The organism is Neorhizobium tomejilense (genome assembly GCF_964254135.1).
GTDB lineage: Bacteria > Pseudomonadota > Alphaproteobacteria > Rhizobiales > Rhizobiaceae > Neorhizobium > Neorhizobium tomejilense.
This window is the reverse complement of the sequence record NZ_CAXUSO020000001.1, coordinates 3,495,828-3,607,397: the sequence shown is the minus strand read 5'-3', so window position 1 is coordinate 3,607,397 and position 111,570 is coordinate 3,495,828. Positions and strand designations below refer to the sequence as shown.

At 62.6% G+C, this 111,570-nt stretch carries 109 protein-coding genes, 1 tRNA gene and 1 pseudogene (2 of these 111 running past the window's edge); 68 read left to right on the top strand and 43 right to left on the bottom strand.

Features of this window, described 5'->3' with window-relative positions:
- Together ACSQ3G_RS17965 and hemC are read right to left on the bottom strand one after the other, a co-directional pair.
- A protein-coding gene (locus tag ACSQ3G_RS17965) for a uroporphyrinogen-III synthase (protein ID WP_436110998.1) crosses the window boundary here: on the bottom strand, positions 1 to 211 show its 5' portion. It extends 500 nt beyond the left edge of the window; the window shows 211 of its 711 coding nt (coding positions 1-211); it begins with the start codon at positions 209 to 211; the stop codon falls past the left edge of the window.
- 4 nt (positions 212 to 215) lie between these two features.
- A complete protein-coding gene (hemC, locus tag ACSQ3G_RS17960) occupies positions 216 to 1,145 on the bottom strand; it encodes a hydroxymethylbilane synthase (RefSeq protein ID WP_105441143.1) in 930 nt (309 codons plus the stop codon).
- Positions 1,146 to 1,216: 71 nt separating this feature from the next.
- Between hemC and tsaD the strand changes: the two genes are divergently transcribed.
- The 5 genes from tsaD to ACSQ3G_RS17935 are packed head-to-tail and all read left to right on the top strand — an operon-like array spanning position 1,217 to position 4,725.
- Positions 1,217 to 2,314: a tRNA (adenosine(37)-N6)-threonylcarbamoyltransferase complex transferase subunit TsaD gene (gene tsaD / locus ACSQ3G_RS17955; RefSeq protein WP_436110997.1), complete on the top strand. Its 1,098-nt coding sequence runs from the start codon at positions 1,217 to 1,219 to the stop codon at positions 2,312 to 2,314.
- Positions 2,311 to 3,297 (top strand): NAD(P)H-dependent glycerol-3-phosphate dehydrogenase, encoded by a 987-nt coding sequence (locus ACSQ3G_RS17950; protein ID WP_436110996.1) that lies wholly within the window; start codon positions 2,311 to 2,313, stop codon positions 3,295 to 3,297. Before tsaD ends, ACSQ3G_RS17950 begins: the two co-directional genes overlap by 4 nt.
- Positions 3,298 to 3,333: 36 nt before the next feature.
- Positions 3,334 to 3,624, top strand: coding sequence for a YciI-like protein (locus ACSQ3G_RS17945; RefSeq protein WP_105404574.1), 291 nt, complete (start codon positions 3,334 to 3,336; stop codon positions 3,622 to 3,624).
- An 8-nt stretch (positions 3,625 to 3,632) separates the two neighbouring features.
- Positions 3,633 to 4,073 carry an EVE domain-containing protein gene (locus ACSQ3G_RS17940; RefSeq protein ID WP_436110995.1) on the top strand — a complete coding sequence of 147 codons (441 nt, stop codon included), beginning with the start codon at positions 3,633 to 3,635 and terminating at the stop codon, positions 4,071 to 4,073.
- A 7-nt stretch (positions 4,074 to 4,080) separates the two neighbouring features.
- On the top strand, positions 4,081 to 4,725 hold the full coding sequence (locus tag ACSQ3G_RS17935) for a class I SAM-dependent methyltransferase (RefSeq protein ID WP_436110994.1): 645 nt from the start codon (positions 4,081 to 4,083) through the stop codon (positions 4,723 to 4,725).
- Positions 4,726 to 4,769: 44 nt separating this feature from the next.
- Here ACSQ3G_RS17935 and ACSQ3G_RS17930 read toward each other — a convergent pair whose 3' ends face one another.
- Positions 4,770 to 5,354 (bottom strand): glutathione S-transferase N-terminal domain-containing protein, encoded by a 585-nt coding sequence (locus ACSQ3G_RS17930; RefSeq protein ID WP_436110993.1) that lies wholly within the window; start codon positions 5,352 to 5,354, stop codon positions 4,770 to 4,772.
- A 125-nt stretch (positions 5,355 to 5,479) separates the two neighbouring features.
- Here ACSQ3G_RS17930 and ACSQ3G_RS17925 point away from each other — a divergent pair, with 125 nt between their 5' ends.
- Positions 5,480 to 5,848: a winged helix-turn-helix transcriptional regulator gene (locus ACSQ3G_RS17925; RefSeq protein ID WP_436110992.1), complete on the top strand. Its 369-nt coding sequence runs from the start codon at positions 5,480 to 5,482 to the stop codon at positions 5,846 to 5,848.
- A gap of 54 nt (positions 5,849 to 5,902) precedes the next feature.
- On the opposite strand, the gene ACSQ3G_RS17920 is transcribed toward ACSQ3G_RS17925, so the two are convergent.
- Positions 5,903 to 6,328 carry a hypothetical protein gene (locus tag ACSQ3G_RS17920; RefSeq protein WP_436110991.1) on the bottom strand — a complete coding sequence of 142 codons (426 nt, stop codon included), beginning with the start codon at positions 6,326 to 6,328 and terminating at the stop codon, positions 5,903 to 5,905.
- A gap of 288 nt (positions 6,329 to 6,616) precedes the next feature.
- On the opposite strand from ACSQ3G_RS17920, the gene sdhC reads away from it, so the two are divergent.
- The 16 genes from sdhC to lpdA all read left to right on the top strand — a co-directional run bounded on the left by sdhC (position 6,617) and on the right by lpdA (position 23,321).
- Entirely contained in the window at positions 6,617 to 7,009 is a 393-nt protein-coding gene (sdhC, locus tag ACSQ3G_RS17915; protein WP_046637443.1) for a succinate dehydrogenase, cytochrome b556 subunit, read from the top strand.
- 11 nt (positions 7,010 to 7,020) lie between these two features.
- Positions 7,021 to 7,401 carry a succinate dehydrogenase, hydrophobic membrane anchor protein gene (sdhD, locus tag ACSQ3G_RS17910; RefSeq protein WP_105404581.1) on the top strand — a complete coding sequence of 127 codons (381 nt, stop codon included), beginning with the start codon at positions 7,021 to 7,023 and terminating at the stop codon, positions 7,399 to 7,401.
- 7 nt (positions 7,402 to 7,408) lie between these two features.
- Positions 7,409 to 9,250, top strand: a complete 1,842-nt coding sequence (sdhA, locus tag ACSQ3G_RS17905; RefSeq protein ID WP_436110990.1) for a succinate dehydrogenase flavoprotein subunit — start codon at positions 7,409 to 7,411, stop codon at positions 9,248 to 9,250.
- 1 nt (position 9,251) lies between these two features.
- Complete coding sequence (locus ACSQ3G_RS17900) at positions 9,252 to 9,593, top strand: succinate dehydrogenase (RefSeq protein ID WP_105422617.1); 342 nt, start codon at positions 9,252 to 9,254, stop codon at positions 9,591 to 9,593.
- A 9-nt stretch (positions 9,594 to 9,602) separates the two neighbouring features.
- Positions 9,603 to 10,382 (top strand): succinate dehydrogenase iron-sulfur subunit, encoded by a 780-nt coding sequence (locus tag ACSQ3G_RS17895; RefSeq protein ID WP_007757759.1) that lies wholly within the window; start codon positions 9,603 to 9,605, stop codon positions 10,380 to 10,382.
- A 189-nt stretch (positions 10,383 to 10,571) separates the two neighbouring features.
- Entirely contained in the window at positions 10,572 to 11,111 is a 540-nt protein-coding gene (locus tag ACSQ3G_RS17890; protein ID WP_105431231.1) for a protease inhibitor Inh/omp19 family protein, read from the top strand.
- Between the two features lie 29 nt (positions 11,112 to 11,140).
- Positions 11,141 to 12,298, top strand: coding sequence for a cell division protein ZapE (zapE, locus tag ACSQ3G_RS17885; protein ID WP_436110989.1), 1,158 nt, complete (start codon positions 11,141 to 11,143; stop codon positions 12,296 to 12,298).
- Positions 12,299 to 12,480: 182 nt separating this feature from the next.
- Complete coding sequence (gene mdh, locus ACSQ3G_RS17880) at positions 12,481 to 13,443, top strand: malate dehydrogenase (protein ID WP_038590813.1); 963 nt, start codon at positions 12,481 to 12,483, stop codon at positions 13,441 to 13,443.
- A gap of 36 nt (positions 13,444 to 13,479) precedes the next feature.
- Complete coding sequence (gene sucC / locus ACSQ3G_RS17875; RefSeq protein ID WP_046665079.1) at positions 13,480 to 14,673, top strand: ADP-forming succinate--CoA ligase subunit beta; 1,194 nt, start codon at positions 13,480 to 13,482, stop codon at positions 14,671 to 14,673.
- 19 nt (positions 14,674 to 14,692) lie between these two features.
- A complete protein-coding gene (gene sucD / locus ACSQ3G_RS17870) occupies positions 14,693 to 15,598 on the top strand; it encodes a succinate--CoA ligase subunit alpha (protein ID WP_046665078.1) in 906 nt (301 codons plus the stop codon).
- Positions 15,599 to 15,836: 238 nt separating this feature from the next.
- A complete protein-coding gene (locus ACSQ3G_RS17865; RefSeq protein ID WP_105404625.1) occupies positions 15,837 to 18,833 on the top strand; it encodes a 2-oxoglutarate dehydrogenase E1 component in 2,997 nt (998 codons plus the stop codon).
- A gap of 57 nt (positions 18,834 to 18,890) precedes the next feature.
- Complete coding sequence (gene odhB, locus ACSQ3G_RS17860; RefSeq protein ID WP_105404585.1) at positions 18,891 to 20,147, top strand: 2-oxoglutarate dehydrogenase complex dihydrolipoyllysine-residue succinyltransferase; 1,257 nt, start codon at positions 18,891 to 18,893, stop codon at positions 20,145 to 20,147.
- Between the two features lie 15 nt (positions 20,148 to 20,162).
- On the top strand, positions 20,163 to 20,579 hold the full coding sequence (locus ACSQ3G_RS17855) for an MAPEG family protein (protein ID WP_436110988.1): 417 nt from the start codon (positions 20,163 to 20,165) through the stop codon (positions 20,577 to 20,579).
- Between the two features lie 16 nt (positions 20,580 to 20,595).
- Positions 20,596 to 21,084, top strand: a complete 489-nt coding sequence (locus tag ACSQ3G_RS17850) for a hypothetical protein (RefSeq protein ID WP_436110987.1) — start codon at positions 20,596 to 20,598, stop codon at positions 21,082 to 21,084.
- The gene (locus ACSQ3G_RS17845) at positions 21,081 to 21,833 is read left to right on the top strand and encodes an SDR family oxidoreductase (RefSeq protein WP_436110986.1); all 753 of its coding nucleotides are present in this window, start codon (positions 21,081 to 21,083) and stop codon (positions 21,831 to 21,833) included. Before ACSQ3G_RS17850 ends, ACSQ3G_RS17845 begins: the two co-directional genes overlap by 4 nt.
- Positions 21,834 to 21,914: 81 nt before the next feature.
- Positions 21,915 to 23,321: a dihydrolipoyl dehydrogenase gene (gene lpdA / locus ACSQ3G_RS17840; RefSeq protein ID WP_436110985.1), complete on the top strand. Its 1,407-nt coding sequence runs from the start codon at positions 21,915 to 21,917 to the stop codon at positions 23,319 to 23,321.
- 76 nt (positions 23,322 to 23,397) lie between these two features.
- Here lpdA and ACSQ3G_RS17835 read toward each other — a convergent pair whose 3' ends face one another.
- Positions 23,398 to 23,790 (bottom strand): GFA family protein, encoded by a 393-nt coding sequence (locus tag ACSQ3G_RS17835; protein ID WP_436110984.1) that lies wholly within the window; start codon positions 23,788 to 23,790, stop codon positions 23,398 to 23,400.
- A 212-nt stretch (positions 23,791 to 24,002) separates the two neighbouring features.
- Here ACSQ3G_RS17835 and ACSQ3G_RS17830 point away from each other — a divergent pair, with 212 nt between their 5' ends.
- A complete protein-coding gene (locus tag ACSQ3G_RS17830) occupies positions 24,003 to 24,494 on the top strand; it encodes a cytochrome b (RefSeq protein ID WP_436110983.1) in 492 nt (163 codons plus the stop codon).
- Positions 24,495 to 24,507: 13 nt separating this feature from the next.
- Here the strand turns inward: ACSQ3G_RS17830 and ACSQ3G_RS17825 are convergent, their stop codons facing one another.
- Together ACSQ3G_RS17825 and ACSQ3G_RS17820 are read right to left on the bottom strand one after the other, a co-directional pair.
- The gene (locus ACSQ3G_RS17825; RefSeq protein ID WP_436111737.1) at positions 24,508 to 25,587 is read right to left on the bottom strand and encodes a TraB/GumN family protein; all 1,080 of its coding nucleotides are present in this window, start codon (positions 25,585 to 25,587) and stop codon (positions 24,508 to 24,510) included.
- Positions 25,588 to 25,684: 97 nt separating this feature from the next.
- Positions 25,685 to 26,620: a tyrosine recombinase XerC gene (locus tag ACSQ3G_RS17820; protein ID WP_046637170.1), complete on the bottom strand. Its 936-nt coding sequence runs from the start codon at positions 26,618 to 26,620 to the stop codon at positions 25,685 to 25,687.
- Positions 26,621 to 26,772: 152 nt separating this feature from the next.
- Here ACSQ3G_RS17820 and ACSQ3G_RS17815 point away from each other — a divergent pair, with 152 nt between their 5' ends.
- The 4 genes from ACSQ3G_RS17815 (at position 26,773) to ACSQ3G_RS17800 (ending at position 31,626) form a co-directional block, all read left to right on the top strand.
- Positions 26,773 to 27,702: a GNAT family N-acetyltransferase gene (locus ACSQ3G_RS17815; RefSeq protein ID WP_436110982.1), complete on the top strand. Its 930-nt coding sequence runs from the start codon at positions 26,773 to 26,775 to the stop codon at positions 27,700 to 27,702.
- A gap of 82 nt (positions 27,703 to 27,784) precedes the next feature.
- On the top strand, positions 27,785 to 28,174 hold the full coding sequence (locus ACSQ3G_RS17810) for a GNAT family N-acetyltransferase (protein ID WP_436110981.1): 390 nt from the start codon (positions 27,785 to 27,787) through the stop codon (positions 28,172 to 28,174).
- A gap of 40 nt (positions 28,175 to 28,214) precedes the next feature.
- Complete coding sequence (locus ACSQ3G_RS17805) at positions 28,215 to 29,354, top strand: AAA family ATPase (protein ID WP_436110980.1); 1,140 nt, start codon at positions 28,215 to 28,217, stop codon at positions 29,352 to 29,354.
- Positions 29,355 to 29,403: 49 nt separating this feature from the next.
- A complete protein-coding gene (locus ACSQ3G_RS17800) occupies positions 29,404 to 31,626 on the top strand; it encodes a primosomal protein N' (RefSeq protein ID WP_436110979.1) in 2,223 nt (740 codons plus the stop codon).
- Positions 31,627 to 31,660: 34 nt separating this feature from the next.
- Here ACSQ3G_RS17800 and ACSQ3G_RS17795 read toward each other — a convergent pair whose 3' ends face one another.
- Complete coding sequence (locus tag ACSQ3G_RS17795; RefSeq protein ID WP_436110978.1) at positions 31,661 to 32,704, bottom strand: GSU2403 family nucleotidyltransferase fold protein; 1,044 nt, start codon at positions 32,702 to 32,704, stop codon at positions 31,661 to 31,663.
- A 225-nt stretch (positions 32,705 to 32,929) separates the two neighbouring features.
- Between ACSQ3G_RS17795 and ACSQ3G_RS17790 the strand changes: the two genes are divergently transcribed.
- The 15 genes from ACSQ3G_RS17790 (at position 32,930) to ACSQ3G_RS17720 (ending at position 49,840) form a co-directional block, all read left to right on the top strand.
- Complete coding sequence (locus tag ACSQ3G_RS17790) at positions 32,930 to 33,313, top strand: AGROH133_08824 family phage infection protein (protein ID WP_436110977.1); 384 nt, start codon at positions 32,930 to 32,932, stop codon at positions 33,311 to 33,313.
- Positions 33,314 to 33,574: 261 nt separating this feature from the next.
- On the top strand, positions 33,575 to 34,141 hold the full coding sequence (locus ACSQ3G_RS17785) for a F0F1 ATP synthase subunit delta (protein WP_080950990.1): 567 nt from the start codon (positions 33,575 to 33,577) through the stop codon (positions 34,139 to 34,141).
- Positions 34,141 to 35,670 (top strand): F0F1 ATP synthase subunit alpha, encoded by a 1,530-nt coding sequence (atpA, locus tag ACSQ3G_RS17780; RefSeq protein WP_105440268.1) that lies wholly within the window; start codon positions 34,141 to 34,143, stop codon positions 35,668 to 35,670. Before ACSQ3G_RS17785 ends, atpA begins: the two co-directional genes overlap by 1 nt.
- Positions 35,671 to 35,700: 30 nt before the next feature.
- Positions 35,701 to 36,579 (top strand): F0F1 ATP synthase subunit gamma, encoded by an 879-nt coding sequence (locus ACSQ3G_RS17775; RefSeq protein WP_436110976.1) that lies wholly within the window; start codon positions 35,701 to 35,703, stop codon positions 36,577 to 36,579.
- A gap of 23 nt (positions 36,580 to 36,602) precedes the next feature.
- Positions 36,603 to 38,033 (top strand): F0F1 ATP synthase subunit beta, encoded by a 1,431-nt coding sequence (atpD, locus tag ACSQ3G_RS17770; protein ID WP_436110975.1) that lies wholly within the window; start codon positions 36,603 to 36,605, stop codon positions 38,031 to 38,033.
- Between the two features lie 171 nt (positions 38,034 to 38,204).
- The gene (locus tag ACSQ3G_RS17765) at positions 38,205 to 38,612 is read left to right on the top strand and encodes a F0F1 ATP synthase subunit epsilon (protein ID WP_436110974.1); all 408 of its coding nucleotides are present in this window, start codon (positions 38,205 to 38,207) and stop codon (positions 38,610 to 38,612) included.
- A 167-nt stretch (positions 38,613 to 38,779) separates the two neighbouring features.
- Positions 38,780 to 39,214 carry an IS200/IS605 family transposase gene (tnpA, locus tag ACSQ3G_RS17760; protein ID WP_436109907.1) on the top strand — a complete coding sequence of 145 codons (435 nt, stop codon included), beginning with the start codon at positions 38,780 to 38,782 and terminating at the stop codon, positions 39,212 to 39,214.
- A gap of 172 nt (positions 39,215 to 39,386) precedes the next feature.
- The gene (locus ACSQ3G_RS17755) at positions 39,387 to 40,280 is read left to right on the top strand and encodes a LysR family transcriptional regulator (protein ID WP_105404600.1); all 894 of its coding nucleotides are present in this window, start codon (positions 39,387 to 39,389) and stop codon (positions 40,278 to 40,280) included.
- A 183-nt stretch (positions 40,281 to 40,463) separates the two neighbouring features.
- Positions 40,464 to 40,943, top strand: coding sequence for a formate dehydrogenase subunit gamma (locus ACSQ3G_RS17750; protein WP_436110973.1), 480 nt, complete (start codon positions 40,464 to 40,466; stop codon positions 40,941 to 40,943).
- Complete coding sequence (locus ACSQ3G_RS17745) at positions 40,940 to 42,496, top strand: formate dehydrogenase beta subunit (protein ID WP_436110972.1); 1,557 nt, start codon at positions 40,940 to 40,942, stop codon at positions 42,494 to 42,496. The genes ACSQ3G_RS17750 and ACSQ3G_RS17745 overlap by 4 nt, the downstream gene beginning before the upstream one ends.
- A 264-nt stretch (positions 42,497 to 42,760) precedes the next feature.
- The gene (fdhF, locus tag ACSQ3G_RS17740) at positions 42,761 to 45,640 is read left to right on the top strand and encodes a formate dehydrogenase subunit alpha (RefSeq protein WP_436110971.1); all 2,880 of its coding nucleotides are present in this window, start codon (positions 42,761 to 42,763) and stop codon (positions 45,638 to 45,640) included.
- Between the two features lie 4 nt (positions 45,641 to 45,644).
- Positions 45,645 to 46,472 carry a formate dehydrogenase accessory sulfurtransferase FdhD gene (gene fdhD / locus ACSQ3G_RS17735; protein ID WP_436110970.1) on the top strand — a complete coding sequence of 276 codons (828 nt, stop codon included), beginning with the start codon at positions 45,645 to 45,647 and terminating at the stop codon, positions 46,470 to 46,472.
- Positions 46,462 to 46,821 (top strand): formate dehydrogenase subunit delta, encoded by a 360-nt coding sequence (locus ACSQ3G_RS17730; RefSeq protein WP_436110969.1) that lies wholly within the window; start codon positions 46,462 to 46,464, stop codon positions 46,819 to 46,821. Before fdhD ends, ACSQ3G_RS17730 begins: the two co-directional genes overlap by 11 nt.
- 73 nt (positions 46,822 to 46,894) lie before the next feature.
- Complete coding sequence (locus tag ACSQ3G_RS17725) at positions 46,895 to 48,553, top strand: OFA family MFS transporter (RefSeq protein ID WP_436110968.1); 1,659 nt, start codon at positions 46,895 to 46,897, stop codon at positions 48,551 to 48,553.
- A gap of 240 nt (positions 48,554 to 48,793) precedes the next feature.
- The gene (locus ACSQ3G_RS17720; RefSeq protein ID WP_436110967.1) at positions 48,794 to 49,840 is read left to right on the top strand and encodes an aldo/keto reductase; all 1,047 of its coding nucleotides are present in this window, start codon (positions 48,794 to 48,796) and stop codon (positions 49,838 to 49,840) included.
- Between the two features lie 135 nt (positions 49,841 to 49,975).
- Here ACSQ3G_RS17720 and ACSQ3G_RS17715 read toward each other — a convergent pair whose 3' ends face one another.
- The 6 genes from ACSQ3G_RS17715 to ACSQ3G_RS17690 all read right to left on the bottom strand — a co-directional run bounded on the left by ACSQ3G_RS17715 (position 49,976) and on the right by ACSQ3G_RS17690 (position 60,397).
- Positions 49,976 to 50,455, bottom strand: a complete 480-nt coding sequence (locus ACSQ3G_RS17715; RefSeq protein WP_038546443.1) for a chemotaxis protein CheW — start codon at positions 50,453 to 50,455, stop codon at positions 49,976 to 49,978.
- A complete protein-coding gene (locus ACSQ3G_RS17710) occupies positions 50,455 to 52,242 on the bottom strand; it encodes a methyl-accepting chemotaxis protein (protein WP_105440276.1) in 1,788 nt (595 codons plus the stop codon). The genes ACSQ3G_RS17715 and ACSQ3G_RS17710 overlap by 1 nt, the downstream gene beginning before the upstream one ends.
- 296 nt (positions 52,243 to 52,538) lie before the next feature.
- Positions 52,539 to 53,468: an arginase gene (rocF, locus tag ACSQ3G_RS17705; protein ID WP_436110966.1), complete on the bottom strand. Its 930-nt coding sequence runs from the start codon at positions 53,466 to 53,468 to the stop codon at positions 52,539 to 52,541.
- A 44-nt stretch (positions 53,469 to 53,512) separates the two neighbouring features.
- The gene (locus ACSQ3G_RS17700) at positions 53,513 to 58,012 is read right to left on the bottom strand and encodes a translocation/assembly module TamB domain-containing protein (protein ID WP_436110965.1); all 4,500 of its coding nucleotides are present in this window, start codon (positions 58,010 to 58,012) and stop codon (positions 53,513 to 53,515) included.
- Between the two features lie 27 nt (positions 58,013 to 58,039).
- Complete coding sequence (locus ACSQ3G_RS17695; RefSeq protein WP_371681956.1) at positions 58,040 to 59,965, bottom strand: autotransporter assembly complex protein TamA; 1,926 nt, start codon at positions 59,963 to 59,965, stop codon at positions 58,040 to 58,042.
- Between the two features lie 168 nt (positions 59,966 to 60,133).
- Positions 60,134 to 60,397, bottom strand: a complete 264-nt coding sequence (locus ACSQ3G_RS17690; RefSeq protein WP_046633911.1) for a YMGG-like glycine zipper-containing protein — start codon at positions 60,395 to 60,397, stop codon at positions 60,134 to 60,136.
- Positions 60,398 to 60,710: 313 nt separating this feature from the next.
- On the opposite strand from ACSQ3G_RS17690, the gene ACSQ3G_RS17685 reads away from it, so the two are divergent.
- The 4 genes from ACSQ3G_RS17685 (at position 60,711) to hemA (ending at position 65,915) form a co-directional block, all read left to right on the top strand.
- The gene (locus ACSQ3G_RS17685; RefSeq protein WP_436110964.1) at positions 60,711 to 61,199 is read left to right on the top strand and encodes a (2Fe-2S)-binding protein; all 489 of its coding nucleotides are present in this window, start codon (positions 60,711 to 60,713) and stop codon (positions 61,197 to 61,199) included.
- Positions 61,200 to 61,319: 120 nt separating this feature from the next.
- Entirely contained in the window at positions 61,320 to 63,665 is a 2,346-nt protein-coding gene (locus ACSQ3G_RS17680) for a xanthine dehydrogenase family protein molybdopterin-binding subunit (RefSeq protein WP_436110963.1), read from the top strand.
- A gap of 11 nt (positions 63,666 to 63,676) precedes the next feature.
- The gene (locus tag ACSQ3G_RS17675; protein WP_436110962.1) at positions 63,677 to 64,474 is read left to right on the top strand and encodes an FAD binding domain-containing protein; all 798 of its coding nucleotides are present in this window, start codon (positions 63,677 to 63,679) and stop codon (positions 64,472 to 64,474) included.
- Between the two features lie 226 nt (positions 64,475 to 64,700).
- Positions 64,701 to 65,915, top strand: a complete 1,215-nt coding sequence (hemA, locus tag ACSQ3G_RS17670; RefSeq protein ID WP_436110961.1) for a 5-aminolevulinate synthase — start codon at positions 64,701 to 64,703, stop codon at positions 65,913 to 65,915.
- A gap of 36 nt (positions 65,916 to 65,951) precedes the next feature.
- Here the strand turns inward: hemA and dxr are convergent, their stop codons facing one another.
- Positions 65,952 to 67,139: a 1-deoxy-D-xylulose-5-phosphate reductoisomerase gene (dxr, locus tag ACSQ3G_RS17665; RefSeq protein ID WP_436110960.1), complete on the bottom strand. Its 1,188-nt coding sequence runs from the start codon at positions 67,137 to 67,139 to the stop codon at positions 65,952 to 65,954.
- 133 nt (positions 67,140 to 67,272) lie between these two features.
- Between dxr and ACSQ3G_RS17660 the strand changes: the two genes are divergently transcribed.
- Complete coding sequence (locus ACSQ3G_RS17660) at positions 67,273 to 68,502, top strand: FAD-dependent oxidoreductase (RefSeq protein ID WP_436110959.1); 1,230 nt, start codon at positions 67,273 to 67,275, stop codon at positions 68,500 to 68,502.
- Positions 68,503 to 68,543: 41 nt separating this feature from the next.
- Positions 68,544 to 69,083 carry a DUF2937 family protein gene (locus tag ACSQ3G_RS17655; RefSeq protein ID WP_436110958.1) on the top strand — a complete coding sequence of 180 codons (540 nt, stop codon included), beginning with the start codon at positions 68,544 to 68,546 and terminating at the stop codon, positions 69,081 to 69,083.
- Between the two features lie 7 nt (positions 69,084 to 69,090).
- Here ACSQ3G_RS17655 and ACSQ3G_RS17650 read toward each other — a convergent pair.
- Together ACSQ3G_RS17650 and ACSQ3G_RS17645 are read right to left on the bottom strand one after the other, a co-directional pair.
- A tRNA-Arg gene (locus tag ACSQ3G_RS17650) sits at positions 69,091 to 69,167 on the bottom strand.
- A 55-nt stretch (positions 69,168 to 69,222) separates the two neighbouring features.
- Positions 69,223 to 70,386 carry a M20 aminoacylase family protein gene (locus ACSQ3G_RS17645; protein ID WP_436110957.1) on the bottom strand — a complete coding sequence of 388 codons (1,164 nt, stop codon included), beginning with the start codon at positions 70,384 to 70,386 and terminating at the stop codon, positions 69,223 to 69,225.
- A gap of 158 nt (positions 70,387 to 70,544) precedes the next feature.
- On the opposite strand from ACSQ3G_RS17645, the gene ACSQ3G_RS17640 reads away from it, so the two are divergent.
- Together ACSQ3G_RS17640 and ACSQ3G_RS17635 are read left to right on the top strand one after the other, a co-directional pair.
- Positions 70,545 to 71,642 (top strand): D-alanyl-D-alanine carboxypeptidase family protein, encoded by a 1,098-nt coding sequence (locus ACSQ3G_RS17640; protein ID WP_436110956.1) that lies wholly within the window; start codon positions 70,545 to 70,547, stop codon positions 71,640 to 71,642.
- Between the two features lie 13 nt (positions 71,643 to 71,655).
- Complete coding sequence (locus ACSQ3G_RS17635; protein ID WP_436110955.1) at positions 71,656 to 72,822, top strand: CobW family GTP-binding protein; 1,167 nt, start codon at positions 71,656 to 71,658, stop codon at positions 72,820 to 72,822.
- A 6-nt stretch (positions 72,823 to 72,828) separates the two neighbouring features.
- On the opposite strand, the gene ACSQ3G_RS17630 is transcribed toward ACSQ3G_RS17635, so the two are convergent.
- The 5 genes from ACSQ3G_RS17630 to ACSQ3G_RS17610 all read right to left on the bottom strand — a co-directional run bounded on the left by ACSQ3G_RS17630 (position 72,829) and on the right by ACSQ3G_RS17610 (position 76,678).
- Positions 72,829 to 73,062, bottom strand: coding sequence for a sulfurtransferase TusA family protein (locus ACSQ3G_RS17630; protein WP_436110954.1), 234 nt, complete (start codon positions 73,060 to 73,062; stop codon positions 72,829 to 72,831).
- Complete coding sequence (locus tag ACSQ3G_RS17625; RefSeq protein WP_436110953.1) at positions 73,059 to 74,366, bottom strand: L,D-transpeptidase family protein; 1,308 nt, start codon at positions 74,364 to 74,366, stop codon at positions 73,059 to 73,061. Before ACSQ3G_RS17625 ends, ACSQ3G_RS17630 begins: the two co-directional genes overlap by 4 nt.
- 181 nt (positions 74,367 to 74,547) lie before the next feature.
- On the bottom strand, positions 74,548 to 75,501 hold the full coding sequence (locus tag ACSQ3G_RS17620; protein WP_436110952.1) for an acetyl-CoA carboxylase carboxyltransferase subunit alpha: 954 nt from the start codon (positions 75,499 to 75,501) through the stop codon (positions 74,548 to 74,550).
- A gap of 63 nt (positions 75,502 to 75,564) precedes the next feature.
- Entirely contained in the window at positions 75,565 to 76,509 is a 945-nt protein-coding gene (gene xerD / locus ACSQ3G_RS17615; RefSeq protein ID WP_436110951.1) for a site-specific tyrosine recombinase XerD, read from the bottom strand.
- Between the two features lie 10 nt (positions 76,510 to 76,519).
- The gene (locus ACSQ3G_RS17610) at positions 76,520 to 76,678 is read right to left on the bottom strand and encodes a hypothetical protein (protein ID WP_037081678.1); all 159 of its coding nucleotides are present in this window, start codon (positions 76,676 to 76,678) and stop codon (positions 76,520 to 76,522) included.
- 134 nt (positions 76,679 to 76,812) lie between these two features.
- On the opposite strand from ACSQ3G_RS17610, the gene ACSQ3G_RS17605 reads away from it, so the two are divergent.
- The 3 genes and pseudogenes from ACSQ3G_RS17605 to ACSQ3G_RS17595 form a co-directional block, all read left to right on the top strand.
- Entirely contained in the window at positions 76,813 to 77,421 is a 609-nt protein-coding gene (locus ACSQ3G_RS17605) for a shikimate kinase (protein WP_436110950.1), read from the top strand.
- Entirely contained in the window at positions 77,418 to 78,560 is a 1,143-nt protein-coding gene (gene aroB / locus ACSQ3G_RS17600; RefSeq protein ID WP_436110949.1) for a 3-dehydroquinate synthase, read from the top strand. The genes ACSQ3G_RS17605 and aroB overlap by 4 nt, the downstream gene beginning before the upstream one ends.
- 11 nt (positions 78,561 to 78,571) lie before the next feature.
- Positions 78,572 to 79,444: pseudogene (locus tag ACSQ3G_RS17595) on the top strand (HlyC/CorC family transporter); the annotation flags it as partial.
- 200 nt (positions 79,445 to 79,644) lie between these two features.
- Here the strand turns inward: ACSQ3G_RS17595 and ACSQ3G_RS17590 are convergent.
- Positions 79,645 to 79,926 carry a BolA family protein gene (locus ACSQ3G_RS17590; protein ID WP_038549763.1) on the bottom strand — a complete coding sequence of 94 codons (282 nt, stop codon included), beginning with the start codon at positions 79,924 to 79,926 and terminating at the stop codon, positions 79,645 to 79,647.
- Between the two features lie 102 nt (positions 79,927 to 80,028).
- Here ACSQ3G_RS17590 and ACSQ3G_RS17585 point away from each other — a divergent pair, with 102 nt between their 5' ends.
- From ACSQ3G_RS17585 to ACSQ3G_RS17570, 4 genes are all read left to right on the top strand, one after another.
- Entirely contained in the window at positions 80,029 to 80,655 is a 627-nt protein-coding gene (locus ACSQ3G_RS17585) for a J domain-containing protein (RefSeq protein ID WP_436110948.1), read from the top strand.
- A gap of 61 nt (positions 80,656 to 80,716) precedes the next feature.
- Positions 80,717 to 81,709: a cobaltochelatase subunit CobS gene (gene cobS, locus ACSQ3G_RS17580; protein WP_038546380.1), complete on the top strand. Its 993-nt coding sequence runs from the start codon at positions 80,717 to 80,719 to the stop codon at positions 81,707 to 81,709.
- 14 nt (positions 81,710 to 81,723) lie between these two features.
- Positions 81,724 to 83,619, top strand: a complete 1,896-nt coding sequence (gene cobT, locus ACSQ3G_RS17575; RefSeq protein ID WP_436110947.1) for a cobaltochelatase subunit CobT — start codon at positions 81,724 to 81,726, stop codon at positions 83,617 to 83,619.
- A complete protein-coding gene (locus tag ACSQ3G_RS17570) occupies positions 83,582 to 84,619 on the top strand; it encodes an esterase-like activity of phytase family protein (protein WP_436110946.1) in 1,038 nt (345 codons plus the stop codon). The genes cobT and ACSQ3G_RS17570 overlap by 38 nt, the downstream gene beginning before the upstream one ends.
- A 27-nt stretch (positions 84,620 to 84,646) precedes the next feature.
- Here the strand turns inward: ACSQ3G_RS17570 and ACSQ3G_RS17565 are convergent, their stop codons facing one another.
- Positions 84,647 to 85,285, bottom strand: coding sequence for a queuosine precursor transporter (locus ACSQ3G_RS17565; RefSeq protein ID WP_436110945.1), 639 nt, complete (start codon positions 85,283 to 85,285; stop codon positions 84,647 to 84,649).
- Positions 85,286 to 85,401: 116 nt separating this feature from the next.
- Positions 85,402 to 85,701 (bottom strand): 50S ribosomal protein L28, encoded by a 300-nt coding sequence (gene rpmB / locus ACSQ3G_RS17560; protein ID WP_037081685.1) that lies wholly within the window; start codon positions 85,699 to 85,701, stop codon positions 85,402 to 85,404.
- Between the two features lie 250 nt (positions 85,702 to 85,951).
- On the opposite strand from rpmB, the gene ACSQ3G_RS17555 reads away from it, so the two are divergent.
- The 3 genes from ACSQ3G_RS17555 to ACSQ3G_RS17545 are packed head-to-tail and all read left to right on the top strand — an operon-like array spanning position 85,952 to position 88,337.
- Positions 85,952 to 86,725: a DUF3108 domain-containing protein gene (locus ACSQ3G_RS17555; protein WP_436110944.1), complete on the top strand. Its 774-nt coding sequence runs from the start codon at positions 85,952 to 85,954 to the stop codon at positions 86,723 to 86,725.
- Positions 86,726 to 86,760: 35 nt separating this feature from the next.
- Positions 86,761 to 87,648, top strand: a complete 888-nt coding sequence (gene yddG / locus ACSQ3G_RS17550) for an aromatic amino acid exporter YddG (protein WP_436110943.1) — start codon at positions 86,761 to 86,763, stop codon at positions 87,646 to 87,648.
- 35 nt (positions 87,649 to 87,683) lie between these two features.
- On the top strand, positions 87,684 to 88,337 hold the full coding sequence (locus ACSQ3G_RS17545; protein WP_436110942.1) for a lysoplasmalogenase family protein: 654 nt from the start codon (positions 87,684 to 87,686) through the stop codon (positions 88,335 to 88,337).
- Here the strand turns inward: ACSQ3G_RS17545 and ACSQ3G_RS17540 are convergent.
- Both ACSQ3G_RS17540 and gloB read right to left on the bottom strand, forming a co-directional pair.
- The gene (locus ACSQ3G_RS17540; RefSeq protein ID WP_436110941.1) at positions 88,334 to 88,753 is read right to left on the bottom strand and encodes a cupin domain-containing protein; all 420 of its coding nucleotides are present in this window, start codon (positions 88,751 to 88,753) and stop codon (positions 88,334 to 88,336) included. The genes ACSQ3G_RS17545 and ACSQ3G_RS17540 overlap by 4 nt on opposite strands.
- The gene (gene gloB, locus ACSQ3G_RS17535) at positions 88,754 to 89,524 is read right to left on the bottom strand and encodes a hydroxyacylglutathione hydrolase (protein WP_436110940.1); all 771 of its coding nucleotides are present in this window, start codon (positions 89,522 to 89,524) and stop codon (positions 88,754 to 88,756) included.
- Positions 89,525 to 89,612: 88 nt separating this feature from the next.
- On the opposite strand from gloB, the gene ACSQ3G_RS17530 reads away from it, so the two are divergent.
- The 3 genes from ACSQ3G_RS17530 to ACSQ3G_RS17520 all read left to right on the top strand — a co-directional run bounded on the left by ACSQ3G_RS17530 (position 89,613) and on the right by ACSQ3G_RS17520 (position 92,563).
- Positions 89,613 to 90,353 (top strand): class I SAM-dependent methyltransferase, encoded by a 741-nt coding sequence (locus tag ACSQ3G_RS17530; protein WP_105422714.1) that lies wholly within the window; start codon positions 89,613 to 89,615, stop codon positions 90,351 to 90,353.
- Between the two features lie 174 nt (positions 90,354 to 90,527).
- Positions 90,528 to 91,637, top strand: a complete 1,110-nt coding sequence (gene hisC / locus ACSQ3G_RS17525; protein ID WP_436110939.1) for a histidinol-phosphate transaminase — start codon at positions 90,528 to 90,530, stop codon at positions 91,635 to 91,637.
- On the top strand, positions 91,634 to 92,563 hold the full coding sequence (locus ACSQ3G_RS17520; RefSeq protein ID WP_436110938.1) for a prephenate/arogenate dehydrogenase family protein: 930 nt from the start codon (positions 91,634 to 91,636) through the stop codon (positions 92,561 to 92,563). Before hisC ends, ACSQ3G_RS17520 begins: the two co-directional genes overlap by 4 nt.
- Before the next feature lie 6 nt (positions 92,564 to 92,569).
- Here ACSQ3G_RS17520 and ACSQ3G_RS17515 read toward each other — a convergent pair whose 3' ends face one another.
- Entirely contained in the window at positions 92,570 to 93,574 is a 1,005-nt protein-coding gene (locus tag ACSQ3G_RS17515; protein WP_436110937.1) for a DUF2125 domain-containing protein, read from the bottom strand.
- Positions 93,575 to 93,628: 54 nt separating this feature from the next.
- Here ACSQ3G_RS17515 and ACSQ3G_RS17510 point away from each other — a divergent pair, with 54 nt between their 5' ends.
- Positions 93,629 to 94,165: a gamma-glutamylcyclotransferase gene (locus ACSQ3G_RS17510; RefSeq protein WP_436110936.1), complete on the top strand. Its 537-nt coding sequence runs from the start codon at positions 93,629 to 93,631 to the stop codon at positions 94,163 to 94,165.
- Position 94,166: 1 nt separating this feature from the next.
- On the opposite strand, the gene ACSQ3G_RS17505 is transcribed toward ACSQ3G_RS17510, so the two are convergent.
- The 4 genes from ACSQ3G_RS17505 to ftsE form a co-directional block, all read right to left on the bottom strand.
- Positions 94,167 to 94,958 carry a lysophospholipid acyltransferase family protein gene (locus tag ACSQ3G_RS17505; protein ID WP_436110935.1) on the bottom strand — a complete coding sequence of 264 codons (792 nt, stop codon included), beginning with the start codon at positions 94,956 to 94,958 and terminating at the stop codon, positions 94,167 to 94,169.
- A gap of 83 nt (positions 94,959 to 95,041) precedes the next feature.
- Entirely contained in the window at positions 95,042 to 95,773 is a 732-nt protein-coding gene (locus ACSQ3G_RS17500; RefSeq protein WP_436110934.1) for a YdcF family protein, read from the bottom strand.
- Between the two features lie 64 nt (positions 95,774 to 95,837).
- Positions 95,838 to 96,788: a cell division protein FtsX gene (locus tag ACSQ3G_RS17495; RefSeq protein ID WP_436111736.1), complete on the bottom strand. Its 951-nt coding sequence runs from the start codon at positions 96,786 to 96,788 to the stop codon at positions 95,838 to 95,840.
- 100 nt (positions 96,789 to 96,888) lie between these two features.
- Entirely contained in the window at positions 96,889 to 97,548 is a 660-nt protein-coding gene (ftsE, locus tag ACSQ3G_RS17490) for a cell division ATP-binding protein FtsE (RefSeq protein ID WP_046605317.1), read from the bottom strand.
- A 208-nt stretch (positions 97,549 to 97,756) separates the two neighbouring features.
- Between ftsE and ACSQ3G_RS17485 the strand changes: the two genes are divergently transcribed.
- The 3 genes from ACSQ3G_RS17485 (at position 97,757) to ACSQ3G_RS17475 (ending at position 99,530) form a co-directional block, all read left to right on the top strand.
- Complete coding sequence (locus ACSQ3G_RS17485; RefSeq protein WP_436110933.1) at positions 97,757 to 98,416, top strand: hypothetical protein; 660 nt, start codon at positions 97,757 to 97,759, stop codon at positions 98,414 to 98,416.
- A 62-nt stretch (positions 98,417 to 98,478) separates the two neighbouring features.
- Positions 98,479 to 99,021, top strand: a complete 543-nt coding sequence (gene hpt, locus ACSQ3G_RS17480; protein ID WP_038546323.1) for a hypoxanthine phosphoribosyltransferase — start codon at positions 98,479 to 98,481, stop codon at positions 99,019 to 99,021.
- A 131-nt stretch (positions 99,022 to 99,152) separates the two neighbouring features.
- Positions 99,153 to 99,530 (top strand): response regulator, encoded by a 378-nt coding sequence (locus ACSQ3G_RS17475; protein ID WP_037081707.1) that lies wholly within the window; start codon positions 99,153 to 99,155, stop codon positions 99,528 to 99,530.
- Positions 99,531 to 99,534: 4 nt separating this feature from the next.
- On the opposite strand, the gene ACSQ3G_RS17470 is transcribed toward ACSQ3G_RS17475, so the two are convergent.
- The 4 genes from ACSQ3G_RS17470 to argH all read right to left on the bottom strand — a co-directional run bounded on the left by ACSQ3G_RS17470 (position 99,535) and on the right by argH (position 105,395).
- Positions 99,535 to 102,261 carry a TIGR02302 family protein gene (locus tag ACSQ3G_RS17470; RefSeq protein WP_436110932.1) on the bottom strand — a complete coding sequence of 909 codons (2,727 nt, stop codon included), beginning with the start codon at positions 102,259 to 102,261 and terminating at the stop codon, positions 99,535 to 99,537.
- 135 nt (positions 102,262 to 102,396) lie between these two features.
- Positions 102,397 to 103,665 carry a diaminopimelate decarboxylase gene (gene lysA, locus ACSQ3G_RS17465; protein ID WP_436110931.1) on the bottom strand — a complete coding sequence of 423 codons (1,269 nt, stop codon included), beginning with the start codon at positions 103,663 to 103,665 and terminating at the stop codon, positions 102,397 to 102,399.
- Between the two features lie 16 nt (positions 103,666 to 103,681).
- On the bottom strand, positions 103,682 to 103,888 hold the full coding sequence (gene lptM, locus ACSQ3G_RS17460; protein ID WP_038590638.1) for an LPS translocon maturation chaperone LptM: 207 nt from the start codon (positions 103,886 to 103,888) through the stop codon (positions 103,682 to 103,684).
- Between the two features lie 103 nt (positions 103,889 to 103,991).
- Positions 103,992 to 105,395, bottom strand: a complete 1,404-nt coding sequence (gene argH, locus ACSQ3G_RS17455) for an argininosuccinate lyase (RefSeq protein WP_436110930.1) — start codon at positions 105,393 to 105,395, stop codon at positions 103,992 to 103,994.
- Between the two features lie 23 nt (positions 105,396 to 105,418).
- On the opposite strand from argH, the gene tlpA reads away from it, so the two are divergent.
- Positions 105,419 to 106,087, top strand: coding sequence for a thiol:disulfide interchange protein TlpA (tlpA, locus tag ACSQ3G_RS17450; protein ID WP_436110929.1), 669 nt, complete (start codon positions 105,419 to 105,421; stop codon positions 106,085 to 106,087).
- 331 nt (positions 106,088 to 106,418) lie between these two features.
- On the opposite strand, the gene ACSQ3G_RS17445 is transcribed toward tlpA, so the two are convergent.
- From ACSQ3G_RS17445 to ACSQ3G_RS17415, 7 genes are all read right to left on the bottom strand, one after another.
- Entirely contained in the window at positions 106,419 to 107,300 is an 882-nt protein-coding gene (locus ACSQ3G_RS17445) for a 3-hydroxybutyryl-CoA dehydrogenase (RefSeq protein ID WP_105431194.1), read from the bottom strand.
- A 145-nt stretch (positions 107,301 to 107,445) separates the two neighbouring features.
- Positions 107,446 to 108,375: an electron transfer flavoprotein subunit alpha/FixB family protein gene (locus ACSQ3G_RS17440; protein ID WP_436110928.1), complete on the bottom strand. Its 930-nt coding sequence runs from the start codon at positions 108,373 to 108,375 to the stop codon at positions 107,446 to 107,448.
- 19 nt (positions 108,376 to 108,394) lie between these two features.
- A complete protein-coding gene (locus ACSQ3G_RS17435) occupies positions 108,395 to 109,141 on the bottom strand; it encodes an electron transfer flavoprotein subunit beta/FixA family protein (RefSeq protein ID WP_436110927.1) in 747 nt (248 codons plus the stop codon).
- Between the two features lie 139 nt (positions 109,142 to 109,280).
- Positions 109,281 to 110,027, bottom strand: coding sequence for a rhomboid family intramembrane serine protease (locus tag ACSQ3G_RS17430; protein ID WP_046637228.1), 747 nt, complete (start codon positions 110,025 to 110,027; stop codon positions 109,281 to 109,283).
- A gap of 24 nt (positions 110,028 to 110,051) precedes the next feature.
- On the bottom strand, positions 110,052 to 110,624 hold the full coding sequence (locus ACSQ3G_RS17425; protein WP_436110926.1) for a cob(I)yrinic acid a,c-diamide adenosyltransferase: 573 nt from the start codon (positions 110,622 to 110,624) through the stop codon (positions 110,052 to 110,054).
- A 15-nt stretch (positions 110,625 to 110,639) separates the two neighbouring features.
- Positions 110,640 to 110,843, bottom strand: coding sequence for a twin transmembrane helix small protein (locus tag ACSQ3G_RS17420; RefSeq protein WP_037081726.1), 204 nt, complete (start codon positions 110,841 to 110,843; stop codon positions 110,640 to 110,642).
- A 17-nt stretch (positions 110,844 to 110,860) separates the two neighbouring features.
- Positions 110,861 to 111,570, bottom strand: the 3' portion of a protein-coding gene (locus ACSQ3G_RS17415; RefSeq protein ID WP_436110925.1) for an SDR family oxidoreductase. The gene runs 124 nt beyond the window's last position; the window shows 710 of its 834 coding nt (coding positions 125-834); its start codon lies beyond the right edge, outside the window; its stop codon occupies positions 110,861 to 110,863.

Genomic DNA, 111,570 nt, shown 5'->3' with positions numbered 1-111,570 from the left:
TGAGACGCTCGCCCAACGCGGACAGCACGCGCAGGGCCTCGGCGCTGGTGACGGCCAGCGCGGAATGGCGGCTGGCGAGCGCGGCCTCGGCGACTTCCGGATGATGGATCGCCCTGGTCAGCGGCAGCAGGACCGGCTGATGGCCGAGGTCTTGCAGTCGCTCGGCAGTGCGCCGGGCCGAGCTTTCGGGGCGGGTAACGACGACCCGCATCGCTTTACGACCAGCCTTCGAAAAAATCGGCGCCGGCCGCCGCGCGAACGGCTTCGCCGGCCTGGCGGCCGAGCTTTTCCGCGTTGGCGCGTTTGCCTTCGGTCTCGATCGAATGTTCCTTTCGACCATCCGGCGTCAGGATCAGTCCTGAGAATTTCAGGTGGTCGCCTTCGCAGATGGCGTAACCGCCGATCGGGGTGCGGCAGGAACCGTCGAGGGCTGCCAGGAAGGCGCGTTCGCAGGAGACCGCGTCATAGGTCGGGCGATCGTTGATCGGGTCGAGAAGCGCGTCGATGCGGGCGTCACTGACACGGCTTTCGACGCAGATCGCGCCCTGCGCCGGTGCAGGGGGAAAGTCCTGCGGATCGAGCAGTTCGGTGACGACATCCTGCTTGGCGAGGCGCTTGAGCCCAGCATAGGCAAGCAGGGTCGCATCCACCTGGCCTTCGCTCAGCTTGCGCAGCCGCGTTTCGACGAGGCCGCGGAAGGTGATGACCTCGATGTCCGGACGGATGCGGCGGATCAGCGCCTGGCGGCGCAGCGACGAGGAGCCGACGGTGGCGCCATCCGGAAGTGCTGCCAGCGTATGGGCGGTGCGGCCGATAAACGCATCGCGAAAATCCTCGCGGGGCAGGTAGGCGGCGAGACGCAGGCCGTCAGGCAGCTTGGTCGGCATGTCTTTCGAGGAATGGACGGCGAAATCGAGATCGCCGGAGATCAGCCCTTCCTCCAGTTCCTGGGTGAACAGGCCCTTGCCGCCGAGCTCGGTCAGCGCCCGGTCGGTGATGCGGTCGCCAGTGGTGGACAGCACGACGATCTCGAACATGTCCTCCGGCAGGCCATGCGCCGTCATCAGCCGTGCGCGCGTTTCGGAAGCCTGTGCGAGCGCCAGCGGGCTGCCGCGCGTGCCGATCCGGAAAGGTTTTGTTTGCATCCGCGTCATTCCATTGTTACCGGAGGCTTTCGTAGACCGGTTTATCCGGCATCGCAATTATCGATAGGCGTATGGCGACCTTTCTTCGCATCCTCGGCATTGAAACTAGCTGCGACGAGACGGCGGCTTCCGTCGTCGCGCGCCATGAGGACGGCCGCGGCGAAATCCTCTCCGACATCGTGCTTTCGCAGCTCGACGAACACAGCGCCTATGGCGGCGTCGTGCCGGAGATCGCGGCGCGCGCGCATGTCGAGGCGCTGGACGGACTGATCGAGGAAGCGCTGGCGCGCGCCAATGTGTCGCTCGACGAGATCGATGCGGTCGCCGCGACCTCCGGACCGGGCCTGATCGGCGGGCTGATCGTCGGGCTGATGACCGCCAAGGCGATCGCGCGGGCGGCCGGCAAACCACTGCTGGCGATCAACCACCTCGAAGGCCATGCGCTGACGGCGCGGCTGACCGACGGGCTTTCCTTTCCCTACCTGATGCTGCTCGTGTCCGGCGGTCACACCCAGCTGGTGCTGGTGCGCGGCGTCGGCGAATACGAGCGCTGGGGCACGACGATCGACGATGCGCTCGGCGAGGCCTTCGACAAGACGGCAAAGCTGCTCGGTCTGCCCTATCCCGGCGGGCCGGCTGTCGAGAAGGCGGCTTTGAAAGGCAATCCGGACCGGTTCTCGCTGCCGCGGCCGCTGGTCGGCGAAGCGCGGCTCGACTTTTCCTTCTCGGGCCTCAAGACGGCGGTGCGGCAGGCGGCGACCGAGATCGCCCCCTTGAGCGAGCAGGATGTCGCCGATATCTGCGCCTCGTTCCAGAAGGCGATTTCCCGGACACTGCGCGACCGCATCGGCCGCGGGCTGGCGCGCTTCAAACAGGAATTCGCGCATCTCGATGTCGACCGGGCGCTGGTCGTCGCCGGCGGGGTTGCCGCCAATCAGGAAATCCGCCGGACGCTGCAGGCGCTCTGCATCGAAAACGGTTTCCGCTTCATCGCGCCGCCGCTGAGACTCTGCACCGACAATGCGGCGATGATCGCCTGGGCGGGGCTCGAGCGGATGGCGGAGGAACTGCCGACCGACGGTTTCGACGTGGCCCCGCGTTCGCGCTGGCCGCTCGACAAGGACGCCAAGACCCTGCTCGGGTCCGGCAAGCGAGGAGCCAAGGCATGAGCGGTGCGGAGAAAATCGTCGTCATCGGCGCCGGCGCCTTCGGGACCGCGCTTGCCGCCGTGATTTCGCTGGAAGGCCGGCATCCGGTCACCCTGATCGGCCGCGATCCTTCGCTGATGAGCGATCTGCGCGACGACCGGGTGCATGATGCCGCACTTCCCGGCGTGCCCCTGCCGGATGCGCTGGAGTTTTCCGCCGAGCCGGATGCGATCGGCGAGGCAAGCCTCGTGCTCTTCGCCATGCCCTCGCAGGCGCAGGCGGATGCGGCGCGGCATTACGGTCCTTATCTTGCCGACGGCGCGGTGGTCGTCACCTGCGCCAAGGGCATCGACAGGTCTTCCGGCCGGTTGCTGACCGAGCTGCTGGAGGCGGAATTGCCGCATCATCCGGTCGCGGTGCTTTCGGGGCCGGGTTTTGCGGCCGATATCGCCCGGGGCCTGCCGACGGCGATGGCGATTGCGGCGGGGGATGAGGCATTGGCGGAACGGCTCGCCAACGCGCTCTCCAGCCGCACCTTCCGCCTCTATGCTTCCACCGACCGGATCGGTGTTCAGCTCGGCGGCGCGCTGAAGAACGTGCTGGCTATCGCCTGCGGCATCATCGAAGGCGCCGGGCTCGGCGAATCGGCGCGCGCCGCACTGATCTCGCGCGGTCTTGCGGAAATGTCGCGGCTGGTCGAGGCGATGGGCGGCAAGGCGGATACGGTGCGGGGTTTGTCGGGCCTCGGCGACCTGGTGCTGACCGGCACCAGCCATCAATCGCGCAACCTGCGTTTCGGCATCGCGCTCGGCAGAGGCGAGGGCACTCAGGCCGGCGGACCGCTGGTCGAAGGGGCGTTTGCGGCATCCGTCGCGGCGCGTCTGGGCAAGAAATTTTCGGTCGAACTGCCGGTCACCCACGCGGTGGCCGATATCATCGACGGCAAGCTCGATATCATGACGGCCATGGAACAGCTGATGACCCGGCCGATCACCACCGAATAAGACATTCCCCCAAAAGGATCATGCAAGGAGAGACTGATGCTGTTTGCGTTTCTGTGCACCGACAAGCCCGGCCATCTGAACGTCCGGATGGAAACCCGCCCCACCCATCTGGAGCATCTGAACAAGCTCAATGCAGAGGGTGTGCTGAAGTTCGCAGGCCCGTTCCTCGATGAGGACGGCAAGCCGAACGGCAGCCTCGTGGTCGTCGAAGCCGCCGACATGGCCGCCGCCCGCCTGATCGCCGAAGCCGATCCCTATTACCTGGCCGGCCTGTTCGAGAAGGTCGAAGTGAAGGCTTGGAACTGGGTCTTCAACAAGCCGGAGTGAGGCGACAGATGGCATATTGGCTTTACAAATCCGAACCGTCGTCCTGGTCCTGGGAGCAGCAGAAGGCGGCGGGCGAAAAGGGCACCGAATGGACCGGCGTGCGCAATTATCTGGCGCGCAACAACATGCGGGCCATGAAGATCGGCGACAAGGGCTTCTTCTACCATTCGAATGACGGGCTGGAGATCGTCGGCATCGTCGAGGTCTGCGCGCTGTCCCATCCCGATTCGAGCGCCAAAGGCGATCCGAAGTGGGATTGCGTCAATATCCGCGCGGTGACCGACATGCCGACGCCGGTGACGCTGAAGGATATCAAGGCGAACCCGAAGTTCGAGAAGATGTCGCTGGTGACGTCGATGCGGCTTTCGGTGCAGCCGGTGACTGACGAGGAATATTTCGAGATCTGCAAACTCGGCGGTCTCGACAATCCGCCGAAAGCGCCGGCCTGAAGCTACCTTGAAGACCGATCCCCGGACCTTCATCCTCCAAAACACGGTTCTCATGAGCCCGCCGCATGTGCCGGAAATCCGGCTGCGCTTGGCGAGCGAGGCGCATGACCTCTGGCTGAAGACGGAAGAAGACCTGGAGGAAATCGGCCTGCCGCCGCCGTTCTGGGCTTTTGCCTGGGCGGGCGGGCAGGGGCTAGCGCGCTATATCCTCGATCATCCGGAAACGGTCGTGGGCAAAAGTGTGCTCGATTTCGCCAGCGGCTCCGGCCTGGTAGCGATTGCCGCCCGGTTCGCCGGCGCCGCCGACGTGCTGGCCGCGGATATCGATCCCTGGGCTGCGAGCGCCATAACGCTGAATGCTGCGGAGAACGGAGTGGCGATGCGCACCACCGCCGACGACCAGATCGGCAAGGCTGTCGAGGCGAATGTCATCCTGGCCGGCGATGTCTTCTACGACCGCGATTTTGCGGCCGCCTTGATCCCCTGGTTGACGCGGCTTGCGAGCGAGGGAAAGCTGGTCCTGGTCGGCGATCCCGGCCGCAGCTACCTTCCGAAGGACAGGCTCAAGTCGCTGGCGGTCTATCAGGTGCCGGTCACCCGGGCGCTGGAAGACAGCGAGGTGAAGGAAACGACCGTCTGGCGGTTTGGGTAGTTGGTGCGGAGCTTGTGCTGCCGATTTGCTTTATCGCCGGGTGATCAGGCCAATCCCTCCTCGGCGAACGCCTGGATCACAGACGGACGCATCTTCATATGCTCGAAGCAGTTGCGCAGGCGAGCCGGCAGTTCGACGCCGCTCCTGGGCGCAACCATCAGAACCCAGAACAAATAGCAGTCGGCAATCGTCATCTCGTCGCTGATCAGGAATTTCCTGTCGCCCATCTGGTCCGCAAGGATGGTGAAGGCTTTCGCAAGCTTTTCGCGGGCACGCACCTTCTCCGGTTCCGGGAAGTCCTTGAAGAAGGGGACATAGTTCGCATGGATTTCGGACGACATGAAGGCGAGTGCCTCCAGCGTCCGCCACCGGGCAATGCCGCCTTCTGGCAGAAGCTTGCCGCTCCGTTCGGCAATATAGTTCAGGATGACCTGGTTTTCCGTCAGGATCGTTCCGTCATCGAGCTCAAGGGTCGGGATGTAGCCCTTCGGGTTGATCGACAAGAAATCTCGGCCGTCCTCGGTCTTCTTTTCACGGTTTATGCTGAGGAGCTTGTAGGCAATTCCGGCCTCGATGAGGGCGATATGATCGGCCAGGCTGCAGGCCGCAGGGTAGTAGAAAAGGTTCATGGTGGTCTCCTTGCGATAGGCCTGCCTCAGCAATGATTTAGCGGGGGAAGGTCTACAATGTTGACCACAGCCATTTATGTGACCAAATAATACCCGTCAAAAGCATATTTTTAGGAGCTGGTCAGATGGATGTGACCACCAAGCCGGCAGGAGCCGACTGCAAAGCTGTCGGCGAGATTCTAAGCCGGGTGGGTGACAAATGGACGATCCAGGTCGTCGTTGCATTGATGTCGGGTTCACGACGTTTCAACGGGATCAAGCGGTATGTCAGCGGTATTTCACAGCAGATGCTGACGCGGACACTCAAGACGCTCGAGCGCGACGGTATGGTCGAACGTACCGTTCACCACAGCACCCCGCCGCAGGTCGAATACACTTTGACGCCGCTCGGGCACTCGCTGGCGGAGACCGCGCATCAGCTTGCCCATTGGGCGGCAGCCCATCAGCTGGAAATCGAAGGCAATCGCCTTCAATATGACGTCCGTACATCGTGAAACGATTTGCGGTGGCTCATGCTGCGATGGTGCCGCCGAACTCGTCTCAGCCCCTCAGTTCCCGCCGCGGATGACGCAGACGCCGGATTCGTAGGAGCAGGCGTTTCCGAAACCGCGCAGGCCGCTGTCGACATCGATGATCTTGGCCTTGGGCGCGAGCACCACGCGGCCTTCCTGCGCCCACCAGTAGTCTTCCGAAAAATAGCGCGCGAAATGGATACCGAAATCGGGGATCGGGGGAGCCTGCAGCGGCCCGCTGAAAATGCCGAGCCGGCGGACGAAGGACGCCGTGCCGGTATAGAAGACGCGGAAGCTTTCCACGTCCGACGCGCGGTCCTCCCGTTCCGTCCAGCGATTGCCTGCCAGCCGGTAGACGCTGCTGTCGGCATCGCTCCGGCCGTCGCGGGCATTGGCGACGGTTGCGAGCGACGCAAAAAACGCCGCGGCGACCAGGACAGGCTTGATGCGATTCGCGATCATGGCGAAACTCCGGAGGATATGATTAACGAAACGTTATCATAAAACGGCTCCTCCCGTCCCGGCGGCAACGAAATCTTTCGAAAGTGTAGTTAATGTGACAGCCGGGTTTGAACCGCATCAGCCCCGAGAAAGCCACAATCGATTAAATTGGAAATCCGTTTGAATTGTTCTTGTCGTCCGACATTCGTACGATTAAACCACGCCCATGATGCAATGCACATTTCTTCGGCATCGCGTGCATTGCCGGGCACCCGCTCTTGATACCGCATACGACGCCGCGAGGTTCTGATGGCGAATGTGACAAATAACCGGCCCCTGTCGCCGCATCTTCAAATCTACAAATTTATTCCCACCATGGCGATGTCGATCGTTCACCGCATTACCGGTGCGGCGCTCTACTTCGGCACGCTGCTGGTCGCCGCCTGGCTGATCGCGGCCGCGTCCGGCGAGGAATATTTCAACCAGGTCAACTGGCTGTTCGGCTCGATCATCGGCCAGATCGTCCTGTTCGGTTATACCTGGGCCCTTCTTCACCATCTGCTCGGCGGCCTGCGCCACATCATGTGGGATATCGGCTACGGGTTCGAGAAGGAATTCTCGACCATGCTCGCCAAGGCCAATCTCGTGGCTTCCATCGCGCTGACCGTTCTGGTCTGGGCGATCGTGCTCATCGTTCGCTGAGGGGATCGATCATGGATATGCGCACTCCTCTCGGAAAAGTTCGCGGCCTCGGCTCGGCCAAGAGCGGCACGGAGCATTTCTGGCGTGTTCGGACCACGTCGCTCGCCCTCGTCCCGCTTCTCCTCTTCTATGTCGTCTTCCTGATCGCCTATGGCGGCAGGCCTTATGCCGAAGTGGTCGGCGCGCTCGCCAATCCCTTCGTCGCAACGATCAACGGGCTGACGGTCATCGCCAGCATCATCCACATGCGTCTCGGCATGGAAGAGATCATCCAGGACTATATCCATTCCGAAATCACGAAGATCGTTCTTCTGATCCTCAACGCCTTCTTTTCCCTCGCGGTGGGCGGCCTCTGTCTTTTCGCCGTCCTGAAAATCGCATTTGCAGGATAACCCCGTCATGGCATCCGTCACCCCCATCGCCCAGAACGGCAAGGCCTACACCTATGTCGACCATTCCTATGACGTGATCGTCGTCGGCGCCGGCGGCGCTGGCCTGCGCGCCACGCTCGGCATGGCCGAACAGGGTTTCAAGACCGCCTGCATCACCAAGGTCTTCCCGACCCGCTCGCACACCGTGGCAGCCCAGGGCGGCATTGCCGCCTCGCTGCAGAACATGACGCCGGATAGCTGGCAGTGGCACCTCTACGACACCGTCAAGGGTTCCGACTGGCTCGGCGACGTCGATGCCATGCAGTACATGGTCATGGAAGCACCGAAGGCGGTCTACGAACTCGAGCACTACGGCGTGCCCTTCTCCCGTAACGAAGAAGGCAAGATTTATCAGCGCCCGTTCGGCGGCCACATGCAGAACTTTGGCGCCGGCCCTCCGGTGCAGCGCACCTGCGCTGCGGCAGACCGTACCGGCCACGCCATCCTGCACACGCTTTACGGCCAGTCGCTGAAGAACAACGCGGAATTCTTCATCGAATATTTCGCGCTCGACCTGATCATGTCTGACGACGGACGCTGCACCGGCGTCGTCGCCTGGAATCTCGACGACGGCACCATCCATCGCTTTGCCGCCAAGATGGTGGTGCTGGCGACCGGCGGTTACGGCCGCGCCTATTTCTCGGCAACGTCTGCCCATACCTGCACCGGCGACGGCGGCGGCATGGTGGCTCGCGCGGGCCTGCCTTTGCAGGACATGGAATTCGTGCAGTTCCACCCGACCGGCATCTACGGCTCCGGCTGTCTGATCACCGAAGGCGCACGCGGCGAAGGCGGTTACCTCGTCAATTCCGAGGGCGAGCGCTTCATGGAGCGTTACGCGCCGTCGGCCAAGGACCTCGCTTCCCGCGACGTGGTTTCCCGCTGCATGACGCTGGAAATCCGCGAAGGCCGCGGCGTCGGCAAGAACAAGGACCATATCTTCCTGCATCTCGACCATCTCGATCCGGCCGTTCTGCACGAACGTCTGCCGGGCATTTCCGAGAGCGCCAAGATTTTCGCAGGCGTGGATGTGACCCGCGAGCCGATCCCGGTTCTTCCGACCGTCCACTACAACATGGGCGGCATCCCGACCAATTTCTGGGGTGAAGTGCTCAATGCCGACAGCAACAATCCGGAACGCCTGCTGCCCGGCCTGATGGCCGTCGGCGAAGCGGGCTGCGCCTCGGTTCACGGCGCCAACCGCCTCGGCTCCAACTCGCTGATCGACCTCGTGGTCTTCGGCCGCGCCGCGGCGATCCGCGCCGGCGAGGTGATCAACAAGGCCGAGCCGATCCCGGCGCTCAACATCACCGCCTGCGACAAGATCATGGAGCGTTTCGACCGCCTGCGGAACGCCAACGGCGGCACGCCGACCGCGGTGCTGCGCGACAAGATGCAGCGCACCATGCAGGACGACGCCGCCGTGTTCCGTACGCAGGAATCGCTGGAATCGGGCTGCAAGCGCATGTCGGCGATCTGGGGCGAGCTGAAGGACATCAAGGTCACAGACCGTTCGATGATCTGGAACTCGGACCTGGTCGAGACGCTGGAACTCGAAAACCTGATGGCGAACGCGATCGCCACGGTGGTCGGCGCGGAAGCCCGCAAGGAAAGCCGCGGCTCCCACGCCCGCGAGGACTACACGTCCGGCCCGTTCGGCGGCCGCGACGACGAGAACTGGCGCAAGCACACGCTCGCCTGGGTCAGCGACAACGGCGACGTCAAGCTCGACTATCGCCCGGTTCACACCGAGCTCATCGCCGAAGGCATCGATCCGTACAAGATCGAGCCGAAGGCACGAGTGTACTAGAATGAAAAAAACGGTCTTTCTGTCGGTCGTCGCGATTACTCTAACGGTGGCGTCTTCTGCCCTGACGGCCGATCGCTACAAGTTGCGCGCGCCGGGTAGCACCACGGCGGCCAGTTTCAACGATGTTGGAGTTTGGAATTCGGCCAAGGCGGCCAAAGCCGCGCATAGTTCCCTGGCTGTTGGCAATCAGTTCATGTCCAAGGACCTCGCTTGCATAGTCGATCCGGGCACTCGGGCGGAAGTACTGGAGCGGTCTGGAGCAGTGGCTTTCGTCCGCGCGAGCAATGCTCTGTTCGGTGGTTGCAAGGGTTATGTGAAGACAGAATTCCTGTCGGCAAACTAGGATCTTACCATGGTTGAACTCGCTCTTCCCAAGAACTCTCAGATGACCGAAGGCAAGACCTGGCCGAAGCCGGCAGGCGCCAAGAACGTCCGGGAATTCCGCATCTACCGCTGGAACCCGGATGACGGCCAGAACCCGCGCATCGACACCTATTATATCGATGTCGACGATTGCGGCCCGATGGTTCTCGACGGTCTGCTCTACATCAAGAACAATATCGACCCGACGCTGACGCTGCGCCGCTCCTGTCGCGAGGGCATCTGCGGCTCCTGCGCCATGAACATCGACGGCACCAACACGCTCGCCTGCACCAAGGGCATGGACGACGTGAAGGGCACCGTGAAGGTCTATCCGCTGCCGCATATGCCTGTCGTCAAGGACCTGGTTCCGGACCTCACCAACTTCTACGCCCAGCACCGCTCGATCGAGCCCTGGCTGAAGACGGTTTCGCCGCCGCCGGCCAAGGAATGGAAGCAGAGCCACGAAGACCGCCAGAAGCTCGACGGCCTCTACGAGTGTATTCTCTGCGCCTGCTGCTCGACCTCCTGTCCGAGCTACTGGTGGAACGGCGACCGTTACCTCGGCCCGGCCACCCTGCTGCAGGCCTATCGCTGGCTGATCGATAGCCGCGACGAAGCCAAGGGCGAGCGCCTCGACAATCTCGAGGATCCCTTCCGGCTCTATCGCTGCCACACGATCATGAACTGCGCCCAGACCTGCCCCAAGGGCCTGAACCCGGCCAAGGCGATTGCCGAAATCAAGAAGATGATGGTCGAGCGCCGCGTCTGAGGCGTTCTCGACAATTTGATGCCGCATTCGGTCCCCGCGTCGCCGGGACCGGATGCATCGCAGCATTCTTCTTGGGTCAGCCATGCCGAATTGTTCCAATACGACTTGATTAACCAAGGTGGTTTACGATAATTCGGTCTCAATTCAGTGGCATCGGTGGCGGGTCAAGCTGAAAGCAGGAGTTAGATGATGCAGTTCAGATACGTGGCGACGGGACTTGTTCTTGCCTTGGCACTGGCCGGTTGCCAGCGCACCTCCTATAGCCCTTATAGCGATCTGCCCGCCCAACCCTCTCAGCCGGCGCCGCTTCAGGCGCAGCCGGTGCCGTCCGTTCAGGGCGGCCAGCTGCCGCCGCCTCCCGGCGCTGCGGGTTCCTCCCAGTTCCCGAGCGCGCCCGGCGCAAATCCTGCCATGGCGTCGGCCAATGCCGCACCGCCTGCGACTGCGCTCGACATCAAGAAGGAAGCGATGGTCGGCAATTGGCGTGTGTCCAATTCCGGTTCGTCCTGCGACATGTTCCTGACACTCACCAATCTCGGCGGCGGTTCGCGCGGCGGCACCCGTGGCTGTGCCGGCGAACTGACGGCGATGGGTTCCTGGGACGTGTCGGGCAAGATGGTCCAGTTCAAGAACCGGGCCGGCGACGTGATCGGACGCGTCTACAAGAGCGCCGAGAACCGCTTCGACGGTACGATGAACTCCGGCCAGCCGGTCAGCCTCAGCCGCTAGGCGGTCCCCACAGTATCGAGGGCGTCCGGTTGGAACCCATTCCCGAATACACGACGAGCGTCGGCGAGGAGCTGAAGGCTTTGACTGTGTCGGGTGTGCTGACCGCCGACGCAGCCCAGCTGGCGGTTGCCGCCAAGCTCGACCATCTGCTGACCTGCCTTCGCGAGACGGGGCCTGCGAAGAAGAAAAGTGCGCTCGGCTGGCTTTTCGCCAAGGGCGGTGGCCGGCCGCGCGAAATCCGCGGACTCTACGTGCATGGCAGCGTCGGGCGCGGCAAGACCATGCTGATGGACATGTTCTTCAAGAAGGCGCCGACCACAAAGAAGCGCCGGGCGCATTTCCACGAGTTCATGGCGGATGTGCATAATCGCATTCACGACCATCGCCAGACGCTGAAGCGCGGCGAGACGAAGCAGGCCGATCCGGTGCCGCCGGTCGCTGCCGCCCTCTTCGCGGAAGCCGAGCTTCTCTGCTTCGACGAATTCTCGGTCACCGACATCACCGATGCGATGATCCTGGCGCGGCTGTTCACGGAGCTGTTCGGGCTCGGTTGCGTGCTGGTCGCGACCTCCAACGTGGCCCCCGGCGATCTCTACAGGGACGGGCTGAACCGCGGGCTGTTCCTGCCGTTCATCGCGCTTCTCAACCGCTACGTGGACGTGGTCACCCTCGACTCGCCCAACGACTACCGCATGCAGAAGCAAGCAAGCCTGCCGGTCTACGTGACGCCGCTCGATGCGCGCGCCGACGCCGCGATGGAATCCGCCTGGCACCAGGTGACCGAAGGCAAGAAGGCGGCGCCTGCCGAGATCCCCATGAAGGGCCGCAGCATCCACGTGCCCTCCGCCGCCGGGCGGGCGGCGCGCTTCGATTTCAAGGACATCTGCGGCAAGCCGCTCGGGGCGTCGGACTATCTGGCGCTCGCCGCTCGCTTCGACGCAATCTTCGTCGAGCGCGTTCCGCAGCTCGGGCCGGAGAAGCGCAACGAAACCAAGCGGCTGATCAACCTCGTCGATGCGCTCTACGATCACGCGGTCCGGCTCTATATTTCCGCGGCGACCGCGCCGGAACATATCCTCCTGGAGCGAAAAGGCACAGAAGGCTTCGAGTTCGACCGCACCGTCTCGCGTCTTTTTGAGATGCGCAGCCCCGACTATCTTGCACTGCATCAGGAAAAGCGCCGCTGACTTTAACGGTTTGGTGACAAAAAATCTTACGTTTACGTAAGATTTTTAACATCTAACCGATTGAAAAAATTGGGCCGGAAATAATCGATTGCCATTTTGGGCGGATGGCGGTATGCGGTCTGGCACGTTGGTAGGCGAGCCGTAGTCTGCCATGAATTCGGATCTCGAAAGGAAGCTTTTCGATGGCGCGCAAGAAGATCGCACTTATTGGTTCTGGCATGATCGGTGGAACGCTGGCACATCTCGCCAGCCTGAAGGAATTGGGCGACATCGTCCTCTTCGACATCGCTGACGGCATCCCGCAGGGCAAAGGCCTCGATATCGCCCAGTCCGGCCCGGTCGAGGGCTTCAATGCCAAGCTTTCCGGCGCCAGCGACTACGCGGCTATCGAAGGCGCCGATGTCTGCATCGTCACCGCCGGCGTCGCCCGCAAGCCGGGCATGAGCCGCGACGACCTGCTCGGCATCAACTTGAAGGTCATGGAACAGGTCGGCGCCGGCATCAAGAAATATGCCCCGAACGCCTTCGTGATCTGCATCACCAACCCGCTCGACGCGATGGTCTGGGCTCTCCAGAAGTTCTCGGGCCTGCCGAAGAACATGGTCGTCGGCATGGCCGGCGTGCTCGACAGCGCCCGCTTCCGCCTCTTCCTTTCCGAAGAATTCAACGTCTCCGTCCAGGACGTCACCGCCTTCGTTCTCGGCGGCCATGGCGACACGATGGTGCCGCTCGCCCGTTACTCGACCGTCGGCGGCGTGCCGCTTACCGACCTCGTCAAGATGGGTTGGGTCACCAAGGAACGTCTCGAAGAAATCATCCAGCGCACCCGTGACGGCGGCGCCGAAATCGTCGGCCTGCTGAAGACCGGTTCGGCCTATTACGCGCCGGCCGCCTCGGCGATCGAAATGGCCGAATCCTTCCTCAAGGACAAGAAGCGCGTTCTGCCGGCTGCCGCCTATCTCTCCGGCCAGTACGGCGTCAAGGACATGTATGTCGGCGTTCCGACGATCATCGGCGCCGGCGGCATCGAGCGCATCATCGAGGTCGAGTTCAACAAGGACGAAGAAGCCGCCTTCCAGAAGTCTGTCGGCGCCGTCGCCAGCCTCTGCGAGGCCTGCATCAACATCGCCCCGGCTCTCAAGTAATTGACGCGCTGAAGTCATCGAAACAGGGATAAACCCATGAACATTCATGAATATCAGGCCAAGGCTCTGCTGAAGGGCTATGGCGCGCCGGTTGCGGAAGGTGTCGCGATCCTCAAGGCTGACGAGGCCGAGGCTGCTGCGAAGTCGCTGCCGGGTCCGCTCTATGTCGTCAAGAGCCAGATCCACGCGGGCGGCCGCGGCAAGGGCAAGTTCAAGGAACTCGGCCCCGACGCCAAGGGCGGCGTTCGCCTCGCCTTCTCGATCGAGGAAGCCAAGGCGCATGCCAAGGAAATGCTTGGCAACACGCTGGTGACCGCGCAGACCGGTGAAGCCGGCAAGCAGGTCAATCGCCTCTACATCGAAGACGGCGCCGACATCGCCCGCGAACTCTATTGCTCGCTGCTGGTCGACCGTTCGGTCGGCCGCGTCGCATTCGTCGTTTCGACCGAAGGCGGCATGGACATCGAAGCCGTTGCCCACGACACGCCTGAAAAGATCCAGACGATCGCCATCGACCCGGAAGCCGGCGTGACGGCTGCGGACATCGCTGCGATCTCCAAGGCTCTGGAACTCGACGGCGCTGCCGGCGAAGATGCGAAGTCGCTCTTCCCGCTGCTCTACAAGGCCTTCAACGAGAAGGACATGGCCCTTCTCGAGATCAATCCGCTGATCGTCATGAAGAACGGCCACCTGCGCGTTCTCGACGCGAAGATGTCGTTCGACGGCAATGCGCTCTTCCGCCACGACGACGTCAAGGCGCTGCGCGACGAGACCGAAGAAGACGCCAAGGAAATCGAGGCCTCGAAGTGGGACCTCGCCTATGTCGCGCTCGACGGCAATATCGGCTGCATGGTCAACGGTGCCGGTCTCGCCATGGCGACGATGGACATCATCAAGCTCTACGGCAAGGAGCCTGCCAACTTCTGCGACGTCGGCGGCGGCGCCGGCAAGGAGAAGGTGGCTGCGGCCTTCAAGATCATCACCGCGGACCCGAAGGTCGAGGGCATCCTCGTCAACATCTTCGGCGGCATCATGCGCTGCGACGTCATCGCCGAAGGCGTTGTCGCTGCGGTTCAGGAGGTCGGCTTGAAGGTTCCGCTGGTGGTGCGCCTCGAAGGCACCAATGTCGAACTCGGCAAGAAAATCCTCAACGAGTCCGGTCTCGCGATCACTGCGGCTGACGATCTTGACGACGCGGCGAAGAAGATCGTCGCGGCGATCGAAGCCTAACCTGGAAGGACCGGAATCAATGTCTATTCTCGTTAACAAAGACACGAAGGTCATCGTCCAGGGCCTGACCGGGAAGACCGGCACCTTCCACACGGAACAGGCGCTCGGCTACTACGGCACCAAGATGGTGGGCGGCGTTCATCCCAAGAAGGGTGGCGAATCGTGGTCGTCCGGCGTCGACGGCACGGCGCTGCCGATCTTCACCTCGGTTGCCGAAGCCAGGGAACGGACCGGCGCCGACGCGACCGTGATCTACGTTCCGCCGGCAGGCGCCGCGGACGCGATCATCGAAGCGATCGAAGCCGAAGTTCCCTTCATCACCTGCATCACCGAAGGCATCCCGGTCATGGACATGGTCCGCGTCAAGGCTCGCCTCGACCGCTCCAAGTCGCGGCTGCTCGGCCCCAACTGCCCGGGCATCCTGACCCCGGAAGAATGCAAGATCGGCATCATGCCGGGCTCGATCTTCCGCAAGGGCTCGGTCGGCATCGTTTCCCGCTCGGGCACGCTGACCTACGAAGCCGTGTTCCAGACCTCGAACGAAGGCCTCGGCCAGACCACCGCTGTTGGCATCGGCGGCGACCCGGTCAAGGGCACCGAGTTCATCGACGTGCTCGAGATGTTCCTCGCTGACGAAGCCACGACCTCGATCATCATGATCGGCGAAATCGGCGGCTCGGCCGAAGAAGACGCGGCGCAGTTCCTGAAGGACGAAGCCAAGAAGGGTCGCAGCAAGCCGATGGCCGGCTTCATCGCGGGCCGCACCGCTCCGAAGGGCCGCACGATGGGCCATGCCGGTGCAGTGGTTTCCGGCGGCAAGGGCGACGCAGAATCGAAGATCGCGGCAATGGAATCGGCAGGCATCAAGGTGTCGCCGTCCCCGGCCCGTCTCGGCAAGACCTTGGTTGAAGTCCTCAAGGGCTGACGCCACATAAAGGACACTCGCCGCCTAGATAGATAGGTGGCGATTGATCCGACAAGCTTCGGACAGGCGAAGCGCCACATTGTTTCGCCTGTCCATGTTTTGCGTCTCTCAATTTCGGGAGACGCGCGACCGCCAAGCGCGGTTCGGTACCAAGACGAAGACCAAGAAAATGCGGAGGCCGGAGATATATTCTGGCTCCGATTACGTCAGGAGGCGGGCGCGGCGCCCGCAGATAACCATGGCACGGCAAGAAGCCAACGAGCAGTTCCTCATCACCTCTTTCCTCGACGGACAGAACGCGGCCTATATCGAGCAGCTTCATGCTCGTTACGAGGACGACCCGACATCCGTCGCGCCGGAATGGCAGGCCTTCTTCAAGGCGCTCGCCGACAATCCGGACGATGTGAAGGCGGCGGCGAAGGGTGCCTCCTGGCAGCGCAAGAACTGGCCGATCACGGCCAACGGCGAGCTGGTCTCGGCGCTCGACGGCAACTGGCCGATCGTCGAAAAGGCGATCGAAACCAAGGTGAAGGCAAAGGCGGAAGCGACTGCTGCTGCGACCGGCAAGCCGGTCAACGAAACCGATGTGCTGCAGGCGACGCGGGATTCCGTGCGCGCCATCATGATGATCCGCGCCTATCGCATGCGGGGCCACCTGCATGCCAAGCTCGATCCGCTCGGCATTGCCAGCGCGGTCGAGGATTATAACGAGCTTTCGCCGACAGCTTACGGCTTCACGGAAGCGGACTACGACCGCAAGATTTTCATCGACAACGTGCTCGGCCTCGAATACGCGACGCTCCGCGAGATGATCGAGATCCTCGAACGCACCTATTGCTCGACGCTCGGCGTCGAATTCATGCATATCTCCAATCCGGAAGAGAAATCCTGGATCCAGGAGCGCATCGAAGGCCCCGGCAAGGGCGTCGAATTCACCGCCAACGGCAAGAAGGCGATCCTTCAGAAGCTGGTGGAAGCGGAAGGTTACGAACAGTTCCTCGACGTCCGCTTCAAGGGCACCAAGCGTTTCGGCCTCGACGGCGGCGAATCGCTGATCCCCGCGCTCGAACAGATCATCAAGCGCGGCGGCCAGGACGGTCTGGAAGAAGTCATCGTCGGCATGGCCCACCGGGGCCGCCTGAACGTTCTGACCAACGTCATGGGCAAGCCGCACCGCGCAGTGTTCCACGAGTTCAAGGGCGGTTCGTTCAAGCCCGACGAAGTCGAAGGCTCGGGCGACGTGAAGTACCATCTCGGCGCTTCTTCCGACCGCGAATTCGACGGCAACACCGTGCACCTGTCGCTTACGGCCAACCCTTCGCATCTGGAAATCGTCAACCCGGTCGTCATGGGCAAGGCGCGCGCCAAGCAGGACATGCGTGCCAAAGTCTGGGAAGGCGACATCATCCCCCTCAAGGAGCGTTCCAAGGTTCTGCCGCTGCTGTTGCACGGCGATGCGGCCTTCGCCGGCCAGGGCGTCGTGGCTGAAATCCTCGGCCTTTCGGGCCTGCGCGGTCATCGCGTCGCCGGCACGATGCACGTCATCATCAACAACCAGATCGGTTTCACCACCAATCCGGCCTTCTCGCGCTCGTCGCCCTACCCGTCCGACGTCGCCAAGATGATCGAGGCGCCGATCTTCCACGTCAACGGCGACGATCCGGAAGCGGTCGTCTATGCCGCCAAGATCGCGACCGAATACCGGATGAAGTTCCACAAGCCGGTGGTCATCGACATGTTCTGCTACCGCCGCTTCGGCCATAACGAAGGCGACGAGCCGGCGTTCACGCAGCCAAAGATGTACAAGGTCATCCGCGCCCACAAGACTGTCGCGCAGATCTATGCCGACCGCCTGATCGCCGAAGCTCTCCTCACCGACGGCGAATTCGAGAAGATGAAGGCCGACTGGCGCGCCAATCTCGAAACCGAGTTCGAGGCCGGCCAGAGCTACAAGCCGAACAAGGCCGACTGGCTGGACGGCCAGTGGTCGGGCCTGCGCTCGGCCGACAATGCCGACGAACAGCGCCGCGGCAAGACCGCGATGCCGATGAAGGAACTGCGCGAGATCGGCCGCAAGCTGTCGACCATTCCGGAAGGCTTCAACGCTCACCGCACCATCAAGCGGTTCATGGAAAACCGCGCCCAGATGGTCGAGACCGGCGAAGGCATCGACTGGGCCATGGCGGAAGCCCTGGCATTCGGTTCGCTCGCGGTCGAAGGCACCAAGATCCGCCTGTCCGGCCAGGATTGCGAACGCGGCACGTTCTCGCAGCGCCACTCGGTTCTCTACGATCAGGACACCGAAGAGCGCTACATTCCGCTCGCCAACCTGGCGCCGACCCAGGCCCGTTACGAAGTCATCAACTCGATGCTTTCGGAAGAGGCGGTCCTCGGCTTCGAATACGGCTATTCGCTTGCCCGCCCGAATGCGCTGACCCTCTGGGAAGCTCAGTTCGGCGACTTCGCCAACGGTGCGCAGGTCGTGTTCGACCAGTTCATCTCGTCGGGCGAACGCAAGTGGCTGCGCATGTCCGGTCTCGTCTGCCTGCTGCCGCACGGTTATGAAGGCCAGGGCCCGGAACACTCTTCGGCACGCCTCGAGCGCTGGCTGCAGATGTGCGCCGAAGACAACATGCAGGTCGCCAACGTCACGACGCCGGCCAACTACTTCCACATCCTGCGCCGGCAGACGAAGCGCGATTTCCGCAAGCCGCTGATCCTGATGACGCCGAAGTCCCTGCTGCGCCACAAGCGGGCTACCTCGACGCTTGCCGAAATGGCCGGCGAATCCTCCTTCCATCGCCTGCTCTGGGACGATGCAGAGGTCATCAAGGATGGCCCGATCAAGCTGCAGAAGGATGCCAAGATCCGTCGCGTCGTGCTCTGCACCGGCAAGGTCTATTACGACCTTCTCGAGGAGCGCGAAAAGCGCGGCATCGACGACATCTACCTGCTGCGCATCGAACAGCTTTATCCGTTCCCGGCCAAGGCCCTGATCAACGAGCTCTCCCGCTTCCGCAACGCGGAAATGGTCTGGTGCCAGGAAGAGCCGAAGAACATGGGTGCGTGGTCGTTCATCGACCCGTATCTGGAATGGGTTCTGGCGCATATCGATGCGAAGTATCAGCGCGTTCGTTACACGGGCCGGCCGGCAGCGGCTTCGCCTGCGACGGGCCAGATGTCGAAGCATCTCGCACAGCTCGAAGCCTTCCTCGAAGACGCGCTCGGCGGCTGATTCCCAGCCGCTTCTCCACTTTTCACAGACACAACCTGACAAACACGGAAACAGATCATGGCCACCGAAATCCGCGTCCCAACCCTCGGAGAATCCGTCAGCGAGGCAACCGTCGGCACCTGGTTCAAGAAGGTCGGCGACACGGTCAAGGCCGACGAGCCGCTCCTCGAGCTCGAAACGGACAAGGTGACCGTCGAGGTTCCGTCGCCGGCCGCTGGCGTTCTCACCGAAATCGTCGCCGCAAACGGTGAGACCGTCGGCCTCGGCGCCCTGCTCGGCCAGATCGATGCCGCCGCTGCCGGCACCGCGACCGCTGCTCCGGCTGCAAAGCCCGCTGAAGCTGCTCCCGCCAAGGCTGCCGAACCGGCTGCTCCGGCTCCGGTCGCTGCTGCCGCAAGCGCATCTGCTGCTGCCACCTCGATGCCGCCGGCTCCGGCTGCCGCAAAGATTGCTGCCGACAACAACATCTCGACGGCCGATATCGATGGTTCGGGCAAGCGTGGCCAGGTCCTGAAGGGCGACGTGATCGCCGCCGTCGCCAAGGGCATTTCCGCTCCGGCCCAGGCACCTGCCGCTCCGGCGGCACCGCGTCCGGTTTCCTCGGCCGACGACGCATCCCGCGAAGAGCGCGTGAAGATGACGCGCCTGCGCCAGACGATCGCCCGCCGCCTCAAGGACGCGCAGAACACCGCCGCCATGCTGACCACCTATAACGAGGTCGACATGAAGGCTGTCATGGACCTGCGCAACCGCTACAAGGACGTGTTCGAGAAGAAGCATGGCGTCAAGCTGGGCTTCATGGGCTTCTTCACCAAGGCCGTGACCCACGCGCTGAAGGAACTGCCGGCCGTCAACGCCGAGATCGACGGTACCGACATCATCTACAAGCAGTATTGCCATGTCGGCGTCGCCGTCGGCACCGACAAGGGCCTCGTGGTTCCGGTCGTGCGCAATGCCGACCAGATGTCGATCGCCGAAATCGAGAAGGATATCGGCCGCCTCGGCAAGCTCGCCCGCGACGGCCAGCTCTCCATGGCAGACATGCAGGGCGGCACGTTCACCATCTCCAACGGCGGCGTCTACGGTTCGCTGATGTCCTCGCCGATCCTCAATGCTCCGCAGTCCGGCATTCTCGGCATGCACAAGATCCAGGACCGCCCGGTCGTCGTCGGCGGCCAGATCGTCATCCGCCCGATGATGTATCTCGCGCTCTCCTACGACCACCGCATGGTGGATGGCAAGGAAGCCGTGACCTTCCTCGTGCGCGTCAAGGAAAGCCTCGAGGATCCGGAACGCCTGGTTCTCGATCTCTAAGACGGGAATGGACCCATGGAAACGCTCGGGGTTACCGCAACGCCATACATGACGCTGCTGGCCTTGAGCGTTGTCCTTCTGGTGTTCCACATTCTGCTGCAGGGTACGCTCTCCACTCGCGAACTTGGTCGTGAATGGAACGCCGGCCCGCGGGACCAGGGACTGGCGCCGAGGGGCCGGTTCGCGGGGCGTGCCGAACGCGCCTCGAAGAATTTTCAGGAGACCTATTCGGCGTTTGTCGGCCTGCTGCTCGGCGTTGCCTTTGCGGGAGACGACGCATCCGGCTGGGGACTGATCGGCGGCTGGATCTGGCTGGTCTCCCGGGTCGTCTATATCCCGCTCTACATGGGCGGCGTGCCCTATATCCGGTCCCTCGTCTGGACGGTGAGCCTGATCGGGCTTCTCGCCATGACCATCGCGCTCTTCCGGTGACGCCATGATCGCATCCTTGAAAACATGGCTTTCGATACTGTGCCTTGTGCCGGGCGTGGCAGCGGCTGCCGAGCGATGCGCGATCGAGAAGGCGGTGTTCGTCGAGGCGACTGCCGGAACCGTGCTTGCATTCAAGCCGGTCGGTTCGGACGCCGCGGTGGTCAGCCATCTCTTCACGATCACCGGGGGCAAGCTGAAGCTCGACGGCAACGTCATGTATGACGACGAGTCCAGGCGTCCCGGCGGCATGGTGACGAACAATTGCCCGCAGGGCGATGCGACGGGCGCGGAACTTCGGGCCTGCACCGTCTGGACCGGCGTGCCCTATGCCCTTGATGTGGCGACCGGCCATATCGACATATTGGGCGCCGCGAATGCCCCGGCACCGGACGCGATCCTGATGCCGGGCTTCGGCCCGGCGGTCCGCCATTCGACGCTGTGGGGCAAGAGCGGTCTGAAACAGGTCCCCTGGGACCTGTACGAGTTCAAGGAATGCAAGGCATGAGCGAAGACCCTGTTCTCCTGGTGACCGGCGGAAGCCGCGGCATCGGCGCGGCGGTCTCGCTGATGGCCGCCAGCTGTGGTTGGCGGGTGGCGGTGAACTACGCATCCAATCGTGCGGCAGCCGAAAGGGTGGTTTCGGAAATCGAGGCCGCCGGCGGCGAGGCGATCGCGGTCCAGGCGGATGTCGGCAATGCGACCGAGATCGTCGCGATGTTTCAGGCGGTCGACCGACATTTCGGGCAGCTCGCCGGGCTGGTCAACAATGCCGGGATCGTCGACATGCCGCAGCGCATCGACGAGATGAGCGCCGAACGCATCGAGCGGATGATGCGGATCAACGTCACCGGTTCGATCCTGTGTGCCGGGGAAGCGGTGCGCCGCATGTCGACGAGACATGGCGGCAAGGGTGGCGCTATCGTCAACATCTCATCGATGGCCGCCAAGCTCGGCTCTCCGGGGCAATATGTCGACTACGCAGCCTCAAAGGCGGCGATCGACACGCTGACCGTCGGCCTGGCGCGCGAGGTCGCGACCGAAGGCGTGCGCGTCAATGCGATCCGCCCGGGCATTATCGACACGGATATCCATGCATCCGGCGGCCTGCCGGACCGGGCGCGCGACATGGCGCCCAGCGTTCCCATGCAACGGCCGGGCAGGGCGGAAGAGGTGGCGGATGCCGTCCTCTATTTTCTGTCGCCAGCGGCTTCCTACGTAACCGGCGCCATACTCGACGTGAGTGGCGGGCGCTAAAGCAATTCCAGCAAAAGTGCGCAGCGGTTTTGCGTTCGGAGTTGCGATGAAACGAAGAGATGAAGAGAAGGAAAAAGTACTATGGCATATGATCTCGTCGTCATCGGAAGCGGCCCCGGCGGTTACGTCTGCGCGGTGAAGGCTGCCCAGCTCGGCCTCAAGGTCGCGGTCGTGGAAAAGCGCGCCACCTATGGCGGGACATGCCTCAACATCGGCTGCATCCCTTCCAAGGCGCTGCTGCACGCTTCCGAAATGTTCGCCCACGCCGCCCATGGCATGGATGCGCTCGGCGTCGAGGTTTCCGCGCCAAAACTCAATCTTGAAAAGATGATGGCCCACAAGGACGCGACCGTTAAGTCGAACGTCGACGGCGTCTCCTTCCTGTTCAAGAAGAACAAGATCGACGGCTTCATCGGCACCGGCAAGATCGTTTCCGCCGGTAAGGTCTCCGTGACTGGCGATGACGGCAAGGTCCAGGAACTCGAAGCCAAGAACATCGTCATCGCCACCGGCTCCGACGTTGCCGGCATTCCTGGCGTCAATGTCGAGATCGACGAGAAGGTGATCATCTCGTCGACCGGCGGCATCGCACTCGAAAAGGTGCCGGCGCACCTGATCGTGGTCGGCGGCGGCGTCATCGGCATGGAGCTTGGCTCGGTCTGGTCGCGCCTCGGTGCCAAGGTGACCGTCGTCGAATATCTCGACAAGCTGCTGGGCGGCATGGACGGCGACGTTTCCAAGCAGTTCCAGCGCATGATGGCGAAGCAGGGCATGGACATCCGCACGGATGCCAAGGTCACCGGCGTCGAAAAGACCGCCAATGGCGCCAAGGTCACCTACGAGCCGGTCAAGGGCGGCGACGTCCAGACGCTCGAAGCCGACGTCGTGCTGATCGCCACCGGCCGCAAGCCCTACACGGCGGGTCTCGGCCTCGAAGAAGCGGGCGTCAAGCTCGACAACCGCGGCCGCGTCGAGATCGACGGGCACTTCAAGACCAATGTCGAAGGCATCTACGCGATCGGCGACGTCGTTCGCGGCCCGATGCTCGCTCACAAGGCGGAAGACGAAGGCGTTGCGATCGCCGAGATCATCGCCGGCCAGCATGGCCATGTGAACTACGACGTCATCCCCGGCGTAGTCTACACCCAGCCGGAGGTGGCGTCCGTCGGAAAGACCGAGGAAGAGCTGAAGGCCGCGGGCATCGCCTACAAGGTCGGCAAGTTCCCGTTCACCGCCAACGGCCGCGCCCGCGCGATGCTGGCGACAGACGGCTTCGTGAAGATCCTCGCCGACAAGGATACCGACCGGGTTCTCGGCGGCCATATCGTCGGTTTCGGCGCCGGCGAAATGATCCACGAGATCGCCGTTCTGATGGAATTCGGCGGTTCGTCGGAAGACCTCGGCCGCACTTGCCATGCCCACCCGACCATGTCGGAAGCCGTCAAGGAAGCCGCGCTCGCCACCTTCTTCAAGCCGATCCATATGTGAGCGCGTCCAGCGCTTTCATCGCGGTACGATCAGAAAGGGTGGGACATTGTCCTGCCCTTTTCGCTGTCCGCGCTTTCTATCCCTCGAAGCGGCCCGTGGCATCACGATCGCGCTCGTATCGTCTCGTGAGCGGAAATGGCGGCAACCAGGACTCGCGGCGGATGATCCAGCTTTCGTAGGTTGGCGTCAGCTGGTCGGGGGCATCCAGGGATCCGAGGTTGACTTCGATCTCGTCCCCGGTGCGTGCGAAAACCGAGGAACCGCAGCGGGGACAGAAAAACCGGCCGGCGTAATCGCGCGTCTCGCCATCGACCGTTACCGCATCCTGCGGAAATATCGCGGAAGCGTGGAAAAGCGCTCCGTGGTGCTTGCGGCAGTCGAGACAATGACAGAGGCCGACCCGGTACGGCTGCCCCGACGCCACAAATCGCACGTTGCCGCACAGGCAACCGCCGGTAAATCGATCCATGTCGCATCTCCTCTAAGGTCAAGCGGTCGGAATTTTTACACCGACCAGCGGCTTCGGTGCAATTGTCCGCAGCGGCCGAACACACGGCCCCGGAATTACGATTGGTCAATTCCAGGATTAAATCTTGGACAGGCTTGCCGCTTTCGCTTGAGCCTCCGGGAAACGGCCATAGACTGGGTCCCATTGTTCCAATCTTCTGAAAAGGCCGAGAAATGGCTCTCTCCTTCACCGTGCCGCAGCGTATCCTGCATTGGCTGATGGCGGCGCTGATCCTCTTCAACCTGCTTTTCACCGATGCAATGGAAACTGCCGCGCGGCTGATGTTCCGCGGCCAGGCGCTGACGCCGGAACAGGTGAGTGCGGCCAACATCCACGCCTATGTCGGTATCAGCGTGCTGGTTCTCGGCCTGATCCGGCTCTGTCTGCGGCTGGTGCAGGGCGTGCCGCCGGAGCCGAGGCAGGAGCCGCCGTTCCTGCGGGTGGTGGCGAAGATCAGCCACTGGGCTTTTTACGCGCTCTTTGTCGCCATGCCGTTCGCCGGCATCGGCGCCTGGTTCTTCGCCAACACGACAGCCGGCTTCGTCCATTCGGGACCGCTGAAACTTTTGATGTGGGCGTTGATCGTCGCCCATATCGGCGGCGTGCTGGTGCATCAGTTCTACTGGAAGACCGATGTGCTGAAGCGGATGACGAGTGGTCGATGAAGGATGGGCGGCGTCAATTGACCGCCGTCACCTTGAAGCCCTTCTTCCGGAAGAGTTCGACAAGACCTTCCTCGCCCGGCAGGTGAAGAGCGCCGACGGCCATGAAGGCACCGCCCTGATCGAGGATCGGGGCTGCCCGATCGGCCATCACATGGTTGCGTTTGCTGACCACCAGGTTTTCGAAGTCGCCATAACCGGCCTCGTCCTCGGTGCCATCAGGTGCCACGGCTTTCAGCATCGGCATGGCAAGGCCGATCTCGCCGGAAAGATAGACTTCCGTCAGCGTCTCGAAGACATCGTCGACGCGCTTGCCGAGCTTGACGGTTTCGATCAGCGACTTGAGGTGCAGATCGATCGGGATGGCATTCAGTGCCGCTGCCTGCTCTTCGAGCGTTTCCAGGCCCTTGACGGGCTTGCCCTCGGCCGTTGCCTGTTCGGCGATCTTCTTGTCGAGGAAGGCGACGTTCTGGGCCTTGCGGGCAAGCTCGCAGGCCGGCACGGAAACGAGCGCCATTAGCATCCATGGCCGCATGCGCGAGACGGCCGAGAGCGGCACTCCGCGGGCCTTCAGGCCGGTTTCGAGCAGCGCGACATCGTCCTTCGGCAACAGCGAATCGATCGTGCTTCCGTCCGTCAGCATCATCAGTTCCGGTTTGGCCAGCATCTCGGCCATCGCCTTCTTCTCGTCGATGACCTCGTCGGATTCGATGATGATGGTCTTCGCCTTGGAATGGGCTTCGGCGGCGCCGAGCGGCATTTTCAGAACCCGCGGATCGGACACATGCATGGTGCCGAGCAGATAGGATGGTGCCAGCCCGTCCTTCTCGATCTTCCAGAAAATGCCCTTGCCGTTCGGCACCTTGGCGGCTTCAGTGACGATCTGGTCGTAGAGCGGCGACTTCTCGGCCTTCATCTCTTCGAGGAGGTTCCGGCCGTCGCAGGCGGGCGTTTCCGCCCGTGCCGGGGACAGTGAGCCGAGCACGAGAAGCAGAGAGGCAAGCGCCACGACGTGGGCAGCCGCGATCAGCCACAGCACGAAACCTTGGGCGCGCTTGATCAAAGCGCCGGTGGGGGAGGCAAAGGCGGGAGTCATCATGTCATCCGTCTGAAAGTTGCCGGCATGTTAGCGATGGCGGCTGCACAAGCGCTTAACGCAACTGGTTAAAACTTCGTTCAGGCAGATTTAGGGGCTAAGCACGGGGGTGGGCGCGGTCGTAGACTTCCAGCAATCTGGAGGAGTCGACGCCGGTATAGACCTGGGTCGTCGAAAGGCTGGCATGGCCGAGCAGTTCCTGGATAGTGCGCAGGTCGCCGCCGCCGGCGAGCAGATGGGTGGCGAAGGAATGTCGCAGCGCATGCGGGGTTGCCGTCTCCGGCAGCCCGAAGGCGCTTCTTAGCTTCTGCATTTCCCGCTGGATGATCGCCGGCTGCAGCGGACCACCGCGGGCGCCGCGAAACAGCGGCTTTTCGGCTTCCAGATGGTAGGGGCATAGTTTCCTGTAGGTGGCGACGGCATCGAACACGGCCTGCAGCAGCGGTACGAGACGGGTCTTGCCGCCCTTGCCGGTGATCCGCAGGGTTGTCGCGCCCGGCGCCAGGTCCGTTGGTCTGAGACCCAGGGCCTCGGAGATGCGCAGGCCGCAGCCGTAGAGAAGGGCCAGCACGGCGGCATCCCGGGCGGCGATCCACGGCTCCTCCTGCAGCTGGGCACCTGTCGTGACGAGGTTGAGCGCCTGGCGGTCGGTCAGCGGTTTCGGCAGGGATTTCGGCTGCTTCGGCGCCCGGATGGCGCCGGCGGCTGCAGCGTTCACCAGGCCCTTTCGCTCGAGATAACGAAGAAATGAACGGAGCCCCGCAAGATGCCGGCCGAGCGACCTTGCTCCGGAACCGTCTCGGCGGCGGGCAGCCAGAAAAGCACGCAGGTCGGCCGGGCGCAGGGTGTGGATATCAGAAATTTTCGCCGGACCGGCCAGATGTCGGGTCAGAAACGTCAAAAACTGCCGCGTATCGCGTTCATAGGCATCGAGCGTGTTGTCCGACAGCCGGCGTTCGTTTGCCAGGCTCTCCAGCCATTCGCGACGTTTTTCCACGAGATCGGGTGCGGCGATAATCAGCAGCTCATTCACTGTCGGCCCCGTTGAATTTGGATGGGTTGCGCCCCAGATTGCTCTGGACGGCGTTACAAAATCCCTAAGACTGCCTTAGTCGTGGGTAACGATGTCATCGTTCGATCATACGGGGCTGCCATACCAAGCAGGTCCTGCCTGCGGGAGTTTCTATGGCGCGCCGTGATTCTACGACCACTTTTGGACAGTTCGCGGAAACAATCGCCCTCGTTTCACAAGGCAAACCCGGTCACATCGTCGACACATTGATTGCCGAGCGCGGCCAGCGGATCGTCCAGAATCCGCTCTGGCCGGTAATGCGGCCATTTCTCTACACGCTGCTCCGTTATGGACGGGCGATCAACTTCGCCAACGACATCTCGACGCTCAGCGGCTTCCAGTGCTTCGAATACATGAGCGACCTCCTGAAGCTGGATGTGACTGTCGCCAATGCGGAGCGCATTCCCGAAAAGGGAGGCTTCATTCTCGTCAGCAACCATCCGACCGGGATCGCCGACGGGGTTGCCGTCTTCGACCTCCTGAAGTCGCGCCGTCCGGACATGATGGTGTTTGCCAACCGAGATGCGGTGCGCGTCAATCCCCGTTTTTCCGAGATGATCATCCCCGTCGAATGGCGGGAGGAATACAAGACCAAGCTGAAGGCGCGCGAGACGCTGGTTCTGACCAACAAGACCATCGAGGACGGCAAGGTCATGGTGCTGTTTCCCTCGGGGCGTATCGCCTACTGGGCGGAGGGCAAGCTCAACGAACGGCCGTGGAAAACCTCCGCCGTCAGTCTCGCCCGCAAGTACAATCTGCCGATCCTGCCGATCCACATGCGGGCGCGCAATTCCGGCCTGTTCTACTGGTTCGCCAAATGGTCGACGGAACTGCGCGACATGACGGTGTTCTACGAGCTCCTGAATAAGAAGGGCGACCATTTCGATTTCACCGTCGGCCAGATGATCCCGCCGAGCGCGCTCGATGGCGATATGACCGAGGTCACCAAGGCGCTGGAACAGCACACCGTGTTCGAACTGGCCGCGGATGGCGACGCGACGTTCAAGCCTGCCGAGAAATCGCAGACGGCTTCGGCGGCGTGAAAGAGTGCGTCCCGTGGATATAGCCCCCTTCGGCATGGGTGTGGTGATTGCTCCGCTCGGAGACCCGCTGGCCGGAGGCGTCATGCCGCTCGCCGAGGCCGCCAGGCAGGAAGGTTATAGTCACATCCTCCGCATCGCCGAGGAATGGTCTTCCGGAATTAATCGCTTCGAGCGACGCGGCGAAAGCCTGCTCGGCGCTCATGATCAAGGTTTGTTGATCGCCGTTGGCGGGATGACGCTCGAACCGTCGCGGGGCGACTGGCTGCGGATGCGTCGCTTTTATGTATCGCGGCAATACCGCGGCGGAGGCATCGGTAGGCGCCTTGCCGAATACCTGCTCGAACACGCCCGTTCTTTCACGCCGGTCGTGACGGTCCATGCCGGCAGCGACGATGCCACCAGTTTCTGGCAGGCCATGGGCTTTCTGCCGCTGACCGGTGAAACCTATACGCATACCTTGCGCCTCACCTGAGCGGCATTTTTTCACCCCGCTCTTCGGCTAGGAATAGCGCATGCTGCTTCGCTCGATGTTTGCCGCCAATTATCGCTCGCTGCGCTCGATCCGCATGGATCTGGCCGGTGTCAACCTGTTCATCGGCGAAAACGGTGTCGGAAAGTCCAATCTTTACCGCGCCCTGCAGCTGGTGCAGGCGGCGGTGCGCGGCAATCTGGCCTATGAGATCGCGGCCGAAGGCGGCATGGCCTCGGCGCTCTGGTCCGGTCAGCGCCGGCAGGAGAAGAATTTCCGCATCAAGCTCGAGGTCGAGGTTCTTGATGAAGAGCGGGCGGTGACGTTCCGCTACCGGGTCGAGGCCGGGCTTCGCCCGCCTATCGATGCAGCGGGCTTTGCCTTCGAGCCGCAGGTGAAGGAGGAGGAGCTTGTCGTTGAAACCGGTTCGCGGCCCGTGACAATGATAAAACGCACCGGGCCGGGGATCATGGTGCGCGGGACAAGCGGCCGCATGGAGGAGTATCCTGAAAAGGCGATGACCTCGGAAACGGCAATCGCGCTGCTCGGCGATGCCGGCCATTATCCGGAAGCCGGCGCTTTTCGGCGATTGATCGATGGCTGGCGGTTCTTCCACGGTTTTCGAACGGATCGCGATTCCACCCTGCGGCAGCCCTGCCTTGCCGTTACCTCGCCGCTGCTGGATCAGGACGGCGGGAACATGGCGGCGGTGTTCGCGACCCTCGTCCACACCCGCGGGGACACAGTCGAGCTCGACCGCGCCGTTGCTGCGGCTCTTGGCGGGGCGAAACTGCATGTGCCTGAGCCCGGCGAATATGCGGAATTCGGCCTGGTCTTTCCGGATTTTCCCAAAAGGGTGTTTCAGCCGCGTGAACTTTCCGACGGGCAGATCCGTTTCCTCGGGCTTGCGGCGGCATTGATGTCCTATCGCCAGCCGCCGCTGATCGCGCTCAACGAGCCGGAGGCAAGTCTGCATCCGGACATGCTGGCGCCGCTGGCGGACATGATCGCCCAGGCCGCCCGCCACAGCCAGATCTGGATCGTTACTCATTCGGAACCGCTTGCTGCCGCGGTCGAGGAGCGTTGCGGCACGCGGCCGCGGCGGGTGATACGAAAGGAAGGAGCCACCTGGATCCAGGGCATGCGACTGACCGGCGCCATCGACGAAGACGAGGACGAGTAGTCCTGTTTAGGGTTCCCTTTTGTTCCGGGTTTGGGCATGGTCGCCGCCCATGGGCATAGATTCGTCCGATCTCTTCGGTTCGCTGTTCGAAGCGCCGTCATTGGTGAGGGTGGTACCGGTTCTGGTGCCGCTGCCGGTGCCTGTTGCCTATAGCTATGCCGTGCCGGAAGGCGTGCATGTGGAGCCCGGTTCGGTGGTTCAGGTGCCGGTCGGCCCGCGGCAGTTGATCGGGGTCGTCTGGGACGGGGACAACGACGACAAGCTCGACCCCAAGAAGCTGAGGCCGCTGACCCTCGTTTTCGATTGCCCGCCGCTTTCCAAGGAAATGCGCGACTTCGTCGACTGGGTGGCGAGCTATACACTGTCGCCCCCGGGCCTCGTGGCGCGCATGGCGATCCGGGCACCGGCCGCGCTCGATCCGGAGCCGATGGTCGAAGGGTTGCGGTATCTCGGGGGCCAGCCGGAGCGGCTGACGCCGGCGCGTGCCCGTGTGCTCGATCTCGCCGGCGAGGAGGAAATTCCGTGGACGCGCAGCGGGCTGGCGCATGCCGCCGGCGTCTCGATCAGCGTCGTCGACGGGCTGACGGCTCAGGGCATATTCGAGACTGTTTTCCTGCCGCCGCCGCCGGTCGTCGCGCGGCCCGATCCGGACTATATCAGCCCGCGCATCGAGGGGCCGCAGAAACAGGCGTCCGTGGACATCCTGGAATCGATCCGCGCCGGCGGGTTCTCCGCCTCGCTGATCGATGGCGTCACCGGCTCGGGCAAGACGGAGGTTTATTTCGAGGCGATCGCCGAAACCTTGAGGCAGGGTCGCCAGGTGCTGATCCTGCTGCCGGAGATCGCGCTGACCTCGAGCTTCCTTGAGCGCTTTCAGGAGCGGTTCGGCGCCAAGCCCGGCGAATGGCATTCGGATCTTGCCCCCCGCATGCGCGAAAAGGTCTGGCGCGGCGTGGTGACCGGCGAGGTGAAGGTGGTGGCCGGCGCGCGGTCGGCGCTGTTCCTGCCGTTCGAGGATCTCGGCCTGATCATCGTCGACGAAGAGCACGACCCCGCCTACAAGCAGGAGGATCGGGTCTTCTACAATGCCCGCGACATGGCGGTTGTGCGGGCCCGGATCGGCGATTTTCCGATCGTGCTCGTTTCCGCGACGCCCTCGGTGGAGAGCCAGGTCAACGGCTTGGCCGGCCGCTACAACACCGTGCACCTGCCGACCCGTTTCGGCGATGCGGCGATGCCGGACCTGCATCTGGTCGACATGCGTCGCCACCCGCCGGAGCGCGGCGGCTTCCTGTCGCCGGTGCTTTTGCGGGCCATGAAGAAAACCCTTGAACGGAACGAGCAGTCGCTGCTGTTCCTCAACCGGCGTGGGTATGCGCCGCTGACGCTCTGCCGTGTCTGCGGCCATCGGTTCCAGTGCCCGCAATGTTCGAGCTGGCTGGTGGAGCACCGGTTCAAGAGCCAGATCCAGTGCCATCAATGCGGTTATTCGGAACGCACCCCGGAAGCGTGTCCCGAATGCGGCACGTTCGACCACCTCGTCGCCTGCGGGCCGGGCGTCGAGCGGATTGCCGAGGAGGTCGAAAAGCATTTTCCGGAGGCACGGACGATCGTGATGTCGTCGGACCTGCTCGGCGGCGTCAAGCGCATGCGGCTGGAGCTGGAGGCGATCGCCAAGGGCGAGGCGGATATCGTCATCGGCACGCAGCTCGTCGCCAAGGGCCACAACTTTCCGCTGATGACGCTGGTCGGCATCGTCGATTCCGATCTCGGTCTGTCCAATGGCGATCCGCGCGCCGCCGAGCGCACCTTCCAGCTTCTCTCCCAGGTGACGGGGCGTGCCGGGCGAACCGGCCTCAAGAGCCATGGCCTGCTGCAGACCTTCCAGCCGCAGCATCCGGTGATGCAGGCGATCGTTTCCGGCGATGCCGGCGCTTTCTACGAGCGGGAGATCGCCGAGCGCGAGAAGGCGATCCTGCCGCCATTCGGCCGGCTCGCCTCGCTGATCGTCTCCGCCGATACCCGGGCGGATGCGGAAACCCATGCGCGGGGCCTCAGGGCCGCCGCGCCGAAAGTTACGGGAATTTCGGTGCTCGGTCCGGCGGAGGCGCCGCTGGCGCTGGTGCGCGGCCGGCACCGCTTCCGGCTCCTGGTGCATGGCCGGCGCAATTCCGACATGCAGGCGTTTTTGCGGGCGATGATGGAGAATGGGCCGAAACAGCGCGGCTCGGTGCAGATCCAGCTCGATATCGACCCGCAGAGTTTTCTCTAGCCTACGCGATGGTCCTGTTTTCCGGCCGTGTCGGCTACCAGCCGGGTTCCAGCGAAGCCGGTTCCGGTTTGTCCGCAAATCTGGCCGCCAACTGGCGAAGTTCGGAAGGGAGCGCCTGCAGCGCCGGATCATCGAAGCGCAGATGCGGCATATGTTCGGCGAGCAGCCGCGCCACGAGATCGGCCTGGTCCCTGTCCCGCCTTTTCTTGATCGCATCGCGATCGTCCCGTTCCGATACCCAGAGTTTATGAAGCGCGAAGCTGCGGGGATCCGGCACGGACATGATGACGGGATAGCCCCGCGCATCGAGCACCACGATTTCGACTTTCGGACTGTTGACCAGCCAGACGAGCCCTTCGATCTCGACAGCCGTCAGGTCGCCTGCGCCCTTGGCGGGGGGCGTACGCTTCGACCGTATGGGGTCCGGTCCGGTGGGTGTGATGAGATCGACCAGAAAACCCTCGTCGTTGGCGGCCCGAAAATCGCCTTTCGCGAGAAGGTGGAAGGAGTGATCCACCTGCTGCAGAAGGCCGAGCCAGCCGTTTTCGGGGAGGCCCTTGCCGAGCAGTCTCAGGCTGGTGCGGGCGTCGAAGAGCAGATCGATATCGCCCGTCGCGACGAGCTGGCTATCCACCCTCGCACCCGCCATCCGCTCATAGGCGAAAATGCAATGGGTCCCGACCACATCGACGGCGCTGCCCATAAGAGACGAGGAGCCGAGGGCGCGCAGGATGCGTGCTGCGATCAGCGGGACACGCCCGAGCCGCATCGCGCGGTTGACGGCAGCCAGTTCGTCCAGGCGTCGGGTGAGCGCGGCAGTCCTCTCCCTCAATCTCTCCCGACCCTGGTGGAATCGCTGATGGGTTAGTTCGGTCTCGTCATTCCGCGGGCCTAGTGATTTCCATATCGTGCCGGTCTTACGGTAGAGATAGTCGCGGCCAGCGACGGTCTTGAAGGCCATGGAACCTGAATACCGGCTTTTCAATTCCGCCGATGCGGCTTTCCATGCCGAAAAGGCTTGTTCGGTATCGATGATCTGACGGGATTGTTCTCCGCTCAAGACGCTGATTTCGAACATCTTATCCCTTTTCCTTCCCGAGCAGACGGCAAAGGGATAAATCGAATCGACGCCTCGTCCCGTGATTTATCCCTGCTTGGCATATTTTCCCAATAATAGGGATAAATCATTAAATTTCAATGGCACTTGCTCCGCGCGACCTGTCTGCGGGGCCGGCTCATCCGGCCCTTCCGGCTCAGGATACGTTGTGGCATATCTTGCGAATCTCAACGCGGCGGAGGCGACATGGAACTCTATTTTCCCACTGAACTCGGCGAGCAGGTGGCTTTCGTCTGTGCGGCGGCAACGGCTGCGCTCGGCCTTCTCGTTTTCCTGTTTCCCGCCGTCGTCCTGCGCCTGGCCGCATTCCAGATCGGCGAGGTGCGGCCGGAAGGTTATGCCGCGGTCCGCTCCGCCGGCGCCCATCATCTGGGCTTCGGTCTTGCGGCCATCATGCTCGCCCAGGACTGGATCTACATGACGCTCGGCATTGCACTCGGATTTGCCGCCCTGGGACGGTTGCTGTCCTGTGCCCTCGATCGAGGCTTCACCCCCAGAAATATAGCGTTTTCCCTACTTCAGGTTGCGCTTGCCGGCGGGCCGCTCGCCTATGTCTTCGGCTATATCTGACGCATAATTCGAAGATTGCAGGCTGTTGCCTGCCGAAAATCCTTCCGCTTCCGGTATAAAATCGCTCTCAGCCCTTGCGTGTCCGGCTTTTTCCGTTATCAGGCGTGTTGCGAGTCCTTACAGCCTATGCTAGACGGACCGCGAAAGTCGGAAAGGGTAGGGCGCAAGCTCTGCAGGTTCTGAGAAAAAATCAAACGATTTCAAGCTCTTGCTTCACCTCTCCCGTAGGGTCTGGCGCTTGGATGGCAATACAGGGAAACTGTGCCCGTGGCTGACACGTCCCAGCTTATTTCCGGTGTAGCGGAGCGTTATGCTTCCTCGCTTTTCGAACTGTCCCTCGAGGCTGGTTCGATCGACAAGGTCGGTGCCGATCTTGATCGTTTTCAGGCGCTGCTGGATGAGAGTGAAGACCTGCGACGCCTGGTCGCAAGCCCGGTATTTTCCGCCGAAGATCAGCAGAAGGCCGTGCTCGCCGTTGCCGAGCGAGCTGGCATTTCCGGTCTCGTCGCCAATTTCCTGAAGGTGGTCGCCGGCAATCGTCGTCTTTTCGCGATGCCCGGCATGATCCGCGCCTTCCGCCAGATCGCCGCAGAGCATCGCGGTGAAATCACTGCCGAGGTCACCTCGGCGCATGCGCTTTCCCAGGCGCAGGAAAACGAACTCAAGTCGGCGCTGAAGGGCGTAACCGGCAAGGACGTGACAATCGCCGTGACCATCGACCCGTCGATCCTCGGCGGCCTGATCGTCAAGGTCGGTTCTCGTCAGATCGATACTTCCCTTCGCACCAAACTTTCCACCCTTAAGCTTGCACTGAAAGAGGTTGGCTGATGGATATCCGCGCCGCGGAAATTTCCGCAATTCTGAAAGACCAGATCAAGAACTTCGGCCAGGAGGCTGAGGTTTCCGAAGTCGGACAGGTTCTGTCCGTCGGCGACGGCATTGCCCGCGTCTACGGTCTGGACAACGTCCAGGCCGGTGAGATGGTCGAATTCCCGGGCGGCATCCGTGGTATGGCGCTGAACCTCGAAGCCGACAATGTCGGCGTCGTCATCTTCGGTTCCGACCGTGCGATCAAGGAAGGCGACACCGTCAAGCGGACCGGCGCCATCGTCGACGTTCCGGTTGGTCCGGAACTGCTCGGCCGCGTCGTCGACGCGCTCGGCAATCCGATTGACGGCAAGGGCCCGATCAACGCGACCCGCCGTTCGCGCGTCGACGTCAAGGCTCCGGGCATCATTCCGCGCAAGTCGGTTCATGAGCCGATGTCGACCGGCCTCAAGGCCATCGATGCGCTCATCCCGGTCGGCCGCGGCCAGCGCGAGCTGGTCATCGGCGACCGCCAGACCGGCAAGACCGCGATCATTCTCGACACGATCCTCAACCAGAAGGCCATTCACGACAACGGCCCGGAGTCGGAAAAGCTGTTCTGCGTCTACGTCGCTATCGGCCAGAAGCGCTCGACGGTTGCCCAGTTCGTGAAGGTTCTCGAAGAGCGCGGCGCTCTGCCGTACTCGATCATCGTTGCTGCGACCGCTTCCGATCCGGCTCCGATGCAGTATCTCGCACCGTTCGCCGGTTGCGCCATGGGCGAATACTTCCGCGATAACGGCATGCATGCCCTGATCGGTTACGACGACCTTTCCAAGCAGGCCGTCGCCTACCGCCAGATGTCGCTTCTGCTGCGCCGCCCGCCGGGCCGCGAAGCCTATCCGGGCGACGTTTTCTACCTGCATTCCCGTCTTCTGGAGCGCGCTGCAAAGCTCTCCGACGAGCGCGGCAATGGTTCGCTGACGGCTCTGCCGGTCATCGAAACCCAGGGCAACGACGTTTCGGCCTTCATTCCGACCAACGTGATCTCGATCACCGACGGCCAGATCTTCCTTGAAACCGACCTGTTCTATCAGGGTATCCGCCCGGCCGTTAACGTCGGTCTGTCGGTTTCCCGCGTCGGCTCGGCTGCGCAGGTCAAGGCGATGAAGCAGGTTGCCGGCTCGATCAAGGGCGAACTCGCCCAGTATCGCGAAATGGCTGCCTTCGCCCAGTTCGGCTCCGACCTCGACGCCTCGACGCAGCGCCTCTTGAACCGCGGTGCACGCCTGACGGAACTTCTGAAGCAGCCGCAGTTCGCGCCGCTGAAGACGGAAGAGCAGGTTGCGGTGATCTTCGCCGGCGTCAACGGCTACCTCGACAAGATCGCGGTTGCCCAGGTCGGCAAGTTCGAGCAGGGCTTCCTGTCGTACCTCCGCTCCGAAGGCAAGGCTATCCTCGATGCGATCCGCACCGACAAGCAGCTTTCCGACGACACCCGCGCGAAGCTCAAGGCCGCTCTCGACAGCTACGCCAAGTCTTTCGCCTGAGAACGGATCAATCTCGAGGACCGATAACGGATGCCTTCACTTAAGGATCTGAAAAACCGGATCGCCTCCGTCAAGGCGACGCAGAAGATCACCAAGGCGATGAAAATGGTCGCCGCGGCGAAGCTGCGCCGTGCTCAGGAGGCGGCCGAGGCTGCCCGTCCTTACGCGGAACGCATGACCAAGGTGCTGGCCGGCCTCTCGGCCGCCAATGCTGGCAATGCGGAAGCGCCGCTCCTGCTTTCGGGCACGGGCAAGGATCAGGTTCATCTCTTGATCGTCGCGACCGGCGAACGCGGTCTGGCCGGGGGCTTCAATTCCTCGATCATCCGTCTCGCCCGCGATCACGCGCTGAAGCTGCTTGCCCAGGGCAAGACGGTGAAGATCCTCACCGTCGGCCGCAAGGGCAACGACATCCTGCGCCGCACGTTCCGCGAAAACATTGTCGACTACGTGACGTTCCGCGAAATCAAGCAGCTCGGTTTCGCCCAGGCGGACGAGGTGGCACACAAGGTGCTCGCGCTCTACAATGCCGGCGAATTCGACATCGCGACGCTGTTCTACGCACGTTTTCAGTCGGTGATCTCGCAGGTGGCGACCGCCTCGCAGATCATCCCGGCCAAGTTCGATGCGACGCAGGCTGCGGATGCCTCCTCGGCGCTCTACGAATACGAGCCGAGCGAGGAGGAAATCCTCGAAGACCTGCTGCCGAAGAACGTCGCTGTGCAGATCTTCCGGGCGCTGCTCGAAAACAACGCTTCCTTCTATGGCGCGCAGATGTCCGCGATGGACAACGCGACGCGCAATGCCGGTGACATGATCAACAAGCTGACGCTCTCCTACAACCGTCAGCGTCAGGCGCAGATCACCAAGGAACTCATCGAAATCATTTCGGGCGCGGAAGCGCTCTGAGGTAAAGAAAGAGGGTAAGAATCATGGCTACCGCAACGGGCACGTCCCTCGGCAAGGTGACCCAGGTTATCGGCGCTGTCGTCGACGTCGCTTTCGACGGCGAACTGCCGGCGATTTTGAACGCGCTTGAAACCGACAACAACGGCAACCGCCTCGTTCTCGAAGTCGCGCAGCACCTCGGCGAAAGCGCCGTCCGCACCATCGCGATGGACTCGACCGAAGGTCTGGTTCGTGGTCAGCGGGTCACGGATACCGGCGCTCCGATCACCGTTCCGGTCGGTCCGGAAACGCTCGGCCGCATCATGAACGTCATCGGCGAGCCGGTCGACGAAGCAGGTCCGCTCGTCACCTCCGGCAAGCGCGCCATCCACCAGGAAGCGCCTTCCTACGTCGAGCAGTCGACCGAAGGCCAGATCCTGGTCACCGGCATCAAGGTCGTCGACCTTCTCGCGCCTTACGCAAAGGGCGGCAAGATCGGCCTCTTCGGCGGTGCAGGCGTCGGCAAGACGGTTCTGATCATGGAACTCATCAACAACGTCGCGAAGGCACACGGCGGTTACTCCGTGTTCGCAGGCGTCGGTGAGCGTACCCGCGAAGGCAACGACCTTTACCACGAAATGATCGAATCGGGCGTCAACAAGCATGGCGGCGGCGAAGGCTCCAAGGCCGCGCTCGTCTACGGCCAGATGAACGAACCGCCGGGCGCCCGCGCCCGCGTCGCTCTGACGGGTCTGACGATCGCTGAAGATTTCCGCGACAAGGGCCAGGACGTTCTGTTCTTCGTCGACAACATCTTCCGCTTTACCCAGGCAGGTTCGGAAGTGTCGGCTCTGCTCGGCCGTATTCCTTCGGCCGTGGGCTATCAGCCGACGCTCGCCACCGACATGGGCCAGATGCAGGAACGCATCACCACCACGACCAAGGGCTCGATCACCTCGGTTCAGGCCATCTACGTTCCCGCCGACGACTTGACCGACCCGGCACCGGCTACCTCGTTCGCCCACTTGGACGCAACGACGGTTCTGTCGCGTTCGATCGCCGAAAAGGGCATCTACCCGGCCGTCGACCCGCTCGACTCCACCTCGCGCATGCTCGACCCGCTGGTCGTCGGCGAAGAGCACTATGATATCGCCCGCAAGGTGCAGACGACCCTGCAGCGCTACAAGTCTCTCCAGGACATCATCGCCATCCTCGGCATGGACGAACTGTCTGAAGAGGACAAGATGACTGTCCAGCGCGCCCGCAAGATCGAGCGCTTCCTGTCCCAGCCGTTCTTCGTCGCAGAAGTCTTCACCGGTTCGCCGGGTAAGCTGGTTGCACTCGAAGACACGATCAAGGGCTTCAAGGGCCTCGTCAACGGCGACTACGACCATCTTCCGGAAGCTGCCTTCTACATGGTCGGCTCGATCGAAGAAGCCGTCGAAAAGGCCAAGAAGCTGGCCGAAGCCGCCTGATCCTGAACGAGATGGCGCGCGGGAACTTCTCCAGCGCGCCTTTCCCGCATAAAACACGCGGGCTTCTCGGCAAGGAATTGCCTCGATGCCCTGGTGATTTAGTTTTTCGCAATCCCGGACGCAAAACCGCTCTGCACTTTTGCTGGAATTGCTTTGAGGAAGTGGACCTTCATGGCCGAGGCTTTCAACTTTGAACTGGTTTCGCCCGAGCGCCTGCTCGTCTCGGAAAAGGTCACCGAAGTGGTGATCCCGGCGACGCTTGGCGAAATGACGGTGCTTGCCAATCACGCACCGACGATGACGACCATCAAGCCGGGTGTGGTTTCGGTGAAGCTTGCCTCGGGCCAGGTTCACAAATACGTCGTGTTCGGCGGTTTTGCCGACATCCTGCCGACCGGCTGCACGCTGCTTGCCGAATCTGCGGTTCCGGCGAGCGAGCTGACCCACGCGACGCTGCAGAAGCGGATCGAGACGACGCAGTCCGAGATCAACCATGCGCAGAACGACGAGCACAAGACCAAGCTCGAGCAGTTCCTGGCGGAATTGACCCATCTCAACGGCGTCGTCAATCCGGCCTGATTTTCCAAAATTCTCTGCGAAAGATCGAGGCGGTCCGAAAGGCCGCCTTTTTCTGTAAGCAAGATAAACCTCCACCTTCGGTGGAGGACTGGACGAGTTCTACATAGTGATTGAGAGACCTCCGTGCTTGGACCGCTAGGCTGGCCGAGACACAGAACGGAGGTTCTATGGAAGAACGATCGCAATCACACGCGACATGGGACTGCAAATACCATGTGGTCTTCGCGAGTAAGTACCGAACGAAACGACTTTACGGGGACTTGCGCCGTGAGTTGGGTGACCTTTTGCACAGGCTTGCTCAGCAGAAGGAATGCCGGATCGAGGAAGGGCACCTGATGCCCGACCATGTACATATGCTGATATCGATCCCGCCGAAATATTCGGTCTCGCACATCGTCGGCTTCTTGAAGGGCAAGACGGCTCTTTACGTTGCCAACAAGTATGCCCGCAAGCGGCGCTACAAAGGCTATCACTTTTGGGCGCGAGGGTACTTCGTCTCGACCACTGGCTATGATGAGCAGGTCGTCAGACGGTATATCCGTAACCAGGAAAAAGTCGACAAAGCTTCCGACTTTGCCGACCTCTTTAACCGTAGCTACTAACCTATAGCAAAACCACTTCTAGTGGTTCAAGCGCAGCGTTTCAAACCTCCACCTCTGGTGGAGGTCATGACTTTTGGCGGTGGTCGGCTCCCCGTCGCGGCTATCGTCGTGACCGGATGACTGCTTGTATGTGCCGCGCCATCTTGTTAGCCCTTGTCGGCGGAGGAACGCGATGATCGACAAGCTGGAATTTTTCATTGCCCTGGCGCGAGAAGGCCATTTCGGCCGGGCGGCGGAGGAATGCGGCATCTCGCAGCCATCGCTTTCGGCCGCCATCCGCCAGCTCGAGGAGAGCCTCGGCGTGCAGCTGGTGGTGCGCGGCTCGCGTTACCAGGGTCTGACGCCGGAAGGCCAGCGCGTGCTGGAATGGGCAAAACGGATCGTCGGCGACGCGCGCACCATGCGCGAGGAGATGCGTGCCGCCCGCAAGGGTCTTGTCGGCCATATAAGACTGGCGTCGATCCCGACGGCACTGGCGATGATCCCCAGGCTGACCGAACCCTTCCAGGCCAAGCACCCGGAGGTCACCTTCTCGGTCGTCTCGCGCAACTCGCTGCAGGTACTTTCCCAGCTCGACAATTTCGAGATCGACGCCGGCATTACCTATCTCGACAACGAGCCGCTGGGGCGGGTGACGAGCGTGCCGCTTTATGCGGAGCGCTACAATCTGGTGACCGCCGAAGGGGCGCCCTATGCGGACCGGGAAAGCGTTACCTGGAAGGAGATGGCGGATCTTAGGCTCTGTCTATTGACGCCGGACATGCAGAACCGCCGGATCATCAACCAGCACCTCGCGGAGGCGGGGGTGACGGTGAAGCCGATGCTCGAATCGAACTCCATGGTGGTGCTTCTTTCGCATGTAGGGACCGGGCGCTGGGCGAGCATCATGCCGCGCAACGTGGCGCGTTCATTCGGCTTTACAAAAGAAATCAGGACGATCCCGATCGTCGATCCGGAAGCCACACATATCGTCGGGCTTGTTGCGACACACCGCGAGCCGTTTACGCCGCTGGTGTCGGCCCTGCTGCACGAGGCTCGCAGCCTCACTCCCGCTGCCATGGCTTGATAGCTTTTTTCTATCGCGTAACCGATCTCCTTTATTGACGGTTGCGGCACCGGTTGCGACATTCCATTCCCAGTAGGCGAAGTACGATTGTCGGACAACTTCGTCGGCTTTCTGATCCCAATACGGCCGTAGCGGCGTCGATGCCCCGAAAACGGAAACGGATCAGCTGGGAGGCTGCAGACTATGAATATGCGAATTTCCGCTGGTGAGTTCACCGAGCGGTCGCTTCAGATCATCAGGGATCTGAAGCATCTGGAAGGCCCGATGCTGCCGATCCTGCATGCGATCCAGGCGGAGTTCGGTTATGTGCCGGAAGAGGTGAAGCCGGTCATCGCCAGCGAACTCAACCTGTCGCGCGCCGAAGTGCATGGCGTCGTCACCTTCTATCACGAATTCCGCGACCACCCGGCCGGCCGGCATGTGCTAAAGCTCTGTCGCGCCGAAGCCTGCCAGTCGATGGGCAGCGACCGCATTGCGGACCGCGCCCGGCAGCTTCTCGGGATTGACTTCCACCAGACGACGCTCGATGGCTCGGTGACGCTGGAAGCCGTGTACTGTCTCGGGCTCTGTGCCTGCGCGCCGGCCGCGATGCTTGACGGCGAAGTCTACGGCCGCGTCGACGAACACTGTCTTTCCGAAATCGTTGCGGGGCTAAGCCGATGACGGTGACGATCTACGTGCCGCGCGATGCCGCAGCGCTCGCTCTCGGAGCCGAAAAGGTGGCAAACGCGATTACCCAGGAGATCGCAGCCCGCGGCCTCGATGCGAAAGTCGTGCGCAACGGCTCGCGCGGCATGTTCTGGCTGGAGCCATTGGTCGAGGTGAGTACCGAACACGGGCGTATCGCCTATGGGCCGGTCAAGGCCGGCGACGTGAAGGGATTGTTCGATGCCGGCTTTGTAGACGGTGGACAGCATGCTTTGCATCTCGGGCCGACCGAGGACATTCCATTCCTGCGCCAGCAGACGCGGCTGACCTTCTCCCGTTGCGGCGTCACCGATCCGCTGTCGCTCGACGACTATCGCCACCATCAGGGTCTGAAGGGTCTTGAGAACGCGATCGCCATGAGCCGGGCCGAGATCGTCGCTCAGGTCACCGACAGTGGTCTTCGCGGCCGCGGCGGCGCCGGCTTCCCGACCGGGATCAAATGGAAGACGGTGATGGATGCGGCGGGGCCGCAGAAATACATCGTCTGCAATGCGGATGAGGGCGACAGCGCCACCTTCGCAGACCGGATGATCATGGAGGGCGATCCCTTCGTGCTGATCGAAGGCATGATCATTGCCGGCATCGCGACGGGCGCCACCAAGGGTTATGTCTATACCCGCTCGGAATATCCGCACGCCATCGCGACGATGAGGGAAGCCGTCGAGATCGCCCGCGCCGCCGGCATCCTCGGGCCGTCGGTGTTGGGCTCGGCGCATGCCTTCGACATGGAGATTCGCTCCGGCGCCGGCGCCTATGTCTGCGGCGAGGAGACCTCGCTGCTGAATTCGCTCGAAGGCAAGCGCGGCATCGTGCGCGCCAAGCCGCCGCTGCCGGCGCTGCAGGGTTTTCTCGGCCGCCCGACGGTCGTCAACAACGTCATCTCGCTTGCATCCGTGCCTGTGATCATGGATCGCGGCGCCGAGTTCTACAAAAACTTCGGCATGGGCCGGTCGCGGGGGACGATCCCGATCCAGATCGCCGGCAACGTCAAATATGGCGGACTCTACGAAACGGCCTTCGGCCTGTCGCTCGGCGAGATCGTCGACCAGATCGGCGGCGGCACGGCAACCGGCCGGCCGGTGAAGGCGGTACAGGTGGGCGGGCCGCTCGGCGCCTATTTCCCGCGCTCGCTGTTCGATACGCCGTTCGACTATGAAGCCTTCGCGGCCCGGGACGGGTTGATCGGCCATGCCGGCATCACCGTGTTCGACGACAGCGCCGACATGCTGAAGCAGGCGCGGTTCGCGATGGAGTTCTGCGCCATCGAAAGCTGCGGCAAGTGCACGCCCTGCCGCATCGGCTCGACGCGCGGCGTCGAAACGGCCGACAAGATCGCGCAAGGGATCGAGCCGGAAAAGAACAAGGCGCTGCTCGCCGACCTCTGCAACACGATGAAGTTCGGCTCCCTCTGCGCGCTCGGCGGGTTTACGCCCTATCCGGTGATGAGCGCGATGAACCATTTTCCGGAGGACTTTTCTCCGGCACCGATGGTGGAGGCGGCGGAATGATGGCCCTGCGCGCGTCAGCTCCGGCTGAACTCCGGAGTACCCCCCTCTGCCCTGCCGGGCATCTCCCCCTCAAGGGGGGAGATCGGCTGGGGGCTTGCTCTCCGCATTCCATTGTACCTCGCATCCTCCGTGTCGACTCTTTTGAAGCGGCGATTCCGCCTTTTGTGATCTCCCCACCTGAGGGGGAGATGCCCGGCAGGGCAGAGGGGGGCGACTTTCTCCGAGGTCAAAGACTCAATTCCATTTTCGTACAGGAGACACACGATGTCCCTCGTTCATGAAATCGACTACGGCACGCCGGCCTCGCGCTCCGAAGCCCAGGTGACACTCACCATCGACGGTCGCGCCATCACCGTACCGGAGGGCACCTCGATCATGCGCGCCTCGATGGAGGCCGGGATCAAGGTGCCGAAACTCTGCGCCACCGACATGGTCGACGCCTTCGGCTCCTGCCGCCTGTGTCTCGTGGAGATCGAAGGCCGCAATGGAACGCCGGCCTCGTGCACCACGCCGGTCATGCCAGGCATGGTCGTGCACACCCAGACCGGCCGGCTGAAGGACATCCGCAAGGGGGTGATGGAGCTCTATATCTCCGACCATCCGCTCGACTGTCTCACCTGCGCCGCCAATGGTGACTGCGAATTGCAGGACATGGCCGGCGCGGTCGGCCTTCGCGACGTGCGTTACGGCTACGAGGGCGACAATCACGTCAAGGCACGCAACGATGGTGCGATCAACGCCAAGTGGATGCCGAAGGACGAGTCGAACCCTTATTTCACCTACGACCCGTCGAAATGCATCGTCTGCTCGCGCTGTGTGCGCGCCTGCGAAGAAGTGCAGGGCACGTTCGCGCTGACGATCGAGGGCCGCGGTTTCGGCAGCCGTGTCTCGCCCGGTGCCCGTGAACTTTTCCTCGATTCCGAATGCGTTTCCTGCGGCGCCTGCGTGCAGGCCTGCCCGACGGCGACGCTCACCGAAAAGTCGGTGATCGCGATCGGCCAGCCGGAACATTCGGAGGTCACCACCTGCGCCTATTGCGGCGTCGGCTGCTCCTTCAAGGCGGAAATGCGCGGCGAAGAGCTTGTGCGCATGGTGCCATGGAAGGATGGTCAGGCGAACCGCGGCCATTCCTGCGTCAAGGGCCGCTTTGCCTATGGCTATGCGACACACAAGGACCGCATCCTCAACCCGATGATCCGCGAGAATATCTCGGATCCGTGGCGGGAAGTGACCTGGGAAGAAGCCTTTTCGCACGTGGCCTCGGAATTCCGTCGTATCCAGTATCAGTACGGCCGGGAATCGATCGGGGGGATCACCTCGTCGCGCTGCACCAACGAGGAGACTTTCCTCGTCCAGAAGCTGATCCGCGCCGGTTTCGGCAACAACAATGTCGATACCTGCGCCCGCGTCTGCCACTCGCCGACCGGTTACGGCCTCGGCCAGGCCTTCGGCACTTCGGCCGGAACCCAGAATTTCGACTCGGTCGAGCACACCGATGTCGTCATCGTCATCGGCGCCAACCCGACCGACGGTCACCCGGTGTTCGGTTCGCGCCTGAAGAAGCGCTTGCGCCAGGGTGCAAAACTGATCGTCATCGATCCGCGCCGCATCGATCTGGTGCGCACGCCGCATGTGGAGGCCGATTATCACCTGCCGCTGCAGCCGGGCACCAACGTAGCCGTGCTGACGGCGCTGGCGCATGTCATCGTCACGGAAGGCCTGTTCGACGAGAAGTTCATCCGTGAACGTTGCGACTGGTCCGAGTTCGAGGACTGGGCCGGTTTCGTTTCGGAAGACGCACACAGCCCGGAGGCGACTGAGAAATATACCGGCGTGCCGGCGGATCTCGTGCGCGGTGCGGCCCGGCTTTACGCCAAGGGCGGCAACGGGGCGATCTATTACGGTCTCGGCGTCACCGAGCACAGCCAGGGTTCGACCACCGTCATGGCGATCGCCAACCTTGCCATGGTCACCGGCAATCTCGGTCGCCCGGGTGTGGGCGTCAATCCGCTGCGCGGCCAGAACAATGTCCAGGGCGCCTGCGACATGGGGTCGTTCCCGCACGAGCTGCCGGGCTACCGCCATATCTCCGACGACGCGACCCGCGACACGTTCGAAAAACTGTGGGGTGTGACGCTCAACAACGAACCGGGCCTGCGCATCCCGAACATGCTGGATGCGGCCGTCGAGGGCACGTTCAAGGGCATCTACATCCAGGGCGAGGACATCCTGCAGTCCGACCCGGACACCAAACATGTCTCGGCCGGCCTTGCCGCGATGGAATGCGTCGTCGTCCACGACCTTTTCCTCAACGAGACGGCCAATTATGCGCATGTCTTCCTGCCGGGTTCGACTTTTCTCGAAAAGGACGGCACGTTCACCAATGCCGAGCGCCGCATCAACCGCGTCCGCAAGGTGATGAGCCCGAAGAACGGTTATGCCGACTGGGAAGTCACCCAGAAGCTCGCCCAGGCGATGGGGCTTGCCTGGAACTATGCGCATCCATCTCAGATCATGGACGAGATCGCCGTGTCGACGCCGAGCTTCGCGCTGGTTTCCTACGACTATCTCGACAAGATGGGCTCGGTTCAGTGGCCATGCAACGAGGCTCACCCGGCCGGTTCGCCGATCATGCATGTCGATGGTTTCGTGCGCGGCAAGGGCAAGTTCATCCGCACCGAATATGTCGCGACCGACGAACGCACCGGCCCGCGCTTCCCGCTGCTGCTCACCACCGGTCGCATCCTTTCCCAGTATAATGTCGGCGCCCAGACGCGTCGTACCGAAAATGTCACCTGGCATGCGGAAGACCGGCTGGAGATCCATCCGCACGATGCCGAACAGCGCGGTATCAAGGAAGGCGACTGGATCAAGCTCGCCAGCCGTTCGGGCGATACGACCCTGCGTGCGCTGATCACCGATCGTGTCGCGCCGGGCGTGGTCTATACGACTTTCCACCACCCGAACACGCAGGCGAACGTCATCACCACCGACTTCTCCGACTGGGCGACCAACTGCCCGGAATACAAGGTGACGGCGGTGCAGGTGTCGCCCTCCAACGGCCCGACCGAGTGGCAGAGCGACTATGACGAACTGTCACGACGGTCTCGGCGGATCGCGGGGAAGCTGGAGGCCGCGGAATAATCGCATGACCTTATTCAACACCACCGCCACAGCCCCCGAGATCGCCCGCCACAACGGCGTGGTCCGCGCCGGCTCGCGGGTGGTGCCGGAGGAAGTGCCGATCGCCTTTTCCTATGGCGGGTCGACCCATGCGGTGATGATGGGCACGCCTGCCGATCTCGAGGATTTCGCGGTCGGCTTCAGCCTGACGGAAGGCATCATAACCTCGATGGTGGAGATCGAGGGCATAACCGTCGTCGAAGAAGGGGCCGGTCTCGATGTCCAGGTGACGCTTCTCGAAGATAAGGAAGACGCGCTGCGTGCCCGCCGGCGGCATATGGCGGGGCCGGTCGGCTGCGGGCTTTGCGGCATCGAATCGATCGAGCAGGCCATGCGTCCGGTGCCGGACGTTTCCGCGGTGACGATGGCGCTCAGTCCGAAAGAGGTGAGTGAAGCCGTCGCGGCGCTCAACAGTGCGCAGCCGCTGCATCGGCAAACCCATGCGGTTCATGGCGCGGGCTTTGTCGTGCCGGGCAAGGGGCTGGTTGCGGTCCGCGAGGATGTCGGCCGCCACAATGCGCTCGACAAGCTCGCCGGAGCGGTCATCGCCAAGGGCCTCAAGGGTTCGGAGGGCGTCGTGGTCGTCACCAGCCGCATTTCGGTCGAGATGGTGCAGAAGACGGCGATCCTCGGAAGCCCGGTGCTGATCGCCATTTCCGCGCCGACGGCACTTGCCATCCGCACGGCGGAAGCGGCGGGCATGACCTTGATCGCGCTGACCCGCGGCGAGGATTTCGAGATCTTTACGCGTACCGATCGCATAACCACCGGAGTTGTCGCCGATGTCGCATGACCAAAGCCCCGAGCAACTTGTGCTCGACAAACTGGTCCGGATGGCCAACCAGATCGCCACCTTCTTCCTGTCGCAGCCGGAAAAGGTGCGCGCCGAGGGCGTCGCGACGCATATCAACAAGTTCTGGGAGCCCCGCATGCGCCGGCACCTTTTCGAGCATCTCGACAATGGCGGGGCGGGGCTGCTGCCGCTCGTCGTCGAGGCCTCGACGCTGATCCGCCGGCCGGAGGCGAAGGTCGGATCGGGCGTCGGCGTCGGTCAGGATGCGGTGGAAGGTGCGCTGGGCGGCAAAGGTCCCGCCGAAGGAGAATCGTTGTCCGAACCGAGCGTTCCGGAGAGCGCCGCATGAATTCATCCATCCGGCAGGTAAGGGGCCGGAGGAGGAATAGAGCCTAGCCATCATCCGAGGGAGGATATTTTAAATGGCAATTGCAGGAACGACGGACGAGGGCCTGACAGGCAATGTCGGGCTCCTCGATAAGGAACGTATTATCGCAAAACCAGGTTTCAATCGCTGGCTCGTGCCGCCGGCAGCTTTGGCCATTCATCTTTGCATCGGCATGGCTTACGGCTTCAGCGTCTTCTGGCTGCCGCTGTCCCGTGCCTTGGGTACCACGCAGGACCCGTCCTGCGCCAGCCTCAACCTCATCTCGGCCCTGTTCACGACAAGCTGCAACTGGCGTGTCGCGGACCTTGGCTGGATCTATACGTTGTTTTTCGTGCTGCTCGGTTGCTCGGCGGCGATCTGGGGTGGCTGGCTGGAACGGGTCGGCCCGCGCAAGGCCGGCTTCGTCTCGGCCTGCTGCTGGTGCGGCGGCATTATCGTCGCGGCAATCGGCGTCATGACCCACCAGCTGTGGCTGATGTGGATCGGCGCCGGCGTGATCGGCGGTGTCGGCCTCGGCCTCGGTTATATTTCGCCGGTCTCGACGCTGATCAAGTGGTTCCCCGACCGCCGCGGCATGGCGACGGGTATGGCCATCATGGGCTTCGGCGGTGGTGCGATGATCGGTGCCCCGCTCGCCAACCTCTTGATGAACTATTTCAAGACCGATACTTCGGTCGGCGTATGGCAGACCTTCATCTGCATGGCGGTGATCTATTTCGGCTTCATGATGGGCGGCGCCTTCGGCTACCGAATCCCGCCGGCCGGCTGGCGTCCGGAAGGCTGGACCCCTCCGGTTTCCAAGACGACGATGATCACCACCAAGCACGTCCACCTGCGCAATGCGCACAAGACCAAGCAGTTCTGGCTGATCTGGGCGGTGCTTTGCCTGAACGTTTCGGCTGGCATCGGGGTTATCGGCATGGCCTCGCCGATGCTGCAGGAAATCTTCGCCGGATCGCTGATCGGTCTGCCGAACCTGACCTTCTCGCAGCTTGATGCGAGCCAGAAGGCACAGATCGCCACGATTGCCGCCGGCTTTGCGGGCCTCCTGTCGCTCTTCAATATCGGCGGGCGTTTCTTCTGGGCGTCGCTCTCCGACAAGATCGGCCGCAAGAACACATACTACACGTTCTTCGTGCTCGGCATCGTGCTCTACGCACTCGCTCCGACGCTGGCCGACATGGGCAACAAGGCGCTCTTCGTGGCGGCCTTCGCCATCATCCTGTCCATGTACGGCGGTGGTTTTGCGACCATTCCTGCCTATCTCGCGGATATCTTCGGCACCCAGTTCGTCGGCGCCATCCACGGTCGTCTTCTGACGGCCTGGGCGACGGCCGGCATTCTCGGTCCCGTCGTGGTCAACTATATCCGCGAAGCGCAGCTCACCGCCGGCGTGCCGGCCGGGCCGGCGCTCTATACGGGCACGATGTACATCCTCGCCGGCATGCTGGTGCTGGGTCTGATCGCCAACGCGCTGGTGCGCCCGCTTGCCGACAAGTGGTTCATGTCGGACCAGGAAGTCGCCTCGCTGCAGGCAAAGACTGCCGCCGCGAATGCCGGTCCGACCGGTTCCTTCGGCATCGGCACGGGTGGTCTCGACGCCAAGGCGGCAGTCGCCTGGGCCGTGGTCGGCATCCCGCTTCTCTGGGGCGTCTGGGTGACGCTCAGGAGCAGTCTGGTTCTGTTCGGCTGACATTCCGTCGACAGGAATGACCAAGAAAGGGCGGCCTGTGCCGCCCTTTTTTTGTCTCGCACGAAAATGTGAGGATAAAAACGGAGGCGGCTCCGATTGACGTCTTGAGAATCCGAACTAGATTGCGTTGTGGAGCCCGAAGCCGCTTTCTCTGGCGGGACGCACGCGCCCGCGTGCCCGATCCGGCTCCGAACGACTGCTTATATCGCTTCATATCTTCAGTGCACACGGGAGCTCTCCATGCGCTACAATCAATTGGGCAATACCGGTCTTTTTGTCTCCGAACTCTGCCTCGGCACGATGACCTTCGGCGAGAACCAGACGGGCGCCGTCTGGAGTGCCGTCGCCGGTCTCGATCAGGACGCCGCCGACAAGATCGTCGAGCGTTCGCTCGCCGCAGGTGTCAATTTCATAGATACCGCCAATGTCTATTCCGAGGGTAGATCCGAGCACATCCTCGGCCAGGCGATCAAGAACCTCGGCGTGCCGCGCAAGGACGTGGTCATCGCCACGAAATTTTATGGCCAGATGGGCGACAAGCCGAACGATCGCGGCGCCTCCCGCGGCCACATCATGGATTCCGTCGAGCAGAGCCTCGAACGACTGCAGATGGACCATATCGATCTTTATCAGGTGCACGGCACCGATACGGTGACGCCGATCGACGAGACCCTGCGAGCGCTCGACGATCTCGTATCGCGCGGCCTCGTGCGTTACATCGGGCTCTCCAACTGGGCTGCCTGGCGGATGGCGAAAGCGCTCGGCATTTCCGAACGCAAGGGTTATGCCCGTTTCGAGACGGTGCAGGCCTATTATTCGATCGCCGGACGCGACTTGGAGCGGGATATCGTGCCGCTGATGCAGGAAGAGAAGCTCGGCCTGATGGTCTGGTCGCCGCTCGCCGGCGGGCTGCTTTCCGGCAAATACGGTCCGGGTGCTCCGGGCAACGGGGAAGGCCGCCGCGCCAATTTCGATTTCCCGCCGGTCGAGAAGGATCGCGCCTGGGCCTGCGTCGCGGCCATGCGCGAGGTCGGCGCCAGGCACGGTGCTGGTGTCGCGGAAGTGGCGCTGGCCTATATCCTGGCGAAACCCTTCGTGACGAGCGTCATCATCGGCGCCAAGCGGCTGGAGCAGCTCGAAGAAAACTTGAAGGCCGTGAAGCTGAAGCTCGACACGGAGGACATGGCAAAGCTCGACGAGGTCAGCGCGCTTGCTCCGGAATATCCGGGCTGGATGCTGGTTCGCCAGGGTGCCGGGCGCCGTCCGGCCCCGTTCGAGCCAAAGTAATAGTCATGAAAAAAGCCCGCGGCGGTTCAACGCTGCGGGCTTCATAATCGAATAGCGGCTTAGTGGTCTTTCCAGCCAACCGCCTTGGCCTTGAGGTCGGATGCGCAGGCCTTTCTTGGCCTCCGCTATCGCAAATCAGGCAGCCAGATCGTCGGCTTCGGTGCCCTTGAACATCTTGGCGAGATTCAGGAAGCAGATCATGCCGTTCTCGTTGGCGATGATGCCTTCGGAGAAGGACTTGTCGAAGGACGCGGAGATTTCCGGAACCGGCTGAACCTGGCTCGAGGGGATCGTCAGGATGTCCGAGACGCGGTCGACGAGCATGCCGATGACCATGTTGTGGACTTCGGCGACGACGATGGCGCTGCGCTCGTTGGCAACCGTGCTCTTCATGCCGAGCTTGTAGGCAAGGTCGATGATCGGGATTACCGAACCGCGAAGGTTCATGACGCCGATGACGTCGGCCGGAGCGTGCGGGATCGGCGTCGAAGGTGCCCATCCGCGGATTTCGCGGATCGTCGTCGTCTTGACGCAGAACTCCTGGTCATGAAGACGGAAGGCGATGATTTCCAGCGTTTCGCCGCTGTAGCTTGTGGAGTTGATCGTCGTAGCCATCAGAATTCTTCCCAACTATCCGTTGCCTGAGCGGCAGCGGCGGCACCCGTTGTGGTCCGCGCGACCGTTGCCATGAGTTTGCGTGCCGGCGATGCAACGGGTCGTGCATCAGGTCGCGCTATTGCAATCTTATGCGAAGAATGTTGCGCAAATCTAAATCGTGACAGAAGATCGCGCAGGGTTTCGGCCTCGCGCGCCAGGCTGTGGCTGGCAGCGCTTGTTTCCTCGACCATCGCAGCATTCTGCTGCGTGTTCTGGTCCATGGAGTTCACGGCCTTGCTGATCTCCTTGATGCCCGTGGACTGTTCACGGGCAGCCTCGACGATCGCTGTGACATTGCCGTTGATCTCGTCCACCTGGGACATGATCTCGTCGAGCGCCTTGCCGGTTTCGCCGACGAGCGCGACGCCACGTTTGACCTGTTCGGAGGAGGTCGAGATCAGCGTCTTGATTTCCTTGGCCGCACTGGCGGAACGTTGAGCCAGTTCGCGGACTTCCTGGGCAACGACCGCAAAGCCCTTGCCCGCTTCGCCGGCGCGTGCCGCCTCGACACCCGCATTGAGCGCCAGCAGGTTTGTCTGGAAGGCGATCTCGTCGATCACGCCGATGATATTGGAGATTTCCCGGGACGACGTCTCGATCTGGCCCATCGCGTTTACCGCATTGCGCACCACGGCACCGGAATGTTCGGCGCTTTTTTTAGCATGCGAGACGAGGGTACCTGCTTCTTCCGCGCGTTTGGCGCTATCGGTGACGGTACGGCTGATTTCTTCAAGCGCCGCAGCGGTCTCCTCGACTGCCGCCGCCTGCTGCTCGGTGCGTTTGGCAAGGCTGTCGGAAGCCTGGCGGATCTCGCTGGAGCCTCCTGCAATCCCTTCGGCGTTCTCGCCGACGGTGCGCATGGCCCCGGCCAGTTTTCCGATGGCTTCGTTGAAATCGACGCGGATCTGTTCGAGTGTCGAAATGAAGGGCACTTCGATCCGGAACGTCAGGTCGCCGTTCGAAAGAGATGTCAGGCCGTCGGCGATGTCATCGACGGCGCGGACACGTTCGGTGATGTCGGTTGCAAACTTGACCACCTTGAAGACGCGGCCGTCGGCGTCGAAGATCGGGTTGTAGGACGCCTGGATCCAGACTGCCTTGCCGCCCTTGCCGATGCGCTTGAATTCGGCGGCAATCGCTTCGCCGCCGGAAAGCTTCTTCCAGAATTGCGGGTATTCGGCGCTGTCGCGGAACGACGGCTCGCAGAACATGCTGTGATGTTTGCCGGTGATTTCCGAAAGCTGATAGCCGAGGCAGGTGAGGAAATTTTCGTTGGCGGTCAGGACGTCGCCGCCGGGCGTGAACTCGATGATGGCCTGAGTGCGCGAGATGGCGTTGATCTTGCCTTCGTCATCGGCGGATTTGAGCTTCGCGGCGGTGATGTCGGTTGCGAACTTGACCACCTTGTAAGGCTTGCCGCCGGACATCACCGGATTGTACGAGGCCTGAATCCAGATCTCGCGGCCACCCTTGCCGATCCGCTTGTAGGCGGCGGCATCAAATTTGCCGCTGCCGAGGTTCGCCCAGAAATCCTTATAGGCCTGCAATTTCACGTAATCCGGGTCGCAAAACATGCTGTGATGCTTGCCGACGATTTCGGAAAGTGTGTAGCCAAGCGTCTTGCAGAAGTTCTCGTTGGCCGTGAGAACCTTTCCGGACAAATCAAACTCGATAATGGCCTGAGACTTGTTGAGCGCAGCAAGTACTGCTTTCGCGTCAGCGCCTGGAAGTGAAAGTATGGACATCTGGCTTGCACGCCCCCCGTCTGTAAGTTCCCGAACTGGCTCAATTTTCCAACAGCCTAACGAGATAACCATCTCGCCGCCGGGACACTGAGTCTTGCTAAAAATAGCATTGAGGAATTAACGGAAGGTCAATAGTTCTGTTCTCGCGAACTTGTGGAAAATACGTATCCAATTGTCTATTGTCAAATTTCCGGACAGAAAGTAGATCTATATTTTATTCTGTTTCATCGAATTTATATCGAGGTCTATCGCGAGCAACTGAAATCTTTATTTCAGATATAGACTTGTGCCTCTGATTATGCGGAGCGGGTTGGACGATCAAGAACGCGCCGGCCGAAAAGGCTCGCCGCCAGCTCCACCATGATCCGGGCGCTCTTGCCGCGATCGTCGAGGAACGGATTGAGCTCGACGAGATCGAGCGACGCGACGAGCCCGGTATCGTGGAGCATTTCCATGATCAGATGCGCCTCGCGGAAGGTTGCGCCGCCCGGCACGGTGGTACCGACGCCCGGCGCTATGTCGGGATCCAGGAAATCGACGTCCAGGCTCACATGCAAGAGGCCATTGGCGGCATTCACCGCTGCGATCACCTGGCGCATGATAGCGGCGATCCCGTGCTCGTCGATGGCGCGCATGTCGAAGACGTTGACGCCGTGATCGGCGATGAGCTTCCGCTCGATCTCGTCGACCGAGCGGATGCCGATCTGGAAGACGTTCTTTGGATCGACCATGGGCCGGGCGCTGTCGAGGATAGGCGCAAACTCCGCCTGGCCGGTAAAGAAGGCGACCGGCATGCCATGGATGTTGCCGGAGGGCGATGTCTCGGGCGTGTTGAAATCCGTATGGGCATCGAGCCAGAGGACGAAGAGCGGCCGGCTGATCTCGGAAGCGTAACGCGCCATGCCCGGCACGCTGCCCATGGAAAGGGCGTGGTCGCCGCCCATGATCACCGGAATGGTGCCGGCCTTGGCCATTTCATAGGTCCGGGTTTCGAGAGCGCGCGTGAACGCAGCGACGATCGGCAGGTTCTTCGCGTCGTTTCTCTCCGGCAGGTCAGCTGCCGGTTCCGGGCGCAGGTCGCCATTGTCGACGACCCGGAAACCGAGGCCCTCCAGCGCCTTGACGATGCCGGCAAGCCTGAAGGCTGCCGGACCCATGGCGCAGCCGCCGCGACCGGAGCCCTCTTCCAGAGGAACGCCGATCAATGTGATGTCTTTGGAGGTCATGCTTTTTCTCCCGAGCAAGCAGGAATGAAACGAAATATGCGAGATCAGTATTCGCGCTCATAAAAGATGCCGGCCTTGCCACCTTCGGTGCCGGCGCCGGCCTTGAGCTTCACACCGCGGCCGACATCGAGATTGATCGTCGCTTCGGCGCCGCTCTCGCCGCCCTGCTCGACCTGGATATAGGTGCGGTTGTTGATGTAGCGGCCGACCGACACGGTGGTCTGGCCGGTCGCATCGGTGTTGATGTCGAGATCGTCGACACCGAGATTGTTGCGCAGCGTTTCGAGTAGCGATGTGGAACCCCCGCCTGCCAGCTGCCCGACGGCATCGGCCAGCTGGGCGATCTGCAGCGGCGACAGCCGCGACATCGACTGGCCGAAGATCAGTCGCGCCAGAACCTCGTCCTGGGGCAGGGCGGGCGAGGAGGAGAAGGCGATCGTCGGATCGTTGGCGACGCCGGTGACTTTCACCGTGATCGTCGTCGAGGCGGAGGTCGTGTTCGCCTCCATGTTGAGAACCGGGATCAGGCCGCCGCCGAAGGTGATGTCGCCATCGGTGAAATCCATCCGTTTGGCGAGGATCACGATACGGCCGCGGCGCATCTCGAAGCCGCCGGCGACGACCGGTGCGATCGCCGTGCCCGTCACGGTCAGCTCGCCGCCGAGTTCGGCGTCGATGCCTCGACCGCGAACGAAGATGCCGTTCGGTGCGCTGATCTGAAGATTGAGGGCGATCGGGTTCGAGCTGCCGCTGGCGCTCTTCGGCCGCATCTTTTCCATCTGGCGCAGCACGCCGGGCGGTGCGTTGCGGTGGCGGATATCGATGGCGGAAAGCGAGGTCGGCAGGCGGGCGGGCACGGTGATCGCCGCCTTGGTCAGTGTTACGCGACCTCCGAGGACGGGGCCTGAAGTCAGAGGGCCGGTGATGGTCAGGGCGCCGTCGGCGGTAGCGGCGAAAAGCGCGCCATCGGCATAGGCTGCCTGAGCCAGAGTGATCCTGAGGTCGGCCGGGAAGCCGGAGCCCGGCGTGATGCCGACCGAGCCCTGGACCGAAACCGTGCCACCACCCGAGAGCTTGGCCGTAAGCCTGGAGATATTGGCGCTTTTGCCATCGAAGGCGACATTGGCGGCAAGATCCGTCAGGGCGAGATTGCGTCGGACATCCACCAGTCTTGCGCCGGACGAGGATGCCGTGCCGGTGATCGCCGGCGCCGCCGCCGTGCCGGCTATCGCGAGGTCGACATTGCCGGTGCCTTCCAGGACGAAGCCTTGCGCAGCCATCTGTCCGGCGAGGATCGAGAAGGGCAGTTTCCCGCTGAATTTCAGATTGAGCGGCTTTTCGCCTGCAAGCGAGATGGAGCCGCCGCCGGACAACGAGACGCCGCCGCCGCCCGAAAGGCGGGTGTCGAGGGTGACGGTGCCGTTCTGAAACGTGCCGCCGGCGGTGATGTTGAAAGCCGCGACCCCGGCGGACGTCGTCTGCGCAACGCCGGCATCGGCCCAGCGCAGATCATAACGGACAGCGGGGGCTTGCGGTGTCCCCGTCGCGGTAACCGTGCCGGAAATCGTGCCGCGGGCGCCGAGGCTCGGCGCAAACGCGTTGACCAGGCTGGCGGGCACGGCATTGGCGCGGGCGTTGATGTCGAGTGCGGGAATGCCGTCCTTCAGGATGACCTTGCCGGCAGCCGAGAGATCGAGGCCGCCGGAGCCCGTCAGGCGGGTCTTGTCTAACGTGACTGTCCCGTTGGCGAAGCTGCCGCTTGCCTGGACTCGAAACGGACTGATGCCAGCATCGCGCGACTGGCGAAGCTGTGCATCACTCCATTCTAAATCGTAACGTATGGCAGGGGCAGACGCGGCGCCGGTGGCGTTGATCGTGCCGGATATCATGCCGGCGGCGTTGATCGCGGGGACGAACGCGTTGATGAGATTGGCGGGCAGCGCCCTGATATTGGCGGTCAAGTCCAGCGCCGAGCCAGCCGTGCCGTTGACGGTGACGCTGCCGGACCCGGTTGCGATGGTGAGGTCGGCAAGACGCGCACCGCCATTGGCGACCGCGACGCGGGTCGGGGCAGCAAGCCGGACCGGGATGTTGCGCGGTGCCGCTGCGAAGCTCTCGATGCCGACCGAGATATCGGTGCCGGCCTGGATATCGCCGACCGCCGTGAGGGGGGCGTTGTCGTACTGGGCGGCGAGATTGAAGTTGGTCCGGTTGCCGCCCTGGCTGACGCCGAGGTTGACGTCGTTGATGCCGACCGAGCCGGCGCCGATGCGCGTGGCGCGGACCGTACCCTCGGCCGCAATCGCCTTGATGTCGGCAATGGCGAGATCGATATTCGGCTGGGCGATCTCGATCGTGCCGCGGCGAAGCGCCTTGCCGGAAGCCCGGATCACGGCGCCGGCCTTGCCGCCGGTATTGCTGAACATTACCGTTCCCTTCAGGTCGCCCTGGGCCTGCTGGGCCGCAAGTGCTGCAAGCAGGGAGACATCCGGGAAATCGAAGGTGAGCTGGCCTTCCGGCAGGAAGGCAGGAGAGAAGCTCAGGGCGCCGGTCAGCTTGTTCGGGCCGATCTGGGCAGTGATCGCCGGCGCGCTTGTGCGGCCCTGGACGGAGGCGACGTCGGCATTGACGCGGATCGGCTGGCCGTCGAGCGAACCCGTGCCGGTCAGCTTGCCCTTGGGTGCGTTCGGATCGGCGGTGCCTTCCAGGATGAAGCTCATGTCCTGGAGCTTGCGGCCGACCAGTCGCGCGTCGGCAGAATTGACCACCGCCCTGACGCCCATTGCAGTCAACGGTCCCTTGGCGGAGATGTCGAAACCGGCAGCCCCCTCGGCCTCCGGCAGCCAACGCTTCAGATCCGGCACGCGGCCGGCGAGGCGCCCGGTGACGGTCCGATTGTCGAGCAGCATGTTTCCGTGCGCTTCGATGGCGTTCGAGCGCATCACGAAGTTCTCGAGGCTGATGCGACCGCCGTTCACCATATTGACGTAGCCTTCGGCGGAAAGCTTGCCCTCGAACTTAGAAACCAGTCCCGGCGGCAGGACGGCGGGATTGGCGAAAACCCGGAAATTGCCGGTGACCGCCTGTTTCGACATGTCATAGGCGCCGGAAAGCGTACCGTTGACGTTGCCACTGTCGAAGGTCGCCGCATCCAGGCCGATCGCCGGTGGTGCGAGCCTGAGCGGCGCATCCAGTGTCACCGGCCCGCGGATCACCCGGTCGAGATCGTCGTTGGCGAAATCCGTGCGGGCGACGGTGAAGCGGCTGCGGATGCTGCCCGAGCGGCTGATGAGGTTGAGGTCTTCGCTTTCCGCCTGCAGACGGATCTGGCCGAAGCGCCCCTGCGGCAGTTCGGCGGCGCTGAGTGCCGCCGTCGCGTTGAAGCGCGCCGAGGTGGATGCTCCGGTCAGCGTGAAATTGATGCTTTCGAAGGAGAAGCGGCTCTCCTGTCCGCTGATCGGCCACACGAAGTCGACCGGGCCCTTCACGCCGTTGAGGCTGGCGGTGAGGCTGTTGTCGCCCGTCGGGTCCCATGCCCCCTTGGCGGCAATCTTCACGGCGCCGGAGGTGAGATCGCCGCGTTCGATATCCACCCGGCCGGAGGGCGCATAGATCGCAGCGATATTGATATCGGTCGTGCCGCCGAACAGCGGACGAAAGGCAGGCGGAAGAAGCGTCGACAGCTGGCCGCCGCCGGTCACTTCCACCCTGTGCCTGCCGTTTTCGACCAGCAGATGTTTGCCGTCGACCGCGATCACGGGAGTGCCGCCGACGCTGCCCTGCAACTTGCCGGCCCAGTCGGAAAGAGGTCCTTCGCCATCGAGCGCCAGCTCGACCGCCGGCGTGCCGGGCAGACGCAGAAGGCGAGCGAGCAGGCCGCCCTGCGGCTCGGACACGGCAGCCTTGAGGGTCAGGCGATTTTCGGACGGCGCATAGACCACGTCGGCCGATGCCCTGGCATCCGGCTCGTCCTTGCGGGTCGCCTGCAGGTCGAGCGAAATGTCGGGCCCGGTCGCGTCGATCGATCCCTTCACCGAAAGGGAGAAGTCCCGTCCCGAAAATGCCTGGGAGAGATTGATGTCCGGCAGGTCGATCTGCGCAACGCGGATACCGACCGGCAAGGGCGAGCCGGAGGAGCCCGTCGATGCCGTCTGTGTCGGGGCGGGCGCTTTCGGCGGCCGCGGCGCACGGATGAAATTGACGGTGTCGGCCGAAATGTGCTCGGCGCGGAAGACCCCGGTCACCAGGGATGTCGGCGACCAGTCGATCTTGATTCCGCCGATCTGGGCATAGGGGCCTGCGTCGTCGGACAGCGTAAGGGCATCGATACGCAGGTCGCCGGTCAGAAGGCCTTCCGGGCGTGTGAAGGAAATGCTGCGGTCAGGCGTGGAAACGATGGCGGAAATGCGGTCCGCGGCGACGCGTCCGCCGACCGGGGTGAGGGCGACGAAAAGGAAGACGCCCAAGGCCATGACGAACAGGATCGCGACCACGCCAAGCGCAGCCTTCAAGACCCATTTCAACAGGCGTACCATCAGCATCATGCCTTAAACGCTACCCTTCACTGCCTTTCAGAATGCCTGTCCTATGCCCGCATAGATACCGTACTGGCTACCGCCGTCATAGCGCTGCAAGGGGATTGCAACGTCCAATCTTAGCGGTCCAAAAGGCGTGGCATATCGCACGCCAATCCCTGCACCGGCACGTATATCAGAAAAATCGGGCACGATTCCGGTCGATACCGTACCAATGTCGACAAAAGGTACAATGCCTATGTTTTCTGACACTTTTACCCTCACCTCGAAAGACCCCAGCGTATAGGATCGCCCGCCCGTCGCTTCGTCGGCGCTGTTATAGGGCGAGATTTCCCGATAGGCGTAACCGCGCACCGATCCGCCGCCGCCGGCGAAGAATCTGCGTGTCGCCGGGATTCTTTCAAGGTCGCTTCCGCCGACCAGCGTTCCGGCGGCCAGGCGGGCGGCGAGCACGATGTTGTCCTCCTGCCCGAGGCCGAGATAACCGGAGATCGAGCCCTCGAACGACGAGAAGATCGTGCCGTCCATCAGTTCGTAGCTCGGCTTGGCGGATAGGGTCGCGTAATATCCCTTGGTCGGGTCGAGCTTGTTGTCCCGCGCATCGCGCTCGAAGCTGACCGGCAGGCTGAGCGTGAGGTACTGGTTGTTGCCGAACGCGTCGTCGGCGTCGATATAGGCGATCTCTCCGCCGCCCTTGAGCTTGTCAGTCTCGTTCAGCTCGTAGGTGATGCCGGCCGAATAGATGATGGTCTGCGCCTCGTAGACGTCAGGCGTTTCACTCTTGGCTTCCAGGCGGGATTCGAAGGTCGCTTCGGGCACAAAAGCGCCAGGCTTGGTGAAGATGATCCCGGCGGAGTAATCGAAGGTGGTGACGTCGGTGGTGGCGCCGATACCGGACACCTTGCCTTCGATGCGAAGAGATTCGGCTTCCCCGAAGAGGTTGCGGTGGCCCCAGTATCCTTCGAGGCCGGCGCCGTCGATCGAGGAATATTCGGCGCCGAAGCCGAAATAGCGATGCTTGCCTTCCGACACCTCGATCGTCAGCGGCAACGAACCGTCCGGCGCCAGCTTGTCCGCCTCGTGGATAGTCACGCTCGAGAAGACGCCGAGTTCGCGCAGGCGGTCGTTCGCCTTCTTCAATTGTCCGGGCGAATATTGTCCATGTTTGTCGAGCCGCGAATAACGGCTGATGAAGGTGGCGTCGACGGTGCGCGATCCCTTCACCGCGACAGCTCCGAACGGGGCAACAGGGCCGCCGATCGCACCGAGCACCACGTTGATCGTGTTGGTGCGGTGATCGGCCGTCACCTGCCGCTCGGTCAGCTTTGCGAGCGGGCGGCCCTCGTCCTTCAAATCGACGAGAAGCTGCTGGCTGGCCTTCAGGATCAGCCGCGAACCCGCCGCGCCGCCGGCGACGAGATCGTATTTTTCCGGATCGCGGCCGACGGCGTCCCCCTCGAAACGGACCGAGCCGAGTTTGAAAACCGGACCGGGATCGACGCGGACCGTGACCGGCACGGGTGCCGCGTGGTCGAATGCAGGGTTGGGCGGCAGGCGGTCGATATCGGTTCCGGCGACGGAGATATGCACGGTGCCGCCGTAACGGGCCTCTTCGTAGAGCACGGCGACGAGCCGGTCGCGGTCTTCGCGCGCCTTGATGATGACGCCGAGATCGCCGGAGACCGGCTGCTTTTCGTCGGTGATCAGGGAGGCGGCGGATTCGAGACGCTTCTTGAGGTCCTTGTCCGCATTGCCGGCTTCGAGCGTCGCGTCGTAACGGACGGGATCGATGATCTCGACCTTGTCTTCGTCGTCGCCGAACAGGGTAATGCCGAAGAGTTTGAAAGCGTAGGCGTTGCCGGAAAGCGGCGGGGAAACGAGAAGTGCAGCGGCGAGCATCGTGGCCGTGCCTGCCCCCCTCAACCTCCGCTTTTCTGTCCGCCCAGTGTTTTCGTTCCGCATACGCAAACTGCTGTGGATCCCCCGGCTGGAAGCCTTCATAGCATCCGACGAAGCGGACTATCTAACTGCAAAAGAGGAAGCCGGGTACCCCTTCGTGATGATTTCATGAAAGAAAAAGCCCCGGAGTGTGCTCCGGGGCCACAGTTTTTCCTGCAATCCAGCCGTTTATTAGTAACGGCGCGGGCAGCTGTCGATATAGCGACGGCCATAACGGTCGCGGTAGTAGCACTGTCCCGGCTGTTCGGCGACGGAGCCGATCAATGCGCCGGAAACGCCGCCGATCGCAGCGCCAACGGCGGCGCCGCGGACGTTGCCGGTAGCCAGGCCGCCGATCACGGCGCCGGATGCTGCGCCGATGCCGGCGCCCTGTTCAGTTGCCGTGCAGCTCGCGAGCGAAGCGCCGACGATCAAAAGCACCAAGGCCTTCTTCATGAGATCCTCCTGTTTGTTCTTCATCTTGCCCGGCTGTCTCGCAGACTCCGAACGTTTCCGCGGGTCAATTCAACAGCCATCAATGGGAACAATAGGTCGCGGGGAACAAGAGTCCATATGAGCTCAATATTTTGCGCACCGATTTTTGTTTTGGTTTGCCGATAGTTACTCGGTATTCGACGGAAGCGAAGGGCGGCCGCTCGTCTGGTCGCCGACCAAAATATTGCCGTTTCCCTAGAAAGTAGCGGTTGATCCCTTAGGTAAAAAAGCAAATGATGATGGGCGTGTCCGGGAGGGATACGAGGAGGATCATATGACGAAAGTGACGCTGACCGTGAACGGCCGCGCTATGAGCGGCGAGTGCGAGGACCGCACCCTGCTCGTGCATTTCATCCGCGAAAAACTTGGTCTGACGGGAACGCATGTGGGCTGCGATACGACCCAGTGCGGCGCCTGCGTCGTTCATATGGACGGCCATTCGGTGAAGAGCTGTTCGATCCTGGCGGTGCAGGCATCCGGCTCGACGATCACGACGATCGAGGGCCTCGCCGGCCGGGGGGAATTGCATCCGGTTCAAGCCGCCTTCAAGGAGCACCATGGCCTGCAATGCGGCTTCTGTACGCCCGGCATGGTGATGACGGCCGTCGACCTGATCAACCGCGAAGGCGGGACGCTCACCGAAGAGACGGTCCGCGCCGGGCTCGAAGGCAATATCTGTCGGTGCACCGGCTACCACAATATCGTCAAGGCGATCCTTGCCGCCGATGCCGAAATGGCAACGGGCCGTCAGGCCGCTGAATAGGTGAGTAGTGAATAGTCGTTAGTGAGCAGTGGTTCACGCGCCGCTTTGGTTTTGAACTCCTTACTACCGACTAATTCCTAATCACTACTCACTTAATCACCATCTCGGGAGGAGATGAACATGGGTGTTGAAGGAATCGGTGCACGCGTTACCCGCAAGGAAGACAAACGCTTCTTGACCGGCAAGGGCCGTTACACGGACGACATGACCGTACCGGGCATGAAATATGCCTGTTTCGTCCGCAGTCCCTATGCGCATGCGAAGATCGGCAATATCGATGCGACCGCGGCGAAGGCCATGCCGGGCGTCATCGACGTGCTCGACGGCAAGCAGCTTCAGGCGGACGGCATCGGCAATCTCATCTGCGGCTGGATGATCCATTCCAAGGACGGGTCGCCGATGAAGATGGGCGCCTGGCACCCGCTGGCGGTCGATACCGTGCGTTATGTGGGCGACGCGATCGCCATCGTTGTCGCCGACTCCTCGGGCGAGGCGCGCGATGCCGCGGAAGCCGTGGTCATCGATTACGAACAGCTCCCGGTGGTGACCGAGGCCGTCGCAGCACTCGCCTCCGGCGCACCGCAGATCCATCCGGAAGCGCCAGGTAACCTGATCTTCGACTGGCAGATCGGCGAACCCGATGCTGTCGACAAGGCGATTGCGGCGGCCGCGCATGTCACCGAGATTGAGATCCTCAACAACCGCCTGTCGCCGAACCCGATGGAGCCGCGCGCCACGCTCGGCATCTACGATACGGCGGAAGATCACTATACCTGTTACACGACCAGCCAGAACCCGCATGTGGCGCGGCTGGTGATGAGCGCCTTCTACAATGTCGCGCCGGAAAACAAGCTGCGCGTCATCGCGCCGGATGTCGGCGGCGGTTTCGGCTCGAAAATCTATATCTACCCGGAAGAGATCATCTGTCTCTGGGCTTCGAAGAAGACCGGCGTGCCGGTGAAATGGACATCGGACCGCACCGAGGCCTTCCTCACCGACGCGCATGGCCGCGACCACGTCTCCAAGGTGAAGATGGCCTTCGACGCGAATAACCGCATCACGGCGCTGAAGGTCGATACGATCGCCAATCTCGGCGCCTATATGTCGCTGTTCTCCTCGGCCGTGCCGACCTATCTCTATGCGACGCTGCTGTCCGGCCAGTATGCGATCCCGGCGATCCATGCCAATGTCCGCACCGTCTATACCAATACCGTGCCGGTGGACGCCTATCGCGGCGCCGGCCGTCCGGAGGCGACCTATCTGCTGGAACGGACAATGGAGACGGCGGCCCGCGAACTCGGCGTCTCGCCGGCGGAACTGCGCCGGACGAACTTCATCCGCTCCTTCCCCTACCAGACGCCCGTCATCATGAACTACGACGCGGGCGATTACGAAGCTTCGCTGAATGCGGCGATGCAGGCGGCCGACTGGGCAGGTTTTGCCGCCCGGCGGTCGCAATCCGAAGCCAAAGGCAAGAAACGCGGCATCGGCATGAGCTGCTATATCGAGGCCTGCGGTATTGCGCCATCGGCTGCGGTGGGTTCGCTCGGCGCCGGGGTCGGCCTCTGGGAATCCGCCGAAGTGCGGGTCAATGCGGTCGGCACGATCGAAGTGCTGACCGGCTCGCACAGCCATGGCCAGGGGCATGAAACGACCTTCGCGCAGCTTGTCGCCGGTCGCCTCGGCGTGCCGATCGAAAGCATCAGCATCGTCCATGGCGATACCGACAAGGTGCAGATGGGCATGGGCACCTACGGCTCGCGCTCCGGCGCGGTCGGCATGTCGGCGGTCGTCAAGGCGCTCGACAAGGTCGAGGCCAAGGCGAAGAAGATCGCCGCGCACCTGATGGAAGCCTCCGAGGAGGATATCGTCATCGAGAACGGCGAGCTGAAGGTCGCAGGCACCGACAAGTCGGTGCCGTGGTTCCAGGTGGCGCTCGCCTCCTACACTGCCCACAACCTGCCTTCGGGCATGGAGCCGGGCCTGAAGGAAACCGCCTTCTACGATCCCTCCAACTTCACCTTCCCGGCCGGCTGCTACATTGCCGAGGTGGAGATCGATCCGGATACCGGCGAGACGGACATCGTCCAGTTCGTCGCGGCGGACGATTTCGGCAATATCATCAACCCGATGATCGTCGAGGGCCAGGTGCATGGCGGCATTGCCCAGGGCATCGGCCAGGCGCTGCTCGAGAACGTGCAGTATGATGCGAACGGCCAGCTGCTGACGGCAAGCTACATGGACTATGCGATGCCGCGCGCCGACGACCTGCCGTCGTTCACGCTCTCGCATCAGAACACGCCTTGCCCGAGCAATCCGCTCGGGATCAAGGGCTGCGGCGAGGCCGGTGCCATCGGTTCGCCGCCGGCGCTCATCAACGCCATCACCGATGCGATCGGCCATAACAAGCTCACCATGCCGGCGACCCCGATGAAGGTCTGGCAAGCATTGCACGCGGCTCACTGAGGAGAAAAGACATGTATGCTACCAGCTATCATCGTGCATCCTCGGTGGAAGATGCCGTCAAGCTCAAGTCCGCCAACGAGGAGGGCAAATACCTCTCCGGCGGCATGACCCTGATCGCGACCATGAAACAGCGGCTTGCCGCACCGAGCGACCTGATCGACCTTCGTCATATCCCGACGCTGCGCGGGATTTCGATCGACGGCCGCAAGGTGACGATCGGGGCTGCCACGCCGCATGCGGATGTGGCGGCTTCGCGGGAGCTTGCGGCCATCTGTCCGGCGATCTGCAAGCTCGCCGGCCACATCGGCGATCCGCATGTGCGCCACATGGGCACGATCGGCGGTTCGATCGCCAACAACGACCCGGCGGCGGACTATCCCGCCGGTCTGCTCGGGCTCGGCGCGACCATCGTTACCGACCGGCGTTCGATCCCGGCCGACGATTTCTTCACCGGCCTTTTCGACACCGCGCTGGAGGAGGGCGAGATGGTGACATCAGTCACCTTCGAGGCGCCGGAAAAGGCGGGCTATGCCAAGTTCAACAACCCGGCCTCGCGTTTTGCGATGACCGGCGTGTTCGTGGCCAAGACCGCCGGCGGCGTGCGCGTGGCCGTGACCGGCGCCGGCTCATCCGGCGTCTTCCGCCATCCCGGCTTCGAGCAGGCGCTGGCCTCCAACTGGTCGGCGGATGCGCTGGGCAGTGTCGCGGTCGATGCCTCCAACCTGATGTCGGACATGCACGCGAACGCGGAATACCGCGCCAATCTGGTCAAGGTCATGGCGAAAAGGGCGGTCATCTCTGCGGGCTGAGGCGAATCGGGATCACCGGAAAAGGCCGGGAAGAGCGGCGAGGGCCGCTCTTCTTTCCTGCTGCTTGACTTGGATCAATTCTCACATTTTCGATATCGCTTACCTTTTTATTGGAATAATTCAAAAAAAGGGGGCCTTTTGCCGCAGGTTGGTTCTATTCGCTTTGTCCGGGGTTGACGAAAAGCGCGGCTGAAATCAAAACCAAGGCAGGTTCTGGAGTGTGAGCATGGACTTCGAGGCATTTTTCAAGAGCGAACTGGACGGTCTTCACGGCGAAGGCCGGTACCGGGTGTTCGCCGATCTGGAGAGGCATCGCGGCAATTTTCCCCGCGCCACGCGCCATACTCCCGATGGTCCGAAGGAAGTGACCGTCTGGTGTTCCAACGACTATCTCGGCATGGGCCAGCACCCCGCCGTGATCGAGGCGATGAAAGAAGCCATCGATCACTGTGGCGCGGGTGCGGGAGGCACCCGGAATATTTCTGGCACGACGCACTACCACGTGGTTCTCGAGCAGGAACTCGCGGACCTGCACGGCAAGGAAGCGGCGCTGATCTTCAATTCCGGCTATATGTCGAACTGGGCAACGCTCGGCACGCTCGGCCAGAAGATCCCCGGCCTGATCATTTTCTCCGACGCGCTGAACCACGCCTCGATGATCGAGGGCATTCGTTACGCCAAGTGCGAGCGGGTGATCTGGAAGCACAACGACCTCAACGACCTTGAGACGAAGCTCGCGGCAGCCGATCCGAACGCGCCGAAGCTGATCGCCTTCGAGAGCATTTATTCGATGGATGGCGACATCTCACCGATCAGGGAAATCTGCGACCTCGCCGACAAATACGGCGCGATGACCTATCTCGACGAAGTGCATGCGGTCGGCATGTACGGCCCGCGCGGCGGCGGCATCGCCGAACGCGAAGGCCTGATGGACCGCCTGACGATCATCGAAGGCACGCTCGGCAAGTCCTTCGGCGTGATGGGCGGTTATATCGCCGCTTCGACGGCGCTCTGTGATTTCATCCGTTCCTTTGCCTCGGGCTTCATCTTCACGACGGCACTGCCGCCGACGCTGGCAGCCGGGGCGATCGCCTCGATCCGGCACCTGAAGGCAAGCCCTTTCGAGCGGGTCCGCCATCAGGACCGCGTCCGCAAGCTGCGCACGATGCTGGATCAACAGGGTATTCCGCACATGCACAACCCGAGCCATATCGTGCCGGTCATGGTCGGCGATGCGGCCAAGTGCAAGTGGATCTCGGATATCCTGCTCGATACCTGCGGCGTCTATGTGCAGCCGATCAACTATCCGACCGTGCCGCGCAAGACCGAACGCCTGCGTATCACCCCGACGCCGCTGCATAGCGATGCGGACATCGAACACCTGGTCGGCTCGCTGCACCAGCTCTGGTCGCGTTGCGCGCTGGCGCGGCACGTGGCTTGAAGGTTCGAGACAAATATCCGGATCACGAATGGCCGCTTACGCGGCCATTTCTTTTTGCGCGACGATCTCTCCGGCACGACGCCTTGCCTCGGCATCGGCCGCGAAAACCTCATCCATCGTCGCGGCGGGCGGATAGCCCGCCATGTCGTCCATCACCTGTTCGGCGACATCCGCCATGTTGAGAAAACCGATGCGGCCGGCGCAGAAGGCGTGGAAGGCGATCTCCTCGGCAGCGTTCATGACCGCGCCCTGTACGCCACCACGTTCCAGAGCCGTGCGAGCCAGTCTCAGCGCGGGGAACCGAACCTCGTCCGGCGCTTCGAAATCCAGCCTTGCGAGCCTGGCGAAATCCAGCCGCTCGACATCGAGCTCCGGACGGTTCGGGTAGGCGAGCGCATAACCGATCGCGGTGCGCATGTCCGGACAGCCGAGCTGTGCCAGCACCGACCCGTCCCTGTACCCGACCATGGAATGGATGACAGATTGCGGATGGACGATCACCTCGATCTGGTCCGGCCGCAGATCGAAGAGATGTTTCGCCTCGATCATCTCCAGCGCCTTGTTGAACATCGAGGCGCTGCCGATCGAGATTTTCAGGCCCATCGACCAATTGGGATGGGCGCGTGCGATATCCGCGGTAACGCCGGCCATCTGCTCGCGCGTCCAGGTGCGGAAAGGACCACCGGAGGCGGTGAGCACGATGCGCTCGACCGCGTGGTGCTGGTCGTCTTCGAGCGACTGGAAGATGGCGCTGTGTTCGCTGTCGACCGGGATCAGCCGTCCGCCGCCCTCGGCGACCGCCCTGATGAACAGTTCGCCGGCGGAGACGAGGCATTCCTTGTTGGCGAGCGCGATATCGGCGCCACGTTGCGCGGCGGCGAGCGTCGGGGCAAGCCCGGCGGTGCCGACGATCGCCGCCATTACCCAGTCGGACGGACGCGCACCCGCCTCGATCAGCGCCTCACGGCCGGCGGCGACCTCGATGCCGCTGCCAGCAAGCGCGTCTTTCAGTGCCGCATACTGGCGGTCGTCGGCGGTGACGGCCAGTTTTGCACCGCATGCCTTCGCCTGATCTGCCAGAAGCGCGATATTGCTGTTGCCGGTGATGGCGACGACCTCGAAGGCCTCGCGGCCGCCGAGCTGGTTCACCACATCCAACGTATTGACGCCGATCGAGCCGGTGGAACCGAGGATGCTGATACGGCGCTTGCCGGTTTCGGCCATGCTGTCTTCCATTTCCTAAAGCTGCCGTTGGTCTACAAGCGAAAGCCACGGCTCACAAGAGCGGGCTTGAATTCGGCCCGGCTGCGACCAAGTGCAGCTTGCACGACGGATGATCTTTGCGCGAAGTGGGACGATGAGCGAACACCGTGAAATCCAGACGGCTTGCGTGATCGCGGGCGCCGGCCCGGCGGGGCTGATGCTCGGCCTCCTGCTGGCGCGCGCCGGCATCGATGTCACGGTCGTCGAAAAGCACGCCGATTTCCTGCGCGATTTTCGTGGTGACACGATCCATCCCTCGACGCTGGAGGTGATGCACGAACTCGGCCTGATCGACGAATTCCTCAAATTGCCTCACACGCGAGCACCGAAGCTTTCGGCCGAAATGGGCGGCAAGACCATCACCATCGCGGATTTTTCGCGGCTGCCGGTCAGGAACCGCTTCATCGCCTTCATGCCGCAATGGGATTTTCTGAGCTTTCTCGCTGAAAAGGCGCAAGGTTTTCCGAACTTCCGGCTGATCATGCAGGCGAGGGTGGTGGACGTGCTGGAGGATCAGGGCGCAATCTCCGGCCTCGTCCTGGAGACGCCGGAAGGAGAGCTCGCCATCCGCTCGACGCTTGTCGTCGGCGCCGACGGCCGCAATTCGGTCGTGCGGGAAAAGGCTCGCCTTGATGTCGAGAGTTTCGGCATGCCGAGCGAAGTCGTCTGGATGAAGCTGTCGAAACAGCCGGGCGACCCGAACGAGGTGATGGGGCATGGCGGACCGCGCCAGGGTTTCGTGCTGATCGACCGCGGTGACTATTGGCAATGCGGGTATGTGATCCGCCGCACCACGTTCGCCGATATCCGCGAGAAGGGCATCGAGGCTTTTCGGCAGATGGTGATCGACGTTTCACCGCTGCCGGCCGAGCGAATGCAGGAGGTCCGCAGTTTCGAGGATACCAACCTGCTGACGGTGCGGATCGACCGGCTGAAGCAGTGGTGGCGGAAGGGATTGATCTGCATCGGTGACGCGGCGCATGCGATGTCGCCGATCGGCGGCGTCGGCGTCAACCTGGCGATCCAGGATGCGGTGGCGGCCGCCAATATCCTCGCCGCACCGCTGCGCGAGAGGCGCCTTGCCGATGCCGATCTCGCCGCCGTCGAAAAGCGCCGCGGGTTTCCGACCAGGGCGACGCAGAAGCTGCAGCTGATGATGAGGAGCAGCCGCCGCACCGATGAGGGAGACGACCGGAAGCGCAAAGGTCCGCCGGCCTTCATCCGGGGCATTGCCCGCTTTCCGCTGCTCGCCCATCTGGCCGGCCGGCTGATCGGGCTCGGTTTCCGCATGGAGCATGTGCGGGTAAAACAAGGCAACCTTTGACGACCCGGCGTCGTTGATCGGCAAACAATCGAGGTTTTGCCATGCTCATGCTCGGAAGAATGCTGACGATGGCGATGGCGCTGCTTGGCGGGGTCTTCTTTTCCCAGGCGCCGGAATTCGCGCAGCAATACCGCCAGCGGATCGGCGGCGCGCTCGACGAGCTCAAGATCATCATCTCGGAATTCGACGCCCAGGCCAACCACAACGGCCTCGACCGCCAGGAGGCGCTCAACATCTATTCCGCCTCGCCGCAGATCTTCCTGCGCAATCAGGGCGAAGCGATGCGGCGGACTTTTTCGCGTTACGAGATGCTCGCCGAGCAACAGAAGGAGCTGACCCTGGCGCCGCCTTTCACCAAGCCGTTTGTGGTGATGCGCAATCCCGATTCGACGACGTTTGCAAATGCCTGGCGCGACTTCGTGCCCGCCGTGCCGGTGGATTTCGCGGGTCTCACCTGGGCGGCAGGCGGATTGTTCTGCGGCTGGCTGATCGCGGCACTTCTCGGCGCCGCCCGCCGCGGCGTCGTTCGCACGGTAAGGCGGCCGAAACGGACAGACCAGACGTCGACGATTGCGCGATAAACGAGGGTGGTGATCCCAGATGGATTCGAACCATCGGCCTCAGGATTAGGAATCCTGCGCTCTATCCTGCTGAGCTATGGGACCACGTGAGGAATTCCATACAAAAGGCGAGGCGTTTAGCCAAGCCTTTTCCTTTCCCTCATTCCGTCAACCGCTGTTCGGCGAGCCGAACCCAGTAGGAAATGCCATAGGAAATCGCCTCGTCGTCGAAATCGTAATGCGGGTTGTGCAGTGCTGCCGTGTCGCCGTTGCCGATGAAGATGAAGGCGCCGGGGCGGCGTTTCAGCATGAAGGCGAAATCCTCGCCGGCCATGGTCGGATCGACATTGGTGTCGACGTTGGCAGCACCGACCACTTCCGTCGCGACGCCGATCGCGTGGTCGGTCTCCAGGTCGTGGTTGAAGGTGACCGGACACTGGCGGTAATAATCGATCTCAGCCTCGGCGCCATGGGCGCTGACAATGCCTTCGACGATCTGGCGGATGCGGTTTTCGGCAAGATCGCGGTTCTCCTCGCTGAGCGTCCGGACCGTGCCCCAGAGCGTCGCCTGGTCGGGGATGATGTTATAGGCGGTGCCGGCGTCGAAACGGGTCACCGAAATGACAATCGAGCGGACCGGGTCCGCGTTGCGGGCGGCGATCGCCTGCAGGCTGCCGACCAACTGCGAGCCGATGAAGATCGGGTCGATGGTCCTGTGCGGCTGGGCCGCATGGCCACCGCGGCCCTTGATGGTGATGGTGAAGCGGTCGGGCGCCGCCATGATGCCGCCCTTGCGGATGGCGAACTGGCCGAGCGGAATGCCGGGCATGTTGTGCATGCCGTAGACTTCCTCGATGCCGAAACGCTCCATCATGCCGTCGTCGACCATCGCCAGCGCGCCGGCGCCGCCCTCTTCGGCCGGCTGGAAGATCAGTGCCACGGTGCCGTTGAAATTGCGGGTTTCGGCGAGATATTTCGCCGCACCCAGGAGCATCGACGTGTGCCCGTCATGGCCGCAGGCGTGCATCTTGCCGGGGACCTTGGAGGCCCAGGGTTTGCCGGTGATTTCGCTGAGCGGCAGCGCGTCCATATCGGCGCGGAGCCCGATCGTGCGGACGCCCGGCCCCTTTCCGCGAATGATGCCGACGACGCCGGTGCGGCCGATGCCCGGTACGACTTCGTCGACGCCGAATTCCTTCAGCTTCTGTTCCACGAACGAGGCGGTGTTCTCGACCTCGTAAAGAATCTCAGGATTTTCATGAAGATATCGTCGCCACTCGCTGACTTCGCCCTGAAGTTCGGCGGCTCGGTTCAAAATCGGCATAATGTTCCCTGTTGCTGGCTGGTCACGCGGTTATGACAAGTCCTCCCGCCCGGAGTGTGCCTGTCATGATTGACGTAATCAATCTTCTTTGCCATTGCTTGGCCACATAGGCCGCATATGCGCCACACTCGTTAAAGCCGCAACAACGAGGGACACCCTTGCCGACTTCAAGCCTCCGATCCGTGTCCGCCACCCGGCTGATTTCTGCCGTGACGGCCATTGGGCTTTTCGTATCCGCAGGAAGCGCCGCCGCCAATCCCAAGATGGTGATCGACGCCCGGACCGGTAAGGTGATCGCCCATGAGGACGCGTTCCTGAAATGGTATCCGGCCTCGCTGACCAAGCTGATGACCGCATATGTCACCTTCAAGGCGTTGAAGTCCGGCAGGCTTACGCTCGATACGCCTATCGTGATGAGCAAGAAGGCAACCGATCAGCCGGCGAGCAAGATGTATTTCAAGCCGGGTTCCAAGCTCACCATGGACAGCGCCTTGAAAATCCTGCTCGTCAAGTCGGCCAACGATGTGGCGGTCGCGGTCGCCGAGACGGTCGGCGGTTCGCTCGACCAGTTCGTGGCGATGATGAACAGCCAGGCCCAGGCGCTCGGCATGACCTCGACGCGCTATATCAACCCCCATGGCCTGCCCGGCAAGGGCCAGTATTCGACAGCGCGCGATCTTGCGCTGCTGACGCTGCGCCTGAAGCAGGATTTTCCGGAATACCAGAGCTATTTTTCGCTCGAGGGCATCGATACCGGCGCCAAGCAATATCCGAACTTCAATACGCTGATCGGCCGCTTCGATGGCGCCGACGGGATGAAGACCGGCTTCATCTGTGCCTCCGGCTTCAATCAGGTCGGTTCGGCGACCCGTGACGGCCGCACGGTGATCTCCGTGGTGCTGGGGTCCGACAGTCTTGCCGGCCGCGCCGACGACACCGCCAACCTTCTGCAGCAGGGATTGACCTCGCCGTCGAACCAGGGCGTGCCGCTGACATCGCTGCAGCCCTACGGAGACATGGCCGAGGTCAACGACGTCAGCGCCACGATCTGCAATCCGCAGGCGGCCAAGGTGCGCAGCGAAACCCGTGACGATGCCGGCCGGACTGTCCAGCACTCGCCCTATATCCACGAGATGGACCGCCCGCCCGTCTACAGCTTCGCTGGCCTTATTCCGGGCAGCGAACAGATCGCTTCAACCAAGGGCAAGAACGAGATCGCCAACGTGCCGATCCCGCAGCCGCGCCCGACATTCTGAACGAGAACAGGTCATGTCTTCTGCCCGCAGCCGGATTCCCGTCTCCATCCTCACCGGGTTTCTCGGCGCTGGAAAATCGACGCTGCTGAACCGTATCCTCAAGGATCCGGGCACCAGCGATACGGCGGTGATCATCAACGAGTTCGGCGAAGTCGGGATCGACAATTTCCTGGTCGAAGCTTCGGGCGACGCTTTGCTGGAGATCGCCAATGGCTGCCTCTGCTGCACGGTGCGCGGCGAGCTGGTGGATTCGCTCGCCTCGATCATGGACGGCATCCAGACTGGCCGGCTGAGGCCGATTCGCCGCGTCGTGATCGAAACCACGGGTCTTGCGGACCCGGCGCCGGTCATGCAGTCGGTGATGGGCAATCCGGTCATCGCGCAGAATTTCGAGCTCGACGGCGTCATCACCGTCGTCGATGCGGTGAACGGCGTCTCCACGCTCAACCGTCATCAGGAGGCCGTGAAGCAGGTGGCGGTGGCCGACCGGCTGATCATCTCCAAACTGTCGATGGCGGATGCATCCCAGTTGGCCGCGCTGAAAAGCCGGCTTGCGGCGCTCAACCCGCGGGCGCCGATTGTCGATGGCGACAGCGAAGCGGCCGGCACGGCGGCCATTCTGGTGAACGGCCTCTACGATCCGGCGACGAAGATCGCCGACGTCGATCGCTGGCTGCAAGATGAGCTGGCGAACGATGCCGAGGCGCATCATAACCACGATCACGGTCATGATCACGGCGATCATCACCATGGCCACCACGGGCATGGCCATCACCACCATCATCATGACGTGAACCGCCATGGCGACGACATCCGCTCGTTCTCGATCATCCACGACAAGCCGATCGATCCGATGGCGATCGAGATGTTCATCGACCTCCTGCGCTCGGCGCATGGCGAGAAACTGCTCCGGATGAAGGCGATCGTGGCGCTTTCCGACAATCCGGAACGGCCGCTGGTGCTGCATGGGGTGCAGAGCGTCTTCCATCCGCCGCAGCGCCTGCCGAAATGGCCTGACGGCTCGGACCGGCGCACGCGCATGGTGCTGATCACGCAAGGGCTGGAAGAAGCCTTCGTCTCGGATCTTTTCGCGGCATTTACCGGCCAGCCCCGCCTCGACCGCCCGGACCGCGCCGCGCTGGAAGACAATCCGCTCGCCGTTCCCGGCCTGCGGATGTAGGCCCGCTTAACCCTTGCGGATCAGAAAACGGTGCCCCGTCGCGGTCTTTTCCGAGCGGACCAGTTTGTGGCCTTCCTCATTGCAGAAATGCGGGATGTCGATGCCGGCGAGAGGGTCGGTGGTTTCGATCGCAAGCTCCGCGCCGCTCTCCATGCCTTTCAGCCGGCGGCGCGTCTTCAGGACGGGCAGCGGACACTTCAGGCCTCTCAGATCGTAGAGGCCTGCGGTCTCAAAGCTCATTCCTGGCTCCAGAACTTCCAGAACGGCTTCTTCTTTTCCTCGCTGATCGGCGGTGCTGCGTAAGCGAGCGGGTTCTGGGCCGGGATCGGAACCGTGGTCGTCGTGCCCTGCGCCGTTGTGACAGTGGGGACCGTACCGGTGCTCTGCGCGGCATTGCTCTGGGCGATCGGGCCGGCTCCCGGCAGGCGGTCCTGCTTCATACGATCGGCGGCGGTGCCGGGACGAAACGTGACGGGCGCGGCGGAGGCAAGCATGGTATTGGCCGGCTTGTTCTGGGAGGCCATCCGCTTTTCCATCATATCGCGGAATTCGGACTGGCTCAGCAGCTTGCCGGCTTCCAGCGAGGTTCCGGTCGGCGCATAGGCGATGTCGCGGCCCTTGCGCTTGCCGGCAACCACGGCCTTGCGCTCGGCTTCGGTCGGCTCATACCAGACCTTGCCGTCGAAATTCTCGAGCGCCTTGGCGTAGGCGACCTGGTAGGTCTTTTCGTAGGAGGTCAGCGCAGCCGAGAGAGCCGGCGGCGTGGACATGGGCGGGCAGGCCGCGGCAGGCGCAAATGTGCCGTTGCTGTCGACCTGCTGGTTGAAGACATACTTCTTTTCGCAGACGTTGACTTCCGGCGGGCGCTTGGTGACTTCGAAATGATCGAAGCCGGTCTTCAGCATTTTCCAGAAATCATAATTCTGGCTGTCGCGGTGGCGCGCCATGTTCTCCGCGTTCATCCGGAAGGGGAGAGCCTGGAGCTGCACGGAGGTCTGGCCGCCCTTGAAGGCGTCGCGGGCGAAGGCGTAGATTTCCAGAACCTGTTCGTCGGTCATCGAATAACAGCCGGACGACGAGCAGGCGCCGTGGATCATCAGGTTCGATCCGCTGCGGCCGTTGGCGGCATCGTAGCGGTTCGGGAAGCCGGTATTGATGGCGAGGTAATATTTCGAATTCGGGTTCAGGTGCGCCGGCGTCAGGTTATAGAATCCTTCCGGAGCCTGGCGGTCGCCTTCCTTGACCTTCGGGCCGAGCTTTCCGGACCAGGCGCAGATGTCGTAGCTCTTGATCACCTCGAAGCGGTTGTCGGCCCTTGCCTTCCAGACTTCCAGCTTGCCCTCTTCCTTGAGGATGCGGATCATGATCGGCGAAGTGCGCGGCATGTTCTTCTTCTGCATCTCGGCGAGAATGCTCGAAGGCAGAGGCTGCTCGACCTTGTTCTTGACGCTCTTCAGGTCGATGCTCGCGGAATCGAGCGTGTCGTTGCAGCCCGTCAGGGCAGTTGCCACGAGGAGAGCAAAAGCGATGTGTTTCAGGCGCATCGGTACGGACCACATAGACTTGGAACGACGAAAGAATTCGGTACAGGACTTCTATGAATAAAGCGGTAATCTTTACATATTCTTAACCGCTTGCGCCGGCCTGTCCAGCAAAACCGCCCGGCACCCAATGTTATCAGCAATATGGCCAAATTTGGCTATTGGCGTGGCGGAGGCCCGAAGATCAGAGATTGCGGCCGATATCGAGGAATTTCTGCCGGCGTGCAGCCCGCACTTCATCGCCCGATAGCCTGCCGAGATCTTCCAGCGCCGAAGCAATGACCTTGCCCGTCGCGGCAATCACGACCTCCGGTTCGCGATGCGCGCCGCCGACCGGTTCGGGGATGATGGCGTCGATAATGCCGAGGCCCTTCAGGTCTTCGGCGGTGATCTTCATGTTGGTCGCAGCCTCGCGGGCGCGGGTCGAATCGCGCCAGAGGATGGAGGCCGCGCCTTCCGGGGAAATGACCGAATAGATCGAATGTTCGAGCATATAGACGCGGTTGCCGGTGGCGATCGCGATTGCGCCGCCGGAGCCGCCTTCGCCGATCACGACCGAGACCATCGGCACTTTCAGGCCCAGGCACATTTCGGTCGAGCGGGCGATGGCTTCCGCCTGGCCGCGTTCCTCGGCGCCGACGCCCGGATAGGCGCCTGCCGTATCGATGAGGGTGATGACCGGCAGGCGGAAACGATCGGCCATTTCCATGATCCGGATTGCCTTGCGGTAACCTTCCGGACGCGGGCTGCCGAAATTGTGCTTCAGGCGGGTCTTGGTGTCATGGCCCTTTTCCTGGCCGATGACAGCGACGGGCATGCCGTTGAAGCGGGCAAGGCCTGCCTGGATGGCGGCATCCTCGCCAAAATTGCGATCGCCGGCGAGCGGCGTGAAGTCGGTGAACAGATGGGCGGAATAATCGACGAAATGCGGACGCTGCGGATGGCGCGCGACCTGCGTTTTCTCCCAGGCGCCGAGCTTGGAATAGATTTCCCGGGTCGCTTCCCTGACTCGGGTCTCCAACCTGCCGATTTCCTCGGACGTATCGATGCTTTCGTCCTCGGAGGCGAGCTTTTTGAGCTCGTGAATCTTGCCTTCGAGGTCCGAGATGGGCTTTTCGAAATCGAGATAAGTCTGCATGAGAGCCGGTTTCCGGTTGTTTTATCTCAGGAACACGGAGTTCCTATTTTATGTTTGGGGCCTCTAATCCCGGTTTTTGGCCTGTTTTGCAAGAGGGTGGTGTGTTTGAACCAGCTCTCGCAGCCGTTCTTCCAGTACATGCGTGTAGATTTGTGTGGTGGAAATGTCCGAATGGCCGAGCAGTTCCTGTACAACGCGCAGGTCCGCGCCGTTCTGGAGGAGGTGGCTTGCGAAGGCATGGCGCATCACATGCGGAGAGATCGCGGCCGTGCGAAGTCCGGCGCGCGCCGCCAGGCCCTTGAGGTCGCGGGCAAACACCTGCCTTGGCAAATACCCCTCCTTGCCGGCGGACGGGAAGAGCCAGGGACTGTCACCTGTCTTGGCGAGCGAGGCCTGCCGGGCCTGGCCATAGGGCCCGAGAGCCGCGATCGCCGACCTGGATAGCGGCACCAGCCGTTCCTTGTTGCCCTTGCCGCGGATGATCAGGAAACGTCCTTCCTGGTCGAGAACCTTGACCGGCAGCGACACGAGTTCGCTGACGCGCATGCCGGTTGCGTAGAGAAGTTCGAGCAGCGCCAGCATTCTGAGCCGCGCAAGCTGATCCGGGCCGGGTTCGGCGGCTTCCTTGGCGGCCAGGTCCAGGAGCCGCGTCACGTCGTCCTCGCTCATGATCTTCGGCAGCGAGCGGCCTTTTTTCGGTGCGTCGAGGATGGCGGTCGGATCGTCGCCGCGCAGGCCCTCGGCATAGAGGAACTTGTAGAACTGCCGCATGGCCGACAATTTTCTCGCCTGGGACGAGGCCGCAAAACCCTGGGCGCCGAGATGGGCGAGATAGGCGGAGAGATTGGCGCTTTGGGCCGTCAGGGCCGAAACGTTGACGCCGGCGAGGAAGGACTGCAGATCTTCGAGGTCGCGTTCGTAGGATGAGAGCGTGTTGCCGGCGGCACCCCGTTCGGCGCTCATCATTTCCAGAAAGGCTTCGATATGGGCTCGGGAAAGGTCGGCCATCTACCTGCCGTTATTGTTGCGGCGTTGCCGGGTTCAACCGCTCGGAAGGAATGCGCACGGTCACGTCGCGCTCGCGCGGATCCACCAGCATGACGAGAGCCACCATGCTTCCATAAACGATGCCTGCGATCGCCGCCAGCACGAAGAGGAAACGGAAAAGGGTGGGCATAAAGGACTCCCGGAGTTGCGCCGCAATATATCGATAAAGGTTTACATATCGGCAAGAACAAACAATCCCCCGCATTCTTTGAGGGTTGCGACGGCTTGACGCTGCCGATGCATTTGTCGATACCGTTTTTCGAAATGGACCTGACAATGACAGAAGTCGCAACTCCACTCAGCGAAAAGGCGCGCGCCGTCCTCGGCAAGCGCAACCTGATCTTCGTCGGGCTGATGGGGGCCGGCAAATCGGCGATCGGCCGGCTGGTGGCGCAGACCCTTTCCATTCCCTTCATCGATACGGATGCGGAGATCGAAAAGGTTTCGCGCATGACCATCAGCGAACTCTTCGCTGCCTACGGCGAGGTAGAGTTCAGGGCATTGGAGACCCGTGTCATCGAGCGGTTGCTGAGGGGCGGTCCCCGCGTGGTTTCCACCGGCGGCGGTGCCTTCATCAACGAGAACACCCGCCACCAGATCAAGATCGGCGGCATTTCCATCTGGCTGAAGGCGGATCTCGACGTTTTGTGGGAGCGGGTGAACAAACGCGACCACCGGCCGTTGCTGAAGACCGAGAACCCCAGGCAGACGCTCGAAAATCTGATGATCCAGCGTTATCCGATCTATGCCGAGGCCGATGTGACGGTACTGTCCGAAAATGTCCGCAAGGACGTGATGGTCAACGAGGTGCTTTCCGCTGTGGCCAATCTGCCCGGCGAAAGTGAATTGCCCAGCGAAGGTGAATTGCAATGAACATGTCTTCCCGATCCGAGGGCCGTAACGCCGAGCGTCTGGTGCATGTGCCGCTCGGCGAACGGGCCTATGACATCCTGATCGGCCCCGGCCTGATCACGCGTGCCGGCGGCGAGATCACCGCGCGGCTGAAGGGCCGCAAGGCGGCTATCGTCACCGACGAGCACGTCGCGCCGCTTTATCTCGAAGCGCTGATGGACAGCCTGCAGACGGACGGGATCGAAGCCGTCTCGCTGACTCTGCCGCCCGGCGAGAAGACCAAGAGCTTCGAACATCTGGCGACCGTTACCGACATGGTGCTGTCGGCCCGTATCGAGCGCAACGACGCGGTGATCGCGCTCGGCGGCGGGGTGATCGGCGACCTTGCCGGCTTTGCTGCCGGCATCGTCAGGCGCGGCGTGCGTTTTGTGCAGATTCCGACCTCGCTTCTGGCGCAGGTCGATTCGTCGGTCGGCGGCAAGACCGGTATCAACACCCGGCATGGCAAGAACCTGCTCGGCGTCTTCCACCAGCCGGACCTCGTTCTCGCCGACACCGCGACGCTTGATTCGCTCTCCGAGCGGGAATTCCGGGCCGGCTATGCGGAAGTGGCGAAATACGGCCTGATCGACCAGCCGGATTTCTTCGCCTGGCTCGAAAAGAACTGGAAGGCCGTATTTGCGGGCGGCCCGGAGCGGATCGAGGCGATCGCGATCAGCTGCCAGGCGAAATCCGACGTGGTGGTCGAGGACGAGCGCGAGACCGGCCGCCGGGCGCTGCTCAATCTCGGCCACACGTTCGGCCACGCGCTGGAAGCGGCAACCGAATATGACAGCAGCCGTCTCGTGCATGGCGAAGGCGTCGCGATCGGCATGGTTCTCGCGCATCAGTTCTCGGCGCGCATGAACCTTGCAAGCCCGGACGACGCGGCACGGGTCACGGCCCATCTGAAAGCCGTCGGCCTGCCGACGTCGATGAGCGATATTCCCGGAAAGCTGCCGCCGACGGAGAAGCTCCTGGACGCGATCGCGCAGGACAAGAAGGTACAGAGCGGCAAGCTCACCTTCATCCTGACCCATGGCATCGGCCGGTCCTTCGTCGCCAACGACGTTCCGTCGTCCGAGGTCTTGAGCTTCCTGGAGGAAAAGCGGCCGAAATGACGTCCAAACAGGGCCTCAAGTCGCGTGCTGTCAACGCGGTGATCCGCGGGCTTCTTCGCGCGTTCGGCGCTTCCCTTTCCGAGCAGACCCTGGCGCTTTCCAGCCATGACGATCTGCACGCCGCTCTCGACCTCGTTCATCGCGAGGGGAATTTCGACAAGCAGGATCGCGACCGGCTGAGCGGCCTCTTCGAACTCGAGGAGCTCGAAGTCTCCGACGTGATGCGGCATCGCACGGTCATGCGGGCGGTCAATGCCGACGATCCGCCGGAAGTGGCGGTCCGCACCGTGCTCGAAAGCCCCTATACGCGCATGCCGCTCTGGCGCAATTCGACCGAGAACATCATCGGCGTCGTCCATGCCAAGGACCTGCTCCGGGCGCTCGCCGAGCCGAATGTCGAGCCGGAAAACCTCGACATCGTCAAGATCGCCCAAAAACCCTGGTTCGTGCCGGACAGCACCAGCCTCAAGGACCAGCTCAGCGCCTTCCTGCGCCGCAAGGGGCACTTTGCGGTCGTCGTCGACGAATATGGCGAGGTGCAGGGTATCGTCACGCTGGAAGACATCCTGGAGGAAATCGTCGGCGACATTGCCGACGAGCACGATATCGAGATCCAGGGCGTGCGCCAGGAAGCGGATGGATCGATCGTCGTCGACGGTTCCGTGCCGATCCGGGATCTGAACCGCGCGCTGGACTGGAGCCTGCCGGATGCGGAAGCAACCACGATCGCCGGCCTCGTCATCCACGAATCGAAGCTGATCCCGGAAGAACGGCAGGCGTTTACGTTCTATGGGAAGCGCTTCACGGTGATGAAGCGGGAGAAGAACCGGATTACGCGGCTGAGAATTCGGCCTGCGGAAGATGTGACGCTGCCGGCGGAGTAATCTGCCGCGGCTCCCCCTCACCCGACCTCCGCTTCGCTCGGCCACCCTCTCCCCGAGGGGAGAGGAGGAGTGGAGACGTCGCGACATATCTTCTTCTCCCCTCGGGGAGAAGGTGGCCCGAAGGCTCGGATGAGGGGGTGCCTCAGAAGAATTCGATTTCAACGTTGGCCAATCGGCCATCCCTTCCTATCTATATCCCGCTACCAGCGCGTCGGTTCGCCCGGTGCCGAGGCTTCCACCGCCAGAGCGTGGAGGCCGGCGTCGAGTTCCGGCTTCAGCAGGGCATTCACCGTCCGATGCCGGTCGAGCCGGCTCATTCCGGAAAATTTTTTCGAAACGATGCGGACCCGCATATGGGTTTCGCCGGTTCCGGTGATGTCGGGTTGATGGCCGGCGTGCTGATGGCTTTCATCGATGACGATCAGCCGTTCCGGCTCGAGATTGTCGGTGAGCGTGATTTCGATTCGGGATTTGACGGACATCGCGGTCTCCGTTGCGACGCAAAAGGGCATCTCACAAACCAGTAAGAAAGGACTTTGTCAATTCTTGCCGCGCCTTCTTCGTCGCCCCATAATGAGGGCCTGATGAAACTAGATTCCAAATATTTCGACCGCATCCGGACGCGCAAGAACAGGCAGCAGGAAGCTGTGCCTGAAGCGCCCACTTGCCAATGGGACGGGTGCGACAAGCCCGGCGTCCATCGTGCACCCGTTGGCCGCAACGCGGAAGGCCAGTTCTTTCTGTTCTGCTTCGAACATGTCAGGGAATACAACAAGGGCTACAACTATTTTTCCGGCCTCTCGGACAACGAGATCGCCCGTTACCAGAAAGAGGCGATCACCGGCCATCGTCCGACCTGGACCGTCGGCGTCAACAAGGCCGCCAAGGATGCCCCGCTTCATTCGACGGCGCGTTCGGGCGCTGCCGGCGCCCAGCAGCGCTTCAGGGATCCGTTCGGCTTCGTGTCCAGTGCGCGGGCGGCCGGCCCCCGTTTCCAGACGCAGGGGCGCAAGCTGAAGACATTGGAAGCCAAAGCCTTCGATACGATGGAGTTGGCGGCCAATGCGTCCGCGGCGGAGATCAAGACCCGCTACAAGGAACTGGTCAAGAAACACCATCCGGATGCGAATGGCGGCGACCGCGGTTCGGAAGAACGTTTTCGTGCCGTCATTCAAGCATATCAGTTGTTGAAGCAGGCGGGTTTCTGCTAAGCCGTAAAAATTATGGCAGTAAGGATGACGGCCGGGCGGCGGCTCGCGCCTTGGAGAGACGATGAGTAAGATTGATCTAGATATTTCCAACCTTCCCGATACCACCGTTTCGGTCAGGGAAGTCTTCGGCATCGACAGCGATATCAGGGTTCCGGCATATAGCAGCGGCGACCCCTACGTACCGGATCTCGACCCGGACTACTTGTTCGACCGCGATACGACGCTCGCCATTCTCGCCGGCTTTGCACATAACCGACGCGTCATGGTGTCCGGCTTCCACGGCACCGGCAAGTCCACCCATATCGAGCAGGTCGCAGCTCGCCTCAACTGGCCGTGCGTGCGTATCAACCTCGACAGCCATGTCAGCCGTATCGATCTCGTCGGCAAGGACGCGATCGTGCTGAAGGATGGCAAGCAGGTCACCGAATTCAAGGACGGCATCCTGCCCTGGGCCTACCAGCACAATGTCGCGCTCGTCTTCGACGAATACGATGCCGGCCGCCCGGACGTCATGTTCGTCATCCAGCGCGTCCTGGAATCCTCCGGCCGCCTGACCCTGCTCGACCAGAGCCGCGTCATCCGTCCTCACCCGGCATTCCGCATCTTCGCGACCGCCAACACGGTCGGCCTCGGCGATACGACCGGCCTTTATCACGGCACGCAGCAGATCAACCAGGCGCAGATGGACCGCTGGTCGATCGTGACGACGCTGAACTATCTGCCGCACCAGAAGGAAGTCGATATCGTCGCCGCCAAGGTCAAGTCCTTCGGTCGCACGGCCGAGGGTCGCGAGACGGTGTCGAAGATGGTGCGCGTCGCGGATCTTACCCGTTCGGCCTTCATCAACGGCGATCTGTCGACCGTCATGAGCCCGCGTACCGTCATTACCTGGGCGGAAAACGCCGAGATCTTCGGTGACATTGCGTTTGCTTTCCGCATCACCTTCCTCAACAAGTGCGACGAACTGGAACGCACGCTGGTCGCCGAACAGTACCAGCGCGCCTTCGGCGTCGAGCTGAAGGAAAGTGCCGCCAACATCGTTCTCGGAGCCTAAGCGGAGACGAGATCATGGCAGGTCGCGGAGACAATTCGAAAGCCAAATCCGGCGGTCCGGTCGACACCGAACCGTTGCGGCGGGCAATTACCGGCTGCGTGCGTTCCATCGCCGGTGACGCGGAAGTCGAGGTCACGTTCGCCAACGAGCGTCCGGGCCTTGCCGGCGAGCGCATCCGCCTGCCGGAAATCTCCAAGCGACCGACGGCCCATGAGCTCGCGGTGACCCGCGGGCTCGGCGATTCCATGGCGCTGCGAATTGCCTGCCACGATACTGGCATGCATGCCAGCATGTCGCCGCAGGGTGCTGACGCACGCGTCGTCTTCGATGCGGTCGAACAGGCGCGCGTCGAGTCGATCGGCGCATTGCGCATGGCCGGCATGGCCTCGAATATCAGTTCGATGCATGCCGAAAAATACTCGAAGGCGAATTTTTCGGGCATCGAACGGCAGGAAGACGCGCCGATCGGCGAAGCGGTCGCCATGCTGGTGCGCGAAAAGCTGACCGGCATCAAGCCGCCGCCGAGCGCGGGCAAGGTGCTGGATCTCTGGCGCCCGTTCATCGAGGACAAGGCGGCCGGCGACCTCGACAACCTCCGAAACGTGATCGAGGACCAGCAGGCATTCGCCAAGCTGGTGCGGCACATGCTCACCTCCATGCAGATGGCGGAGGAGTTTGCCGACGAGGACGCCGAGCCGGAGGAGATGGAAAACCCGGATCAGGATGACCAGCCGCGCAGCAACGAGACCGAGAACGACGAGGTCGAGGAAGAAGCCGGCTCCGACGCCGCACCTGCCGAGCAGAGCGATGCTTCCGACGAGGAAATGGACGACGGCGAGATGGACGGCGCGGAAATGTCCGACGACGACATGTCGGACGACAGCGACGAACATTCGGAAACACCCGGCGAAACCCGGCGGCCCAACAGCCCGTTCGACGATTTCAACGAGAAGGTCGACTACAAGATCTTCACCCAGGAATTCGACGAGGAAATCACCGCCGAAGAGCTTTGCGACGAAGCGGAACTCGACCGGCTGCGGGCTTTCCTCGACAAGCAGCTTGCCCATCTCCAGGGCGCCGTCGGCCGGCTTGCCAACCGCCTGCAGCGCCGCCTGATGGCGCAGCAGAACCGCTCCTGGGACTTTGACCTGGAAGAGGGGTATCTCGATCCGGCCCGCCTGGTGCGCCTGATCATCGATCCGATGCAGCCGCTCTCGTTCAAGAAGGAGCGGGACACGCAGTTCCGCGATACGGTCGTGACGCTGGTCATCGACAATTCCGGCTCGATGCGCGGCCGGCCGATCACGGTTGCCGCCACCTGCGCCGACATCCTCGCCCGCACGCTGGAGCGCTGCGGCGTCAAGGTCGAGATCCTCGGCTTCACCACCAAGGCCTGGAAGGGCGGGCAGGCGCGCGAAAAGTGGCTGGCGAGCGGCAAACCGCCGACGCCCGGCCGCCTCAACGACCTGCGCCATATCGTTTACAAGTCGGCGGATGCGCCATGGCGCCGTTCACGCCGCAATCTCGGCCTGATGATGCGCGAAGGCCTGCTCAAGGAAAACATCGACGGCGAGGCGCTGATGTGGGCGCATAACCGCCTGATCGCCCGCCGCGAGCAGCGCAAAATCCTGATGATGATCTCGGATGGCGCGCCGGTCGACGATTCGACGCTGTCGGTCAATCCCGGCAATTATCTCGAGCGGCACCTGCGCGCCGTGATCGAACAGATCGAGACGCGCTCGCCGGTGGAGCTACTGGCGATCGGCATCGGCCACGACGTGACGCGCTACTATCGCAAGGCCGTGACGATCGTCGATGCGGACGAGCTTGCCGGGGCAATGACCGAGCAGCTTGCCGAACTGTTTGCGGAAAATGGCAGGCAGCAGGGCCGCATGCGACGGGCCAGCTGAGGTTCGCCGCTTGAAACTTTCTCGCCTCGTCGTCTGCGCCGGCCTTTTCGGCGCCATCGCTTCCCCGGTGGCGCCTGCCACCGACAATGTCTCGGTCAGGACGCGGGCTATCACGGAATTCAAGCGCGGTTCGGCGGAGACGCGCTTCGGTTCGCTTGAATTTCTCGGCGGGATAGAATTTTCGTCACCTGATAGCCGGCTTCAGTCGCTATCGAGCATCCGCTTTCGCGCCGATGGCGAAAGGTTCGTGTCGGTGCTCGATACCGGTTCCTGGCTGACCGGCCGCGTTGAACGGGATGCGAAGGGGCGTCTGGCCAACCTCACCGATCTCGCCATCAACCCGATCCTCATCCGTGGCGGCCGGGTCGGCTCGAAATACAATTCGGACGCCGAGGGGCTGGCGCTGCGGGACGGCCAGGCGATCGTCGGCTTCGAGCAGCTGCACCGCGTCGATGCCTATCCCGATCCGGGGTTCGAAACATCGGCGCCTTTGAAGAGCCTCGATCTCCCCATTCCCCGCCACGAGTTCCGGATGAATGCGGGCATGGAGACGGTGGCGGTGTCACCTCAGGCAAGTCCGCTCAAGGGGGCGCCTGTTGCGGTCACCGAGCATAGCCTCGATGACCGGGGCAACCTTTTCGCCGCGATCCTGGAAGGGCCGCTCAAGGGCGTGTTCACGGTGGTGCGGCACGATCCGTTCGACGCGACCGATGGCGCCTTTCTGCCAAACGGCGATTTCCTGCTGCTCGAACGCCGCTTCAGCTTCATCGGCGGCCTCGGCATGCGCATTCGCCTGATCAAGGGCGACAACATCCGACCCGGCGCTGCGGTGGATGGCGACGTGCTTCTCGAAGCCGACATGGGCTATGCGATCGACAACATGGAAGGGCTCGACGTCATCACCGGGCCGGAGGGCAAGCCACATCTGATCCTGATTTCGGATGACAACGGCAATCTGCTGCAGCGTAACGTGATGCTGGAATTCCGCCTGACGCAGTGATGCCAGGCGGAATGTCTGCGCTTGAGTTTAGCGGGCCGGGGCGGCCTGCGGCATCGGCTTCAGCACGTTCATCAGGGCTCCATAGGGCAGGAGAAGAACGACGCCGACCAGGATCTTGACCACGAGGTCGCCGAGCGCCCAGGAGATCCAGCGCGGGGCTTCTGCGGCAAACGCGCCGAGGAGCGGTGCGGACTGGATCGCGAAGTCTTCGTTCGGGCCGATGAAGACGAAGAGCGGGGCGAAGGCCAGCGAGAAGAATAGCAGCGTGTCGAGCGCCGAACCGAGCAGGGAGCCAGCGAGCGGCGCGCGCCACCAGGTCTGGCGGCGGAGCCGATTGAACACAGAGATGTCGAGAAGCTGGCCGACCAGATAGGCGGTGCCCGAGGCGATGGCGATGCGCGGGGCGGAGGCCAGGAACGACAGCGTCACGCCGACGACAAAGCCTGCGAGAACGACGCGTCGGGCGATCGAAGGCCCGAACTGCCGGTTGGCGAGATCGGTCACCAGGAAGGCAAAGGGATAGATAAAGGCGCCCCAGGTCAGAAGATCGCCGAGGGCGATGCCCCAGAACGTGCCGACGACCGGGAACTGGACCAGGAAGTTCGACGCGACAACGACGGCCGCCATCAGCAGGGCATAGATGAAAGTATAGCGTGAGCTCAGCATTTTTTTATCCTGGGTGATGCCACCAGTTGGAGTTCTATGAAGGCCAAGAGAAAAGGCCTGGCCGGTATTACCCGTTCAAGCCTTGTTCAAAGCCGGATGATTTGTCGTCAGGCCGATTAAGCCGCAGCAGCGACTTCAGCGGTCTTCTTGACGATCTGGCGGCGCAGCAGGCGGGCGCGCATCGACAGTTCGGTCTCATCGGACTTCAACAGGAAGGCATCGAGGCCGCCACGATGTTCGACGGAGCGCAGAGCGTGTGCCGAGACGCGCAGGCGATAACGCTGGCCGAGAGCGTCGGAGATCAACGTAACCTGGCACAGGTTCGGCAGGAACCGACGGCGGGTCTTGTTGTTGGCGTGGCTTACGTTGTTGCCGGTCTGAACGCCCTTGCCGGTCAGTTCGCACACACGAGACATGGATACACCTTTGTTCTTCTGCAATCGGATGGTACTTCCGGACAATGCCGGTGCGCCGATCCAACTGGTCCTGAGTGGAAAGTTGCGGTTCTATAGTCAGTGGGGCTCGTCGCGTCAAGCCAAAACCTTGACCTCACCCTAAGAGAATCCGCCGCCAGTGCCGTGAAGCCGCTATTTTCTTGCCATGATGCACCGTCTATATGTCTGCGGGAAGACGCTTTTCGGCGTCCTCATCGGTCAGGGCAAAATCATGAACCTTCGCGGCAGTTTCGTCAGTGCCTTCGTGCTCGTCTTCGGGTTCACGGCCAATCCGCTCGGCTCGGCGGAAATCCGGCATGTCAGCGAATACAATATCTCGCTCGGGATCCTGCCGATCGCCAAGGCGTCTTTTGCCAGCGAATTCAACAGCAGCGACTACAAGATCACCGGAAGGTTCAAATCGGCAGGGATCGTCAACATCATCAGCCGCATCTCCGCCGAAACCAGCGTCAGCGGGCGCATGCAGGCCGACAAGCTGCAGGCCGATCGCTACAACCTCGTCTACAGCACCGGAAAACGCACGCGCATCTACGATGTCGAATACCGCAACGGCAATGTCACCGGGACGACGGTCAAGCCCGAGCCGACCCGCAATCCGGAGACCTGGATCCCCGTGACCGAAAAGGATCTGCGTGCCGTACTGGACCCTTTGAGCGGCCTCATCTTCCCGGGCGACGCCAAGGTCTGCCCCAGCCGGCTGCCGATCTACGACGGTGAGTCGCGCATGGACCTGGTGCTGACGCCGAAGGGCACCAGGCCGTTTTCGACCGACGGCTTCAAGGGCGAGGCGATCGTCTGTTCGATCCGCTACCTTCCGAGATCGGGCTTCAAGCGCGGGCGCAGCGATATCGAATACCTGCGCAAGACGCCGATGGAAATCTGGTTTGCCAAGGCGCAGTCGGTAAATGTATATGCTCCGGTCTATGCCGTCATCCCGACCAGGATGGGGCAGGTTTACGTGACGGCCGTCAAATATGGCGGCTGACTAAAGCGCCCGTCGGGGCGTCCAAGGGGGCAGGGGTGAAAATCCGGGGGACGTTGATCGGTTTTACGGCGATCCTGATGTGGTCGTTGCTGGCCCTGATGACGGCTGCATCCGGAAAAGTGCCGCCATTCCAGATGAATGCGCTCACCTTCGCGATCGGCAGCCTGCCGGGCATCGTGCTGTTCATCGTCAAACCGGAACGGATCGCCCTCCTGAAGCAGCCGGCCAAGGTCTGGATCACCGGCATAGGCGGCCTGTTCGGCTATCATTTTCTCTATTTCACAGCGCTCCGGAACGCACCGGCAGTCGAGGCGGGGCTGATCGCCTATCTCTGGCCGCTGTTCATCGTCGTCGGTTCGGCCCTGCTGCCGGGCGAGAAGCTGCGCTGGTATCACGTGGCTGGTGCTGTCGCCGGGCTTTGCGGCACGATCGCCATCGTTTCCCGCAACGGACTTGCCTTCGACGACGCTTATCTCATGGGTTATGGCGCCGCCTTTCTCTGCGCTTTCACCTGGTCAGGCTATTCGCTGCTGACGCGGCGCTTCGACCGGGTTTCGACCGATGTCGTCACCGGATTCTGCCTCGGTACCTCGCTGCTCTCGCTGGTCTGCCATCTGGCGCTGGAGACGACCGTCTGGCCAGCCGATGGCGGCGAGTGGGCGGCGGTCGTCGGGCTTGGCCTGCTGCCGGTCGGCGCGGCCTTCTATGCCTGGGACTACGGTGTCAAGAACGGCGATATCCAGATCATCGGCGCGGCCAGTTATGCGGCGCCGCTGCTGTCGACGCTGATCCTGGTCGCATCGGGTTTTGCCGAAGCGAATTGGAGCATCCTGCTTGCCTGCCTGCTGATCACCGGAGGGGCGGTGCTGGCGGCGCGGGATATGTTCCGGCCGAAGCCGATTGCGGAAGCCGTGGCCGAATAGGCGTTCCTTAAGGGTCGGGGACGTGGGGGGAAGAGATGTATCTGTTGTTGTGGGCGGTGCTTGCCGTCTCGATCGCGCTTGCGATCCATTATTTCCGCTGGCTGAAAAGGCCGGCGGGCCATCTTCGCGCGGTGCTGAAGATCTTACCGGTCTTGCTGCTTGTGCTCTATGCCGGTCTTTCCGGCGCCCCGGCGCTGCTCGTCGCAGCGCTGGCGCTGGGTGCACTCGGAGACGCCTGCCTCGCCTACGAGGGAGAGCCAGCCTTCGTCGCCGGGCTCGCGGCCTTCCTCGCTTCGCATATTGCCTATGCGGCGCTGTTCTGGCCGTCGATAGAACCGAGCCTGCTTTTCACCTCCGCCTGGCGTTATACGGCGGCATGGATCTTCGTGGTGCTGACGGGCATGACGCTTTTCATGTTGTGGCGGCCTGCCGGACGGCTTGCCATCCCCGTCGCCGCCTATGGGATCGCGATCGTCGCCATGGCGCTTTCAGCGCTGGCGGTGAAGCCGATCCTGCCGGCGGCCGGTGCTGCGCTGTTCGTCATGTCCGACACCGCACTGGCGATCCATAAATTCCTGGTCAAGCCGGATGCGCCTGTCATGGCGAGGTTGAGGCCGTTCGTGTGGGGCACTTACTTCGCGGCACAGCTGATCTTCACGTTGGCGATTGCCGGGCTTCCTTCGGCCTAGGTCGACGGCTCCCAGCCGGGCGGCGCCATCTCGAAGCTCAAAAACTGAAAGCCGGGTGCGACCGTGCAGCCCACCAGCGTGAAGCGGCCAAGCGGTTCCGCTGACTGCCAGGCGTCGGCCGGGACCACGGCCTGCGGTCGTTCTCCTGTGGCAAGGTCTGTTCCGAGCCTCACCTCTTCGACAGTTTCGCCGTTGGAAATCCGCAGCAGCAGGGCATCGCCGGCATAGAAATGCCAGGTCTCCGCTGCGTCGCGAACCCGATGCCAGTGGGAGCGTTCGCCGGCTTCCAACAGGTAATAAATCGCCGTCGAATGGCCGCGCGTGCCGCCTTCGGCGTCCCGAAATGTCTCGACATACCAGCCGCCCTCCGGATGCCGCTGCATGCCGAGCGTGGTGATGATCTTCTCTGGCGTCATTCAGAAATTATCCTTGCGCTTGCGGATTTCGGCAAACACTTCCTCGTTGGATTTGCTCTCCATCAGGAGGTTGCGGCGGATGGCCGGGTCCGATGCGCGCAGGAAGGGATTGGTCTCCTTCTCCAGCCCGATCGTCGTCGGAATGGTGAACTGGCCGGCCGCGCGCTGCGCCTCGATCTCGCTCGCGCGCGCCTGCAGACGCCCGTTTGCCGGATCGACGCTCAGCGCGAACTTCGCATTTGAAAGCGTGTATTCGTGACCGAAATAGACGGCCGTCTCGTCAGGCAGAACGGCGAGCTTCTGCAGCGAATGCCACATGTCGGCCGCCGGGCGTTCGAACAGCCGGCCGCAGCCGAGCGCAAACAGCGTATCTGCCGCGAACAGGATTTTGTCGTCGGGGAAATGGTAGCAGATATGGCCGGCCGTGTGGCCCGGCGTCTCGAGGACGCAGACGAGATGATCGCCGAACTGGAACTCGTCGCCATCCGCCATGGTCCTGTCGAGGCCGGGAATAGCAACCGCTTCGTTGAACGGGCCGATGATCTCCAGCCCGAATTTTTCCTTGAGCGCCAGGTTGGCTTCGACGTGGTCGCCGTGGTGATGGGTGGTGAAGATGTGGGTGATCTTCCAGCCGCGGCGGGCCGCCGCATCGAGGATCGGCTTTTCCTCCGGCGCATCGATCGAGGCCGTCAGGCCGTTTTCCGGATCGTGCACGAGAACGCCGTAATTATCGCTGCGGCATGAAAAAACTTCGAGTTCCAGTGGTCTCATAACATAACCCCATTGCTGAAAGTGTTTTGCGTCACAATGTAGAGACTGGTCCCTTGAAGTCCAACCATCGTCTGGTACCAAATTACGCATGCATACGGATATCGTCGATCTTCGCGAATTCTATCACTCGCCCCTCGGCCACCTTGCAGAGCAGTCGATCACGTTCGCGCTGTCTTCGCTCTGGGCGCGGCTGCCGGAAGAGCGGCTGGTGGGCCTTGGTTACGCGGTGCCCTATCTCGACCGATTCCGCGCCGATACGGAACGCACCTTCGCCTTCATGCCGGCGGGGCAGGGGGCGGTGAACTGGCCGGTCAGCGAGCTTTCCTCGACCGCTCTCGTCTTCGACGAGGAGCTGCCGCTGCCGGACTCTTCCGTCGACCGCGTGCTGATGGTGCATTCGCTGGAATTTGCCGAAAACCCGCGGGAGACCCTGAAGGAGCTCTGGCGGGTGCTGGCGCCCGGCGGGCGGCTGGTCATCGTCGTGCCCAACCGGCGCGGCGTCTGGGCGCGCATGGAACACACGCCGTTCGGCTCCGGCCGGCCTTATTCGCGCGGGCAGCTCACCTCGCTGCTGCGCGAGACCAACTTTACGCCGGGCGCCAGCGCCGAGGCATTGTTCTTCCCGCCGTCGAAGATCCGCGCCGTGCTGAAGCTGCGCCAGGCCTTCGAGCGCATGGGCCGGCGCTTCTGGCCGGTCTTTTCCGGGGTGATCGTGGTTGAGGCCCAGAAGCGGCTCTACCAGGGCCTGCCGGTCGCCGCTCGCGCCTCCCGGCGCGTCTTCGTGCCGGTGCTGGCGCCGCGGGGCGTGCCGACGACGCGGACCCGGTGAAGAAGCGATAGTCCTGCCCTTCGCTTGGCTCAGGGCGTTCGTCATTCGAAACGATTCACGGGATCGTTTCGTCGGCTGCGCCGGCCATTCCTCACCCCTCGACAAAGCCGAAATTCGGCTTTAATCCCACTGGATCACACCCGCCGTTTAAGGCTTTCCAAAAAGGTTGATCCGATGAGCATCGTCACGAGTGAGCCCGTTCCGCGTCCAGGCATCCTGGATATCGCCGCCTATGTGCCCGGCAAGGAACATGCTCCGGGCGTAGCGCGCGTCTTCAAGCTTTCGTCCAACGAGACGCCGCTCGGCGCCAGCCCGAAGGCGATCGAAGCTTTCAAGCAGGCGGCCGGCAATCTCGAACTTTATCCCGACGGTCAGGCGATGGCGCTGCGCGAGGCGATCGCCTCGGTGCACGGGCTCAATGTCGCAAACATCATGTGCGGCAACGGCTCGGACGAGCTGCTGGGCCTGCTTTGCCACGTCTATCTCGGCACCGGCGACGAAGCGATCATCACCGAGCATGGTTTCCTCGTCTACAAGATCCAGATCATGGGCGCCGGCGCCAAGGCGGTCGAGGTGAAGGAGAAGGACTGCACCGTCGACGTCGATGCGATCCTTGCCGCCGTCACCGACAAGACGAAGATGGTGTTCATCGCCAATCCCGGCAATCCGACCGGCACCTACGTCCCGGTCGCCGATATTCGCCGCCTGCATGCCAGCCTGCCGAAGAGCGTCATCCTCGTGCTCGACGCGGCCTACGCGGAATATGTGCGCAAGAACGATTACGAAGCCGGCCTCGAACTGGTGTCGTCCAACAGGAACGTCGTGATGACCCGCACCTTCTCCAAGGTCTACGGCCTTGCGGCGCTGCGCATCGGCTGGATGTATGGCCCGGCCGGCATTCTCGACGCGCTCAACCGTGTGCGCGGCCCGTTCAACATGAACGCCCCGGCGATTGCCGCGGGTGCCGCCGCCATCCGCGACCAGGCTTTCGTCGAAAAGGCCGTCGAGCACAACAATCTCTGGCAGGGCAAACTCACCCATGCGCTGGAGACGATCGGCCTCAAGGTGACGCCCTCGGTCGCCAATTTCGTGCTCATCCATTTTCCGGATGTCGACGGCAAGCGGGCGCCGGAAGCGGACGCCTTCCTCACCAGCCGCGGTTACATCCTTCGCGCCGTCCGCGGTTACGGTTTTCCGAACGCGCTGCGCATGACGATCGGCTCGGAAGAGGCCAATCGCGGCGTCATTGAGACGCTCGGCGAATTCATGGGCAAAAGCGCATGAGCACGCTGCTTTTCGACAGGATCGCGTTGATCGGCATCGGCCTGATCGGCTCCTCGATCGCACGGGACGTCAAGGAACTGGGCCTAGCCGGCGAGGTGGTGATTTCCACGCGCAGCGCTGAAACGCTCAAGCGTGCCGAAGAATTGGCGCTCGGCACGCATTACGTTTCCTCAGCCGCGGACGCGGTGAAGGATGCCGATCTGGTCATCGTCTCGGTGCCGGTTGGCGCGTCGGAAGCGGTTGCAAAGCAGATCGCCGGCAGCCTGAAGCCCGGCGCGATTGTCACGGATGTCGGTTCCACCAAGGCCTCCGTCATCGCGCAGATGGCGCCGCATATGCCGGAAGGCGTGCATTTCATCCCGGGCCATCCGCTGGCGGGCACCGAAAAATCCGGCCCGGACGCCGGTTTTGTCGGCTTGTTCCGGGATCGCTGGTGCATCTTTACGCCGCTCCCGGAGACGGATCCGGTCGCGCTCGACAAGCTGAAATCCTTCTGGATGGCGCTCGGCTCGCGCATCGACGAAATGGACCCTCAGCACCATGATAAGGTGCTGGCGATCGTCTCCCACCTGCCGCACATCATCGCCTACAACATCGTCGGCACGGCGGACGATCTCGAGACGGTGACCGACGCGGAAGTGATCAAATATTCCGCCTCCGGTTTTCGCGATTTCACGCGCCTTGCCGCGTCTGATCCCACCATGTGGCGGGATGTCTGCCTGCACAACAAGGATGCGATCCTGGAAATGCTGGCGCGCTTTTCGGAAGATCTCGCCTATCTGCAGCGGGCGATCCGCTGGGGCGAGGGCGACAAGCTGTTCGAACTCTTCACCCGCACCCGCGCCATCCGTCGGTCGATCATCCAGGCCGGCCAGGACGTCGACGCGCCGGATTTTGGTCGCCACGCGCTCGACGCCAAGAAGTGATCGCGCTCAGATCGGCGGGATTTCGCCGATCTGGATAAAGCCGCCGGCGAACACCTTGCCGCGGTTGATGGTGAGGTCGAGCGACGCGCTCTTGCCGCGGCCGAGCGCGGACAGCATGTTGGCGGCGGTCTTCAGCGTCGGGGCGATCTGCGGAAACGCCTGGCTCAGGCTGTCGCGCCAGGCATCGATCTGTTCGATCCGGAGCTTCAGCTTGCCTGACAGATAACCCTGCTCGTCGAAGGAGAAGGGCCCGGAAACGGTGATCAGCTTGCCATCGCCGAGATCAGCTGAAACGCTGCGCATCCGCCCCTCAGTGCCATAGAGAACGGTTCCGTTCGGATCGGATCCGTCGATCATGCCGGCGCGGCCGGTCAGGGTCAGGTCGAGATTGGCCGTGAACCGCGGCAGAAGCTGCGGCAGGTCCTTCATCACCACATCGGTGTTTTGCAGCGTCATGGCCGCGTCGAGGTCGGTGCCGTTCTGGCGCAGATGGATTTCGGTGTGACCGGCGCTGATATTGAAGGCCTGGCCGGTGGCCGACGACAGGATGTTCGTCCTGGCGTTCTCGACCACCGTCGAGGTGCGCTCCACCCCGCGAAACCGTGTGGTCAGGCTCGACTGGAAATTCTCCCAGGTGGTCGAGACCGAAAGCCCGTGGCCTGTGCGGATCTCGATCGGCGAATCGAGTTCCCAGACGATATGGCCGGGATTATAGACCTGGGCGGCGGACCGCAGGGATCCGAACATTGCGGAAATGCCGTTGGCGCGGTCGTCGACCGAGACCTTCGAGCAGAACAGGCCGATCCGGAACGGGTAGCCGCGATAGTCTGCGTCAGTGCATTCGGCCGAGATGCCGCGCTTTTCCTGGCTGCCGAGCAGGCTCAGCGTCCGCTCCTTCAGCACCGAGGCGCCATAGAACCAGCCGGCCGTATAAAGGGCGATCACCAGCACCACCCCGGAGGCGAGGAGCCATAATTTTCCGCTGACGCCAGTTCGGCTTGACGCTGCCATGATGTTCTCCAATGGTGCTGGGAAGTTGGGGCGGGTCGCTTCGATTGGAATGGTGTGGCGCGGGATATGGACGAATTTTGGGTGTTTGGCTACGGGTCCCTGATGTGGAACCCGGGTTTTGCGTTTGAGGAAAGACTGACCGCACGTGCCTTCGGCTTCCGCCGCTCCCTCTGCGTCTGGTCTCATGTGCATCGCGGCACTCCGGATCGCCCGGGCCTTGTCCTCGGTCTCGACCGCGGCGGCTCATGCCGCGGCGTCGCCTTCCGGGTGAGCGAGGAGAACCGGGTGGACGTGCTTGACTACCTGCGCCGGCGCGAACTGGTCACCAATGTCTATCTCGAGAAAACTTTGCCGGTGGCGCTCGGAGATGGGCGGCAGGCGAGGGCGGTCGGCTATATCGTCGATCGCCATCATGTCCAATATGCCGGCGCGCTCGAGATCGAGCAGGCGGCGCAGATCGTCCGCGTCTCCGCCGGCCAGTCCGGGCCGAACGACACTTACGTGTTCAACACGCTCGAGCATCTCAAGGAGATGGGGATCCGAGATCACTGGCTGGAAGGCGTCGGCGCCGCGGTGGCGGCTGCCATCTGACTTACGCCGCAGTCTGGCCCTTCAGCTCCGCGAGCCGTTTGACCGCCGAGGGCGGCAGCGGCAGGTGCGGATTGGCGGCCACGGTCTCGACCAGCAGCTTGTCGCTTTCCCGCTCCAGCGTCTCGACCAGATGGGCGTAGAAGGCATCCGGATCCATGCCCGGTGCGATCGGCGGCAGGATGCGGACCTTAAAGTGGCCGGGATATTTGATGAGCTTGCGGCGGCCCCAGAACAGGCCCCAATGGGCAACGACCGGCACGACCGGCACCTGCACGTCGCGATAGATACGGGCGATGCCGTAGCGGTATTGCGGCTCGGCGCCCGGCGAGCGGCGCGTGCCTTCCGGGTAGATGATGAGCTGGCGGTTGTTGGCCATCTCCTCCTTCGTCCGGTTCATGACGTCGACCATCACCTTGCCGCGGGCGCCGCGGTTGACCGGGATCATCTTCTGCTTGGCGGCGTACCAACCGAACAGCGGGATCCACATCAGTTCGCGCTTGAGGATATAGACCGGATCCCGCTGCCAGGGCAGGAGTGCCACGGTATCCCAGGCGGATTGATGTTTGGGGGCGAAGATGCAGCCGCCCTCGGGCACGTTTTCCAGCCCTTCGATCTCGAAGGTGGCGCCGACGATCTTTGCCATCAGCCAGTTGCAGGAGGCGGCCCAGGCTTTGGGGATGCGGTAGGCCGCCTTGCGCGGCATCAGGAAATAGATCGGGCTCAGCACGATCATGCGGACGATCAGGTTTGTGTAGAAGGCGATGTTGAAAAGAACCGAACGCACCAGCAGCATGGAAGCTTCCTCTTGGACAGGCGTTGCCTACACGAGATCGGGCGGGGAAAAAAGCGTCGGCTCGTCATCCGGAGGGAAAAGTGTCAGGGCGCGGGCTTTGCCGCTGTCTTCGGCGGGTCTTCGTTGCGCAGTCCCGTACCGCGCTCGATGCCGAACCAGTCGCGGAAGGTGGCGAGCACGACCTTGCCGTATTCCGAAAGCATGGTGCGCAACACGTCCGGCTCGGCGAACCAGGCTTTCCGGGTGAGATCGGAACTGACCACCGGATAGGCAATGAACTCCGTTACCGGATCGGCACGGCGAAGTTCGTGCAGGCTGCGCAGCATGTGATAATTGTTGGTGACGACCAGCACGGACCTGTATCCGTGGTCGTGGATCCAGCGGGTGATTTCGTTGGCATTGCCGATCGTGTCGATCGCATCGTAGCCGATATCGACGCAGCAGGCGAAAAGGTCCGGCGAGGCCTGCGTGACCTTGCGGATCTGGGTCGGGCTGGTGGACGGATGCGCGCCCGAGATCAGCAGGCGCTGGCCGGCTCCGTCCCGCAAAAGCCCGAGAGCCTGCTCGATGCGCAGATAACCGCCGGTCAGGACGACGATCGCATCGGCCTTGACGCCGTCAGGCGTCTTCAGCGACGTCACGGCGTTCGCAAACCACAAAAAACCGCCGAAAAGCAGGGCCAATCCGAGCACGCAGACCATGATGATGCGGCGCGCTGCCCATCGCAGCCGGCTGTTGCGCGAAAACACTCCGCCGAACCACCGCCGCGGGTGGCGCTCCGTTCCATTTTCGGGTGTGGTCGGGGCCGGTGTCATGATTGTCCATAGCCGGAGATTCGTGGCGAGAACAGGGCCAACCTACAGAGGGAAGGAACTCGATTCAAGAAGCTGATAACCCGTCGGATCGCGCCGGATCGGAACGGATCAGGTCGATCTCGTCGATCGTGCGCATCACCGTGAACCGGGCCGTCAGCGTCGTCAGCAGCGCGATCACGATGATCGTCGCGAATATGCCGAGATAACCGCCGGCGCCTATTGTAAAGGAACCGAACAGGGCGCTCGCCTGGTCGCTCTCCGGCGTCGCCAGGGAATTGGCCTGCCACATGTTGGCGATGGCGAATATCGCGGCCGCAAGCGCGCCGCCGGCGGCCGAGCCCTTGATGCTGATCTTCAGGAAATGTTTCTGGAATTCACCGGCCACGAAAGAGCTTTCGGCACCGACGAAATGCAGCACCTCGACGATATGGCGATTGCCGGACAGCGCCCCGCGGGTCGCGAAGATTACCGTCAGGATCATTGCCGTGAAAACCAGGACGAGGACGCCCATGCCGATCAGCACCGTCGTATGGGCCATGGACACCAGGCGGTCCACCCAGGTGCGGTGATCGTCGAGGAAGGCCTGCGGGATTTCGGTCTTCAGGAGATCGCGCATCCCGGCGAAGTCGGGCGGGTTCTGCTCGTCTATGGTGACGATGACGAGGCGCGGCACGGGCAGGTCGGCGAGGTTCAGCCCGGTACCCAGCCACGGCTCCAGAAGCCTTGCGGTCGCGCTTTCGTCCATGATCGTGCCTTCGCGGGTGCCGACGAAGGTGAGTGCCAGGTCGCGGGCCTTCTTCAACGCCGCGTTCATGTCGAGCCCGTCTTCCGGCTTGATCTGGATGGTGATCTCGCGGGAGATCTGACTCTGCCAGCTCGAGGCCGTGGCCCTCACCATGCTCACCGCGCCGAGCGTCAGGCAGGCAAGGAAGGCCATGATGGCAATCACCACCATCAGCGCATTGCCCTGGATGTTGGAGGGCGGCAGGATCGGTGCGGTCGGCCGCACCCGCATCTCGACTCGGCGTGCCTGCTTCTGGCCTGCCGGGTGAACCTGCTGCTCGCTTTCGGGCCTCTGCGATTGGGCGCTCTTCGGCGCTTTCGGGCGGCTCAGCTCATTCATAGATGTCGAGCCGCCCTTCGGTGAGGATCATCCGCCTTGCATCCACCTGGTCCATCAGCGCCAGATCGTGGGTGGCGATGACGACGGCGGTGCCGAGGCGGTTGAGTTCCAGGAAGAGATTGAGGAGCCGACGCGCCATCGGCGGATCGACATTGCCGGTCGGTTCGTCGGCGAGCAGGATTTCCGGCTGGTCCATGAGGGCACGGGCGATCGCCGCACGCTGCTTCTCACCACCCGAGAGGACGGCGGGCAGCACGTTGATACGCTCTCCGAGGCCGACCCATTTCAGAAGTTCGATCACGTCGTTGCGGTAGGAGCTTTCGTCCTTGCCGCGCACGCGCAGCGGCAGCGCGACGTTCTCGTATGTCGTCAAATGGTCGAGCAGGCGGAAATCCTGGAAGACGATGCCGACCCGGCGGCGCAGCATCGGCAGTTCGGCGCGGGGGATCTGCGACAGATCGCGGCCGAACATGTGGATGATGCCGCGGGTCGGATGCAGCGACATGAACAGCAGGCGCAGCAGGGTGGTCTTCCCAGCGCCCGATGGGCCCGTGAGGAACTGGAATGAGCGCTTGGGGATGTCGAAGGTCATATCCCGCAGGATCTCGGGACCCATCCCATAGCGCAGACCAACATTTTCGAAATGAATCAACGGATGACCCAGTCCTCGCTCTTTCGACTCTCTGGTGCCCGTCTATCTCTTAACGACCCGGGTAAACGAACGGTAAATCACGCGCGGAAAAGGGCTAATTTCAGGCCGTATTTGCGAAGCGTTAACCATTTCAATTTACGACTGAGCAGGATTCGATTCAATGCCCGCAATCCCGAACAAAGGGGAAAACGGGCCGAAGAGGGCCCCCATGAGCACGTTTGGCAGCCATCAGGGCAAAACAGCCATCCGGATGGACATCCTGCCGCCGGAACCTTCCATGCGTACGACCCGGGTGAATGCGCGGCGCGGCGAGGTGGTCGACGCCCAGTTCGTCCCGGTTCGCGAGACCTTCCGCAGGGGCCCGGCTCCGCGTTCGCACAACGACAACCGAACCAGGCGTGCGGATTCCGCGGTCGCCGCATCGTCGTTCGCTGAGCGGGTCCTCGCCCGTATAGAGCGTGGCCTGATGCGTCTTTCCGCCGATTTCTTCTCGGCGGTCGTGGCCATCGTCTTCGTCGCCGTTTTCAGCCTTGCGGGCGGCTTCACCTTCCTGTTTGCCGGTTCGTCGACGGCCGAGGCCGGACCGACGCTCGACATCACCCATGTGACGATGACGCCGCAGGATGCCAACGGCATGCGCGTGCTGCTGATCAACGGCATCGTCGAGAACCGCGGCGGCGACAATCGTGCCATGCCGCAGATCCGCGCCGAGCTGATGTCCGGCCAGACGCTCATTGCGACGACGCTGATCACGCCGCCGGCGTCGTCCCTCGAAGGCGGCCAGAGCCGCGGGTTTTCGGCGCGCGTGCCCCACCCCGGTGGAAAACTGCCCGATCTGCGGCTTTCCTTTGCCGAGCGCGGCGCCTAGAGCTTTCTCTTTTCCGGCTGATTGTGGTATCGCGGTTTTTTACGGACACGCAGGAGAACCTCATGCCCGTCGTACGCGGCAAAATCATCGAGCCGCTTTATACCGCCGAACAGATCGCCGAGCGCAACCATGCGATCGCGGCGCAGATCGCCACCGGGCCGACCAAGGATCTGCTGGTCATCGCCATTCTCAAGGGCTCGTTCATCTTCGCCGCCGACCTGTTGCGGGCGTTGCATGACGTGGGTCTGGCGCCGGAAGTCGAGTTCGTCACGCTGTCGAGCTACGGAGCCGGAACCGTTTCGCAAGGGGTGCGGATCGTCAAGGATATCGACAGCGACGTGAAGGATCGCGACGTCCTGTTGATCGACGACATTCTGGAATCCGGCCGGACGCTGAAATTCGCCAAGGAAATGCTCTATGAGCGGGGCGCCCGCAATGTTTCCGTCGCCGTGCTGCTCGACAAGCGCGTCAAGCGCCAGGAGGATCTGGAGGCGGATTACGTCGGTTTCGAATGCCCGGACTACTTCGTCGTCGGCTATGGCATGGATGTCGCCTACGCTTTCCGCGAGCTGCCTTTCGTCGGTGTCGTGACCGGAGACGCCTGACCGATTTGCCTGGCCCGGGCGAGACGAGGTGTTAACCATGTCGGCCCGCAATGGGCCGGCGTTTACTCCTCGACAAGAAAACTCTGTTGATTTGCTTCCCACATAAACAAAACACGGGAGCGATCACCGCAATGGCAAAAATCCTGATTACCGAAGACGAGGATTCGCTCCGCATGTTCGTTGCGCGGGCGCTTCGTCTCGATGGTCATGAGACCCATGAAGCGGGCGACGGCGCGGAAGGTCTCGAAAAGCTGAGCGAAGGGCCCTTCGATCTGCTGCTTTCCGACATCCGCATGCCGGTCATGGATGGCATAGAACTAGTGCACCAGGCGTCGGCCAGGTTCCCGGATCTCAAGATCCTGCTGATGACCGGTTACGCGGAGCAGCGGGAGCGAGCAGACGATCTCGCGGCCAAGGTGATCGACGTGGTGCAGAAGCCGTTCGCGCTGCCCGATATCCGCCGGGCAGTCGCCTCGGCGTTGGCGACCGGAAACTCCCGGGCCGCCTGATCGCTCAGCGAATATCCAGAAGCCGTTCCAGGTATTGCCGCTCCGCTTCGCCGGAGAGCGCATTGCCGAGCTTTTCGCGGATCGCTTCGAGGATTTCCCGGGCACGCTGGACGTCTATTTCGTCAGGCACCTTCACCTGATCGCCGAAATCCGGGCCTGACGTGGCGCGCGGGCGCCCGAGCGGATCGCGCCCGTTCTGGCTGCCCTGGGTCACGTTCTCGCCCGGGCCGCCGCGCTCCTGGCCTTCGCCCTGACCCTGGCCCTGCTGCTGCATGGCCTGCATCATCTGCTGCATCATGTTCTGGGCACCCTGACGCAGCGCGTTGAGCGCATTGCCCTGGCCCTGAACCGCCTGGTCGCCTTGGCCTTCGCCGAGTGCCTTGCCGGCATTGCCCATCTCGCTCTGCGCCTTGCCGAAACCTTCGCCCGGCTGCATGCCGAGGCCCTTGAGCGCCTGCTGCAGCTCTTCCAGTTTCTTGCCGAGGCCTTCCTGCTGGGCGCGGAGGTTCTTCAGCGCTTCCCGAAGCTGCTCCGCGGTCATCTGGTCGCTGTTCTGCTGTCCTTGCTGACCCTGTTGGCCCTGCTGTTGTTGGCCCTGCTGCTGTTGCCCTTGCTGGCTTTGATCGCCGGGTCGCTCGCTGGGATCGCCGCGCTGCATGCGGTCGCGCAGCGCCTGATCCAGCTTGAAGGTCTGGTCCATCAGCCGCTGCTGTTCCTGCATGATCTCGCCGAGCTTGTCGATCTGCTGGCGCATCTGGCCGTTCTGCTGCTGCTGGCCCTGCTGGCCGCGCTGCGGCCTGCCGGCCTGCAGGTTGTTCATCATCCGCTGCAGCTCGTTGAGCATCTGCTGGGCGGCATCGCGATTGCCGGACCGGGCGAGGTTCTCGATCTGGTCCATCATGTTCTGCAGGTCGCGCTGACGGATGACGTTCTGGGACTGCATGTTGTTGGGCGCCTGCGGGGCGTTCTGCATCCGCTGGGCGAGCTCGTTCATGAACTGCTGCATGGCTTCGCGCAGTTCCTGCATCAGCCGGGCGATCTCCTGATCGGACGCCTTGTTCTGCAGCGCTTCGGCGAGATTGCGCTGGGCGTCGCGCAGACGGCGCTCGGCCTGCGACAGGTCGCCATCCTCGATGCCGAGCGCGATCTCCCACAGGTATTCGGCGGTATCCTTCAGCTGCTCCTCGTTGCGGGCGAGCTTCATGCGCTCGAGCGCCGAGCGGATCAGCAGGAAGTGGCTGAGATTAGGGATGGTTTCGTCGGGGCGGATCGCCAGCGCCTCGTTGAGTTCGATGGCGCGGGGCATCTGGTGGGTGTCGAGCGCGAAGACCTGGCGCTCTTCCGCGACTGCGGCTGCGAGCGGCTCGGAGAAGCCGCGCGACGGCAGCACCATTTCATGGGCCGGGCTGCGGCCGGTCTGGCCAGCGCCGTCCCTGGCAACCAAGGTGATCCTGACGCGTTTGCCGGCGAGCGGATGCTCGATCAGGCTGCGGCTCGTCAGGGCCTTGACCTCGCGGCTGTTCTGCCGCGGCAGGTCGAGTCGGTAGTCCGGGGCCGGATAGAGCGGGGTCGCGCCCGGAGCCGGCTGATCGACCGGTTCGATCAGCGCATGGGCTTCGCGGATGCCGTAATCGTCCTTGCCGGTGAAGCCGATTTCGAGCGCGCCGTTGACCGAACGCTTCGGCTGGCCGTCGAAGGCAATTTCCGGCGGTCGGTCGGGGATGACGTCAAAGGCCCAACTCTGGCCGTTGACGGTCAGGCTGCCGCTCTCGGCGACGTTAAGCGCATAGGTGCGGGGCTGCCGCTGCTGGTTGGGCTGCTGCGGCGCGGCCTGCTGAGCCGGTGGCTGCTGGGTGGTCTGCTGCCCCTGCTGGCCGGGGGCGCCCTGCTGCGGTTGCTGCGCCGCCGTTTCCGCCGCCTTCTTGGCTTCCTCGGTGATCAATGTCGACGGTTGCCCGCCGGCCTTCGGGGCGAAGACCACGGCCTCGCCGCCTTCACCGCCGGTGACGCGCACGGTCAGCGCCGAATTCTGCGGGATCGAGACGGCAGCAGTGGTGGTGGTGACCTCGCGGCCGGTCAGGAAGACCGGGGCGCGGCCGGTATAGGACGGCGGCGTCAGCCAGGCGTCGATGCGCAGGTCCGGGTTGATGCTCGGCGCCGGTGGCGCGGGCCGGAAGGCATCGGCCGGAGAGCCGCCGCCGTTCGAAAAGGAATAACCGAGGGCGACGACGAAGACGAGAGCGGGAATGGCACGCAGGGCGAACCGGTCGTGCCGGGCGATATCCGGCTGCGGCAGGCCCGCATCGAGCGCCGCGATGCGCTCAGCCATGCGGATCTGGTGCTCCTTCCAGAGCGCGCGTGAAAAAGGCGTCTCGAAAGCCGGATGGTCGTCCTGGACGCCGACCGGCTGGTGCGGCAGGTTGTTGCGGACTTCGAGAAGCCGATCAGCATCGGCCACTTCCGGCCATCGGAGGCGGCTGAACGGCAGCAGCGCATATACGAAGGCAAAGGCAAAGCCGCCGACCAGGACCCATCGCAGCCAATCCGGAGCGATCCGGAAAATCCCGAACCAGGCAGCCGACAGGAAGAGCGCCGCTATAGCGAGGGGCGCGAGCAGCAGCGGCAAAATCCGTTCGAAAAACAACACGATCCGGGCGAAGGACCGTTTCAGTGCAACGCGGCGCGCAAGCACAGGATGCAATTCGAAGGCACCTTTGCGGATGAAGCTCATGCGGTCCGACTCCAGTCGTGGCGGCGCAAATCAAGCTTTTAAGATAACGATGTTTGTGGCGAAGACGAGGGCAGGGGGCGATCCACCCCCATATTTTCCGGGCTTTCCCGTAAAAGTGAACGGCGCGTTAAAGGTTCAGTCAAGCCATGCGGGCACGGAATCGAGGCCGATGAGCTCTTCGTAGCTGCCGCGCGGGCGCACCACATGGAACTCCGATCCCTTCACCAGAACCTCCGGCACCAGCAGGCGGCTGTTGTAGGTGCTTGCCTGCACGGCGCCGTAGGCGCCGGCGGACGAGACTGCGATCAGGTCGCCGGGCCTGGGTTCGGCCATCTCGCGGTCGAGCGCCAGATAGTCGCCGGTTTCGCAGACCGGGCCGACGACGTCGCCCTTGATGCGCGGCGCATCGGCGGCCGGCACGACGACCGGACGGATCTCGTGATAGGCGTCGTAGAGCGTCGGACGGATCAGGTCGTTCATCGCGCCGTCGACGACCACGAAGGACTTTTCGCCGCCGTCCTTCACGTAGATGACCTCGGTCACCAGAATGCCGGCATTGCCGACGATCAATCGGCCGGGCTCGGTGACGATCTTGCAGTTCAGCGACCGCAGCTGGCGCTTCACCGTCTCCGCATAGGCATCGGGCAGCGGCGGGGGATTGTTGTCCTGGCGGTAGGGAATGCCGAGACCGCCGCCGATATCGAGGTGATCGATGCGGTGGCCGTCAGTGCGCAACGTATCGACCAGTTCGCGCAACAGCCGGAAGGCGTGCTCGAACGGCTGCAGTTCGGTGATCTGGCTGCCGATATGCATGTCGATGCCCTTGACGTCGATGCCATCGAGCGTCGCGGCATGAGCGTAAACGGCGCGGGCACGCTCATAGGCGATGCCGAACTTGTTTTCCTTCTTGCCGGTCGAGATCTTGGCATGCGTGCCCGCATCGACATCCGGGTTGATGCGGAAGGAGACATGCGCTTTTCTGCCGGCTTTCCGGGCGCGCAGGTTGAGGACTTCCAGTTCCGGCTCGGACTCGACGTTGAAGCAGTAGATGCCGGCCGATAGCGCCAGATCCATTTCCTGCACCGTCTTGCCGACGCCCGAGAACATGATGCGGTTTGCCGGAATGCCGGCTGCCAGCGCGCGACGCAGCTCTCCGCCGGAAACGACATCGACCCCGGCTCCGAGCCGGCCGAGCGTCTTCAGCACCGCCTGGTTGGAATTCGCCTTCATCGCGTAGCAGACCATTGCGTCCACATCGGAGAACGCCTTGGCGAAAACCTTGTAGTGGCGTTCCAGAGTGGCTGTCGAATAGACGTAAAAGGGGGTCCCGACCGCCTTGGCGATTTCCGGGATCGGCACGTTCTCGGCGTGCAGCACGCCGTCGATGTAATGAAAATGATTCACGGTAAAACTCGGAAAATTACAGGAGCGGGTCGAGCAGGAAAGGCCGGTTGGCAACCGGCTCGGCTTTCTGTTCGCCCGGTTTGCCGCTCTTGCGGATGTTCTGCTGCTCCACCGGCGTGCTCGGGCGGTCGAGGCTGCCCTTGCGGCCGCAGCCGACGACAACGATGCCGGCGAGGCTCAGCACAAAGGCGATGCGGGCAATTTTTACCAGGGACTTCGACATTCTATTCCTTCTCCGGCACGGCTGCGGAACTTTCATAGCGAAGTTCCGCGCCCTTGTGCAGTCACTATCCGGCATCACTTCTCGGCGTTCGTTGCGGCCGGCATCAATTCCGGGCGCGCCACCAGGCGATCTGCTTCCTCACTTCCGCCGGCGCGGTGCCGCCGAAGCTGGTGCGGCTGGCCACCGAGGCGTCGACGGACAGGACGTTGAAGACCTTGTCGGTGATATCAGGATTGATCGACTGCAGTTCTTCCAGCGACAGTTCGGAAAGGTCGCAGCCCTTCTCTTCAGCAAGCGCCACGGCGCGACCGGTCACATGATGGGCGTCGCGAAAGGGGAGGCCAACTTCACGCACCAGCCAGTCGGCAAGGTCGGTCGCTATCGAATAACCGGCACCGGCGGCTGCGCGCATCTTGTCGGCACGGATCGTCATGTCGCGCATCATGCCGGTCATGGCCGCGATCGCCAGTTCCAGGTTCTCGGCGCAATCGAAGACCTGTTCCTTGTCTTCCTGCATGTCCTTGGAATAGGCGAGCGGCAGGCCCTTCATGACCGTCAGGAGCGCCACCAGCGAACCGTTGATGCGGCCGGTCTTGGCGCGCACCAGTTCGGCGGCATCCGGGTTCTTCTTCTGCGGCATGATCGACGAGCCGGTCGAAAAAGCATCCGACAGGCGCACGAAACCGAATTGCGGCGTCGACCAGATGACGATCTCTTCGGCGAGGCGCGACAGGTGCACGGCGCAGATCGCCGCGACCGACAGGAATTCCAGCGCGAAATCGCGGTCGGAAACGGTGTCGATCGAGTTGCGGGTCGGCTCGCGGAAGCCGAGAGCCTTGGCCGTCATGTGGCGGTCGATCGGGTAGGGCGTGCCGGCCAGCGCTGCGGCGCCGATCGGGCTTTCGTCGAGATGGTCGATCGCGTGACGGACGCGGGCGCGGTCACGGCCGAACATTTCCACATAGGCCATGCAGTGATGCCCGAAGGTGACCGGCTGGGCGGTCTGGAGGTGGGTGAAACCGGGCATGACCGTATCGGCGTGCTCTTCGGCGCGGTCGAGGAAGGCGGCGATCAGGCCGGTCAGCATCGCTTCCGTCTTGATGAGCTCTTCCTTCACCCAAAGGCGGAAATCGAGCGCCACCTGGTCGTTGCGCGAGCGCGCCGTGTGCAGGCGCCCGGCAGCGGGGCCGATCAGCACGGCCAGCCGCGCCTCGATGTTCATGTGAATGTCTTCGAGCTGCCTAGAGAATTCGAACTTGCCGGTTTCGATCTCTGACATGATCGTGTTCAGGCCGGACACGATAAGGTCTTTATCTTCGCCCGAAATAATGCCCTTTTCCGCCAGCATCGTCGCATGCGCTATTGAGCCGCGGATATCCTGGGCGAACAGCTTCTTGTCGAAACCGATCGAGGCATTTATCTCCTCCATGATCGCATCCGGCCCTGAAGCGAAGCGTCCGCCCCACATCTGGTTGGAGGATACTGCGTCCTTCGTGCCGTCAGCCATGATGCCTAGTCCTGGAGTAATTGATGACGACCAAAAGACTTTTCGGTCTTCCGTCCGCCAGATTGATCGTGATTGCCGCCGTTGCGGGAATACTTGCCGGTGCCGTGGCGGTATACGTGAGTAGTATGGGGTCTGGCAATGGCGAGAGCGGGCTTCTCGCCCAATCCTCCGGCGCCTGCGAAGGTGCCGTCGAGACGGTAAAGTCGGTCTCGCAATTCTCCAAGGGCCAGGTCGCCGCCATGGTTGCCGCCCAACCGCCGAGGCCGCTCGATCTGGTCTTCAAGGGACCGGACGGAAAGGACCTCAAGACCGCGGATTTTGCCGGCAAGACGGTTCTCCTCAATCTCTGGGCCACATGGTGTGGCCCGTGCCGGGAAGAGATGCCGGCGCTGAACGCGCTGCAGAAGGGCATGGGCGGTCCGGACTTCGAGGTCGTGGCGGTGAATATCGATACCGGCAGCGACGAGAAGCCCAAGGCCTTTCTCGCCGAATACGGCATCGATACTCTCGGCTATTACCGCGACAGCTCGATGGGCGTCTTCAATTCGCTGAAGAAGGAAGGCCTCGCCTTCGGCCTGCCGGTGACCTTGATCATGGACAAGAAGGGCTGCCTGATTTCCGCGATGAACGGCCCGGCCGCCTGGGACAGCCCGGATGCCAAGGCGCTGATCACGGCGGCGAAGGGGCCATAGCCCGCAATTTCCAATTGAAATAATGCAGACCGCTACTCTATGCTGCTTTTGGTTGTGATGGCCAAAGCAGACGCGCCCCTGTCAGGCGCATCGGAGGAGATGGGCTCCTCCGACCCGGCGAAGGCCTCGCCATCCAATCGGAGGGTGTGCTATGTGGTTCAAACCATTTAGCATCACGTTTATGATACGGAAAACCCGCACGAGCTGGCAGGCAAGCGTGCGGGTCACATTCCAAAAATAAACCAGAGAGGCGGGCGAAAGCTCGCCTCTCACTCCGTCAATATAGTTTGAAATGCCTTTTCTGACAAGGGAAGGCCAAAATAGCGTCCGCTTACCGCGTCGGAACCGGCACTTCGCCGCGATAGTCATAGAACCCGCGACCGGCCTTGCGGCCCAGCCAGCCGGCTTCGACATATTTCACCAGAAGCGGGCAGGGGCGGTATTTGCTGTCCGCCAAGCCGTCGTGCAGAACCTGCATGATCGACAGGCAGGTGTCGAGGCCGATGAAATCGGCGAGCTGCAGCGGGCCCATCGGATGATTGGCGCCAAGCTTCATGGCGGTGTCGATCGCCTCGACCGAGCCGACGCCTTCATAAAGCGTGTAGATCGCTTCGTTGATCATCGGCAGCAGGATGCGGTTGACGATGAAGGCCGGAAAGTCCTCAGCGACGGTCGCGGTCTTTTCGAGCGCGGTGACATAGTCCTTGGCGGCCCGGAAGGTCGGCTCGTCGGTGGCAATGCCGCGGACCAGTTCGACAAGTTTCATGACCGGAACCGGGTTCATGAAATGTATACCCATGAAGCGCTCCGGACGGTCGGTGGCGGACGCGAGACGGGTAATCGAGAGCGACGAGGTGTTGGTGGCGAGCAGGGCATCAGGCTTCAGGACCGGACAGACCTGCGCATAGATCTTGCGCTTGACGCTCTCGTCTTCCGTCGCAGCCTCGATCACCAGGTCCATCGGCGCGAGGTCGTTGAGGTCCGAAGAACCGGAAATCAGCGAAAGGGCAGCCTTGCGCTCGTCGTCGCCGAGTTTGCCGTTGGAGACCTGGCGGGCGAGATTGCCGTTGATGGTTGCGAGCGCTGCTTCGATCCGGTCCTTGGACACGTCGTACATCTGCACCTTGTAACCGGCGAGAGCCGAAACATGTGCAATGCCGCAGCCCATCTGGCCTGCTCCGATGACGCCGATGCTTTTTATGACCAAACCCATGGTTTCGCTCCCTGGGCGTTTACGCTATCTCTAGCGTACGCCGATTTTATGAAAATGCCGGACTGCATGTATGCAGCCCGGCAGATTGTTATTCCGCTACATGTCGTTTTGCCAGCATTTTTCGCGCTTGCGAAATGAACCGGGCTCAAAGCGCCTTTTCAAGCTTAGGCAGGATTTCGAAGAGATCGCCGACGATGCCGTAGTCGGCGACCTGGAAGATCGGAGCTTCCTCGTCCTTGTTGATGGCGACGATGACCTTCGAATCCTTCATGCCGGCGAGATGCTGGATGGCGCCCGAAATGCCGACCGCAATATAGAGCGCCGGCGCGACCACTTTGCCGGTCTGGCCGACCTGCCAGTCGTTGGGGGCGTAACCGGCGTCGACCGCGGCACGGCTTGCGCCGACGGCAGCGCCGAGCTTATCGGCGACCGGAAGGATGACTTCCTGGAATTTTTCAGACGAACCAAGCGCTCGGCCGCCGGAAATGATGATCTTCGCAGAGGTCAGTTCCGGGCGTTCGGACGACGAGAGGGCATCCGAGACGAAGCTCGACAGGCCCGGGTTCGCCGCAGCCGAGACACTTTCGATCGAGGCGGAGCCGCCTTCGCCAGCCGCCTGGAAGGAAGCGGTGCGCACCGTGATCACCTTTTTGGCGTCGGCCGACTGGACCGTCTGGATGGCGTTGCCGGCGTAGATTGGGCGCTTGAACGTATCCGCCGAAACCACCTCGATGACTTCCGAGATCTGCATGACGTCGAGCAGCGCCGCGACGCGGGGCATGACGTTCTTGGCCGACGCCGTCGCGGCGGCGATGATCGTGTCGTAGGAACCGGCCAGCGAAACGATCAGAGCCGAAAGCGGCTCTGCGAGGTTGTTGGCGTAGTCGGCGCTATCAGCGAGCAGGACCTTGGAAACGCCGGCAAGCTTGGCGGCGGCATCGGCCGCAGCCTTGGCGCCGGAACCGGCGACCAGCACGTGCACGTCACCGCCGATCTTGGAGGCGGCAGAGAGCGCCTTGGCGGTCTGGTCGTTGAGGCTCGAACCGTCGTGTTCTGCCAGAAGAAGAATGGCCATGATGATGTTCTCCCTTTCCTTACAGAACGCCTGATGTCTTCAAGGCGCTGACAAGTTCCTCGACCGTCTTCACCTTGATGCCTGCCTTGCGGCCGCCCGGCTCCTCGGTCTTCAGGACCTTGAGCCGCGGCGCGGTGTCGACGCCGAAATCCGACGGCGTCTTCTTGTCGAGCGGCTTCTTCTTGGCCTTCATGATGTTCGGCAGCGAGGCGTAACGCGGCTCGTTCAGGCGAAGGTCGGTGGTGACGACGGCCGGAAGCTTGACTTCGATCGTCTGCAGGCCGCCGTCGACTTCGCGGGTCACTTTTGCGGAACCGTCTGCGAGCTCGATCTTCGAGGCAAAGGTCGCCTGGGCGGAACCGAGCAGGGCTGCCAGCATCTGGCCGGTCTGGTTCGAATCGTCATCGATCGCCTGCTTGCCGACGATGATCAGCCCCGGCTGTTCGGCATCGACGATACCCTTCAGGATCTTGGCCACGGCAAGCGGCTCGACCACGTCGTCGGTCTCGACCAGGATCGCCCGATCGGCGCCCATGGCAAGCGCGGTGCGCAGTGTCTCTTCGGCCTTGGCCGGGCCGATCGACACGACCACCACTTCTTCCGCCTTGCCGGCTTCCTTCAGCCGCAAAGCCTCCTCGACGGAGATTTCGTCGAAGGGGTTCATCGACATCTTCACATTGGCAAGCTCGACACCCGTGCCGTCCGGCTTCACCCGGATCTTCACGTTGTAATCGACCACTCGCTTGACTGGCACCAGGATCTTCATGGGGTCCTTCCTTGACTATCTCCAGCCGCAAATTGCGACATTTGCTGCTTCCTCATTTGTCAGTTGGCGACATGGATACGCATTTTTCGCGCGATTACAACGCGGATTTGCCGCCGGGCATTGCCGTTTTCTCATAGTTCTATTCGGTTGCCGCGGCGACCCGCGGAACGTCCGGCTTAAGCTCGACTGCCTTCGGGGTCACGATGTTGCGGTCGAACAGCGGCACGCCCTTGCGGCGCATGAAGAGCACGAGGATGGCGCCCGCGATGATGCCGCCCACATGCGCGCCCCAGGAGACCATGCCGTCGAGATCGAGCGCCAGCATGGCGAACTGCTGGACGATCCAGAGCGCAAGCGGAATGAAGGCGGGCAGCGGCAGCGGAATTCGGAAGAGCACCAGCACCCAGACCCGCACGCGAGGATGCAGCAGGAAATAGGCCGCAACCACGCCGGAGATCGCCCCGGATGCGCCGATCAGCGGGCCCTCCGAACTCGACGCCACGAAACCATGGAGAGCGGCGCCCGCCGCTGCGCAGATAAGATAGAAGGCGAGGAACTTCACATGTCCCAGCGCGTCCTCGACATTGTCGCCGAACACCCAGAGGAACAGCATGTTCGAGGCGAGATGCCAGAAGTCGATATGCAGGAAGGCATAGGTGACGAAGGTCAGGTCGTCGGGCACGATCACGAGAGACGGATCGAGCGTCGCGTAGTTGAAGATCACCGCCGGAATGAAGCCGAGCCCGAGCGAGGCGTGTTCGGCCACTTCAGGTGCGGAAAAATTGGTGAACAGCCATATCAGCACGTTGATGGCGATGATGCTGATCGTGACATATTGCACGCGGATGTATTTGAGTTCGACGGCGTCGTGCAGCGGGATGAACATGCTGTGGCTCCTCCGCCGTTGCGGTTATCGGTTCTTGCCCGGGATCCAGAGTATATCGGCTTTGCCGCCGTCATTGGCAAAACGCGCCGCCACGAACAGAAAGTCGGAAAGCCGGTTGATATATTTCAACGCCGGCGCGCCGACGGTCTCGCTTCGGGACAGCTCGACCATCAGCCGTTCGGCGCGGCGCGACACGGTGCGGGCAAGATGAAGATGAGCGGCGGCGGCAGAGCCGCCGGGCAGCACGAAGGAGGTCAGCGGATCGAGATGGGCGTTGAGCGCGTCGATCTCCGTTTCCAGCCGCGTCGCCTGGGCTTCGATGATGCGGAGCGGCTCGTAGTCGAGCTTCTCGCCGGTATCCGGCGCGGCTAGATCGGCGCCGAGATCGAAAAGGTCGTTCTGGATACGGAAGAGCATGGCATCGAGCTCGGCCATGCCCGAAATGTGCAGGCGTGCCAGTCCGATCGTCGAATTGGTCTCGTCGACCGTGCCATAGGCTTCGACACGCAGGTCGTGCTTGTCGCGGCGCGGACCCGAAACCAGCGCCGTGGTGCCGTTATCGCCGGTGCGCGTGTAGATCTTGTTGAGCTTTACCATCCGCCGTCATCAGAATCAGGTCGGGCGACCGCCGCCCGTAATCCAGAGAGTGAGCATGATGAGGACGATTGCAACCGCCTGCAAGAGAATACGCAATTGCATCAGCTTATTGGATTTGTTGGCGTCGGTGCCCTTCAGCATGTTGAACAGCCCACGGATCAGTACGAGCGCGACGAGGCCCATGACGATCAGGGCAAGCACGGTTGTGAAAGTAGACATTGTCGGATTGCTGCCTTTCAATCCAGCCGGCGCATCAGGTTATAAAAGAGCGCGGCCGGGAGTATTCTTTTCAGGAAAGCGCCCTGCTTGGCGGGCTTCGTTACCAGATAATGTGGCTTCGGACGAGGTGCGGTCAAGGCATGCGTCAAGACGTCATAGACCGCTTCGGGCCCAAGCTTGTGGCGGCTGGCCTGACCCCCTCCCTCGAGGCGGCTCAGCTGCCTGCGATACTGCTCCGCATGGACCGAACCTTCGAGGTCGACATGCTCGCGGATCTTGGCAAGAGCATTGGCCGTGAAGCGCGAGGTGATCGGGCCGGGTTCGATGAGGCTCACCGCGATGCCGCTGCCTTCGAGTTCCATGCGCATGGTGATCGTCAGCCCTTCAAGTGCGTATTTCGAGGCCGTGTAGGCGCCGCGGTAACGATAGGGCAATAGCCCCAATATCGACGAGCAGTTGACGATGCGGCCCTGGCCCCTTGCGCGCATGACCGGGATCACCCGCCGCGTCAGCTCATGCCAACCGAAGAAATTCGTCTCGAACTGCTCGCGCAGCACGTCGGTCCCCAGGTCCTCCACTGCACCCGCCTGGCCGTAGGCGCCGTTGTTGAACAGTGCATCGAGCCGTCCGCCGGTGCGATCCAGCACGGTTTCCACCAAGGCTGCGATCGTATCGGGCCTAGTATAATCCATCAGCAGGGTTTCGATGCCGTCTGCTTCGAGCGGGG

Coding starts and splice junctions, on each gene's coding strand:
- hemC (WP_105441143.1), bottom strand. CDS start 1,145: ATGCAAACAAAACCTTTCCGGATCGGCACGCGCGGCAGCCCGCTGGCG.
- tsaD (WP_436110997.1), top strand. CDS start 1,217: ATGGCGACCTTTCTTCGCATCCTCGGCATTGAAACTAGCTGCGACGAG.
- ACSQ3G_RS17950 (WP_436110996.1), top strand. CDS start 2,311: ATGAGCGGTGCGGAGAAAATCGTCGTCATCGGCGCCGGCGCCTTCGGG.
- ACSQ3G_RS17945 (WP_105404574.1), top strand. CDS start 3,334: ATGCTGTTTGCGTTTCTGTGCACCGACAAGCCCGGCCATCTGAACGTC.
- ACSQ3G_RS17940 (WP_436110995.1), top strand. CDS start 3,633: ATGGCATATTGGCTTTACAAATCCGAACCGTCGTCCTGGTCCTGGGAG.
- ACSQ3G_RS17930 (WP_436110993.1), bottom strand. CDS start 5,354: ATGAACCTTTTCTACTACCCTGCGGCCTGCAGCCTGGCCGATCATATC.
- ACSQ3G_RS17925 (WP_436110992.1), top strand. CDS start 5,480: ATGGATGTGACCACCAAGCCGGCAGGAGCCGACTGCAAAGCTGTCGGC.
- ACSQ3G_RS17920 (WP_436110991.1), bottom strand. CDS start 6,328: ATGATCGCGAATCGCATCAAGCCTGTCCTGGTCGCCGCGGCGTTTTTT.
- sdhC (WP_046637443.1), top strand. CDS start 6,617: ATGGCGAATGTGACAAATAACCGGCCCCTGTCGCCGCATCTTCAAATC.
- sdhD (WP_105404581.1), top strand. CDS start 7,021: ATGGATATGCGCACTCCTCTCGGAAAAGTTCGCGGCCTCGGCTCGGCC.
- sdhA (WP_436110990.1), top strand. CDS start 7,409: ATGGCATCCGTCACCCCCATCGCCCAGAACGGCAAGGCCTACACCTAT.
- ACSQ3G_RS17900 (WP_105422617.1), top strand. CDS start 9,252: ATGAAAAAAACGGTCTTTCTGTCGGTCGTCGCGATTACTCTAACGGTG.
- ACSQ3G_RS17895 (WP_007757759.1), top strand. CDS start 9,603: ATGGTTGAACTCGCTCTTCCCAAGAACTCTCAGATGACCGAAGGCAAG.
- ACSQ3G_RS17890 (WP_105431231.1), top strand. CDS start 10,572: ATGCAGTTCAGATACGTGGCGACGGGACTTGTTCTTGCCTTGGCACTG.
- mdh (WP_038590813.1), top strand. CDS start 12,481: ATGGCGCGCAAGAAGATCGCACTTATTGGTTCTGGCATGATCGGTGGA.
- sucC (WP_046665079.1), top strand. CDS start 13,480: ATGAACATTCATGAATATCAGGCCAAGGCTCTGCTGAAGGGCTATGGC.
- sucD (WP_046665078.1), top strand. CDS start 14,693: ATGTCTATTCTCGTTAACAAAGACACGAAGGTCATCGTCCAGGGCCTG.
- ACSQ3G_RS17865 (WP_105404625.1), top strand. CDS start 15,837: ATGGCACGGCAAGAAGCCAACGAGCAGTTCCTCATCACCTCTTTCCTC.
- odhB (WP_105404585.1), top strand. CDS start 18,891: ATGGCCACCGAAATCCGCGTCCCAACCCTCGGAGAATCCGTCAGCGAG.
- ACSQ3G_RS17855 (WP_436110988.1), top strand. CDS start 20,163: ATGGAAACGCTCGGGGTTACCGCAACGCCATACATGACGCTGCTGGCC.
- ACSQ3G_RS17845 (WP_436110986.1), top strand. CDS start 21,081: ATGAGCGAAGACCCTGTTCTCCTGGTGACCGGCGGAAGCCGCGGCATC.
- lpdA (WP_436110985.1), top strand. CDS start 21,915: ATGGCATATGATCTCGTCGTCATCGGAAGCGGCCCCGGCGGTTACGTC.
- ACSQ3G_RS17835 (WP_436110984.1), bottom strand. CDS start 23,790: ATGGATCGATTTACCGGCGGTTGCCTGTGCGGCAACGTGCGATTTGTG.
- ACSQ3G_RS17830 (WP_436110983.1), top strand. CDS start 24,003: ATGGCTCTCTCCTTCACCGTGCCGCAGCGTATCCTGCATTGGCTGATG.
- ACSQ3G_RS17825 (WP_436111737.1), bottom strand. CDS start 25,587: ATGACTCCCGCCTTTGCCTCCCCCACCGGCGCTTTGATCAAGCGCGCC.
- ACSQ3G_RS17815 (WP_436110982.1), top strand. CDS start 26,773: ATGGCGCGCCGTGATTCTACGACCACTTTTGGACAGTTCGCGGAAACA.
- ACSQ3G_RS17810 (WP_436110981.1), top strand. CDS start 27,785: ATGCCGCTCGCCGAGGCCGCCAGGCAGGAAGGTTATAGTCACATCCTC.
- ACSQ3G_RS17805 (WP_436110980.1), top strand. CDS start 28,215: ATGCTGCTTCGCTCGATGTTTGCCGCCAATTATCGCTCGCTGCGCTCG.
- ACSQ3G_RS17800 (WP_436110979.1), top strand. CDS start 29,404: ATGGGCATAGATTCGTCCGATCTCTTCGGTTCGCTGTTCGAAGCGCCG.
- ACSQ3G_RS17795 (WP_436110978.1), bottom strand. CDS start 32,704: ATGTTCGAAATCAGCGTCTTGAGCGGAGAACAATCCCGTCAGATCATC.
- ACSQ3G_RS17790 (WP_436110977.1), top strand. CDS start 32,930: ATGGAACTCTATTTTCCCACTGAACTCGGCGAGCAGGTGGCTTTCGTC.
- atpA (WP_105440268.1), top strand. CDS start 34,141: ATGGATATCCGCGCCGCGGAAATTTCCGCAATTCTGAAAGACCAGATC.
- ACSQ3G_RS17775 (WP_436110976.1), top strand. CDS start 35,701: ATGCCTTCACTTAAGGATCTGAAAAACCGGATCGCCTCCGTCAAGGCG.
- atpD (WP_436110975.1), top strand. CDS start 36,603: ATGGCTACCGCAACGGGCACGTCCCTCGGCAAGGTGACCCAGGTTATC.
- ACSQ3G_RS17765 (WP_436110974.1), top strand. CDS start 38,205: ATGGCCGAGGCTTTCAACTTTGAACTGGTTTCGCCCGAGCGCCTGCTC.
- tnpA (WP_436109907.1), top strand. CDS start 38,780: ATGGAAGAACGATCGCAATCACACGCGACATGGGACTGCAAATACCAT.
- ACSQ3G_RS17755 (WP_105404600.1), top strand. CDS start 39,387: ATGATCGACAAGCTGGAATTTTTCATTGCCCTGGCGCGAGAAGGCCAT.
- ACSQ3G_RS17750 (WP_436110973.1), top strand. CDS start 40,464: ATGAATATGCGAATTTCCGCTGGTGAGTTCACCGAGCGGTCGCTTCAG.
- ACSQ3G_RS17745 (WP_436110972.1), top strand. CDS start 40,940: ATGACGGTGACGATCTACGTGCCGCGCGATGCCGCAGCGCTCGCTCTC.
- fdhF (WP_436110971.1), top strand. CDS start 42,761: ATGTCCCTCGTTCATGAAATCGACTACGGCACGCCGGCCTCGCGCTCC.
- fdhD (WP_436110970.1), top strand. CDS start 45,645: ATGACCTTATTCAACACCACCGCCACAGCCCCCGAGATCGCCCGCCAC.
- ACSQ3G_RS17730 (WP_436110969.1), top strand. CDS start 46,462: ATGTCGCATGACCAAAGCCCCGAGCAACTTGTGCTCGACAAACTGGTC.
- ACSQ3G_RS17725 (WP_436110968.1), top strand. CDS start 46,895: ATGGCAATTGCAGGAACGACGGACGAGGGCCTGACAGGCAATGTCGGG.
- ACSQ3G_RS17720 (WP_436110967.1), top strand. CDS start 48,794: ATGCGCTACAATCAATTGGGCAATACCGGTCTTTTTGTCTCCGAACTC.
- ACSQ3G_RS17715 (WP_038546443.1), bottom strand. CDS start 50,455: ATGGCTACGACGATCAACTCCACAAGCTACAGCGGCGAAACGCTGGAA.
- ACSQ3G_RS17710 (WP_105440276.1), bottom strand. CDS start 52,242: ATGTCCATACTTTCACTTCCAGGCGCTGACGCGAAAGCAGTACTTGCT.
- rocF (WP_436110966.1), bottom strand. CDS start 53,468: ATGACCTCCAAAGACATCACATTGATCGGCGTTCCTCTGGAAGAGGGC.
- ACSQ3G_RS17700 (WP_436110965.1), bottom strand. CDS start 58,012: ATGATGCTGATGGTACGCCTGTTGAAATGGGTCTTGAAGGCTGCGCTT.
- ACSQ3G_RS17695 (WP_371681956.1), bottom strand. CDS start 59,965: ATGCGGAACGAAAACACTGGGCGGACAGAAAAGCGGAGGTTGAGGGGG.
- ACSQ3G_RS17690 (WP_046633911.1), bottom strand. CDS start 60,397: ATGAAGAAGGCCTTGGTGCTTTTGATCGTCGGCGCTTCGCTCGCGAGC.
- ACSQ3G_RS17685 (WP_436110964.1), top strand. CDS start 60,711: ATGACGAAAGTGACGCTGACCGTGAACGGCCGCGCTATGAGCGGCGAG.
- ACSQ3G_RS17680 (WP_436110963.1), top strand. CDS start 61,320: ATGGGTGTTGAAGGAATCGGTGCACGCGTTACCCGCAAGGAAGACAAA.
- ACSQ3G_RS17675 (WP_436110962.1), top strand. CDS start 63,677: ATGTATGCTACCAGCTATCATCGTGCATCCTCGGTGGAAGATGCCGTC.
- hemA (WP_436110961.1), top strand. CDS start 64,701: ATGGACTTCGAGGCATTTTTCAAGAGCGAACTGGACGGTCTTCACGGC.
- dxr (WP_436110960.1), bottom strand. CDS start 67,139: ATGGCCGAAACCGGCAAGCGCCGTATCAGCATCCTCGGTTCCACCGGC.
- ACSQ3G_RS17660 (WP_436110959.1), top strand. CDS start 67,273: ATGAGCGAACACCGTGAAATCCAGACGGCTTGCGTGATCGCGGGCGCC.
- ACSQ3G_RS17655 (WP_436110958.1), top strand. CDS start 68,544: ATGCTCATGCTCGGAAGAATGCTGACGATGGCGATGGCGCTGCTTGGC.
- ACSQ3G_RS17645 (WP_436110957.1), bottom strand. CDS start 70,386: ATGCCGATTTTGAACCGAGCCGCCGAACTTCAGGGCGAAGTCAGCGAG.
- ACSQ3G_RS17635 (WP_436110955.1), top strand. CDS start 71,656: ATGTCTTCTGCCCGCAGCCGGATTCCCGTCTCCATCCTCACCGGGTTT.
- ACSQ3G_RS17630 (WP_436110954.1), bottom strand. CDS start 73,062: ATGAGCTTTGAGACCGCAGGCCTCTACGATCTGAGAGGCCTGAAGTGT.
- ACSQ3G_RS17625 (WP_436110953.1), bottom strand. CDS start 74,366: ATGCGCCTGAAACACATCGCTTTTGCTCTCCTCGTGGCAACTGCCCTG.
- ACSQ3G_RS17620 (WP_436110952.1), bottom strand. CDS start 75,501: ATGCAGACTTATCTCGATTTCGAAAAGCCCATCTCGGACCTCGAAGGC.
- xerD (WP_436110951.1), bottom strand. CDS start 76,509: ATGGCCGACCTTTCCCGAGCCCATATCGAAGCCTTTCTGGAAATGATG.
- ACSQ3G_RS17610 (WP_037081678.1), bottom strand. CDS start 76,678: ATGCCCACCCTTTTCCGTTTCCTCTTCGTGCTGGCGGCGATCGCAGGC.
- ACSQ3G_RS17605 (WP_436110950.1), top strand. CDS start 76,813: ATGGACCTGACAATGACAGAAGTCGCAACTCCACTCAGCGAAAAGGCG.
- aroB (WP_436110949.1), top strand. CDS start 77,418: ATGAACATGTCTTCCCGATCCGAGGGCCGTAACGCCGAGCGTCTGGTG.
- ACSQ3G_RS17590 (WP_038549763.1), bottom strand. CDS start 79,926: ATGTCCGTCAAATCCCGAATCGAAATCACGCTCACCGACAATCTCGAG.
- ACSQ3G_RS17585 (WP_436110948.1), top strand. CDS start 80,029: ATGAAACTAGATTCCAAATATTTCGACCGCATCCGGACGCGCAAGAAC.
- cobS (WP_038546380.1), top strand. CDS start 80,717: ATGAGTAAGATTGATCTAGATATTTCCAACCTTCCCGATACCACCGTT.
- cobT (WP_436110947.1), top strand. CDS start 81,724: ATGGCAGGTCGCGGAGACAATTCGAAAGCCAAATCCGGCGGTCCGGTC.
- ACSQ3G_RS17570 (WP_436110946.1), top strand. CDS start 83,582: ATGGCAGGCAGCAGGGCCGCATGCGACGGGCCAGCTGAGGTTCGCCGC.
- ACSQ3G_RS17565 (WP_436110945.1), bottom strand. CDS start 85,285: ATGCTGAGCTCACGCTATACTTTCATCTATGCCCTGCTGATGGCGGCC.
- rpmB (WP_037081685.1), bottom strand. CDS start 85,701: ATGTCTCGTGTGTGCGAACTGACCGGCAAGGGCGTTCAGACCGGCAAC.
- ACSQ3G_RS17555 (WP_436110944.1), top strand. CDS start 85,952: ATGAACCTTCGCGGCAGTTTCGTCAGTGCCTTCGTGCTCGTCTTCGGG.
- ACSQ3G_RS17545 (WP_436110942.1), top strand. CDS start 87,684: ATGTATCTGTTGTTGTGGGCGGTGCTTGCCGTCTCGATCGCGCTTGCG.
- ACSQ3G_RS17540 (WP_436110941.1), bottom strand. CDS start 88,753: ATGACGCCAGAGAAGATCATCACCACGCTCGGCATGCAGCGGCATCCG.
- gloB (WP_436110940.1), bottom strand. CDS start 89,524: ATGAGACCACTGGAACTCGAAGTTTTTTCATGCCGCAGCGATAATTAC.
- ACSQ3G_RS17530 (WP_105422714.1), top strand. CDS start 89,613: ATGCATACGGATATCGTCGATCTTCGCGAATTCTATCACTCGCCCCTC.
- hisC (WP_436110939.1), top strand. CDS start 90,528: ATGAGCATCGTCACGAGTGAGCCCGTTCCGCGTCCAGGCATCCTGGAT.
- ACSQ3G_RS17520 (WP_436110938.1), top strand. CDS start 91,634: ATGAGCACGCTGCTTTTCGACAGGATCGCGTTGATCGGCATCGGCCTG.
- ACSQ3G_RS17515 (WP_436110937.1), bottom strand. CDS start 93,574: ATGGCAGCGTCAAGCCGAACTGGCGTCAGCGGAAAATTATGGCTCCTC.
- ACSQ3G_RS17505 (WP_436110935.1), bottom strand. CDS start 94,958: ATGCTGCTGGTGCGTTCGGTTCTTTTCAACATCGCCTTCTACACAAAC.
- ACSQ3G_RS17500 (WP_436110934.1), bottom strand. CDS start 95,773: ATGACACCGGCCCCGACCACACCCGAAAATGGAACGGAGCGCCACCCG.
- ACSQ3G_RS17495 (WP_436111736.1), bottom strand. CDS start 96,788: ATGCGGGTGCGGCCGACCGCACCGATCCTGCCGCCCTCCAACATCCAG.
- ACSQ3G_RS17485 (WP_436110933.1), top strand. CDS start 97,757: ATGAGCACGTTTGGCAGCCATCAGGGCAAAACAGCCATCCGGATGGAC.
- hpt (WP_038546323.1), top strand. CDS start 98,479: ATGCCCGTCGTACGCGGCAAAATCATCGAGCCGCTTTATACCGCCGAA.
- ACSQ3G_RS17475 (WP_037081707.1), top strand. CDS start 99,153: ATGGCAAAAATCCTGATTACCGAAGACGAGGATTCGCTCCGCATGTTC.
- ACSQ3G_RS17470 (WP_436110932.1), bottom strand. CDS start 102,261: ATGAGCTTCATCCGCAAAGGTGCCTTCGAATTGCATCCTGTGCTTGCG.
- lptM (WP_038590638.1), bottom strand. CDS start 103,888: ATGTCGAAGTCCCTGGTAAAAATTGCCCGCATCGCCTTTGTGCTGAGC.
- argH (WP_436110930.1), bottom strand. CDS start 105,395: ATGGCTGACGGCACGAAGGACGCAGTATCCTCCAACCAGATGTGGGGC.
- tlpA (WP_436110929.1), top strand. CDS start 105,419: ATGACGACCAAAAGACTTTTCGGTCTTCCGTCCGCCAGATTGATCGTG.
- ACSQ3G_RS17445 (WP_105431194.1), bottom strand. CDS start 107,300: ATGGGTTTGGTCATAAAAAGCATCGGCGTCATCGGAGCAGGCCAGATG.
- ACSQ3G_RS17440 (WP_436110928.1), bottom strand. CDS start 108,375: ATGGCCATTCTTCTTCTGGCAGAACACGACGGTTCGAGCCTCAACGAC.
- ACSQ3G_RS17435 (WP_436110927.1), bottom strand. CDS start 109,141: ATGAAGATCCTGGTGCCAGTCAAGCGAGTGGTCGATTACAACGTGAAG.
- ACSQ3G_RS17430 (WP_046637228.1), bottom strand. CDS start 110,027: ATGTTCATCCCGCTGCACGACGCCGTCGAACTCAAATACATCCGCGTG.
- ACSQ3G_RS17425 (WP_436110926.1), bottom strand. CDS start 110,624: ATGGTAAAGCTCAACAAGATCTACACGCGCACCGGCGATAACGGCACC.
- ACSQ3G_RS17420 (WP_037081726.1), bottom strand. CDS start 110,843: ATGTCTACTTTCACAACCGTGCTTGCCCTGATCGTCATGGGCCTCGTC.